This window comes from Mycobacterium sp. 852002-51152_SCH6134967 (assembly GCF_001667105.1).
Lineage (GTDB): Bacteria > Actinomycetota > Actinomycetes > Mycobacteriales > Mycobacteriaceae > Mycobacterium > Mycobacterium neumannii_A.
The window spans coordinates 1-114,418 of record NZ_LZIK01000053.1 but is presented as its reverse complement, the minus strand read 5'-3'; the positions used below and the strand labels follow the sequence as shown (position 1 = coordinate 114,418).

Here is a 114,418-nt window from a genome sequence, read left to right as displayed (position 1 = left end):
GTTCCTTGCTCGTGGCGAGGAGCAGCCCGTAGCCTCGTGAGGTGGCCGGCCTGACCGGCGTTCGCGCCGACGAACTCACTGCGCTGGAAATCTTTCGTGGCTATCGGTCCGAGGATCTCGTGCCGCTCGCGGCCCAGCTGACGCCTCTGAATGCCGCCTCCGGCCAGGTGCTCATGCACCAGGGCGAACTCGCGTTGTCCTTCTTGTTGATCGGCTCCGGCGCTGCCGAGGTCACGCACGTCGGAGACGACGGGCACGACACCGTCGCGCGGCTGACGCCGGGCATGATCGTCGGCGAGATCGCATTGCTTCGGGACACCACCCGCACCGCGACGGTGATCGCCACCGAACCTGTGCGCGGTTGGGTCGGGGCGCGCGAGGCGTTCGCGATCCTGCTCGAGATCCCGGGCATGCTCGACCGGCTGCTGAGCACCGCCCGACAGCGCCTCGCCGCATACGTCAGCCCCGTTTCGGTCCGGATGCGCGACGGAACGGAGTTGTTCTTGCGGCCCGTGCTGCCGGGCGACAACGAACGGACATCCAAGGGTCCCGTCGAATTCTCCAGCGAGACGCTGTACCGGCGTTTCCAATCGATGCTCGTGCCGAGCAGGTCGCTGATGCGCTACCTGTTCGAGGTCGACTACGAACACCACTTCGTGTGGGTGATGACCGACGGTCCCGACGGACCGGTGGTCGCAGACGCGCGGCTCGTTCGCGACGAAGCGGATCCGGCCGTCGCCGAGGTCGCGTTCCTCGTCGCCGATGCGTACCAGAACAAAGGTATCGGATCGTTTCTCATGGGGGCGCTCGCGATCGCGGCGAAAGGCCTTGGCGTACAACGTTTCACCGCGCGTGTGCTCGCCGAGAACTACCCCATGCGCACCATCCTCACCCGCCACGGCGCACACTGGCAGCGAGATGACCTCGGGGTGGTCACCACGACCATCGACGTGCCGCGCCCGGCCAATCCGCCGTTCTCGACGGAACTGACCAGGCAGATCCGCGATATGGTCACTCAGGTCGTGCGGGCGGTCGGCTGATGCGCGTTCCGCTGTCCAAGGACACCAGGCTGTGCATCTCGTTGGCGGGTCGGCCGAGCAACATCGGCACCCGGTTCCACAACTACCTCTACGACCTGCTCGGCCTGGACTTCATCTACAAGGCATTCACCACAACGGATATCGCCGCTGCGATCGGGGGAGTGCGGGCGTTGGGCATCCGCGGTTGTTCGGTGTCGATGCCGTTCAAGCAGGATGTGCTGGGGCTGGTCGACGACATCGAGCAGTCGGCTCGCTCCATTGGCGCCGTCAACACAATCGTCAACGACGACGGTCGGCTCACCGCGTCGAACACCGATTACCTTGCGGTGCAGGGGCTTATCGCCGAACACGGTTTGCAACCGTCACAGTCCGTGCTCGTGTACGGCAGCGGGGGGATGGCCAGTGCGGTCGGGACCGCGCTCCGCGACGCCGGATTCGACCACGGCATAATCGTGGCCAGGAATCCTGAGACCGGTCGTTCCTTGGCCGACCGGCTCGGCTACGACTACCTCGCCGAGGTCGGCGCGCGCACCGCGGACGTACTGGTCAACGTCACTCCGGTAGGGATGGCCGGTGGGCGTGAGGCCAACGAAACGGCGTTCGGCGAAGAGGCCATCGCCAACGCGCACACCGTCTTCGATGTGGTCGCGATGCCGTCGGAGACACCGCTCATCAAGGCCGCGCGCGCGGCGGGCATCGGCGTGATCACCGGTGCTGAGGTGATCGCGCTGCAGGCCGCCGAGCAGTTCGAACGCTATACCGGGGTTCGGCCGACCGCCGAACAGGTCATGGCCGCGTCCGCGGTCTCGCGCGCCTGAGTCACGGGGTGATCTTGGTCTGTTCGTCGATGACCCCCGTGGCGTCCATGAGGGCTGTCATCTGATCCTCGCGGCCGTCGGCGTTGAGTTGCAAAACAAACAACCCGTCTTGTCCAGGGATCACGACGGTTTTCTGCGCGATCGCCCGTAGGACACCGTCTTTGGTGTACGTTCCGCCGATCTGCACCGCTTCGAAATCAGAGAGCGTGGAGGGCGAGCCTTCCTGTGCGCCATCGTATCCGGGTAGGTTCATGATCTCGCCGGGCGCGAACTCGAGGATCTTCGCCGGGTCGACGTTGCCGCTCAGTTTCGACACCAGCGCGATGATGGTCGGGGGGTCTTGTGCCATGGCCGAGTCATCGGAAACTATTGCGGCATAAGCCCATTGGGGCTTACGTGGTCCGGCGTCGCTCCAGCCGGGCGGAATCGGCAGATCGATGGTCGGCGAACCGGGGTCGCCGCGCTGAACCGGGGTCTCCGTGATGTCGTTCTCGCGAATGTAGTCGACGATTGTGTAGTTCGCGCCCTGGGCTTGCGGCGACGTGGGGGGTGCGGGCGAGGCACTGGTTTCCGATGTGGTCGCTTCCTCTGAGGTCGTCGTATCGGATGTCGCCTCGCCCTCGGTGTCCGAGCTGCAGCCGGCGAGGCCAAGGCCGAGTGCCACGGCCGCGACCGCGATGATGCCGGCCCTCATAGACGTACCCATTTGCTCCTCCATCGGTCTGGTCTGCGCCGTAGCCTACGGCCGCCTTTCGGCGTTTGCAGTAGAAAACGCCCGTAACAGCGGTTAGGCAGGTGTTGCCGTTCGGAACAATATTTTGCTACGGGCCTCCTACGTGGTTAGCTGGGAGACGTTTCTGCGTGACAGCGGCGATAGGGTGAGAGGGAGACGCGATGCGGGGTCGGAATGCTCGACTGAAGACGACAACGCGTTCGCTGGGGGCGATGGTTCTGGCGTTGTTCGCAGCGATCGCCGTGGCGGTGGCGTGGACGACCGCGACCGCGGTTCAACTGGCGGCGAGCGCGTTGATCATGGGCGGTACCGAACATCCGTTGACCTCGCCACCCGATGACCCCGCATACATCAGCCAGTACTTGAGCAACGCTGTTCTGGGATTCATCAATCCGGCCTCGGGTACTGCAACGACGAGTCCCGGCGTCCCGCCCATCGACGACGTCGACGGCAATGTCTATGCGGTCGTCTACCCTGCGGCATTCTTCCCGGTGTTCGGGAGCAAGACCTTCGATGATTCTGTGGACGAAGGCGTGACGAGTCTCAACGGCTGCGTTCGAGGAAGCAGTTCCGCCTGCGTCTACAACCCCGACGCCAGCTACGACATCGAGGATCCGGATCAACCGGTGACAGCCCCTCCTGCAGATGAGGATTACGTCATCTTCGGCTATTCGCAGAGCGCCGTCGTGGCTTCGTTGGTGAAGCGGGACCTCATCGCGAACCCGAGGGACGCCGGCGAGACCTCGTTCTTCCTGCTGGCCAATCCGATGCGCCCCAACGGCGGCATCCTCGCCCGCGGCCCGGAAGGCCTCACGATCCCGATCATCGGCATCACCTTCTACGGCGCAACACCTACGGACAGCTGCGATCAGGGCCCCTGTATGCCGACGGTCGACGCCGCGGCCCAGTACGACCTTCTCGGAGGCGACGCACCCGCCAGCCTCACCAACGTGTTGGCTATCGCCAACTCACTGGCCAGTTATTACTACCTACACGGCGATCTGCAGAACGAGAACTTCGACGACGCCGTTTATCAAGGCTCTTACGGCGACACCGACTACTACCTGTATCCGGCTGAACGGCTGCCGATCCTGATGCCGTTCGAAGCATTTGCGCCGTCGCCGATCCTGACGGCGCTGGATGCACCGCTTCGGGTGCTGATCGAGGGCGCCTATGCCCGCGACGTGAACCCGGGTGTCGCGACGAAGGTCGGCTTGCTGCCGTTCCGGAACCCGATCGCCACGGCGATCAATCTGGTGAAATCCATCCCGACGGGCCTCGACGACGCGATCGAGGAGGTCTCCGGGGACCGCCCGCTGGGCACCGAGGAGACCACCAGCCCCTTCGGCGTCGGCGGGCCCGAATTGCCCACGCACCCAGCAGAAGACAGCACTGCGACGACGGTCGAAGACAACGCCGTGACGAGGATGTCGTGGGCGCACGCGGGAGACGCTGACCGAAGCGAGCAGACCGTCGTCACCGACGGCCTAGCGCCCGTCACCGGTGACGCCGGACCCGAGGGTGACCAACTCGGCCAGACGCCTCCGGTCGAAGACACGACCATTCAGGTCGTCGAGAACCCGACACCGTCCGGCGACGAAGGTGCGACGACGAACCTCCGCGAACAAGTGGTGGTCGAGGGAGGCGTCGACAGCACGGGCGCCGAGACGACCGGAAACGGCGCCGTCACCGGCAAGGCACCCAGGATGGGGTTCAAGCCTGCGCTTCCCAAGCTGCCCAAGTTGCCGAAGCTGCGCGGACCGATCTCGTTCGACAAACCGGTTCGGCTGGGTCCCTCGCCCGCGAGTCGACCGGATCGCAACGAGGCCAGCAGCGCTGAGACGGTTTCGGAGCCGAACAGCACGCCTGCCGGCGGTGAGACGGGCGGCGAGTCCGACGCAAAGGACGCCGCTGCCTGACGCGATCAGCGGGAGCAGTTGAGCGAGACGGTGATCGATCTGCTCACCACGACCGTGATGAACTCGCGGTCTTCACCCTTGCCGACCGCGAACGTCTGGGTGACTTCCTGTGGGTTGCGCACGCTGGTGACGATGCACTCGTTGATCGGGCCACTGCCGACCCGGTCGATGACGACGTCGTAGCCCTGGTCCTCCAACTCGGCGATCGTGCGCGGCGCGTCACCCGGTTGCACCGGTTGTGCGGCGGCAGGACCCGCGGGCACCAGAATGGCGCCCGCCGCTGCTGCTGTTGCTGCCACACTCCGAAGAGCACCCATGACAGCCTCCAATCATGAGGGTCGATGCCCCCACTTGTTGATCGCCGAAGGGCCGCCGATCGTTGCATCGTCGCGGCCGCGGTGCTGATGATCTGCGTGGGCGCGTGCGGAACCGATCCCGGCTCGTCTCCTGCCGACCAGTCGTCGTCTGAGGGGCCCGCACAAGTCAACCCGGCCAGAATCGATCGCGCGCGCACCGCGCTGCCGGCCGGATACGAGGTGACCGACCTCGTCGGCCACGTCGGCCCGATCACCGCGTGGGGATACGGTGCGCAGTGGACAACCGACCCCGAACGATGTGCCGCGCTGGCCGACCCCGCCGCGGGCGCAACCCGCACCGACGGATGGTCCGCGTCGGGGCCCGGCGGCATCGTCTACGCCGTCGTCGCCGCCGCGTCGGGAGAGCTCGACCCGGCGGTGGTCGACGAGTGCGCGCGCTGGACCATTGCCGGCGGACGCACGACGGGAACTGTCACGCTCGAACCCGCCCCGGCCATCGACGCGGCGTCGACCATCGCGATGGCGACGTCGAGCAGAACCGTCGTGGAAGGCGGCACTGAAACGCTGTCACGCGCCGAGACCGTCACGGCTTACCTGGGTGACCATGTCGCCTTCGTCGCCGTCGTCACCGACCCGGGTTCACCCAATCCTCAACTCGGTCCGGATTTCGCCGCCCACCTGTTGACCGAAACGGTGTCCGCGTTACGGGGCTGAGCCGTCGTTGCCCGGTACATTGTGCGGCGATGTCGAAGAGGGCCATGGTCGCGGTCGCGTGCGCCGCTGCGCTCACCGCGTGTGGGAACGGCCAGCCGAGCGACGATCTGTCGCACGCCGACATCGGGCGAGTCAAGGATGTACGGACCAGCTTCGGACCCGGCTTCAAGGTCACCGACGTCGGGCCGACCGGGATCGACCCGCGGTTGCTGGCACGCCAGGAACTGCCCGAGGGCGTGAAGTTCGAGCCATCCGACTGTGCATCGTTCGCCAACCAGCAGATGGTCCCGGCGGGCGCCAAGGGCAATATGGCGGCGACGACGGCCGAGGGCGATGGCAACCGGTTCATCACGATCGCGGTCGAGACGTCCGAAACCGCGTCGGTCAATGCACCGGCCGAGAATTGTCGCAAGGTCGGATTCGCGGGCGGTGCGATGCGCGGGCTGGTCGAGGTCGTCGAGGCACCCCAGATCGAGGGTGCACAGACGTTGGGAACTCACCGCGTGGTGCAGACGACGGTGGACGGTAAGCCTCGCACCGGCGAGCTCTACAACTACCTCGCGAGCTTCGGACCGTTCCTGGTGATCGTCACCGCGAACCCGTTGGTGCTGCCCGACAAACCCGTCGCGAAGGTCGACACGCAGCGCGCTCGTGACCTGTTGGTCGCGGCGGTGAACGCGGTGAGGGCCTAGCGCACGTCGTGCGGGCGGAACTGGATGCTGATCCGGACACCCACGGGGCGCGTCGTCTTGGGGATCGCGTGCTCCCACGTGCGCTGGCACGACCCGCCCATCACGAGCAGGTCGCCGTGCGCATGTTGCAGCTTCAGCGACTTGCCCCCGCCGCGTGGCCGAAGCGCGAACGTTCTGGTCGCACCCAAGCCGATGATCGCGACCATGGTGTCTTCGGTGCTGCTGCGACCGACGGTGTCACCGTGCCAAGCCACGCTGTCGTTGCCGTCGCGGTACAGGCACAGCCCCGCGGTGGTGAACGGCTCGCCGAGTTCACCCGCGTAGGCGTCGTTGAGGCGACGCCGGAGTTGTTTGAGGCGTGGATGCGGCGGCGGGTCATCGACCAGGTTGTGGAAGCTGACCAGGCGCGGGACGTCGACGACGCGGTCGTACATCGGCCGGCGCTCCGCACGCCACGGGACGACCTCGGACAGCTCGGTGAACAGCGAGTCGGCATCGTCCAACCACCCGGATCGAAAGTCGATCCAGGCCCCGTTGCCGAGATGGCGGCGTTCGGCGTGCTCGAACAGCGAGCTCTGCAGCGCCAGCTCCATGGCCGTGATTCTATCGCACAAGCGTTCGATGCATCAGAGCCGCACCGCGCCGGGTCCTTGTTCGGCGAGGACGTCTCCGGGGTTGGTCAGCGCGCAGGTCTTCAGGCTCAGGCAGCCACAGCCGATGCAGCCGGTCAGGTTGTCGCGCAGGCGTTGCAGGTGCAGGATGCGGTCGTCGAGGTCTTGGCGCCAGCCCGCCGACAGCCTGGCCCAGTCCTTACTCGTCGGCACCCTGTCGTCGGGCAGGGTGGCCAGTGCTTCTCGTATGCGGGACAAGGGGATTCCGAGCCGCTGTGACATCCGGATGAACGCGACACGGCGCAAGGTCTCTCGGGCATAGCGGCGCTGGTTGCCCGAGGTGCGTCTGCTGTGGATGAGGCCTTCGCGCTCGTAGAAGTGCAGTGCCGAAACCGCAACACCGCTGCGAGCGGACATCTCGCCGGGAGTCAGCTCGTGAATCAACTCCATAACATCAACCATAGTTGAGGTGGGGTTGCGGGTTACGGTGCTAGATGTGACGTTGGGCTGCGACTCTGAGGTGGGTCGGCTGACTGCGGCCATCCTGCACCGGCCCGGCGCCGAGTTGCAGCGGTTGACGCCGCGCAACAACGATGCGCTGTTGTTCGACGGGCTGCCCTGGGTGGCCAGGGCTCAGGCCGAACACGACGCGTTCGCCGCGTTGTTGGTCGAGCGGGGCGTCGAGGTGATGCTACTCGCCGATCTGCTGACCGAGGCGTTGTCGCACAGTGGCGCGGCACGGATGCACGGGATCGCTGCGGCAGTCGATCCACGACGGCTGGGTTTGCCGTTGGCGCAGGAACTTTCGGCGTACCTTCGCGCGCTGGAGCCCGCACCGCTGGCCCATGTGCTGATGGCGGGTATGACGTTCAACGAGTTGCCGCTCTCGGGTGCGGAGCTGTCGCTGGTTCGGCGGATGCATCACGGGGGTGACTTCGTCATCGATCCGCTGCCGAATCTATTGTTCACTCGCGACTCGTCGTTCTGGATCGGCCCGAGAGTGGCGATCACGTCGCTGGCGCTGCCGGCGCGGGTGCGCGAGACCTCGCTGACCGACGTGATTTACGCACATCACCCGCGATTCCTCGGTGTTCGGCGGGCCTACGAATCGCGGTCGGCGCCGGTCGAGGGAGGAGACGTGCTGCTGCTCGCGCCTGGTGTGGTGGCGGTCGGGGTGGGGGAGCGGACCACACCGGCCGGCGCGGAAGCATTGGCGCGCAGCCTCTTCGACGACGACCTCGCCCACACCGTGCTGGCAGTGCCGATCGCGCAGTCGCGAGCGCAGATGCATCTCGACACGGTGTGCACGATGGTCGACGTCGACGCGGTGGTGATGTACCCGCCGGTCGTGGATTCGTTGTCGGCGTTCGCGATTCATCGTGACGGGAACGGCGGAGTGCGCATCGACGACGAGGTGCCGTTCGTCGACGCCGCCGCGACGGCGATGGGTATCGACCGGTTACGCGTCATCGCCACGGGGTTGGACCCGGTGACGGCCGAGCGTGAGCAGTGGGACGACGGCAACAATACGCTCGCACTCGCGCCGGGTGTGGTGGTCGCCTACGAGCGCAACGTCGAAACCAATGCGCGGTTGGCGGATGCCGGTATCGAGGTGCTGCCGATCCAGGCGTCCGAACTTGGCACCGGCCGCGGCGGCCCGCGGTGTATGTCGTGCCCGGCCGGCCGCGACCCGCTATAGCATCTGCAGTTTCGCGAGACGTACACCAGGGCCGTCAGCTTGCCGGCTCTCACGACCCTGGTGTACACCTCGCGAGCGGAGACCATCCGCGACGCTCAGCGGCTTCCCGTAGCCGGTGCAGCGTGAAGCCGCGGCTGTGCTCCTTGACCACATGGATGTCGAGCCAACCCTGCTTCTCGACCATCGCGTTGCGTCCGATGTCATGAACGAATCGAGGTCGGTCGGTCTGATGCTGCTCACCGTCATAGTCCAACGCGATCATCGGCTCGTCCCAACCCATGTCGAGGAAAGCCTCGGCGGCACCGTCGCAAACCCGGATCTGTGTGCGAGGCCGTGGATACCCTGCGTCCAGGACGAGGAGGCGCAGCCACGTCTCCTTCGGCGACTGAGCACCGCCATCCATCAGGTCCAGTGCGATGCGAGCGCGCTTCATTCCCCGCCAACCGCGATACCGCTCTACGAGCGGCGCTACGTCGTCCACCTTCACGCCGGTCGCCGCCGCTAATGCGTCGAGGTGCCTTACGGCTAAGTCGCGGTTCAGGTGTCGAGCCAGATCCAGCGCTGTGCGAGCCGGCGTGGTGACTGCGAGTTCACCGATCGTGCAGATCTCATCCCAATCGATCCGTTCATTCCGAACGACCACACCTGATCTGAGTCGCTCGCGCGGGCCAATCAATTCGATTACCGTTCCGGGTGAGACCCATTGGGCTCCATGAAGTGAAGCCGCCGCTCGCCCGGCGACGATGCCCCGCCGATTGCTCCAGAGCCAAGCCGCGTGCGCCTCGAGCTGGAGCGATGGCAAGGCGGCCCGTGGCACGTATACGCGGGGGTGAACAGACCTGTAGCGCCAGCGTAGTTGGCTGCGAGTGAGGCCGCCCTCAAGTAGTTCGTTGCCGAGAAAAGCTCGTTCCATGCGTCGGATGCTGGGTGCGCGCACTGACAAGTCGACCCACGATTCGCGAGATCTACACCAGGGCTGTGGATAACTCGTCGACTGCGACCCTCGTGTGTGTTTCGCGAAAACAATTAGTGTCCGAGAGCCGACTAGCGTGGCTTCCGCGCCGAACTCTCAACGCCAGGACGGCAGCCAGATCTGCATGTTCCAGGTGTTCTGCGATATCGGGATGCCGGTCAGGATCGGGTACATCCACGCGAAGTTCGTCAGCACCAGTGCGACATAACAACTCACCGCGATCAGCCCGAGCGTTCGGCGTTCGGCGTTCTGGTTCGGCTTGTGCAGGATGTCGCCGAGAATCAACGCGATCATCATCACCAGGAACGGCGCCATCGTCGCCGCATAGAAGAAGTACATCTGGCGGTCGATGCCGGCGAACCACGGCAGGAAGCCCGCGCTGTAGCCCACCAGCGCGACGCCATAACGCCAGTCGCGCTTGACGAATGCCCGCCACACCGCCCAGCCCAGCACCGGCACCGCCAGGAACCACATCGCGGGCGTGCCGACCAGCATCACGGCCTTCACGCACGACTGCGCCCCGCACCCGGGCACGTCCTGGTTGTCGATCGCATAGAGCACCGGGCGCAACGACATCGGCCACGTCCACGGCTTCGATTCCCACGGGTGATGGTTTCCGTCGGCGTTGGTCAACCCGGAGTGAAACCGGTACGCGGCATGCGTGTAGTGCCACAGCGAGCGCAACGCATCGGGGATCGGCAACACGCTGTCCGGGCCGATCGACTGCCCGACTTCATGGCGGTTGGTGGCCGTCTCCGAGGCGAACCACGGCGTGTACGACGCGAGGTACACCCCGAACGGGATGAGCACCAGCGCGTACAGCGACGGCCCCAGATCGCGACGGAATGCGCCCAGCCACGGTCGCGGGACGCGGTACTGACGCCGCGCGAGGATGTCGAAGACCACCGTCATGACGCCGAAGAACGCGATGAAGTAGACGCCCGACCACTTTGTGGCGCAGGCCAATCCGAGCAGAACCCCCGCGCCGAACCGCCACCACCGGACCCCGAGCCGCGGCCCCCACACCGTCTCGCCGATGCGACCCTCCAACAGCGCGATATGCATGCGCTCGCGAACCTGGTCCCGGTCGACGATCAGGCAACCGAACGCGGCCACCACGAACGTCACCAGGAACCCGTCGAGCAGCGCGGTCCGCGAGGCGACGAAGCTGACCCCGTCGGCGATCACCAGCAGGCCAGCGATGCCACCCACCAGCGTCGAACGGCTGATGCGTCGCGTGATCCGCGCGACCAGGATCACGACGATCACGCCGCACACGGCGCCGGAGAACCTCCAGCCCAGCCCGTTGTAGCCGAACAGCGCCTCGCCGATCGCGATCAACTGCTTGCCGAGCGGCGGGTGCACCACCAGGCCGTAGCCCGGGTTGTCCTCGACGCCGTGGTTGTGCAGCATCTGCCAGGCCTGCGGCGCGTAGTGCTTCTCGTCGAAGACGGGGGTGCCGGCGTCCGTCGGCGATCCGAGATTGAGGAACCGCGTCACCGCGGCCAGCGCGCCGATTACGGCGGTCATCACCCAGCCCTGCAGCCGGTCGACCGGGCCGAAGTCCGCGGCGGGCACCTGCGGCGCGGGGCTGATGACCGGGACCGCGCGCGGCTCTTTGGTGGCGGGGGCGGTCACGAGAGCGATCGTAGGCTGTCGGCATGAGCCCCGGACGACTGCTCATCGGCGCCACGCCCCTGGGTCAGCCCTCCGACGCCTCGGCGCGGTTGGTCGGCGCGCTGGGCAGCGCCGACGTCATCGCCGCCGAGGACACCCGCCGGGTCCGCACGCTGGCCCAGTCGCTGGAGGTGAGGCTGACCGCGAAGGTGGTCAGCCTCTACGACCAGAACGAGGCGTCGCGGATCGCGGGCCTGCTCGACGGGATTCGGGCAGGCGCGTCGGTGCTGATGGTCAGCGACGCCGGGATGCCGCTGATCAGCGACCCCGGCTATCGCCTGGTGACGGCATGCATCGAGGCAGGACTCCCGGTCACCTGCCTGCCGGGCCCGTCGGCGGTGACGACGGCGCTGGCGGTCTCCGGGCTACCGGCCGAGAGGTTCTGCTTCGAGGGGTTTGCGCCCCGCAAGCAGACCGCCCGCAAGACGTGGCTGACGACGTTGGCGACCGAGCAGCGCACCTGTGTGTTCTTCGAGTCGCCCCGCCGGCTGGCCGGCACGCTCGCCGACGCTGTCGAGGTGCTCGGGCCGGACCGCCGCGCCGTAGTGTGCCGGGAGCTGACCAAGACGCACGAGGAGATCGTCCGGGGCCGGCTGGAGGAGCTCGCCGACTGGGCCGCCGACGGGGTGCTCGGCGAGATCACCGTCGTGCTGGCCGGCGCCGTCCCGAAAGTGGACCTCGAGACGCTGGTGGCCGCGGTCCACAAGCTGGTCGACGACGGCGCACGGGTCAAGGACGCCTGCGCCGACGTGGTCGCGGCGAATCCGGGCTCGCCGTCACGGCGTGAGCTCTACGACGCGGTGCTGCGGTCGCGTACGTGACGCGACGATCGGTGCCGCCTTGTGCAGGCACTCCTCCCACTCGCGGTCCGGATCCGAGTCCGCGGTGATACCGCCGCCGACACCGAGCACCGCATTTCCTGACGCGTCGAACTCCACCGTCCGGATCGCGACATTGAGTTCGCACCCCGCCACCGGAGACGCCAGCCCGACTGTGCCGCAATAGATTCCCCGCCTCACCGGTTCCCACTGCTCGAGCAGCTGGCGTGCCCGCGTCTTGGGTGTCCCGGTCACCGACGCCGGTGGGAACGTCGCGTCGAGCACTGTCGACATCGGCACGTCGACGGGCACGCGCGCGGACACCGTCGACACCAGATGCCACACCCCGGGCGCCGGCTGCACGACCAGCAGTTCGGGCACCGTGACAGTGCCGACATCGGCGACGCGGCCCAGGTCGTTGCGCACGAGGTCGACGATCATGATGTTCTCGGCCACATCCTTGACCGAGCCGCGCAGCGCGTCCGGATCGGCCGAACGCGGCAGTGTGCCCTTGATCGGGCTCGACGCGATGTGCTCACCGCGCCTGCGCAGGAAGAGCTCCGGCGACAACGACGCCACCGCCCCCCAGCTCCCCGCCAGGTACGCAGCACGCGCGGGCGACGTGCGGTGCACGGCGTCGGCGAAGAAGTCGAGTGGTGAGCCCTCGAGTCGGCCGCGGAACTGCGTGCACACGCACGCCTGGTAGACCTCCCCGGCGGCGATCGCATCGAGGCAGTCCAGCATCCCCCGGCGGTGCGCATCGCGATCGGCTTCACCCCACTCGACGTGCGTCGGCCGTGGCTCGACCGGCACCCGCAGCGCATCAGCCACCCACCCGGGAAGCGTTGCGTCGGAGAGGCTTTCGAACCACCAACGCCCGTCACCGTCCTGGCGCAGCACGCAGTCCGACCAGCCGCCCGCAGCCTCGGGAATCCGCGGACCGAGATCGTCGGCCGCCGCATCCGGATACGACAGAAAACCGAACCAGCCGCCCCCGACCGCCTCGCCATCACCCGACCCGCAGGGAACGTCGAAGGCACGTGAAGCGTCGACCGGCGCGACATCGACCGTCGGCGCGATGACCGCGCCCGAGCCGAACCACTCGCCGATCACGGCGGCAGGCGGCGCCAGCCCGCGATCGGCGGCGGCGTATCCGACGGCGCGCAGAACCGCTGGGGCGCTGCCGAGGTCGCCGAGCAGGTCGATGCGCACCGACTCAGCTTGTCAGATGCTCCGCGTGACTTCCCGCGGGATCTCCACCCCGGTCAACTTGTCCGGGTTGCGCATCACGTAGAAGTGCGAGATCCGGCCCTCGGTGATCTCGAGGTTGATGAGCCCCTCGAAGTGGTCGCCCAGGTAGAGCTTGAGCGCGGGCGCGTTGTTGTACATCGCCGGTTCCACCCGGCCGGCCTCGCCCGCCACCCGCACCAGCCCGATGAGCACCCTGGCGACCTTGTCGGCACCGACCACCGGTCGCCGCGCCGCGCTGACCTTGCCCGCCGAGTCGGCGGTCCACTGGACGTCATCGGTCAGCATCTCGAGCAGCGCATCGACGTCACCGGAGGACGCGGCCGCGAAGAACCGCTCCGTGATCTCCATCGACACCTCGGGATCGACGGGCTCGAACCGCTTCCGCCGCGACTGCACGTGTTCGCGCGCCCGGTGCGCCATCTGCCGCACGGCGGCCGCCGACTTGCCCACCGCCTCGGCGATCTCGTCGTGTCCGAAACCGAACACCTCGCGCAACACGAACACTGCGCGCTCGTCCGGGCTCAGGGTCTCCAATACGACCAGCATCGCCATCGAGACCGACTCGGCGAGAACGACATCCGATGACGGGTCGTGTGCGTCGAGCAGTAGCGGTTCGGGCAGCCACGGGCCGACGTACTCCTCGCGCCTCCGCGACTGTGCCCGCAGCGCGTTGAGTGACTGGCGGGTGACGAGCTGGGCGAGGTAGGCCTTGGTGTCGTGCACCTTGGCGAGGTCCACGTCGGCCCAGCGCAGGTAGCTCTCCTGCAGGACGTCGTCGGCTTCGGTTGCGCTGCCGGTGATCTCGTAGGCGATCGTGAACAGCAGCGGACGCAGCACCGTGAACCGCTCGGCGTGTTCGTCACCCGTGTCGCTCATCGGATCGCGGGCCTTTCACTCTGTGGCGCCACCACCACGTGCTCGCGGCGCGGGTTCGTCTTCCAGGTGTAGGAGCCCGGCTTGTCGGCCTCGCCGCGGATCCACTTCAGCGTCAAGCGGCACACCTGCTCTTTGACCAGGGCACCGGTGCGACCGCCGATGTACCAGCGACGTGGGGTGTCGTCGACGTCGGCGAACTGGAACGTACCTGCCTTGCGGCCCAGGCTGATGCACTGCCCGGCCATCGCGTGGTTCACCGAGGCGGGGTCCTGTCCGGCGAGCCGCGCCAGCACCGTGTTCGCGGCTTGCGCGCCGAGCGGAAGGGCGGCCTGGCAACTCATGCGCCACGGCACGTCCGACGGTGAGGCCGCATCTCCGGCACCCACGATGCGCACGTCGTCGACGCTGGTCAGCGTCTCGTCGGTGAGGAGCCGTCCGAGCTCGTCGGTGGCCAGGCCGCTGGCGGCGGCCAGACCCGGCACACCGAATCCGGCGGTCCATACCGTCACCGCGCTCGGCACCTCGCGGCCGTCGGCCACCACGACCCGGTCGGCCGCGACTTCCGTGACGGCGCTGCCCTCGACGATGATGACGCCCAACTTGGCCAACCGCTTGGCCACCGATCGGCGCCCGCTGGCCGCCAGCGAAGGCCCGAGGACATCGGTCACCAACGTGACGGGGCGACCCGCCTCGGCCAGCTCTGCCGCGGTCTCGATCCCGGTCAACCCGCCGCCGACCACGACGACCGGCGCCGACTGCGGAACATCGGCCATCCGCGCGGTCAGCCGCTGCGCCTGCTCCAATTCACTGAGGGGGTAGGCGAATTCGGCGGCCCCCGGCACCGCCGCCGGCATGGTGCCCGTGCTGCCGACGGCGTACACCAGATAGTCGTAGGGCAACGACGCACCGGAGCTCAGCATGACGGTGCGGGCGGCCGCGTCGATCCGGTCTGCTCCGTCGACGACGATCCGCACGGCGGGCGACAGCACGGCCGAGTAGTCGGCGACGGCGTCGTCGTTGCCTGCGACCAACTGGTGCAGGCGGATCCGTTCGACGAACTCGGCGCGCGGGTTCACCAGCGTCACGCGGGCGTGCGGGGCGAGCCGATTGGCGGCCATCACGCCGGCGTAACCGCCGCCGATCACAACGACGTGGGTGCTGGGCTCGGTCATTTCGATCTCCTCGGGTCATCCGGCCTGCCGCGCCCGCCGGGATGGCGGTTCGGCTCAGAGCCGGTCTGACCTCAAGACACCGGGCATCTCCGCAGTGTGACATCTCGAAGGCGAATGTGGCACAAGTCACTGCCGGCTGATGCTGCGAGGGGTCGTGATGCCCGCCAGCTTGTCCGGGTTGCGCATGGCGTACAGGTTCGTGATCTTGTCCTCGATCACCTCGAACACGAACAACCCCTCGAGGTGGTCGCCGGTGTAGACGACGACGGCGGGCGCACTGTTGTAGACGGCCGTCTCGAAACGGATTTCCGGTGTCTCCCTGGCTACCTCGAACAGCCGCGCCATGAGCGCGGCCACCCGGCGGGCGCCGACGACCGGCCTGCGGATCGCGGTGGCCTTGCCGCCGTGGTCCGCGGTCCAGGTGACGCCGGGCGACAACAGCGACATCAGGCCGTCGATGTCGCCGGTGGCCGCCGCGGCCAGGAACTGTTCGGTGATCTGCTCGGTTCGCTGTTCGTCCACCGGGCCGAAGCGGTTGCGGCGCGCGTGGACGTGTTCACGGGCGCGGTGCGCCATCTGGCGCACGGTCGACGCGGATCTGCCCACCGCGCCCGCGATCTCGTCGTACTCGAAGCCGAACACCTCACGCAGCACGAACACCGCGCGCTCGTCGGGGGTCAGCGTCTCGAGCAGCACCAGCATCGCCATCGACACCGATTCGGCCAGCACGACATCAGAGGACGCATCGCGTGACTCGAGTAGCAGCGGCTCCGGTAGCCACGGACCGATGTACTCCTCGCGGCGACGTGACCTGGCGCGCAGCGCGTTGAGCGCCTCGCGGGTCACCAACTGCGCCAGATACGACTTCGTATCGCGCACGGTGCTCAGATCGACGTCGGCCCAGCGCAGATAGCTGTCCTGCAGCACATCGTCGGATTCGGTTGCGCTGCCTAGGATCTCGTAGGCGATCGTGAACAGCAGCGGCCGAAGGACGGTGAACCGCTCGGCATGGTCTCCCGGTGTGGTGGTCACCTCTTCGTGACCACCTTCGCAGCGGGAACCGGCTGTTGGGGACGGGGCCCGCCCTTGAGCCAGAACGTCCAGGCCGGCTTGCGGGCCGAGCGGCGCATCGCCCACAGGGTGCCCTTGCAGACCGCCTCTTTGAACTTGGCGACGGCCCGACCCGCGAAATAGACGTCCACCGTGGTGTCGTCCTTGCGGGTGAACTGCAGCGTCGCGGTGCGGCGCCCCAGGCTAATGCAGGATCCGGCGTACGCGTACTCGAATGCGGCGGGCGTCGTGCCCGCGATGCGGCTCAGCACGGTGTTCGCCGCCTGCGGAGCGAGTTGCGTTGCCGTGGCACAGCACATCCGCAGCGGCTGATCTGACGGAGCCGCACAGTCACCGGCCGCGACGATACGCTCGTCGTCCACGCTCGTCAGTGTCTCGTCGGTGATGAGGCGACCAATTGCGTCGGTACGCAGTCCGCTCGCCGCCGCGAGTTCAGGAACACCGAACCCGGCGGTCCAGACGGTGATCGCACTCGGACGCACCGCTCCGTCGGCGAAAACCACCGCGCCGGCGCGTACCTCGGTGACCACGTCGGCCTCCATGACCGTCACGCCGAGCTTGGCAAGCGCCTTGGCGGTGGAGCGTCGGCCAGGTTCGGACAGCGACGGTCCCAGGAGCCCGCCGCAGACCAGCGTCACGTTGCGGCCCTGTTCGGCGAGTTCCGAGGCGGTCTCGATGCCCGTCAGGCCTGCGCCCACGACGGTGACGGGGGCGGCGGGATGCAACCGTTCCAGTGCGGTGCGCAGTCGCTGTGCCTGCTCGAATTCCGCTATCGGGTAGGCGAACTCGGCCGCACCGGGGATGGTTTCCGGCACCGTGCCGGTGCTGCCGACGGCGTAGATGACGTAGTCGTAGTTGAGTTCGCGCCCGGACGCCAGGCGCATGGTGCGTGCGGCGGTGTCGATGCGCGTCGCGGTGTCGACGACGAGCCGGATGCCTTCGCCGAGCAGCGTGCCGTAGTCGACTCCGGCGTCGTAACCGGCGGCTACCAGCTGGTGGAGCCGAATCCGTTCGACGAATTTCGGCCTGGGGTTGACCACCGTGACGTCGACGTCGGCGCGCGTCCGCAGGTGGTTGGCCGCCAGGATTCCGGAGTAGCCGCCGCCGAGGACGACGACGCGGGTGTGGGCGGTGGAGTCTGTGCGTGCGATGAAATCAGTCATGCCCTTTAGACACCGGCCGGGGCCGGGGCGTGACAGTTTGTGACGCGCGTCACATACGACGTCAGACCAGGCCCAGTGCCAGCATCGCGTCGGCGACCCGGATGAACCCCGCGATGTTCGCGCCTGCCACGTAGTTGCCGGGTTGGCCGTACTCCTCGGCGGTGACCAGGCAGCGGTTGTGGATCCGCCGCATGATCTGCTCCAGGCGCTGTTCGGTTTCGACGAACGTCCACGAGTCCCGCGAGGCGTTCTGCTGCATCTCCAAGGCGCTGGTGGCGACGCCGCCGGCGTTGGCCGCCTTGCCCGGTGCGAACGTCACGCCCGCGTTGGCGAAGTGCTTGAGCGCGGTTGGTGAGCACGGCATGTTCGCGCCTTCGGCGACGACGCGGCACCCGTTCTCGATCAATGCCAGCGCTTCGTCGCCGTTGATCTCGTTCTGTGTGGCGCACGGTATCGCGATCTCACACGGAACGTCCCATACGTTGCGGTCGGCGACGAACTCCGCTGTGCCACCGCGCATCTCGACGTAGTCGGCGATCCGGCCGCGGCGCACCTCCTTGATCTCCTTGAGGACGTCGAGGTCGATGCCCTTCTCGTCGACGACGTAGCCGCTCGAATCCGAACACGCGACCACGGTGCCGCCCAGTTCCTGGATCTTCTCGATCGCGTAGATCGCCACGTTGCCCGAACCGGACACCACGGCGCGCTTGCCCTCGAACGTGTCGTTGTTGGCCTTGAGGATCTCGTTGACGAAGAAGACCGTCCCGTAGCCCGTGGCCTCGGTGCGGACCTGGGAACCACCCCACGTCAGTCCCTTGCCCGTGAGGGTGCCCGACTCGTAGCGGTTGGTGATCCGCTTGTATTGGCCGAACAGGTAACCGATTTCACGCGTGCCCACGCCGGCGTCACCGGCGGGTACGTCGGTGTACTCACCGAGGTGGCGGTACAACTCGGTCATGAACGACTGGCAGAACCGCATGATCTCGCTGTCGGAGCGGCCCTTGGGGTCGAAGTCGGCGCCGCCCTTGCCGCCGCCGATCGGCATTCCGGTCAGCGAGTTCTTGAAGATTTGTTCGAAGCCCAGGAACTTGACGATTCCGAGGTACACCGACGGATGGAACCGCAGGCCGCCCTTGAACGGCCCCAGCGCGGAGTTGAACTCGACGCGGAAGCCGCGGTTGATCTGCACGGTGCCGCGGTCGTCGACCCAGGGCACCCGGAAGATGATCTGGCGTTCGGGTTCGCACAGCCGCCGGATGACCTCGGAGTCGACGTATTCGGGGTGCTTCTCCACCACCGGTCCGAGGCTGTTGAGCACCTCGTAGACGGATTGATGGAATTCGGTCTCGCCTGCGTTGCGTTTGGCGACCTCTTCGTAGAGGTCGTGCAGTTTCTCGTGTAGTCCGTTCACTTTTCGAATCACTCAGCCTGGTAGCGGGGGAACACACCGGTCGGGGCCGGTAGGGCGGTGCCTGGCTTCAGCCGGGTGCTGATAGCGGCGAAGGTTCGTTCGTCGGGGTTCTGCCCGAGCAGATCGAGCAGCTTGGCCGACGAGTCGGGCATCACGGGCTGCGTCAGCAGCGCGGCGATCCGCACGACCTCGAGCGTCGTGTATAGCACTGTGCCGAACCGACGCTGATCCTGCGCCGCCTCCGACTTGCGCAGCACCCACGGTTCCTGGGCGGAGAAGTACCTGTTCGCCGCGCCGAGGACCGACCAGATTCTTTCGAGCGCCAGGTGCATCGCCACGGCGTCGTAATGGCCACGCACCCGGTCGATCAGCGCGTCGGCCGATTCGAGCAGAGCCGCGTCGTCGGCGGTGAGGTCCCCTGGCTCAGGGACGATTCCGTCGAGGTTTTTGGCCACCATCGACAGCGAGCGCTGCGCCAGGTTTCCCAACTCGTTGGCCAGGTCGGCGTTGATGCGGCCGATGATCGCGTCCTCGCTGTAGCTGCCGTCCTGACCGAACGGCACCTCACGCAGGAAGAAATAGCGGACCTGGTCGAGCCCGAACGTGTCGACGAGGTTCACCGGGTCGATGATGTTGCCCACCGACTTGCTCATCTTCTCGCCGCGGTTGAGCACGAATCCGTGCGCGAAAACCCTGCGCGGCAACTCGATTCCCGCCGACATCAGGAATGCGGGCCAGTAGACGGTGTGGAACCGGATGATGTCCTTGCCGATCATGTGCAGATCGGCCGGCCAGTACCGCGTGAAGGCTTCCGACGAGGTGTCCGGGAAGCCGACGCCGGTCAGGTAGTTGGTCAGCGCGTCTACCCACACGTACATGACATGGTCGGGATGGTCGGGCACCGGCACGCCCCAGTCGAAGGTGGTGCGCGAGATCGACAGGTCTCTGAGCCCGCCGGAGACGAAGCTGACGACCTCGTTGCGCCGCACTTCGGGCTCGATGAACTCCGGGTGCGCCCGATAATGCTCCAGCAGGCGGTCCGTATAGGCCGACAGCCGGAAGAAGTATGTCTGCTCCTCGGTCCACGTCACGGGCGCGCCGGTCTCCACAGCGACCCGCACGCCGTCGGCGCCGACGTTCGTCTCGGCGTCGGTGAAGAACCGTTCGTCGCGTACCGAGTACCAACCGTGGTAGGAGTCCAGGTAGATGTCACCGGCGTCGTTCATCCGGCGCCAGATCTCCTTCGAGGCCTCGAAGTGGTCGGCGTCCGAGGTGCGGATGAACCGGTCGAACGAGATGTTCAGCTTCTCTTGCAGGCGCTCGAACACATCGGAGTTCTGCCGCGCCAGGTCAGCCGTGGAAATGCCCAGCGTTTTCGCCGCCTCGGCCATCTTCAGCCCGTGCACATCGGTGCCGGTCAGGTACCGCACGTCGAATCCGTCCAGCCGCTTGAACCGGGCGACGGCGTCGGTCGCGATGTACTCGTAGGCGTGGCCGACGTGCGGATCGCCGTTCGGGTAGGCGATCGCAGTGGTGATGTAGAAGGGCGCGCCTGGGCTATGCGCTTGCGCCCCGCGGACAGCGGTAGTCATTTCAACTCAGCTTATGGTGTGGCGGTGAACGTGAAGCGCTCAGGCGGAAGGGAGCGGCCCCCCGCTCCGGATCCGCTGAGCCCGCTGATCGACGCGCACACCCATCTCGACGCATGCGGTGCGTCGGACGCGGCCGACGTCACCGCGATCGTCGACCGCGCGGCAGCGGTCGGCGTCCGGGCCGTCGTCACCATCGCCGACGACCTCGACTCCGCGCGCTGGGCCACCGAGGCCGCCGACGCCGACGAGCGGGTCTACGCCGCCGTCGCCCTGCATCCAACGCGGGCCGACGCCCTGACCGACGACGCCAAGGCCGTCGTGGAGCGGCTGGCCGGGCATCCCCGCGTCGTCGCGATCGGCGAGACCGGCCTCGACCTGTACTGGCCGGGCAAGCTTGAAGGCTGTGCGGAACTGGACAGCCAGCGGGACGCTTTCGCCTGGCATATCGACCTGGCCAAGCGGACCGGTAAGCCGCTGATGATCCACAACCGTGAGGCCGACGACCAGGTGCTCGACGTGCTGGCCGCCGAAGGCGCCCCTGACATCGTGATCTTCCACTGCTTTTCCTCGGGTCCGGAGATGGCGCGTCGGTGCATCGACCAGGGCTGGCTACTGAGCCTGTCGGGCACCGTCAGCTTCAAGAACGCCAGAGCCCTGCGCGAAGCCGCACTGCTGATTCCGCCCGGGCAAATGCTCGTCGAGACCGATGCGCCGTTTCTGACGCCTCACCCGTACCGCGGCGCGCCCAACGAGCCGTACTGCCTTCCCTACACTGTGCGGGCGGTGGCGGAGATCGTCGGTAAGCCGGCGGAGGCCGTCGCACGTGAAACCACCACCACAGCCGAGCGCGCGTACGGCCTCGCGAGTTGCTGACTCGAGGCCTCTCCGTTACCGTGCTGTGACCGAAAGCGAAGCACCGCAAGGGCGCGGAGTTCCGTCCGATAGTCGGGGATATACGACGTTTTGAACACTTTCACAAAGCTCCACGAGGCGCGTTCACCGCTACTTCGTCTGCTGGTCGGTGCGACGTTGCTCGCACTCACCTTCGCCGGCGGTTACGCGATAGCTGCGCACAAGACCGTCACGCTGACCGTCGACGGGTCGTCGACGACGGTGGCGACCATGAAGTCGCGCGTGATCGACGTGGTCGAGGAGAACGGCTTCGAGGTCGGCGACCGCGACGACCTGTTCCCGGCCGCCGATCAGCCGGTGAACCAGGCCGACACCATCGTGCTGCGCCGCAGCCGTCCGCTTCAGCTTTCACTGGACGGCGAGGACAGCAAGCAGGTGTGGACGACCGCGTCGACGGTCGACGAGGCTCTCGCGCAGCTGGAGATGACCGACAAGGCGCCCGCGGCCGCCTCGCGCGCCAGCCGGGTTCCGCTGGCAGGAATGTCGCTGCCCGTGGTCAGTCCCAAGACCGTGTACATCGACGACGGCGGAGCGACGCGCAGCGTCACCCTGGCCGCCCCGAACGTCGCGGGTCTGCTCGCCGAGGCGGGCGCCCCGCTCGAGCAGCGTGACGCAGTGGTTCCTGCCGCATCGGCCCCCGTCACCGACGGTATGCACGTGCAGGTGACGCGCAATCGGATCGACAAGATCGCCGAGCGTGTGCCGCTGCCGCCCGGCCTCAAGCGCATCGAGGACCCGACGCTGAACCAGAGCCGCGAGGTCGTCGAGGACCCGGGGATGCCGGGCACCCAGGACGTGATCTTTGCCGTGGCGAAACTCAACGGTGTGGAGACCGGCAGGTTGCCAGTAGCCAATGTCGTTGTAACGCCGGCCCGTGAAGGGGTCGTGCGAGTGGGCACCAAGCCCGGAACCGAGGTGCCGCCGGTGTCCAACGCAGCGACCTGGGACGCCCTTGCCCGGTGCGAAGCCGGAGGTAATTGGGCGATCAACACCGGCAACGGATATTACGGCGGCGTTCAATTCGACCAAAACACATGGGAGCGCAACGGCGGTCTGCGCTATGCTGCGAGAGCCGACTTGGCAACAAGAGAAGAACAAATCGCGATTGCTGAAGTCACTCGGGCGCGACAAGGGTGGGGCGCGTGGCCGACTTGTAGCGGGAGGATTGGTGCGCGCTGACCATTCGACTACTCGGGCGGACCGAGATACGACAACTGGCGAAGGCGATCGACTTTCGGCCGCGCAAATCGTTCGGCCAGAACTTCGTCCATGACGCCAACACCGTACGGCGAATCGTTTCGGCGTCCGGTGTCCACAAGCACGACCACATTCTCGAGGTCGGGCCCGGACTGGGCTCGCTGACGCTGGCGTTGCTCGACCGCGGCGCGCGGGTGACCGCCGTCGAGATCGACCCCGTACTGGCTCGGCAATTGCCGACCACCATCGCCGAGCATTCGCACAGCGAGATCAACCGGCTCACCGTGCTCAACCGTGACATCCTCGGATTGCGCCGCGAAGAACTCGACGAGGAGCCCACGGCCCTGGTCGCCAACCTGCCCTACAACATCGCCGTGCCGGCCCTGCTGCATCTGATGGCCGAGTTCCCGTCGATCCGCACTGTGATGGTGATGGTGCAGGCCGAGGTGGCCGAGCGGCTCGCGGCCGAACCGGGCGGCAAGGATTACGGCGTTCCGAGTGCCAAGGTGCGCTTCTTCGGCAAGGTGCGGCGCCACGGCATGGTGTCGCCGACGGTGTTCTGGCCGATCCCCCGGGTGTACTCGGGTCTGGTCGGCATCGAGCGCTACGAGACGTCGCCGTGGCCGACCGACGCGAGCTTCCGTGAGCAGGTGTTCGAGCTGATCGACATCGGGTTCGCGCAGCGGCGCAAGACGGCGCGCAACGCGTTCGCCGAATGGGCGGGTTCGGGCAACGAGTCGGCGCGCAGGCTGCTCGCCGCCAGCATCGATCCCTCACGCCGCGGTGAGACCCTGTCCATCGCCGACTTCGTCCGGCTGCTGCAACGGTCAGAAGAGGTCGACAAGCCGGTGGTTCGGGAAACCAAGGGTTCGGTCAGCGTCCGGTGACCGCACGCACGACCAGCGCGACGAACTCCCGGCAGGACTGGTAGCGGTCCGCGGGCGCCTTCGCCAGGGCTTTGGCCACGATCGAGTCGAAGGTGCGTGGCAGCCAGTCGAATTCAGCCGAGAACCGTGGTGGCGGGCGTTGCAGGTGCGCCTCGACCAACCCGACTCGGGAGTCCTCCCGAAACGGCGGTGACCCGGTGATCAGTTCGACCGCCGTGCAGGCCAGTGCGTATTCGTCGGTGGCTTCTGTCGGTTCCCGACCCGCGATCAGCTCCGGCGCCGAGTACGGCAGCGAGGCCTCCACCTGCGACGGGCGGCGGCCGATGTCGTCGGTGATCTCGGCCGCGACCCCGAAGTCGATCAGCACGGCGTGCGAGCGGTCGGGCTCGACCAGGATGTTGGCGGGTTTGACGTCGCAGTGCACGATCGCGCGGTTGTGCATGTAGTCCAGCGCGTCGGCGATCTGGCCGAGGGCGGCGAGGCGGTCGGGGACCGTCGGCAGGTTCTGCGCTCCGCCGCCCGCGACGAACTGCATCGTCAGCCACCCCGGGCCCCGCTCGTACACGGTGACGATATGGGGGTGGTCGAGCCGGCTCGCGAACTCGAACTCACGCCGTAGCCGGGCCACGTGCGCTCGATCGCGAGCGTGTTCGGCGAGGACCTTCAACGCGACCACCCGCTGCGGGTTGTCCGCGGGGTGCGCCCGGTAGACCGTGGCCGATCCGCCCTGGCCGAGGACCTCGTCGACCACGTAGTCGTCGAACCGGTCGCCGGCGGACAGCACGAGCTCACACTAGTGCCGCCGACTGCGCCGACTCGCCGACAGGACGACTGGTCGGCGACTCCTTTCGATAGTGTCGTGCCGTGCCGGGCTGGAACGGGAACACCGCCTCCGAGTGGGTGCCGACGGGGTCGGTCACCGTGCGAGTGCCCGGCAAGGTCAACCTCTACCTGGAAGTGGGTGACCGCCGCGACGACGGCTACCACGAGCTCACCACCGTGTTCCACGCCGTCTCGCTGCTCGACGAGATCATCGTCAGCAACGCCGACATGCTGTCGCTGGAAGTGTCCGGTGAAGGGGCCGAATCGCTGCCGGCCGACGAGCGCAACCTCGCGTGGCAGGCGGCTGAATTGATGGCCGAACACGTGGGGCGGGCACCGGATGTGGCGATCTCGATCGACAAATCCATCCCGGTCGCCGGCGGGATGGCCGGCGGTAGCGCTGACGCGGCGGCGGTGCTGGTCGCAATGAACACGCTGTGGGAGTTGGGGGTGCCGCGGCGCGATCTGCATGCGCTGGCGGCCCGGCTGGGCAGCGACGTGCCGTTCGCTCTGCACGGGGGGACCGCGTTGGGCACCGGGCGCGGTGAGGAGCTGGCGACGGTGTTGGCGCGCACGACGTTTCACTGGGTGCTGGCCTTTGCCGACGGTGGGTTGTCGACCCCGGCGGTGTTCGCCGAGATCGACCGGCTGCGCGACTCTGCGGGCCCGGATCGCGAGCCGCCGCCGCGCCTCGAGGACGCCGAACCGGTGCTGGCCGCGCTGGCCTCCGGCGATCCGGCTCAACTCGCCCCGCTGCTCGGCAACGACCTGCAGCCCGCCGCGCTGAGCCTCGATCCGGGGTTGCGCCGCACGCTGCGCGCGGGCACCGAGGCCGGAGCGTTGGCGGGCATCGTGTCCGGGTCGGGGCCGACGTGCGCTTTTCTGTGCGCCTCGGCGGGCCAGGCGGTCGACGTCGGCGCGCAGTTGGCGGGCGCGGGCGTGTGTCGCACCGTGCGCGTGGCCAGCGGCCCCGTCCAGGGCGCGCGGGTGGTGCCGACGCCGTCGACGTCGGCGTGACCTCGTGTCGCCGGGGAACAGTTTGGTCACGAGAGGGTGTGACCCAGACCTCAATACTCGCGAGAGTTTGGCGGCTACTTAAGAGTTGCATAAGATGGCCGATGGTGAAGATTAGCTGTCATGCATCGGACACGACTTTCTTTCCCGCCGGAGACCTCGGTGGGCGCCTCGTCGGATATGGCGAAGGCCTCGGTGCATCACCAATTCGAGACGAAACCGCTCCCGACTCGTGTGCGCGCCTTCGCGACCACATCTCTGATCGGGCGGAGCATATGACGAGGATTTTTGCGCTGAGCCCCATGCCGCAGGCGCAGCGGCTCCAGGAACCGAGGAGGGTGTCGTGAGCCGATTCACCGAGAAGATGTACCGCAATGCCCGCACCGTGACGACGGGCATGGTCACCGGTGAACCGTACGAACCCGTCCGCCACACCTGGGGCGAGGTGCACGAGCGCGCCCGCTGCGTCGCAGGCGGCCTCGAGAAGGCCGGTATCGGACTCGGCGACGCGGTCGGCGTGCTGGCCGGCTTCCCCGTGGAGATCGCCCCGACCGCCCAGGGTCTGTGGATGCGCGGCGCCAGCCTGACCATGCTGCACCAGCCCACCCCGCGCACCGACCTCGCGGTCTGGGCCGAGGACACGATGAACGTCGTGCGGATGATCGAGGCCAAGGCCGTCATCGTCTCCGAACCGTTCATGGTCGCCATCCCGGTGCTCCAAGAGCAGGGCATCACGGTCCTCACCGTGCCGGACCTGATGGCCTCCGATCCGATCGACCCGATCGACGTCGGCGAGGACGATCTCGCGCTGATGCAGCTGACCTCCGGCTCCACGGGCTCGCCCAAGGCGGTCCAGATCACGCACCGCAACATCTACTCCAACGCCGAGGCGATGTTCATCGGCGCCGAGTACGACGTCGAGAAGGACGTCATGGTCAGCTGGCTGCCGTGCTTCCACGACATGGGCATGGTCGGCTTCTTGACCATCCCGATGTACTTCGGCGCGGAACTGGTCAAGGTCACCCCGCTGGACTTCCTGCGCGACACCCTGCTGTGGGCCAAGCTCATCGACAAGTACAAGGGCACGATGACCGCGGCGCCGAACTTCGCCTATGCGCTGTTCGCCAAGCGGTTGCGCCGCCAGGCCAAGCCGGGTGAGTTCGACCTGTCCACGCTGCGGTTCGCGCTGTCGGGCGCCGAGCCCGTCGAGCCCGCCGACGTCGAGGACCTGCTCGATGCCGGCAAGCCGTTCGGCCTGAAGCCCGACGCCATCCTGCCCGCCTACGGCATGGCCGAGACCACGCTGGCGGTGTCGTTCTCTCCGTGCGGCGCGGGACTGGTGGTCGACGAGGTCGACGCCGATCTGCTGGCCGCGCTGCGCCGCGCCGTACCCGCGACCAAGGGCAACACCCGCCGGCTGGCCTCGCTGGGACCGCTGCTGCGCGACCTCGAGGCCCGCGTCATCGACGAGCAGGGCAACGTGATGCCGCCGCGCGGCGTCGGTGTGATCGAGCTTCGCGGTGAATCACTGACCCCGGGCTACATCACTATGGGCGGATTCATCCCGGCGCAGGACGAGCACGGCTGGTACGACACCGGCGACCTCGGCTACATCACCGACGAAGGCAACATCGTCGTGTGCGGCCGGGTAAAGGACGTCATCATCATGGCCGGCCGCAACATCTACCCGACCGACATCGAGCGCGCCGCATGCCGTGTCGAGGGGGTCCGGCCGGGATGCGCCGTCGCGGTGCGCCTCGACGCGGGCCACTCGCGGGAGACGTTCGCCGTCGCCGTGGAGTCCAACGCCTGGCAGGATCCCGTCGAGGTGCGCCGGATCGAGCAGCAGGTCGCCCACGAGGTGGTCGGCGAGGTCGACGTGCGTCCGCGCAACGTCGTCGTGCTCGGACCCGGCACCATCCCGAAGACGCCGTCGGGCAAGCTGCGCCGCAGCACCTCGGTCTCGCTCGTCACCTAGTCCCCCTAGGTGCGCGAGCGACCGTGGTTGCACCCCGACACGCCGCGTAGCGCCTGCATTTTGCGGTCGCTCGCCACGTAATGAGCTGTCCGTGAATGGCGATACGTTCGGTGTCATGCCTTCCGCTCCCGCCATCGAGGCGATCGATCTTGTAAAGCGCTTCGGCGACGGCGAACCGGCCGTCGACGGCGTCAGCTTCTCCGTTCCCCCCGGTACGGTGCTCGGGCTGCTGGGCCCGAACGGCGCCGGCAAGACCACCACCGTGCGGATGATGACGACGTTGACCGCACCGACCAGCGGCACCGCCCGCGTCGCCGGCTACGACGTCGTGCGCGAACCCGATCAGGTGCGCCGCAACATGGGCCTGACCGGGCAGGTTGCCACCGTCGACGAGCTGCTCACCGGCCGCGAGAACATCCGGATGATCGGCGGACTCTACGGCATCCGCAAAAATGACCTCACCAAACTGGGTGATCAACTGCTGGAACAGTTCTCGATCGCCGACGCCGCCGATCGCGTGGTGAAGTCCTACTCGGGCGGCATGCGTCGCCGGCTCGATCTCGCGGTGAGCCTGCTCGCCTCGCCGCCGGTGTTGTTCCTCGACGAGCCGACCACCGGCCTGGACCCTCGTAGCCGCAGCGAATTATGGGACGCGCTAAGAGGTCTCGTCGAGGAGGGCACCACGCTGCTGCTGACCACGCAGTACCTCGAAGAGGCCGATCAGCTGGCCGACAACATCCTGGTGATCGACAAGGGGCGCATCATCGCCGAGGGTTCGCCACTTGCGCTCAAACAGCAGGCAGGCAACGCCAGCCTGGTCGTCACGGTGACGAACGCCGAGGACCTCTCCGCGGCCGAGGCGCTGCTCGCCGCGGACGGTAGCGAAGTGTTCGTCAACGCAGGCGCACGCGAATTGACCGCGGCCGCCGAGGGCCTCGACGACATGATCCGCGTCGCGGCAATGCTGCGCGATAACGACATCGCCGTCGACGACATCGGGTTGTCGCGACCGAGCCTCGACGACGTCTTCCTCTCGCTGACCGGTCACCGCAGCGAAGAGGAGGACGGTGCATGACCATCGAAGGCGACATGACTGCCGTCGCGCCACCGGCACACGCCCCCAGGAAACGGGTCGCGATTCGGCGAACCAACATTGCCCAGCAGTCCTGGATCATGGTCAAGCGCAACATGATCCACACCAAGCGCATGCCCGAGATGCTGAGCGACGTCACCACCCAGCCCATCATGTTCGTGTTGCTGTTCGCGTTCGTTTTCGGCGCGTCGATTCCCAACCCGGGGGGCACCAACTACCGTGAGTTCCTGCTGCCGGGCATCCAGGCGCAAACCATCGTGTTCTCGGCATTCGTCGTGGCATCCGGTATCACCGCCGACATCGAAAAGGGCATCATCGACCGGTTCCGCTCGCTGCCCATCTCGCGATCGTCGGTGCTCATCGGTCGCAGCATCGCCAGCCTGATCCACTCGTCGCTGGGCGTGGTGGTGATGGCGCTGACGGGCCTGGCGATCGGCTGGCGCATCCGCGGCAGCGTCGCCGAGGCCGTATTGGCCTTCGCTCTGGTCCTGGTCTTCGGTTTCGGAATGATCTGGTTCGGCATCCTGATCGGCTCACTGCTGCGCACCGTCGAGGCCGTCAACGGCGTGATGTTCACCGTCTTGTTCCCGATCACGTTCCTGGCCAACACATTTGTCCCGACCGAGCCGATGCCTCACTGGCTGCGGGTCATCGCCGAGTGGAACCCGGTGTCGTCGCTGGCTCAGGCGATGCGCGAACTATGGGGCAACGGCGGACCTGCGCCCGACAGTGCGCAGCTGCCGCTGCACCATCCGGTGCTGGCCACCATCCTCTGGTCCCTGCTGCTGACGGCGGTCTTCGCGCCGTTCGCCCTGCGCGCCTACGCCCGCCGCACCGGCAGCTAGGCGCGAATCGACGCCACCGTCCATGCGGGCAGGATCGGCGCCCTGGTGAGGAAGTGCTCCGACTGCCCGGTCGCCCGCAACAGGACCTGCGTCCGCAGGATGCAACACCCCATGCGGACCATCGCGAATATCTCGTACCAGTCGAGATCTTCGAGGGGCCTGCCGAGCATCTCCTCGTAGCGTCCGACAACCGAAGCGCGGCTGTCGAAGCCTTCCAGTTCGGGGTCGAGGTCCAAGCCGTTGACCTCGAGCATCTGCTTGCGGGTGGCCAGCCACCACGCGACATCGGCTTCGGCGGGGCAGACGCAGGCCTGCTCCCAGTCCAGCGCGCCGACGAGTTCGCCGGAGTCGTCGAAGATCGCGTTCGACAACCGCGCATCGCCCCAGCAGATACTCAAATCAGTTGTGGCGGAGGGTGTGCGCCGCGTCAGCCAGCCGAACGCTTCGGTGATGACATCGGGGACCTGGTCATCAGTGCCCCATCTGACGTACTCGCGCCACCACTCGAGCTCGGCACTGACACCGACTCCCTCGGGTCGGACCAGCCACGGAGCCTGTTCGGGGGGCACCCGATGCAGGCGCGCCATCGTTTCCAGGAACGAGTCGTGCACTCGGCGCTGCACGGTCATGCCGGCGTCGTGCAACCAACCGCGCGTGGCATAGCTGGTGTCCGACGGTGTGTGGCCGAGGATCCGTGGCATCACAAGGAATTTCGAGCCGATCCACGACTCGTCGGGCTCGTAGACGATCGGTGACGGCGTCGCGATACCGTGTTCGTGGAGAAGTCGCTGCGTCGCGGACTGCGCGTCGAGGTCGTATTCGGGAAAGATCCCGCCGCCCGCAGGCGGTATCCGGATGACGTGCTCGCTATTGCGTCCGCCGGTTTCGACGTTGAACACCAGTGTTTCGCTCGACCAGCCCGCGGCCCGGTTCGCCGGCCGTAGTTCGGAGAGGACGACCTCGTCGGTGTGCCGGTTGGCGAACCAGTCCCGCAGCCTGGCGCGGGTGGCCTCGAGGTCGCGTCTGACCAGAGCGATGCCCGCCATGCAGAAAGGCTTACACGCGGGCGGTGAGATGTAAAGGAGCAACCTGTTACGTCCGACATCTCGTATGTAATACGCTCGCGAAGTGACCCGACCGCAGGCTCTCACCTTCGGCGACATCGACGACCACGACCGGCCACTGGCTGTCCTGGTTCACGGCTTCCCCGACACCCCGTTCACGTGGCGCCACCTCGGACCGCATCTGGTCAACCACGGCTATCGCGTCATCGCGCCGTGGCTCCCGGGATACGACACACCGATCGGGCACCCGGTCAGCGTGGGCACGTACGTGCGCCACGTAGGCCAGGTCGCCCACGCGAGGGGAGCCGACGACCGCGCGGTGCTGATCGGTCACGACTGGGGTGCGCACGCGGGCTACGGCGTGGTCGCGGGCCCGGCCCCGGTCTTCGGGCGTTTCGTGGCGCTCGCCGTACCGCCGATCGGTGTGCTGGCGACCGGCCTGTTCACCTACCTGCAGCTCAAACGGTCGTTCTACATCTGGTTCATCCAGCAGGTCGGGTTGGCCGAGGCGGCGTTGCTCGCGCCCGGGTTCTGGGAGGCCCTGTGGGCGGACTGGTCACCGGGGTACGACTGCGCCGAAGACATCGCCGAACTGCGTAGGCACGTCACCGCCGAGAACATCGCCGACGTCGTCGGGCCGTACCGCGCGTCGTTCAATCCGGAGTTCGGCGATCCCGAAGCCGCCGACGAGACCGCGGCGACGGCCGTGCCGCCCCCGGTCCCGACGCTCTACCTACATGGCCGCGACGACGGCGCGATAGGCGCCGAGCTGCTCGCCGACCTGGACGAGTACCTGCCGACCGCCGGGTCGTCGCACGAAATCATCGACGGAGTCGGGCACTTCCTGCACCTCGAACAGCCCGAGCTGATCGCGGCCAAGATCAGCGACTGGCTGGACGCGGGCTGAGCGATGCGGAACGGCCGTTGCGCGCGGCGTCGAGGCCTGCGGCGTGGCGCAGTTCGGCGAGGAAGTTCTCGGGGCTGGCTCCTCCGAGCAGGTAGTGGCACACCGCGATGCGCACCACGGCCGCCGCGGCGACGTCCTTGTTGTCGCCGGGGATGATCCGCGCGATCCGCTCGTGCATGATCGGCAGCACACGCCTCATCTGCGCGAGCACGTGTTCGGGTTCGATATCGGCGAGCGATCCTAGGGAGTAGGTGCTCTGGAACTCGACGATGAAGCGCAACGCCGCATCGAGGCGTTCGCGGCCCACGAGGCCCGCCATCGCGCTCGCGATTCCCGCATCGAAGTTGTCCTGTTCGTAGAGGCCGAACGCCTCGAGCAACCCCTCCTTGGAACCGAAATGGCGGTACAGCGTCGGGCGGGAGACGCCTGCTTCGGCGGCGACATCGGACAGCTGTAGCTTCCGCCGACCGTCACGGGCCAGCACGACGAAAGTGGCCGCGAGGATGCGCCGCCGCGTCGACTGCTCGGCATCCTCGTTGCGGGCCACGATCAACCTTTACATCTGCAGGGCCAAATGTCACACTAACGCTACATCAAGCCCGAGCACCCATTAACGGGTGAGTTACCGGATGCGCAGTGCCACGTCCGGTGCGGAGGAGAGCAACGGTGACCGACCTCATCGTCCGCAAGATCGGATGGGAGTTCGACGCGTCAGTGCCTTTCATGTGGCAGCCGGCCAACCCGAATTTCGGACTGTTCTGCAATGCGTTCACGTTCATCGCGGTGCCCTTCGAGCGCTACATCGTCAGCGCGGTGCGGATGGCCGCTGACCAGTTGGCCGAAAGTCCCGGCGTCGCGGAGGAAGCCGAGGGGTTCCTCAAGCAGGAAGCCCAGCATGCCGCCGCGCATCGCAAGCACATGCTCGCGCTGATCGACCGCTACCCCGACCTCGAGCAGTGTTACGCCGACGCCTGCGCGGCCTACGACGAGCTGCTGAGGAACGAGCCGGTCGCCTTCCACCTCGCCTACGTCGCCAACCTCGAAGCCACGTTTACCCCGCTGTTCAAAGTGATTCTCGACCACCGTGATTCGCTGTTCGCCGGGGGCGATGTCCGGGTCGCCTCGCTGATGATGTGGCACTTCGTCGAGGAGATCGAGCACCGCAGTTCGGGGCTGATCCTGTGCAATCACGTCAACCCCCACCCGTGGTCCCGCGTCAAGCACATCAAGAGGACGTTCAGCCATGTCGCCGCCATCGCGGACGCGATCGCGACGGTGTTCGACGAGGTCGTCCCGATCGAGGATCGCGGCGTCTCCACCCGCGAGTTGTTGTCCGGCGACTTTCTGACCGGTGAACTCAAACACCGCCTGCCCATCGTGCGCCGCCGACGCGACGGCGGGGGAGCACCGACGATCTTCCAACCGGTGCCGACCGCCGACCTGGCGAAAATGGTGTGGCGGCTGGCGCTTTCGCAGACGCCGTACCACGATCCGGCCGATCAGCCGCTGCCCGCGTGGGCGCAGACCTGGATGCGCGCCTATGACAACGGCGCAGATATGACGACGTTCGCCCGGTCGTCGTCCACCACGGGAAGGTGACATCGATTGTTGACGACGAACTACGGCGGTCTGGTGCCCGAAGACGAGTCGCTCACCCACCAGATCGTCGACACGTTCGCAACGGTCAGCCAATCGGATCCGTCGTGGACGGAGAAGATCTGGACGCTCGCGCATGCACGGGACAACTCGCTGCAGGTCGTGCTCGGCGTCGGAAAGTACACCAACCGCGGCGTGTTCGACGGCGCGGCCGGGGTGTGCCGCGGCACCGAGCAGTGGACCGTGCGCGGCGGGCGCCGCCTGTCGGCCGATCCCTCCTCGACCGCCGTCGGGCCGATCCGCTATCGCGTGCTGGAGCCGCTGCGGTCGATTCAGGTGAGCCTCGAGCCGACCGAACACGCGCCGATCTCGTTCGACGTGGTCATGCAGGGCAGCTTCGATGCGGCGCTGGAGGATCCGTGGCCCGACCGCAGCCCGGACGGGTACCGCGTCTCCCATAATGTGTTGCGCTACCACCAGATCGGCGTGGCGACCGGCTGGGTCGAGGTCGAAGGCCGTCGCACCGAGATTCGCCCCGGCGAGTGGATATCGGTGCGCGACCATTCTTGGGGCCTGCGCCCCGGGGTCGGTAAACCCATCCCCGGCCTGCCTCGTGGTGGGCGCAAGATCAAGCAGATGTTCATGACCTGGCTGCCGATGACGCTGACGCGCCCCGACGGATCGGCGTACTCGCTGTTCGTGATGTATCAGGAGGAGCGTGGCGACGGTTTTCTCGAAATCCGTTGCCAGGCAGAGCAACAGAACGACGACGGCACATCGCACCGGTTTGTCTCGGTGGAACAGGATCTGCACTTCAACGACGAGAACCGGCGACTGACCCATGGCACGGTCACGTTGATCGACTCTGACGGATCGCGGCGACCGCTGACTATCACCGCGGCCGGACCGACGGGCTTTCACCTCGGCACGGCCGGCTACTACGGCTGGAACGACTGGGTCTACGGCCAGTGGGTCGGCGATCTGCGCGTGGAGGGCTACCACGTGACCGACTGCGACACCGCGGAGAACGCGCGCAAGCTGCATCAGCTGCGGGATCTGCTGGTCCGCGTGGACGATCCGGTGGGCGGCGGTTCCGGCCTCGGCAACGCCGAGACGTTCGCGCTGGGCGAGTTCCCCGAGCGAGGGCTCACCGCCCAGAACTCGTTCCTCTGAAAAGTGTGACGCGGACCGCGGACCGCGCGCGGAATACATCGTCAACGGCTGGGCGTTTGGCCATGCATGAAGACGAGACTGCCGCTGCGTCGGCTGATGATCATGGTTGCGGCAGTATTCATCTCGGGTGCGGCGCTGGGCGCACCGCTGATGACGTCGGCAGCACCGGCCGCTGCGGCGCCCACCGGGGAGTGTCCCGACGTGCAGGTGGTATTCGCTCGCGGCACCGGGGAACCGGCGGGCGTCGGCCGCGTCGGCCAGGCGTTCGTCGACACGTTGCGACCGCTCGTGGGTGACGAGTCCGTCGCCGTCTACGCGGTCAACTATCCCGCGACACGGGACTTCCTGCGCGCCGCCGAGGGCGCCAACGACGCCAGCCTGTTCGTCCAGAACATCGCCACCACCTGCCCGGACACCAGGATCGTGCTCGGTGGGTACTCTCAGGGTGCGGCCGTCATCGACGCCATCGCCCTGGCGAACACGCCCACACTCGGCTTCACCCAGCCGATGCCCGCCGCGGTCGCCGACCACGTGGCCGCCGTCGCGGTGTTCGGCAACCCCTCCATCCGCCTGCTCGGCGGTCCGCTCAGCGCGCTGAGCCCGGCCTACGGGGCCAAGACCATCGACCTGTGCAACGGCGCGGATCCGGTGTGCTCCAACGGAAATGACGTCGCGGCGCACAGCCTCTACGTCGAGTCGGGGCTCACCGCTCGGGCGGCGCAGTTCACCGCCGACCGCCTCGGGGCCGCCGCGCCGATCACCACGCTGTCCGGCCACACCGGAGGCTGACGTCAGCCCCAGGCGTGCACGATGTTCTGCGCGGGCTCCACGCCCTGTGCCACCAGAATCTCGGTGGCGTCGGCGGCCTGCTCACAGATCGTCGGCACGTCCTTCCACTCCGCGGACGTGAAGGTGCTCAACACGAACTTCGCGCCTTCGGTGCGGCCGGGCGGCTTACCGATGCCGATCCGGACGCGCTGAAAGTCGTTGCTGCCCAACGACGAAGCCACCGACCGTAGCCCGTTGTGTCCGGCCACACCGCCGCCGAACTTCAGCCGGATCCGGCCGAAGTCGATGTCGAGCTCGTCGTGGATCACCACGATGTCGGTTGGTGGCACCGAGTAGAACTTGGCCAGCGGTCCGACCTGCCGACCCGACTCGTTCATGTAGGTACGCGGTTTGGCCAGCACCACCGAGCGTCCGGCGAGGCGGCCGGTGACCACCTCGGCGCCGGACTTCTTGTGCACCTTGAATCCCGAGCCGATGCGATCGGCGAGGATGTCGGCGACGAGGAACCCGAGGTTGTGCCGCGTTGTGGCGTATTGCGGTCCCGGGTTGCCCAGGCCGACCACGAGTAGTGGTTCGGCCATGCCGGACTACTCGGTTTCTTCGGCGGGAGCCGCTTCGGCGGAGTCGCCCTCGCCCTCGTCGGCGCCCTCGGCGACCTCGGCTGCTGCCTCCTCCGGCGCCTCACCGCCGCCCTCGGCCTCGAGCTCCTCGGCCGTCGGCGCGACGACGACGTTGACCACCAGCGAATCGGGGTCGGTCACCAGCGTGACACCCGACGGCAGCTCGAGTGAGCCGGCCGTGAACTGCGTGCCGGCCTCGACACCTTCGACCGAGACGACGACGTTCTCCGGAATCGACTGCACGTCGGCTTCGACCTCGATCGTGTTGGTCTCCTGGGTGACCAGGGTCCCGGGCACCGCGTCACCCTCGACGACGACGTTGATCTCGACGACAACCTTCTCGCCACGGCGCACGACGAGCAGATCGGCGTGCGTGATGGTGCGGCGGATCGGGTGGATGTCGAGAGCCCTGGTCAGCGCGAGCTGCTCCTTGCCGTTGATATCGAGGGTGAGCACCGCGTTGGTGCCCGAGTTGCGGAGCACGGCCGCGAAGTCACGGCCGTCGAGTTCGAGGTGCTGCGGATCGGTGCCGTGACCGTAGAGGACCGCGGGCACCTTGCCGTTGCGGCGGGCGCGGCGCGATGCGCCCTTGCCGGTCTCGGTGCGGACCGCCGCGGTCAGGTTGTTGGGGGCGTTCTTCGCCATGATGTGGGTGCTCCTGTCGTGTGCTCAGCACGGCGGGGCTCAACCACAAGGTTCGCGTCGATAACGGTGGCCTCCGCTGGCGCGGCCACCCTCGCCGTGATCACCGGCCAGGGTAGCCGGAAACGGTGCTGCGCCCCAAATCAGAGCGGGAACGCGGTCTCGGTGAGCTGCTCGGAGAGCTCCCACAGTGCCGTCGCCATCCGGCCGTCGCGAGCCAGCGGGGTGCGGAAGCCCGTCGGCCCGGTGGGACCGCGGCTGGCGAAGCGCGGGCCGACGAACGTGTCGCCCGGCAGATCCTCGGCCACCGCGTACAGGGTCTGGCGGGCACCGAAGTCGGGCTCGGTGGCGAACACCCGGTTGGCGGCGAGCCAGAAGCGGGTCCCGATCGGGTTGCCGGTCTGGCCCTGCAGGTTCGTGGCGGAGTAACCCGGATGCGCGGCGATCGCCCGGATCGGCGAGCCCACCTCGTCGAGTCGACGCTGCAGGTCCTTCGTGAACAGCAGGTTCGCGAGCTTGGACTGGCCGTAAGCCGGCCACGCCAGGTACGGCCGGGCCTTCCAGTTGAGGTCCTTGAGGTTGATCCGGCCGAAGATGTGCATGACCGAGGACACCGTCACGACGCGGTCGCTGATCTTGGGGAGCAGCAGGTTGGTCAGGGCGAAGTGGCCGAGATGGTTGGTGCCGATCTGGCTCTCGAAGCCGTCGACGGTCAACGCGTACGGGACGGCCATGATGCCGGCGTTGTTGACCAGCACGTCGACGGCGTCCACACCGTCGGCGAACGCGCGCACGGACGCCAGGTCCTGCAGGTCCAGCTTGCGGACCTCGACGTCCCCGGTGATCGTCGCCGCGGCCTCGTCACCCTTGGCGGTGTTGCGCACGGCGAGAATGACCTTGGCGCCTGCTCCGGCCAGTTCGCGCGCCGTGATCAAGCCGATGCCGCTGTTGGCGCCGGTGACGATGACGGTGCGTCCGGAGAAGGAGGGCAGATCCGCGGCGGTCCAGTCGCTCATGCCGACCACCCTAGTGACGTACCGCGAAATGGCATTCCAGCAGGTCTCCACTCGCACTTTCGCTGCTGGAATGCAATTTCGCGGCAGTGTCGGGGCGGGTCAGCACAATCTGGCCATGGGGGAGATATTCATCGGGTCGGAGGCAGTCGCCAACGGCATCGTCACTCGACATGAACTGGCCCGGTGGTACCGGCCGGTGTATCCGGATGTCCATGCTCGGCGGGGGCGACAACTAAGGGTTGAAGATCGCACCTTCGCAGCATGGCTGTGGTCCAACCGCGGCGGGATTGTCACCGGCGTCGCGGCCTCAGCTCTTCACGGCGCGGAGTGGGTCGACGACACCGCGATCGAATTGGTCTACGACTGCGCCCGGCCCCCGAAAGGCATCATCACCCGCAATGAACGCATAACGGGCGACGAATTCGTCTGGCAAGACGGGGTATTCCTCGCGACTCCCGCGCGTACCGCCTTCGACCTCGGTCGGCACCTGCCTCGAGGACAGGCAATCGCTCGGCTCGACGCCCTCATGCGCGCGCAGCCATTCTCGATGGAGGACGTGTTGCTCCTGGCCAAGCGGTATCAGGGCGCCCGGGGTGTCAAACGGCTCAAGGAGTTGTTGCCGCTGGTCGACGGCGGCGCCGCCTCACCCCGCGAGACCTGGCTTCGGCTGCTGTTCATCGACGCCGGACTTCCCAGGCCGAGCACCCAGATCCCCATCGTCGACGAGTTCGGGAACCTACTTCGGACGGTCGACATGGGCTGGGAGGATTTCGAGGTGGTCGCCGAGTACGACGGCGATCAGCACCGCACCTCGCGCGCTCAGTACGTCAAGGACCTGCGAGTGATACCGCAGATTGAGCGGCTCGGCTGGATCGTGCTCAGAGCGATAAAGGAAGACCATCCGCAGTACTTGGTCAGACGGGCGTGGGACGCGCTGGTGTCGCGCGGCTGGCGACCCTGACCCCAATCCCCGAAATTGCATTCCCGCAGGCCGCTACTCGCACTTTTCCTGCTGGAATGCCATTTCGCGCAAAAACTGGGGGCTACTTCGGCGGCGGTTTCGGGACCGCGACGTTGAAGCCGCCGATGATCTTCTCGATGTCGGGGGCCTCTTCGGCGGCTTTCTGGGCGAAGCTCGTCACCGTGAACTGGACGAGATAGCGCTGCTTGGCAGGCGGTGCGCCGGTCGCGATGACGATGCGGTTGTAGCTGTGCATCCGGGTGCCGTTGAGGTCGTAGCTGCCCTCGATCATCGCCGACGGGAAACCCTTGAAGTCGTCCATGGACGCGTTGAGGCGCTTGAAGTTCTGCGACATCTCCGCGTCGACGTAGCCGTGCTTGATCGCCTCGCGCGGATCGAAGTCGCCGGTCAACTTCATCACCACCAGCATCGCGATCGGGTACGTCTCGCCCTTGGCGATCACCCTGGTTCCCGGCGCGAAGTTGGTGTTGAAGTACGGCTCCCACCCGGCCGGCGTCGGATACGAAACGGTCAGATCGGTGAGCTTCTCGGGGAATACCGGCTGACCGGTCACCCCGGCCTGTTCCAGGAACGCCGCGACGGGCACCGGCTTGTCATCGGGGTTGGCGGTGGTCGACGGCGGCGGCGACGACGTCGACCACACCGACTGATAATTGGGCGGTTCGGTGCCGCAGCCGGACACCGCGGCGATCGCACCGACGACCGTCACCGCGGCGGCGAGAACTCGAAAGCCTCGACGGCTCACAGAATCTCGCGCACCGCGTCGATCGGCCGGGCCAACCGGGTGCCCTTCGGCGTGACGACGAACGGCCGCTCGATCAAAATCGGGTTGGCGGCCATCGCGTCGAGGAGCTCGTCGTCCGAGGCGTCCGCCAAACCCAGTTCGCCGTAGAGGGATTCACGCTTACGCACGGCGGTGCGCACGTCGATACCGGCGTCGGAGATCATCTTCTCCAGCTCGGCGCGGGTCGGCGGCGTCTTCAGGTACTGCACGATCTCAGGTTCGATTCCGTTCTCGCGCAACAAGTCCAACGTCTTGCGCGAGGTCGAGCACTTGGGGTTGTGGTAGATCGTCGCGTTTGGCATTGGGGCCGACATCTATGCCGACCCGTCGAAAAGGCTTGTCACCGAGCCGTTGTCGAACACCGCGCGGATCGTGTTCGCCAGCAGCGGGGCGATCGAGAGCACGGTCAACTGCGCGAAGTGCTTGTCCTCGCCGATCGGCAGCGTGTTGGTGACGATCACCTCGCAGGCACCCGAATCGGCCAACCGCTCGCGGGCCGGATCCGAGAGCACACCGTGTGTCGCCGCGATGATCACGTCGCCGGCGCCGTCGGCCTTGAGCAGCTTGACCGCACCGGCGATGGTGCCGCCGGTGTCGATCATGTCGTCGGTCAGCACACAGGTCTTGCCCCGCACGTCGCCGACGACGCGGTTGGACACCACCTCGTTGGGTTTGAGCGGGTCGCGCGTCTTGTGAATGAACGCCAGCGGGACGCCTCCGAGGGAGTCCGCCCACTTCTCGGCGACGCGTACGCGGCCGGAGTCGGGGGAGACGACCACCATGTCGTGGTGGGAGTAATGCTCGGCGATGTAACCGGTGAGCAGCTTCTGCGCCCGCATGTGGTCGACGGGTCCGTCGAAGAAGCCCTGGATCTGGTCGGTGTGCAGGTCGACGGTGACGATCCGGTCGGCACCCGCGGTCTTGAGCAGGTCGGCGACCAACCGCGCCGAGATCGGTTCGCGCCCGCGGTGCTTCTTGTCCTGCCGTGCGTACGGATAGAACGGAAGGATCGCGGTGATCCGCTTGGCGCTGCCGCGCTTGAGCGCGTCGATCATGATCAGCTGTTCCATCAGGTGCTGATTCAGTGGCGCCGGATGGCTCTGCAGCACGAAGGCGTCGCAACCGCGAACGGATTCGTCGAACCGGACGAAGATCTCGCCGTTGGCGAAGTCCCGCGCGGTCTGCGCCGTCACGGGTACGTCGAGTTCCTTGGCGACCTGTTCAGCGAGTTCGGGGTGCGCCCGACCCGAGAACAGCATCAAATTTTTGCGATTGTCGGTCCACTCGGTGCCCACACTGCGCCCTCAAGGTCGGGGATCGATACCGGCTAATCCTACGTAGCTTGACGCGCCGGCCGTGCCCGGGTGGCCAGATCGTGAACGGTCGGGGCCGCTCACCCGGATTCGACGTCGTCCGTAGCCTGCCCGCCCTCGCCGGCCGATGCCTGCTCCGCGGCCCGTGCCGCCGCCGACCCCGGCCGCTTGCGCGTCACCCAACCCTCGATGTTGCGCTGCGGGCCGGCGGACACGGCCAACGCACCGGGCGGCACGTCGTCACGCACGACGGTGCCCGCCCCGGTGTAGGCGCCGTCGCCGACGGTGACCGGGGCGACGAACATCGTGTCCGACCCGGTGCGGACGTGCGAGCCGATCGTGGTGCGGCTCTTGGTCTCGCCGTCGTAGTTGACGAAGACGCTCGACGCGCCGATATTGCTGTGCTCGCCGATGTCGGCGTCGCCGACGTACGTCAGATGCGGCACCTTGGTGCCGGTGCCGATCGTCGAGTTCTTGGTCTCGACGAACGCGCCGAGCTTGCCGTCGGCGCCCAGCACGGTGCCCGGCCGCAGGTAGGTGAACGGCCCGACCGTCGCGCCGTCCCCGATCACCGACGAGGTGGCGTGCGTGCGGCACACGGTCGCGCCGTCACCAACCGTGACGTCGGCCAATGTGGTGTCGGGCCCGACCTCACACCGCCCGCCGATGCGGGTGTCGCCGAGCAGCTGGGTGCCCGGCTTGACCACGGTGTCGCGGCCGATGGTCACGTCGACGTCGATCCACGTCGTGGCGGGATCGACCACCGTCACCCCGGCCCGCTGGTGCGTGGCGACGATGCGCCGGTTCAGCTCCGCGCCGAGTTCGGCCAGCTGCACGCGGTCGTTGACCCCGGCAACCAGCATCGAGTCGTCGACGTGCTTGGCCCGTACGACCAGACCGTCGGAGCGCACGATCGAGACGACGTCGGTCAGGTACTGCTCCTGCTGGGCGTTGTCCGAGCTCAAGCGGCCCAGCGCCGACCGCAGCGCGGTGGCGTCAAACGCGTACACCCCGGCGTTGACCTCGGTGATGGCCCGCTGTTCGGGGGTGGCGTCGGCCTGTTCGACGATGCCCATCACCTCGCCGTCCTGGGTGCGCAGGATGCGGCCGTAACCTGTCGGGTCGGGCAGCGTGGTGGTCAACACGGTCACCGCCGTCGGCCGCCTGCTGTGCGTGCCGATCAGGTCGGCCAGCGTGTCGGCGTCGAGTAACGGCACGTCACCCGAGGTCACCACCAGCGTGCCCGCGAAGTCGGCCGCCAGTGCCGCCAAACCGCACTGCACGGCGTGTCCGGTGCCGAGCTGCTGCTCTTGGGTCGCGGTGTCGATCGGGCGGCCGAGCTCGGCGGCCAGTCGCTCGACCTCGGGCCTCACCCTTTCCCGGTCCTTGCCGACCACCACGACCAGGTGCTGCGGTGCCGCCTTGGCCACCGCGTGCAGGGCGTGGGCGAGCATGCTGCGACCCGCCAGGGTGTGCAGCACCTTCGGGGTGTCGGATCGCATCCGGGTTCCGGCGCCGGCCGCGAGCACGACCACCGCGGTTTCAGGGGCTGCCGTCATCCGGTCTCCTGCCTATCGGATGTGCGGTTTCATACGCGACACGCCGGTCACGCCGCATGTGAGCGCACAATCGCGGCCAATTGCTCCGTCGCCAGGACTCGAACCTGAACTATCTGAACCAAAATCAGAGGTGCTGCCGATTACACCACGACGGATCGGACAACTCGTGATGCTAGTCCAATCGCCGGACCCCTCTTCGTTTGTTCCCGACGGCAGGCGCCTCGCCGTCTGATCGCCGCCCGACCACTACATCTGCATCTACCCTGGTGACCGTGGCAGCACTCGACAAGGAGGTCAGGGCACCGCGGGCGCGGATGACGGGCGCCGAGCGGCGCCACCAGCTCATCGAGGTCGCGCGCAAGCTCTTCGCCGAGCGCGGCTACGAGGGCACCTCGATCGAGGAGATCGCCCAGCGCGCGAACGTCTCCAAGCCCGTCGTCTACGAGCACTTCGGCGGCAAAGAGGGCCTCTACGCGGTGGTCGTCGACCGCGAGATGTCGGCGTTGCTGGACGGGATCACCTCGTCGCTGACCCGGATGACCAACAACCGCTCGCGGCTGCGCATCGAACGCGTCGCGCTCGCCCTGCTGACCTACGTCGACGAGCGCACCGACGGCTTCCGCATCCTGATTCGCGACTCCCCGGCGTCGATCACCTCCGGCAGCACCTATTCGACGCTGCTCAACGAGGCCGTCAACCAGGTGTCCTCGATTCTGGCCGGCGACTTCTCCCGCCGCGGACTGGACCCGGAGATGGCGCCGCTATACGCCCAGGCGTTGGTCGGCTCGGTGTCGATGACCGCGCAGTGGTGGCTCGACGTGCGCGAGCCCAAGAAAGAGGTCGTCGCAGCGCATCTGGTCAACCTGTGCTGGAACGGGCTGATGCATCTGGAGAACGATCCGCCGTTGCTCGACGAGTGACGTAGATCTCGTCAGCGGATCTGCGTAAACCCTCGTCGCGGCAAGCCTTTCGACGCGTGCCTACGATGGAAGCATCATGACCGCATCGGGGACCCTGTCCGTCCCAACCCCGATCGCCGGGCTCGTCGAACTGGCCCTACGAGATCCCTCCCTCGCCGAGATCTCGCGCCGCGCCGCCGACAAGCCCGCCGATCTCGCCATCGTCGGCCCGGCCGCCGCCCGCGTGTTCGTCGCGTCCGCGATCGCGCACGCGTCTCCGCTGGTCGTCGTGACCGCCACCGGGCGCGAGGCCGACGATCTGACCGCCGAACTGCGTGGCGTGTTCGGTGAAACCGTCGCGATGTTCCCCTCGTGGGAGACGCTGCCGCACGAACGGCTGTCCCCGGGAGTCGACACCGTGGGCGCGCGGCTCATGTTGTTGCGCAGGCTGACCCATCCCGACGACGCGCGTCTCGGGCCGCCGCTGCAAGTGGTGGTCACCACCGTGCGGTCGCTGCTGCAGCCGATGGTGCCCGACGTGGCCGACGTCGAACCGGTGACCTTGAGCGTGGGCGTCGAGGCGGAGTTCGACGGTCTGATCGCCCGGCTGGTCGAACTCGCCTACACCCGCGTCGACATGGTCGGCAAACGCGGCGAGTTCGCGGTGCGCGGCGGCATTCTCGACCTGTTCCCCCCGACCTACGAGCATCCGGTTCGCATCGAGTTCTGGGGCGACGAGGTGTCCGAGATGCGGATGTTCGCGGTCGCCGACCAGCGGTCGATCCCGGAGATCGACGTCGAAACCGTCATCGCCGTTCCGTGCCGTGAGGTGCTGCTGACCGACGACGTCCGCGAGCGCGCCGTCGAACTGGCCCGCGAGCACCCCGTTCAAGAGAACACCCTGCCCGGCACCGTGCCCGACATGCTGGCCAAGCTCTCCGAGGGCATCCCGGTCGACGGGATGGAAGCCCTGCTCCCGCTGTTGCGTCCCGACGCGCTGTCGACGTTGTCGGATCTGCTGCCCGACGGCATGCCGCTGTTGATCTGCGATCCGGAGAAGGTCCGCACCCGGGCCGCCGATCTGATCAAGACGGGCCGCGAGTTCTTGGAGGCGTCCTGGTCCACGGCGGCGGTGGGCGGCGACGCACCCATCGACCTGGAGTCGCTCGGCGCGTCGGGGTTCGTCGAACTCGACGATGCGCGCGCCGCGGCCCGCGAGGGCGGACATCCGTGGTGGACGTTGAGTCAGCTGTCCGACGAAGCCGGATTCGAGGTGGACATCCGGCCCGCCCCGTCGGCGCGCGGTTCGCAAGCAAGTATCGGCGAGATCTTCGCCATGCTGCGCGCCCACGTCGCGACCGGCGGTTGCGCCGCGGTCGTCACGCCCGGCGCGGGCACCGCGCAGCGCGTCGTCGAGCAGCTCGCCGAATCCGATGTTCCGGCAGGACTTTTGGAGCCCGGTGGCTCGCTCAAGGACGGCGTCGTCGGTGTGCTCAAGGGCCCACTGCACGACGGTGTCGTGATTCCGGGCGCGAATCTGGTGATCATCACCGAGACCGACCTCACCGGCAACCGCGCGACCGCCACCGAAGGCAAGAGGCTTGCGGCCAAGCGGCGCAACGTCGTTGACCCGTTGGCGCTCACCGCAGGCGACCTGGTGGTGCACGACCAACATGGCATCGGCCGGTTCGTCGAGATGACCGAGCGCGTCGTCGGCGGCGCCCGTCGCGAGTACCTGGTGCTCGAATATGCCTCCTCGAAACGGGGTGGCGGCACCGACAAGCTCTACGTGCCGATGGACTCGCTGGACCAGCTGTCCCGCTACGTCGGCGGGGAGTCCCCGACGCTGTCGCGGCTGGGCGGCAGCGACTGGACCAACACAAAGACCAAGGCACGCCGCGCAGTTCGCGAGATCGCCGCCGAACTGGTGTCTTTGTACGCCAAGCGGCAGGCCTCGCCCGGCCACGCGTTCGCCCCCGACAGCCCGTGGCAAGCCGAGATGGAGGACGCGTTCGGCTTCACCGAGACAGTCGATCAGCTGACCGCGATCACCGAGGTCAAGGCCGACATGGAAAAGCCGATCCCGATGGACCGGGTGATCTGCGGCGACGTCGGCTACGGCAAGACCGAGATCGCGGTGCGGGCGGCGTTCAAGGCGGTGCAGGACGGTAAGCAGGTCGCGGTGCTGGTGCCGACGACGCTGCTGGCCGACCAGCACCTTCAAACCTTTTCCGAGCGGATGGCGGGGTTCCCGGTCACCGTCAAGGGCTTGTCGCGGTTCACCGACCCGGCCGAATCGCGCGCGGTGCTCGAGGGCATGAAGGACGGCAGCGTCGACATCGTGATCGGTACTCACCGCCTGCTGCAGACGGGCGTGACGTGGAAGGATCTCGGCCTGATCGTGGTCGACGAGGAACAGCGTTTCGGCGTCGAGCACAAGGAGCACATCAAGTCGTTGCGAACCCACGTCGACGTGTTGACCATGAGCGCCACCCCGATCCCGCGCACGCTGGAGATGAGCCTGGCAGGTATCCGGGAGATGTCGACGATCCTCACTCCGCCCGAGGAGCGTTATCCGGTGCTGACCTACGTCGGGCCCCACGACGACAAACAGATCGCCGCCGCGCTGCGCCGCGAACTGCTGCGCGACGGTCAGGCGTTCTACATCCACAACCGGGTCAGGACCATCGACCAAGCGGCCGCGCGGGTTTCGGCACTGGTGCCCGAGGCGCGCGTGGTCGTCGCGCACGGCCAGATGCCCGAGGAACAGCTCGAGCGCACAGTCGAGGGTTTCTGGAATCGCGAATACGACATTCTGGTCTGCACGACGATCGTCGAGACAGGCCTGGACATCTCCAACGCCAATACGTTGATCGTCGAACGCGCCGACACCTTCGGTCTGTCCCAGTTGCATCAGCTCAGGGGCCGGGTCGGTCGTAGCCGTGAACGCGGCTACGCGTATTTCCTGTATCCGCCCGAGGTTCCGCTCACCGAGACCGCTTACGACCGGCTGGCCACCATCGCGCAGAACAACGAGCTCGGCGCGGGCATGGCAGTGGCCATGAAGGACCTGGAGATTCGCGGCGCGGGCAACGTGCTCGGCGCCGAACAGTCCGGACACGTGGCCGGTGTCGGCTTCGACCTCTATGTGCGTCTGGTGGGTGAAGCTGTCGAGGCCTATCGGGCCGCCGCGGACGGCGAAACCGTTGCCGCACCGGAAGAACCGAAGGACGTACGAATCGATCTGCCCGTTGACGCGCACCTGCCACCGGATTACATCGGCAGCGACCGGCTCCGGTTGGAGGGCTATCGCAGGCTGGCGGCGGCCGCGGATCAGCAGGCGGTGGACGCCGTCATCGAAGAACTCGTCGACCGGTACGGTCCACTACCCGAACCCGCGCGGCGCCTCGTGGCCGTCGCGCGTCTGCGGTTGCTGTTGAAGGCCTACGGCGTCACCGAAGTCAGCTCGGTGTCGGAGTCGACGGTGCGACTCTCCCCGCTGCAGCTGATGGATTCGCAACAACTCCGGCTCAAGCGGATGTACCCGAGCGCCGGTTACCGGGCGACCACGTCGACGGTGCAGGTGCCGATCCCGCGTGCCGGTAACGGCATCGGCGCACCGCGGATCCGCGATCTCGAGTTGGTGCAGATGGTCGCCGACCTGATCTTGGCTTTGGACGGGAAACCACAGGGCAGCGTCGACATCATTTCAAGCCCGAATTCGGCTGACTGATCGCCTGGTCAGGCGGGTTTTCAAGGGTGCCGCGCCCGGCCCGAACCCAACAGCGCTGTTAACGCACCGTCAACCCGTTGCGACAAACACGTCGGGGGGTCAAGGTGTTGCTTGCCTTCTAGACCGAGGGAAGTCGTCCAAACCGAGGGCGTCGACCACCTACGACAGGTGGTTAAGCAATTTCCTAAACCGAACATCACACGATGCGACCGAGGAGTCGGTGCGTGTCGCGATGACGCAAGGCGAAGGAGTTTTCGATGGACTTCAAGAAACTGGCAGTGACCACCACGATGACCGGTGCACTCGGACTCGGCGCGCTTGGCCTGGGCGCAGGTCTGGCACAGGCGCAACCGCACATCAACATCCCGCAGCCGCCTCCGGTTCCTGTTCCGAGCGTGAACGTTCCCGATGTGAACATTCCGGCTGTCCACGCGCCGGATGTCGACGTGCCGGCTGTGAACGTTCCCGACGTGAATGTTCCGAGTGTGAACGTGCCCGATGTGAACGTGCCGGCTGTGAACGTTCCCGATGTGAATGTTCCGCGGGTGAACCTGCCCGATGTGGATGTTCCGAGCGTGAACGTCCCCGATGTGGACCTGCCCGACGTGCAGTTCCCTGAGGTCGACAACTACTTCAAGCTCCCGAACGGGCACATCCCGCCGGGGCAGCTGAAGAACTCGCCGTTCATCAACGGGGTTCCCAACCCGTTCTACGGAATCCCTCCCGGCCAGCTGAAGAAGCTTCCGGATGTGAACGGGATCGTCAACCCGTTCTTCGATGAGAAGCCGGGCCACTGGGTCCTCCCGGACGAGCCGTTCGAGCCGGTGTCCTGAGCAACCCGATACGGACACGATGGCCGTCCTGCCGCCAGGCAGGGCGGCCATCGCCGGTCGGGGCGCACGAAAGCGGGGGAGCCAGGTTCTGCGCGCTTCGGGGGCGGACGAGGTGTTGGTATAACCGAGGTCAGCGATTCGGACAAAACGCGTGAGGGGGTGTAGCCCGATGACCGTCGTTTTGGTCGACCCCCGGCGCCCGTCCCTGATCCCGATCGACGCGATCGACCTGCTGGCCGGCGACGTGCAGTACACCGAGGAGATGCCGATCAAGGTGCCCTGGTCGTTGCCCTCGGCGCGGCCGGCATACGACGGCGAGGACGCGCCGGTGCTGCTGTCCTCGGATCCCGAGCACCCCGCGGTCAAGGCCCGGTTGGCGGCCGGAGACAGGGTGATCTCGGCGCCCGAGGCCGCACCGGGAGAGCGGCTGGTCGACGCCGTCGCGATGATGGACAAACTGCGCACCTCCGGGCCGTGGGAGAGCGAGCAGACGCACGACTCGCTTCGCCGTTACCTGCTCGAGGAAACCTACGAGGTCTTCGACGCCGTGCACAGCGGCGACGCTCACGCGCTGCGCGACGAACTCGGAGACGTGTTGCTACAGGTCCTTTTTCACGCCCGCATCGCCGAAGACGCACCACAGAATTCGTTCGGCATCGACGACGTCGCCGACGCGCTGGTACGCAAGCTGGGCAACCGCGTACCCGCGGTGTTGGCCGGAGAGCCGATCTCGCTGGACGACCAGCTCGCCCAGTGGGAGGAGCGCAAGGCGCTGGAGAAGAAGGCGAAGCGGGCGCATTCCACGATGGACGACGTGCCGACCGCGCAACCCGCTCTGGCGTTGGCGCAGAAGGTGATCGAGCGGGTGAGTGCCGCTGGGCTGCCTGCGGACCTGATTCCCCATGCGGTCACGTCGGTGACGGTGGCGGTGGGTAGCGATGCCGAGAACGTCTTGCGTTCGGCTGTTTTGGAGTTCATGGATACGGTGCGACGCGCGGAGCGGGCGATCGCGGTCGACCGTCGAGGTGACGATGTGCCAGAGGAGCTCGACGCCAGCCCACTCGGCGCCGTGACCGAGGACGAGTGGCGCGCGCACTGGCCGTCCGATCGCGCGGACGAAACAGACGGCGAGGACGACGCGATGGAATCAGATGAGACCAATGACGACGCCGATGAGACCACAGAGGCAGAGGTGGCCGATGATGCTGCTGAGGCCGAAGTTGCCGATTCGGCGTCCTGACCCGGTGAAGAATTTGTGCACCCGAATCGCTCCCGACGCTGAGCCGCGACGTCCCGAACACGTGGGACCATGGGCAGCGACCGAAGTTGGTTGAGGGAGTTTGGTGTCGCCGGTGCGTTGGCTGCGTGCTGTCGCCGTTCTAGGAGCGACGGCGCTGCTCTTGGCTTCTAGCTGCTCGTGGCAGCTCGGGACGCCCATCCCTGAGGGCGTACCGCCGCCACCGGGCGACCCGGTGCCCCAGATCGACACCTACGCCAAGGGCCGCCCGGCCGATCAGCTGCACGAATGGGCCGCCGAGCGCGCCCCCAGGCTGGGCATACCGGTCGCCGCGCTCGAGGCGTACGCCTATGCGGCCCGGGTGGCGGAGGTGGAGAACCCGGACTGCAAGCTGGCCTGGACGACGCTGGCCGGGATCGGGCAGGTGGAAAGCCACCACGGCACGTACCGCGGCGCGGCGATCGGCGCGAACGGCGACGTCGAGCCACCTATTCGGGGGGTCTGGCTCGACGGCACCAACGGCAACCTCGAGATCTTCGACGACTCCGCGATCAGCCATGACGGCGACTCGAAGCATGCCCGCGCGATGGGCCCGATGCAGTTCATCCCCGAGACGTGGGGCCACTACGGCGTCGACGCCAACAACGACGGCCAGATCAGCGCCGACAACATGGACGACGCCGCGCTGTCGGCAGCGGGCTATCTGTGCTGGACCGGCAAGGACCTGGCCACCCCGCGCGGATGGATGAACGCGCTGCGTGCCTACAACCATTCCGACCAGTACGCGCGGACCGTGCGGGACTGGGCGACCGCTTACGCCAACGGGCACCCCCTCTAGACACGCCTGCCCAATAGGAAGGCTCTAGGCTCGTCGGTTGACGCGAAAACTTCTCGCCCCCACACCGAGGACACCAAGGAGACGCCAGTGCCCACTATCGATCAGGTCGGAGCCCGAGAAATCCTCGACTCCCGGGGAAACCCGACGGTCGAGGTTGAGGTTCTGCTGGGCGACGGGTCGTTCGCCCGCGCTGCCGTGCCGTCGGGCGCCTCGACGGGTGAGCACGAAGCCGTCGAACTCCGCGACGGCGGCTCACGGTACGGCGGGAAGGGCGTCGAGAAGGCGGTCGAGGCCGTCCTCGACGAGATCGCCCCTGCCATCATCGGGCTGCAGGCCGACGATCAGCGCCTCGTCGACCAGGCGCTGCTCGACCTCGACGGCACACCCGACAAATCACGGCTCGGCGCCAACGCGATCCTGGGTGCCTCGCTGGCGGTGGCCCGGGCGGCGGCCCATGCGGCCGATCTCGACCTGTTCCGCTACCTCGGCGGCCCGAACGCCCACATCCTTCCGGTGCCGATGATGAACATCCTCAACGGCGGCGCACACGCCGACACCGGAGTCGACGTGCAGGAGTTCATGGTCGCGCCGATCGGCGCGGCGTCGTTCAAGGAGGCGCTGCGCTGGGGTACGGAGGTCTACCACTCGCTGAAGTCGGTGCTCAAGGCCCAGGGCCTGGCGACCGGTCTCGGCGACGAAGGTGGATTCGCGCCCGACGTGGCGGGCACGACCGCCGCGCTCGACCTGATCCTGTCGGCCATCGACTCCGCCGGGTTCAAGGCGGGCTCGGAAATCGCGCTCGCCCTCGACGTGGCCGCGACCGAGTTCTACGCCGACGGTCAGGGCTACAAGTTCGAGAACGAGGTGCGCACCGCCGAGCAGATGGGCACCTTCTACGCGGGTCTGCTCGACGCCTATCCACTGGTGTCGATCGAGGACCCGCTGTCCGAAGACGACTGGGACGGCTGGGTCGCGCTGACGTCGGCCATCGGGGATCGCGTGCAACTCGTCGGCGACGACCTGTTCGTCACCAACCCGGAGCGACTCGAGGACGGTATCCAAAAGGGCGCCGCCAACGCACTTTTGGTGAAGGTGAACCAGATCGGCACGCTCACCGAGACGCTCGATGCGGTGGCGCTCGCCCACAACAGCGGCTACCGCACGATGATGAGCCACCGCAGCGGCGAGACCGAGGACACGACGATCGCGGACCTCTCGGTTGCGGTGGGCAGCGGCCAGATCAAGACCGGCGCGCCGGCCCGCAGCGAGCGCGTCGCCAAGTACAACCAGCTGCTGCGCATCGAGGAGAACCTCGGCGACGCCGCCCGCTACGCCGGCGACCTCGCCTTCCCGCGGTTCGCCATGGAAGCCAGATAGCCCGGTAACGGCCCGTGCCCGAAGCGAAACGGCCCGACCCCAAGCGCCGGTCACCGACCTCCCGACCCGGGAAGTCGGGCAAGGCAGGCGGTGCGGGGAAGGGCCGTCCGCGGGTCGCCGCACGCCGCGAGCCCCGTACCACCGACTCGCGGCCCGCGACCGAGGCAGCGGCCGAGGCCCCGACCAAATCCCAGGAAACCGGCGTCGTCATCCGGCGCGCCATCGCGGAATCGGCCGAGCAACAGTCCGAGCAACGGTTCGGGTCCGCGGCCCGGCGCGCGGCCATCCTCGCGGTGGTGGTCTGCGTGCTGACGCTGACGATCGCCGGGCCGGTCCGCACCTATTTCGCACAGCGCACGGAGATGAAGCAACTCAAAGCGACCGAACAGCAACTGCGGGCCCAGATCGCCGAGCTCGAACAGCAGAAGGTGAAGCTGGCCGACCCGGTGTTCATCGCCGCGCAGGCCCGCGAACGGCTCGGTTTCGTGATGCCCGGCGAGATTCCGTACCAGGTGCAGCTGCCTCCCGGTGCGGTGGTGCCCGGCACACCCGATCAGGAACCAGAAGCCGTCAACCGCGGTCAGCCGTGGTACACCGCGCTGTGGCACACGATCGCCGATGAGCCGCATGGGATCACACCCGGTCCACTGCCCGGAGCGCCACCGGCCACACCCGGTGCGCCCCCACCGCCGCCTCCGGCCCCGCCCGCTCCCGGTGGTTGACCCCGCAGACCTCGACGCCGTCGAGCGCCAGCTCGGACGCGCGCCGCGCGGTGTCCTCCAGATCGCCTACCGGTGTCCCAACGGTGAGCCCGGCGTCGTCAAGACCGCGCCGAAACTGCCTGACGGCACGCCGTTTCCGACGTTGTACTACCTCACCCACCCGGTGTTGACCGCCGCCGCGAGCAGGCTGGAATCGTCGGGCATGATGCGGGAGATGACCGCGCGGCTGCAGATCGACGCGGACCTGGCGCGGGCGTACCGCAAGGCGCACGAGTCCTATCTCGCCGAGCGCGACGCGATCGAACCTCTCGGGACGACGTTCTCCGGTGGCGGCATGCCGGACCGGGTCAAGTGCCTGCACGTGCTGATCGCCCACTCGCTGGCGAAGGGTCCTGGCGTCAATCCTTTCGGTGACGAAGCGCTGGCGGCGCTGGCCGACGATCCCGCGATGGAAGGCATCATCGATTCCGAAAGGTGGGCCCATGAGTAGGGTCGGCGCGATTGACTGCGGTACCAACTCGATCCGCCTGCTGATCGCCGACCAGGTCGATGGCAGGCTGGCCGACGTGCACCGCGAGATGCGCATCGTCCGATTGGGTCAAGGTGTCGACGCCACAGGACAATTCGCGCCGGAGGCACTGTCGCGCACGGAGTCGGCGTTGGCCGACTACGCCGACCTGATGCGCCACCACGGCGTCGACAACGTCCGGATGGTGGCGACCTCGGCGACCAGGGATGCCGCGAACCGCGAGGTCTTCTTCGCGATGACGGCCGAGGTGCTGGGCGCCGTTGTGTCCGGTGCGGTCGCCGAGGTGATCACCGGCGCCGAAGAGGCCGCGTTGTCGTTCAACGGTGCGGTCGGCGAACTGGACTCGGCGGCAGCGCCTTTCGTGGTCGTCGACTTGGGCGGCGGGTCTACCGAAGTGGTGCTCGGTAGCGACGAGATGACCGCAGGCTATTCGGCTGACATCGGATGCGTCCGGCTCACCGAACGCTGCCTGCACTCGGACCCGCCGACCGCAGAGGAGATCGCTGCGGCTCGTGACGTGGTGCGAGAGGGGCTGCACGAGGCTTTTCGGGCGGTGCCCGTCGACCAGGCCCGCACCTGGGTGGGAGTGGCAGGCACCATGACGACGTTGTCGGCGCTGGCGCAGAAGATGCCCGTCTACGACTCGGATGCGATTCACCTGTCCCGTGTGCGGTTCGGCGAACTGCTGAACGTGTGCGAGGGGCTGATCGCGATGCCGCGAGCCCAACGCGCGCAGCTGGGGCCGATGCATGAGGGCCGCGTCGACGTCATCGGCGGCGGGGCGATCATCGTCGAGGAGCTGGCCGCCGCACTGCAACAGCGGGCGGGTATCGAGGAGCTGACGGTCAGTGAGCACGACATCCTCGACGGCATCGCGCTGTCGATCGCCGGCTGACTGTCGACCTCGTCCCCTCGCATCGGGGACCTTCGTCACTAGCTGCAGACCCTGCGTTGCGGCCACTGTGGATACAGGAACACTGACACAGGAGAGCAGGACCGCCATGAACGCTCACTTCCCCGACCGGGACACCGTGCGGACCGCGTTGTCGCTGGCCACCAGGGCGCCCTCCATCCACAACTCGCAGCCGTGGCAGTGGCGGGTGGGCGACGAAAGCCTGCACCTGTACGCCGATCTGGACCGTCGGCTACCCAATGCCGATCCGGACAGCCGCGACCTGCACCTCAGTTGCGGGATCGCCCTGCACCACGCCGTCGTCGCGCTGGCGGCGCTCGGCTGGCACGCCCGGGTTCACCGGTTCCCCAACCCGGCAGAACCGCAGCACCTGGCCGCCATCGAGCTGAGCCCTCAGCCGGCAGGCGAACTCGACATCGTTCTGGCGGCGGCGATCCCGAGGCGCCGCACCGACCGTCGCCTCTACAACTCCTGGTCCGTCCCGGAGGCCGACATCGCCTTGATGGGTGCGAGGGCGGCGCGTTACGGCGTCATGCTCAGGGAAGTCGCACAACTGCCCAAGTTGCAACATGTTGTGGCGCAAGCGGTCCGGGAGCACGCCGCCGACGACGCGTATCTGCGCGAGTTGACCGCATGGAGCGGACGGCACGCGTCGGTGGCCGGTGTGCCCGCCAGGAACACCCCACTGTCGGATCCCCACGCAGCGATACCTGCCAGGCACTTCGCCGGCCCCGCCCTTGCCCAGCCGCCCGACGCGTCACCTGAAGACGACTCGGCGACGGTGCTGGCGCTGGGAACGAAGGACGACACGCCGTTGGCGCGGCTGCGCGCCGGTGAGGCCTGCAGCCTCGTCCTGCTCTCGGCGACCGCGCTGGGCCTGGCGAGCTGTCCGGTGACCGAACCGCTGGAGATCGTCGAGACACGGGAAGCCGTGCGGGAGGACGTTTTCGGCGATTACGGCTACCCTCAGATGCTGTTGCGCGTGGGTTGGGCGCCGGTGAACGCCGACCCGCTGCCGTCCACGCCGCGGCGCGCGCTGGCCGATATGGTCGAGTGGTTGGACTAGTCCTGCCGGCGGTCCAGCTTGGACACGAACACCGCGGCCTGCGTCCGGCGCTCCATACCGAGTTTCGCGAGCAACCGTGACACATAGTTCTTGACGGTCTTCTCCGCCAGGAACATCCGTGCGGCGATCTGCCTGTTGGTCAGGCCTTCGCCGAGCAACCCGAGCAGCGTGCGCTCCTGGTCGGTCAACCCGGAGAGCGGATCTTTGCGGTCGGCCGAGCCGCGCAACTTTGCCATCAGCGCCGCCGCAGCGCGGTTGTCGAGAAGCGATCTGCCTGCGCCGACATCCTTGATCGCCTGCGCGAGCTCCATGCCCTTGATGTCCTTGATGACGAACCCGCTGGCGCCTGCCAGGATCGCATCCAGCATGGCCTCGTCGGAGGTGTACGAGGTCAACATCAGACAGCGCAGGTCGGGCAGATCGGACAACAGATCGCGGCACAGTTCGATTCCGTTGCCGTCGGGAAGCCGGACGTCGAGGACGGCGACATCGGGCCGGACCGCGGGGATCCTGACCATCGCCTCGGCGACCGATCCGGCCTCGCCGACCACCTCGAGTTCGGGGTCCGATCCGAGCAGGTCGACCAGTCCGCGGCGGACGACTTCATGGTCGTCGACCAGGAAGACCGTGACCATGTGAGCCCTTCCGATCAGCGCCTCAGCGGCGAATCTCCATCACTTCCCGCACCGACCGTCTCGGTGTCGGTGCCGGCGTGTTTTCGATCGTCGGCGCTTTGCCCACCCGAATCAAGGCCTGGGGGACCGCGTCGCGTCCTGTCAGCCGGCGGACGGCGTCGCGTCCGGCCTCCACTTCGGTGAGATGTGTCATCGTGCAGGTCGCCAACCCGGCGGCCGTGAGGTCGAGCAATACCGTGGACAGCGCCTGACCGCTGGTGAACGCGTCCTCGCGGGTGTCCGCCGGCGTCGACAGCACGACGATGTCCGCCTCGTCGAGCGCGGTTCCGCCTCGGCGGTCGAGGTGACCGCTGGGCCGGAAGCTCCGGTTGACGCCCACGCGCCGCCGTTCGGACTCCGACACCAGTGCGCTGGGCGGAATGCCTTCCGAGAGCCTGAAAGGCGTGGTCCACCACTGCAATTCGCCGTGGTAGCGATCGTCGTGCGAACGCAGCGACTCGGTGAGCCGGGACGCCTCGGCCAGCTCGGGATGCGTTGCGGCCTGCAACGTGTCGACGAAGGTTCCCTCGGGTCGGTTCGACAGCACGACGTCGAGGGTGTCGTCGGGCGCCCGGAACGGCAGACGGTCGGTGCGGCGGGCCAGGATGGCGTCGGCGCGGTCCCGTGCGCTCGGTGTGACGGGCGTCGGGGCGCAGACGTGGACCGACGCGAGATGCTCGGGCCTGTCCGGGTCGGGGAACGTCTCGACCGAGGTGTCCCAGCCTGCGGCGGCCATCGCGACGCGAAAGTGGTCGAGCGCTGCACCGCAGGCGATCAGGGCCTCACGCCCCGAGCTGTCGGCCGAGCGGATCACCCGGGAGCGGTCGGCATGAAGCTCGATCGTGGTCTTGCCGATCACCCATCGCCACGGTTGGCTGTTGTGCAGCGACGGGGCCCGGCACGCCAATTCGACCGCGTTGACGACGACCTCGATGTCGACCGTCGTGGGCATGGCCGGCTTCTCGGTCTCAAGATGTGACGGCATCATGGTCGGTGCTCCGGTACTGCGGGAGGCCGCGCTCGCGAAACCGGCGGCCGGTCATCTTCTCGGTGCGGATCCGCACGAAGTGGTCCCGGCGACCGTCGACCCACGGCTGCAGGAATGTTCCTGACAACTCCACCAATTCGTCGACGTCGGTGATCGGTTCGGCGTGCCCGACGACGGTGACGCTCCAACCGGTCCGCAGGTCGGCGTCGAGCTCATCGGCCTGGAAGGCCACGACCTGGTTGTCGGTCGCGGCGGCCAACTTCGGTCCGCCCGCGACCCGGATCACCACGTCGTCATTCCAGAGCCGGAAGTTCACCGGCTGCACCGCGGGCAATGCGTCCTCGGTGAAAACCAGCCTGCCCACCCGTACGCCGCCAAGCAGGTCCAGACACTGCCTGCGGTTGAGGGTCTCCAGTTCCTGACCTTTGGTCATCGTCATCAGCCTCCTTGGACCAGAGCGAGGGTGCCGACCGGTGTGCAACGCCAGTGTCCGTTGCTCAGGTCGGCCAGGCGGGCAACGGCGCGCTGGATGCCGTCGGCGAGTTCGTTGACATCGGGTGCGGCGTCGTAGTCGCCGATGATGCCGAACGCGAGGTGGTCGGCGTAGCTGAGGATCGCGATGCCGGTTCGCAGTCGAAGTGCCAGTGGCGGAATCGGCAGCAGCCGAATGACTTCGCGCCCCTTGAGCCGCATCCGCTTGCGGGGGCCGGGCACATTCGTGGCCAGTGTCACGATGCCGCGCTGGGGGAGCCGGGTCAGGGCCCGAACCGCCCACGCCGTCAGCGGGAACGGAATCGCGTTGGCCGCGGTGAGGAAGAGGTTTCCCGCCTCGCGCTGTCCGCTCGCCTTGGACTTGCCCAGTCGTGCGTGCACGGTTTGCAACTGTTGGATCGGGTCGTCCTTCTCGACGGGGAGGTAGGGCAGCATCACCGATACCCGGTTGTCGGGTTCGCCCGCCGCATCGGCGGACCGCACCGACACCGGCACCAGGGTGCGCAGCGACGTGCGCCGGGGGTTCTCGCCGCGGCGCAGCAGGATGGTGCGGAAGCTGTCGGTGATCGCTGCCAGCGCTACATCGTTGACCGTGACGTCGAACCGCTCACAGATGTGCTGCACCTCCGGCAGCGAAACCTCGACGGAGGCGTAGCGCCGCATGTCGGTCACCGGACCGGTCAGCGACGACGGGGAGGCCGGCCGCAGCAGCCCGCCGGCGATCTCGACGGCCCCGTGCAGTGCCTGGGTCGCGGTGGTGGTCATGTCGCGAGATGTCCGCCACGCAGATGCCATCCAGTCGACCGGATTGAGCGAAAGAGCCGGCAGGCGCCAGGGTTTCGGCCTCGGTTGGGCGCCGCTGAGCGCCGTCGCGAACGTCTCGGTGCCCTGTCCGTCACACAGATGGGCGAGCAGATGCGTGGCCGCGACCCCGTCGGCGATGCAGTGGTGGATCTTCATCAGCATCGCCCACCGGTTGTGGGCCAGGCCGTCGACGACCCAGCACTCCCACAGAGGCCGGTCGCGGTCCAAACGCCGCTCCATCACTTCGGCGGCCCAGCGGAACAGCGCGGCATCGTCGCCGGGGCGGGGCAGCGCCGCCCGACGGATGTGATGGGAGACGTCGACCCCCGCGTCCTCCACCCACTCCGGTGCGCCGAGGTCGAGTGGATGGGTGCGCAGGATCTGCCGGAAGCGCGGGACGGCCATCACGCGTTCGGTGAGATCGGCGACCAGGGAATCGAATTCAGGCATCGGCCCGGCGAGCACGGCGATCGCCCCGATCGCAAGGCTCACGTGAGGGTCGGAGTCTTCGGCGTGTAGGAATCCCGCGTCCAGTGTGGTGAGCTGCTCCATACCCTTACTGTCGGCGACCGGCGGATGTGGCAGTAGGGCCTTAGGTCCCTACTTCGCCCGTGGTCAGCGCGGCGGCATGCCCGCCACGAGGGGTGCGTCGGCGCCGACCGGGCCGAGCTTGGCAGCGCCGCCCGGAGAACCCAGGGGCGCGTCGCGGCCCGGCAGGACCCCGTTGAAGAACGCGGCGTTGTCGGCGAGGTGGCCGTGCTCGTCGTCGGGCAGATCCGTTTCGAAGTAGATCGCACCCTCTTCGCACGCCAGCTTGCACGCGCCGCAGTCCACACACTCGTCGGGATTGATGTAGAGCGACCTTGCGCCTTCGTAGATGCAATCGACCGGGCATTCGGGGACACAGGACTTGTGCATCACGTCCACACACGCACTGCTGATCACATAGGTCATGGCCGCAGTGTAGGAACGGTCGGCCGCGCTCGTCGTGGGTCCAAGGCCTGTGGAATCGAGGACCAAAGTCCCTGCCGCCGTACACGCGGTATCGCTCCGCCGGTCCGTCGCGGGAGTGATACTGAACCATTGTGGCGGCTGAACGGGCCGAGGCTGCTCGGCCCTTTGGATACCGGACGACCCGGATGGAAGCGTTCAGCGATGGTGTGTTCGCCATCGCGATCACACTGCTGGTGCTCGAGATCGGTGTGCCCGACGACTCGGCGGCTGACCTGCTGGGCGCCGTGGTCCGCCAGTGGCCGTCGTATCTGACCTACCTGGTGAGCTTCTCGACGATCGGCGCGGTGTGGCTCGAACACACGGTGATCACCGAGTTCCTGAATCGGGCCACCGCCGCGCTCATCCGACTGAACCTGCTGCTACTGATGCTCGTTTCATTCCTTCCGTTCCCCACTCGGCTGTTGGGCGACTACATCGGCGAAAGCGATGCCGAACGGGTGGCGGTGACTGTCTACGGCATCAACTTGTTTCTGGTGTCGGCAGTGGTATCGCTGATATGGCGTTATGCGGTGTGGCAGCGCTTGATTCGGACCGAAGTGGCCGACGCGGACGTCAGGCTCATCACCAATAGGCTCACCCCGGGGCTGGCCGGATATGCCGTGTTCATCGGGGTCGGGCTGTTCTTTCCGATCGTTGCCGTATTCGGCTACCTGGTGATCGCGGTGTATTTCATCGTTCCCATCGCTGCGCTGCGGGGAGCCAGACGCGCAAGCCGATTGGAGGAGTGAAAACGACAGCGATGACGGATCCCATGACCCGTGCGCACGGCCTGTTGCGCCAGATGACGGTCGACGAGAAGGCGATGCAGCTGTCCTCGGTGTTCCCGCTGGCGCTCTTCACCCCGGAGGGAATCAACCGCAGCCGGCTCGACGCGTTGCTCGGAAACGGCATCGGGCATGTCTGTGCTCTGGGTTTGATCGGACACAAGGCACCCGAAGTTCTCGCGAAGGCGACCAACGCGATTCAGCGTTACCTGGTGACCGAGACGAGGCTGAAGATTCCCGCGATATTCCACAACGAGGCGATGACCGGTGTCGTGGCGCCCGGCTTCACCGCATTCCCAACTCCGATCGCGATGGCCGCGACGTGGGACACCGAGGCGGTGGAAAAGATGACGGGTCTCATTCGCCGCCAACTGCGGTCGGTCGGCCTGCGCCATGCGCTGGGGCCGGTGATGGACATCGCTCGCGATGCCCGTTGGGGCAGGATCAGCGAGACGTTCGGCGAGGACGCCTATCTCGTCAGTGCGATGAGTGTTGCCTACACACGAGGTCTGCAGTCGCACGACCTGGTGCGTGGCGTGGCCGCGACCGGTAAACACTTCATCGGCTATGCGGTCACCGAGGGCGGGCAGAACATGGCGGCGACCGCGATCGGGGCCCGCGAACTCTACGACGTCTACGCCCGGCCGTTCGAGGCCGCCATCCGGTTGGCGGGGCTGGCCAGCGTGATGCCCAGCTACAGCGAGTTTGACGGTGTGCCGGTCTCCGCCTCGCACGCGGTGTTGACGGCCCTGCTCCGCGACAAGCTGGGTTTCACCGGGACAACGGTTTCCGACTATGTCGCGGTCGGCTTCCTGCAGACGCGGCAACGGGTGGCCGAAACCGCCGAGGACGCCGGTGTTCTCACGCTCGTGGCGGGGATGGACGTCGAGACTCCAGAAGTCTTCGGCTACGGCGAGGTGTTGGCGAATGCCGTGCGCAACGGCAGGGTCGCTGAGTCGGTGCTCGACCGGTCCGTCCTGCGGGTGCTGCGCGACAAGTTCGCGCTCGGACTCTTCGACGATCCGTACGTCGCCGAGGACCCGATCGTCATCGACACCGTCGCGCGTGAGGGCGCCGATCTTTCGGCCCGGCTGGCCGGGCGGGCCGTGACGCTCCTCAAAAACGACGGCGACCTGCTGCCGTTGAGCCGAGACCTGGGGCGGGTCGCGGTCATCGGCCCCCACGCCGATGATGTGGCTGCGGGGTTCTCGACCTACACGTTCGCCGACGCGGTCAAGATGTTCGAGGTCCGTGCCACCGGTGGCGAGATCGCCATGGCGGGTATGGAACTCGGCGGCGAGGTTCCACATGAAGCGCTCATGGCGATCGCGAGTGAACTCGGGCCGGTGTTCGCGACCGACCGGCGCGCCTATATCGAGTCCAACTACTCGGCCGTTTCGCTCGCGGACGCCGTCCGAGAGTTGCTGCCGCATGCGGAGGTGCTCGCCGTCGCCGGCACGGGTGTGACCCCGACCGAACCGGTTGACATCGGGGCCGCCATCGCCGCGGCCGGGGATGCCGACGCCGTCATTCTGGCGGTCGGCGGACGATCGTCGTGGTCCGGTCAGCGCACCGAGGGGGAGGGGTCGGACACCGCCGACATCGCACTGCCCGCGCAGCAGGTGGCGTTGATCGAGGCGGTCAGCACGCTGGGCAAGCCGACCGTCACCGTGCTGTCGATGGGCAGGCCGTATGCACTCGACGGCCTCATCGACGAACTGCCCGCGGTGCTGACCGCGTATTACGCCGGCCCGTATCAGGCGACCGCGATCGCCGACGCGATCTTCGGAATCACGAATCCCGCTGGGAAGCTTCCGTTCACGATGCCGCGACATGTCGGCCAGGTGCCCATTCATCACGCTCAGAAGACCGGCAGCGGTTACCGACGCACCGACGCCGACCCCCACAGCGGCTATCTCGACATGGCGGCCACGCCGCTGTTCGGATTCGGTCATGGCCTGAGCTACACCACGTTCGCCTACGGTCCGCTGGAGCTCGCGAGCGACACCGTCGATGCGGGCGGCGCGGTGACCGCGGCCGTCGCCATCACCAACTCCGGGCAGCGACGCGGGTCCGATGTCGTGCAGCTGTACGCCGCCGACACCGCGACCGGTGTCACGTTGCCCGCCCAACAGCTCGTCGGTTTCACCCGTGTCGACCTCGAGCCGGGTGCGTCGAAGTCGGTAACGTTCACGCTGCCGTTGAGTGTTCTTGCCTATACCGGGGTTTCGGGCGAACTCGTCGTGGAGCCGGGTCCGGTGGAGTTGAGCGTGGGCACGAGCTCGACGGATATCCGAGCCCGTGCCACAGTCACCGTCACCGGTGGCACGCGCACCTTCCGCGGCGACGAGCGGGCGTTCTTCTCGTCCGTGGCGGTCGGCGCCTGATTCAACGGCTGGCCCGGGTGTGCAGCGGCGCGTCGTAAATCGAGGCCAGCCGGCCCAGCGTCAACGCACCCAGCAGCAGGCCGAAGTCGCGCAACGCGACGTCGTAGAACCCGGGGTAGGTGACCAGGTTGACGATGATGCCCGCGAGCCAGAGGGCGACGACGTACGCGGCGTAGCGCGGTTTGACCGCGACCGCGATGCCGGCGACGATCTCGACCACGCCGACGACCAACATCGTCTGGTGCGCGGTGAACGGGCTGATGTCGACGATCCACGGCGCGAGGTAACCCTCCCAGTCGGTCAGTACGTTGGTGAACTTGTCGAGGCCCATCACGATCGGCAGCACTGAGAACCCGATCCGCAGGATCAGGTAGGCCGCGTAGACGGGATCGGTGCGGGCGCGCAGCAGCGGGCTCGCCGAGTGGTCGGTTGATGGCGCATTCGAGGTGGTCATGGTGCCGTTCCTTTCTATAAATAAATGTTATGTCTTTTAGAGCACACCTTCGGCGGCGGTTTGTCAAGAGTTTTTGGTGATAGAATTTCGACGTGGTCTCACAGTTCGCTGACCCCGCCTCCTTGGCGGCGCTGACCAGCCTGGACGATCCGATTCGCCGTCGGCTGTACGAGTTCGTCGTTGAGCACGACGAGCCGGTCTCCAGGGAGGCGGCCGCCGCGGCGGTCGGCATCGGCCGCACCCTGGCCGCCTATCACTTGGACAAACTCGCCGACGGTGGGTTGCTGACCGTCAGCTATCAGCGCCCCGCCGGCCGTGGCGGTCCCGGCGCCGGACGGCCGGCCAAGCTCTACGCCAGGACCGCCGACGAGATCGTGGTCAGCGTTCCACCGCGCGACTATCTGCTGCTCGCTCGGCTGCTGGTCTCGTCAATCGAGCAGGACGCCGGAGGCGCGGTGCGCTCGGCCCTGGGCACGGCCGCCCGCGAAACCGGGCGCCAGGCCGCGGTCGACGCCGGCGGTGATGTGGTGGTCGCGCTGCGCGACTGCGGTTATCTTCCCCAGTCGGATGCCGACGGCTGTATCACCCTGCGCAACTGCCCGTTTCACTCGGTGGCCAAGGACCACCTGGAGGTGGTCTGCGGGCTGAACCTCCAGCTCGTCGAGGGTGTGATCGACGGCAGCTCAGCACCCGACGCGCGCGCGGAGCTCAACCCTTCAGAAGGCCGGTGCTGCGTGCTGGTTCACGGCGCAACTGGTTGACACCCTCCTGAGCGCAGATCACCAACCGCGGCGGTGCGGGCGCGAACCGACCAGCTCACCCTTGTCGACGACATCGCGGCTGCGGTAGACGATGTAGGGCCGGAACAGGTAGCCGATGGGTGCGCTGAACACATGGACCAGCCGCGTGAACGGCCACAGGCAGAACAGCACCAGCGCGATGATCACGTGGATGTGGAACCACAGCGGCGCCTGGGCCATCAGGTCGCCGCGTGGTTGCAGAATCCAGACGGACCGGAACCAGGGCGACACCGTCTGCCGGTAGTCGTGTTCGGCGCCGACGGGCGTCGCACCGATCAGGGTGCACGCGAGGCCCGCCACGATGGCCATCACCAGGACCAGGTACATCACCTTGTCGTTGGCGGTGGTGGCGAGGAAGACCGGGCCGGTGGTGCGGCGGCGGAATACCAGCAGCGCGATACCTGTCAGCGTGGTGACGCCGGCGATCGCGCCGAGCACCATCGCCTGGAGGTGATAAGCGTGATCGCTGAGTCCGATTGCGTCGGTCCATGATTCGGGAATCACCAGACCGATGATGTGTCCGACGATCACCACCAGGATGCCGAAGTGGAACATCGGGCTGCCGATGCGCAACAGCCGTGATTCGTACAGTTGCGACGAACGGGTGGTCCAGCCGAACTTGTCGTAGCGGTACCGCCACCAGATCCCGACCGCGACGATCGCCAGCGTCACGTAGGGCACCACGTCCCAGAAGATCTCCCAGCCTGACATGTCAACCTCCTTGTGCGCGTCGTGGCGGCACGGTCAACGTAAACGGTTGTAAACCAACCGATTCGGCGGGCGGTCCGGCAGCGGCGAGTCGCTGAGCCCGTTGAATGTCCTGTTCGGTACGGACCGGAAGCGTTTCGCAGACGGCCGCCACGGCGTGTGCGTACGGGGATGCGGACTGCTGCAACGCATCGCAAAGCAGGTCGATCGGGGCACGGTGCTCTATGAGCAGTCGCCGTCCCGCCTCGGGGTCGACGGTGGCGGCGAACTCGAGTACCACGGGCAGGTAGTCGGGAGCCTCGCGTTCCGGCGGGCTGACGCCCGCCTCCCGGTAGGTGCGAGCGAACGCCAGCATGTGGGTGCCGCGGTTGCGGGTGTCGCCCGCCGTCCAGTACGTCAGGTACATCGTGGTGCGGCGTCGCATGTCGAAGGTGTCCACATAGTCGACCTGGGCTTGCATCGGGTCCTTGGTGCGCAACGCCGCGATCGTGCTGGCGAGGAGGTCTGCGGTCGCGGTGGGAAGGTGCGTCAGCAGTTCCTCGACGGTGGCCAGCCGCTCGGCCTGCTGGTCGTCCGGATAGGTCAACAGCAAGGCGGCCGCCTGCCACACGAGGCGGTGCTCGAGGGTCGACTCCCGTCTGCTCCTGAGCAGTTTCATCGGTCCGCGCTCCGCTCGGGAAAGATCCCGCTGGGTTCGCCCCTGCCGTCCCAGTTGAGCAGGTTCACCCGCGACGGGCGGGACTCGGTGACCGCGATGCCCTCACTGGTCTGCCGGTGATGCAGCGCATGGAAGCTCTCCACCGCGACGGGCACCGGGCTACCGCTGGCCTCGCCGAACGGCCCCGACTCGTACATGCCGGGTCCGCCCTCGAACGACAGCGAGCAGCCCGGTTCTTCGAGCGCCTGCGCCTCGAGGGCGTGGGCATCGGCGACGTAGGCGGTCGGAATGACATAGCGCTCTTCGTATTTCGCCAGTGCCAGCAGCCGGTACATCTCGTAGATCTGCTCTTCGGTCATGCCGACGGCCTGCGGGATGTGGGGCTGGGTCTCCCGGCCCAGGTTGATGTCGCGCATGTAGGACCGCATCGCGGCAAGCCGCCGCAGCACGCCTTCGATAACCGCGGTGTCCCCGGCCGTGAACAGCCCGGCGAGGTACTCGATCGGAATGCGCAGCGCCTCCAAAGCGCCGAACAGGTTTCCGAGCGCCTCACCGTCATGGCCGTCGCGGGCGACCGCGTCGACCACGGGGGACAGCGGCGGGATGTACCAGACCATCGGCATCGTCCGGTACTCGGGATGCAGTGGCAGCGCAACCTGATAGCGGTGAATCAGTGCGTACACCGGCGAACGCTGGGCGGCCTCGATCCACTCCTCGGAAATGCCCTCCGCGTGGGCGCCGGCGATGACCTCGGGATCGTGCGGGTCCAGGATGATCGACTTCTGCGCCTCGTAGAGGTCGGTGTCGTTCTCCGTCGCCGCCGCCTCGAGCACCCGGTCGACGTCGTAGAACACCAAACCCAAATACCGCAACCGGCCGACGCAGGTCTCCGAGCACACCGTCGGCAGCCCGACCTCGATGCGCGGGTAGCAGAACGTGCACTTCTCGGCCTTGCCGGTCTTGTGGTTGAAATACACCTTCTTGTACGGACATCCGGACACACACATCCGCCAGCCGCGGCAGCGGTCCTGGTCGACGAGCACGATGCCGTCCTCGGATCGCTTGTAGAGCGCCCCGGACGGGCACGACGCGACGCACGAGGGATTCAGGCAGTGCTCGCAGATCCGCGGCAGGTAGAACATGTACGTCTGCTCGAGTTCGAGGCGGACCTGTTCGTTCACCTTCTGCAGCACCGGATCTCCGGCGACGATCTCCGGTGAGCCGCCGAGGTTGTCGTCCCAGTTCGCCGACCACTGAACCTTCATCGGTTCGCCGCTGATCAAGCTGCGGGGTGGGGCAACCGGCATGTGCTCACCCAACGGCGCGTTCGTCAGGTTCTCGTAGTCGTAGGTCCACGGCTCGTAGTAGTCGTTGATGCTGGGCATCTTCGGGTTGGCGAAGATCCGCAACAGCTTGCTCAGCCGCCCGCCGTCGCGCAGCCTCAACCGACCCCTGTGGTCGCGTATCCATCCGCCACGCCACCGCTCCTGATCCTCGTAGGTCCGCGGATAACCCTGGCCCGGACGGGTTTCGACGTTGTTGAACCAGACGTACTCGGTGCCGGGCCGGTTGGTCCATGCCTGTTTGCAGGTGACCGAGCAGGTGTGGCAGCCGATGCATTTGTCGAGGTTCATCACCATCGCCATCTGCGCCATGACTCTCATTCGTAGACCACCTCCTGGTTGCGACGCCGCACCACGGTCACCTCGTCGCGTTGGTTGCCGGTCGGACCGAGATAGTTGAACGCGAACGCCATCTGCGCGTACCCGCCTGCCAGATGGCTCGGCTTGATCAGCAGCCGGGTCAGCGAATTGTGGATACCGCCGCGCTTCCCGGTGGTCTCGCTGAGCGGCACATCGATGGTGCGCTCCTGCACGTGGTAGACGAACACCACGCCCTCGGGCATCCGATGCGACACGATCGCCCGGCACACCAGCACGCCGTTGCGGTTCACCGCCTCGACCCAGTCGTTGTCGCGCACCGATATCCTTGCCGCATCGGCCGGGCTCATCCACATCGTCGGCCCACCGCGCGACAGCGACAGCATGAACAGGTTGTCCTGATACTCCGAGTGGATCGACCACTTCGAATGCGGGGTCAGGTAGCGCACCGTCAGTCCCACACCGTCGTGGTCACCCACCGCCGACGCGCCGAACAACCGCGACATGTCCAGCGGCGGACGGTAGACCGGTAACTGCTCACCGAGTTCCTCCAGCCAGTCGTGGTCCAGATAGAAGTGCATCCGGCCGGTCAGCGTGTGGAACGGCTTGAGTTCCTCGATGTTGATGGTGAACGGCGCGTAGCGGCGCCCACCGGTCTCGCTGCCCGACCACTCCGGGCTGGTGATCACCGGAACCGGCCGCGCCTGGGTGTCGGCGAACGTGATGCGGCGCTCCTCACTGCCGCCGGCCAGATGGACCAGTCGACGGCCGGTTCGCCGCTCCAATTCGCGGAACCCCTCGACCGCCAGCCGTCCGTTGCTGGTGCCGGACAGTGCCAGGATCGCCTCGGCCATCCGTTCCGCGGTGTTGATCGCCGGACGGCCCTCTGCGCGACCGGAACTCATTACACCGAACTTGGCCGCGAGTTCGTCGACCTCCTTGTCGGGTCGGACGGTGACGCCTTTGGTGGTCAGCCCCAGTCTCTCGACCAGCGGCCCCAGCGCCGCCCACTTCTGGGCGATCGCCGGATAGTCACGCTCCACCACGGCGATCGGACCCATGGTCTTACCGGGTACCGGGATGCTCCCGTCGGTGCGCCAATCCTGCTCGACACCACCGGGATACGCCATCGCACCGGGAGTGTCGTGCTGCATCGCGCCGAGCACCACGTCGGTGCGCACCCCCAGATGCTTGGCCGCCAGCCCGCTGAACACCCGGGCGATCGCACCGAAGGCCTCGAAGTCGGAATGGGTTTCCCACGGCGGGTCGACGGCGGGGTTGAACGCGTGCACGTACGGGTGCATGTCCGTGGTGTTCAGGTCGTGTTTCTCGTACCAGGTGGCGGCGGGCAGCACCACGTCGGACAGCAACGTCGTCGACGTCATCCGAAAGTCGATCGACATCAACATGTCGAGCTTGCCCTCGGGGATGTCGTCGGTCCACGGTATGTCGTTGGGCCGCACCGCCTCCGGTGTCGGCTCGGCCTGTAGGTTCGAGTCGGTGCCGAGCAGATGACGCAGGAAGTACTCGTTGCCCTTACTCGACGACCCCAGCAGGTTGGCCCGCCAGACCGACAGCACCCGAGGCCAGTTCGACGGGTTGTCGGGGTCGGTGACGGCGAGTTTGAGCCCACCGTCGGCGAGCTTCTCGGTGACGTAGGTGGAGATGTCCTGTCCCGCGGCGCGGGCCTCGTCGGCCACGTCGAGGCTCGAGCGGTCGAACTGCGGATAGAACGGGCTCCAGCCCATCGCCGTCGATGCGGCGAGCACGTCCATGGTGTGGCGGTCCCGGAACCGGCCGCGGCCAAGAGGGCTGGACAGCGCGTCGGCCCGGTAGCCGTCGTAGCGCCACTGATCGGTGTGGACGTACCAGTACGAGGTGCCCGGCATCTGTCGCGGCGGCCGCGACCAGTCGGTGCCCATCGCCAGCGCCGACCATCCCGTCACCGGGCGGCACTTCTCCTGTCCGACATAGTGCGCCCAGCCGCCGCCGTTGCGACCCATCGCGCCGGTGAGCAACACCAGCGCCAGCACCGCCCGGTAGGTGGCATCGCCGTGGAACCATTGGCATATTCCGGCGCCCATGATGATCATCGACCGGCCGCCGGACTCCTCGGCGTTGCGGGCGAACTCGGTGGCGATCCGAATGGCTTGTGACGCAGCCACTCCGGTGATCGACTCTTGCCACGCGGGGGTGTAGGGCTTGGGATCGTCGTAGCCGGTCGGCCAATCACCGGGTAGGCCTGGTCGGGCCACGCCGTACTGGGCCAGCATGAGATCGAACACCGTGCACACCAGGTGTTCGCCGACCCGTCGCACCGGCACGCCTCGGGTCAGCGTTTCGCCGTGGCCGTCGAAGGTGTCGAATCGCGGCAACGCCACTTCGGCCGTTTCACCGCCCTCGGTGAACAGCACCGTCAACGCCGGTACGAGATCACCCAGTTCGAGGTTCCACTTGGTGACGCCGTCGTCGCCGAAGCGGAATCCCAGTGAGCCATGCGGTACGGCCACGGAGTCGGTCGCCGCGTCCAGCAGCACCGGTTTGAAGGCCGCGTTCTCCTGTGCCGCCGCTTCACCGCCGAGGTCGGCCGCGGTCAGGTTCTTACCGGGAACGAGCCTGCCGTCGCGGTCTTCGAGCTTGACCAGGAACGGCAGGTCGGTGAACTTGCGGACGTAGTCGACGAAGAACGGAACGCGCTGTTTGACAAAGAATTCCGAAAGCACGACGTGGCCCATCGCCATGGCCAACGCACCGTCGGTGCCCGCGGCGCACGGCATCCACTCGTCGGCGAACTTGGTGTTGTCGGCGTAGTCGGGGCTGACGCTGACGACCTTCGTGCCGCGGTAGCGCACCTCGGTCATCCAATGCGCGTCCGGTGTGCGGGTGACCGGCACGTTGGAACCCCACATCATCAGATACGAGGCGTCCCACCAGTCGCCGGATTCCGGTACGTCGGTCTGGTCGCCGAAGACCTGCGGGGAAGCCACGGGAAGGTCGGCATACCAGTCGTAGAAGGACGTCATCACGCCGCCGAGCAGTTCGATGAACCGCGATCCCGCGGCGAAGGAGACCATCGACATCGCGGGGATGGGGGAGAACCCCGCAATCCGGTCGGGCCCGTACCGCTTGATCGCGTGTATGTGGGCCGCGGCGATCATCTCGGTCGCCTCGGCCCAACTGACCCGCACCAGGCCGCCTTTACCCCTTGCCCGTTGGTAGCGCCTGCGGCGTTCGGGGTCGTTCTGGATGTCGGCCCATGCGAAGACCGGATCCGACAGACGCGACTTCGCTTCGCGGTACATCCGGACGAGTTCGCCACGCGCGTACGGGTAACGGACCCGCGTCGGCGAGTAGGTGTACCACGAGAACGCCGCACCGCGCGGACAGCCTCGCGGCTCGTACTCCGGCCGGTCCGGGCCCACCGACGGGTAATCGGTCTCCTGGGTTTCCCAGGTGATGATGCCGTCCTTGACATAGATCTTCCAGGAGCACGAGCCGGTGCAGTTGACGCCGTGCGTGGAGCGGACCACCTTGTCGTGGCTCCACCGGTCGCGGTAGAAGATGTCGCCTTCGCGGCCGCCGCGGCGGTGGATGGTCCGCCCGTCGTCGGAAGCCTCACCGGGAGTGAAGAATCGGCCGCTGCGTTCGAGCAGTTCTTCGATCGGGCCGCCGATGTGGGGCGGGGTGATCGTCACGGTGGGGCCTCCTTCGGTTGCGGCTCACGAGCGTGCAGCCGCAGTGCGGTGTAAGCGAACGCGATCAACGCGGTCACCACGAGCAGGATCAGGCCGACCGAGTAGTCGTTATCGACCGAGTCATAGGTCGAGCCCATAACCAGCGGCGGGAAGTAGCCGCCCAAACCACCGGCGGCCGAGACGATTCCGGTGATTGACCCGACGGACTTCGCAGGTGAGCGGCGAGCCACCCATGCGAATACGCCGCCGGTGCCGATACCGAGGAACACCGCCAGCGCGATGAAGGTGGCGGCCGACCACACATCCGGCGGCGGCTGCAGCATGGCGATCAGCGCCATCAGCGCGGTGCCGCCGAAGGAACACAGCACGACGTACTTCGGCGCGATCCGGTCGGCCAGCGCACCACCGACGGGACGCGCGAGCACGGCCGCCAGCGCGAACCCCGCCGTGCGCGCGCCGGCGTCGACGGCCGAGAAGTGGTAGATCGTCTTGATGTAGGTGGGCAGATAGTTGCTGAACGCCACGAACCCGCCGAACACGATCGCGTACAGGAACGACATCTCCCAGGTGACGCGGAGTTTGGCCGCTGCCTTCAGCTTGGGCATCACCCGATCGGTGTTGGGCGCGAAGGTCGGTGAGTCGTGCATCAACACCAGGCACAGCGCCGCGGTGATCGCCAACGCGACCGCGATGATCACGTGGGTGGAAAACAACCCAAACCAGCCGACGAACCGGGGCGTGAAGAACGCCGAGAGCGCGGTGCCCACCATCCCCATCCCGAAGACCCCAGTGGCGAACCCGCGCCGCGACGGTTCGTACCAGTTGTTGGCGAACGGGATCCCGACGGCGAAGATCGTGCCTGCGATGCCCAGGAAGAAGCCGCACACCAGCAGCATCGGATAGGAGCCTGCCGAGCCCGCGGCGCCGACCGCCAGCACCGGAACGATCGAGATCAAAGAGATCGCGATGAACAATGCGCGCCCGCCGAACCGGTCGGTCAGTGAACCCACGACTATCCGCCCGAGCGCGCCCACCAGGATCGGTGTGGCCACCAGCATCGAGGCCTCGGAGCTGCTCAGCGACAGATCGCCCGCGTACGTCGTCGAGAGCGGGCCGATCATGTTCCATGCCCAGAAGTTGATGGCCGAGACCCAGGTGGCCAGCGCTAAGTTGATGCCCCGCCGCGCGCCGGTGTGCGGCGTCGTAGTCGCCGTGCTCACTCACCCAGACAACCACGTGTCGAAGGCGTCCGCGTGGCTTTCGAGTAACGCGCTGCTACGCAATGTAGTACAGGCAGTGCAATCTTCGGCCTAGGCGCGAATTCGCCTGCGGTGCTTGGTCGGGTCGTGCTGACCGGCGAGTGTCAGCCCGAGTATCGACATGACCACACCCAGGCCGAACCACATCCAGTCAAACGCGTTGGCCACGGCGTATCCGTACGCGAACAGCGCGAAGTAAGCCAGTCCAGCGCCGAGGAAGTACGCCCGAGCGGCCGCGTACGTGCGTGCCATCAGCAGCCCTAGCGCGCCGATCACCAGGTTGGCCACGTTGCCCAGTCCGGACACCGAGATCATGCCGAGCAGGCTGGCGCCGGATCGGTGGTCGGCCCACGCCAGCCGGTCGTAGTCCTGGGTCACGCCCGGTATGAAGCCGAGGGCGCCGAGGAGGATCAGGGCGACGCCGGCGATCACCGCCGCCGCCTGCACGGCCATGTACTTCGGTGGTCTTGCCATCCCTCGCCTCCGTCCAAAGCCGTTATTGACGGACTCGCAGGTGATACCCGCCGGGGGTCGTCGCTAACCGGCGCGATGCGGCGTCGACGCCTACCGCGCGTTCCGGCCCAACGCGGTGTTGGCGTCGCGGCGGCGTGACAGCAGCACGCCCAGCGCGATCATCCCGACCCCGAGCACCACATGAAGCCAGTTGTCGGCGGTGTTCAACGGCACGAAGTTCGCCGCGCTGTCAAAGTCGATGACCACGCCGTACAGGAAGAGCAGCAGGTAGATGACGCCGCCGCCGATCAAGTAGATGCGGGCCGCATCGAACGTGCGCGCCATCAGCACGCCGGCCACGCCGAACAGCAGGTGCACGATGTTGTGCAGGATCGAGACGTTGAAGATCCCGAGCAGCATGGCTCCGGAGTGGTGCCCGGCGAACGTCATCGTGTCGTAGTTCGTCGTGATACCCGGGATGAAGCCCAAAATGCCGACCAACAGGAACACTGCGCCGACGGCAAGGGCGGCCTTCTGAACATGTGAGCCGTACCGGGAGGCGGCCGTCGGGCCCGGTGGGTGGCTGCTGACCATGATGAGTTCCTTTCCTCGAGTGAGCGCAGGGCTACCCGCGGAAAGGCGGCGCAAACGTAGACGCGCGTAACGAAATCGGCACGGTAGAGGCCGCGGCTCAGGCTCTTCTGGTCTCGCCTGGACCGATCACGTCCGGTGCCGGACTACTTCTTGATGTAGCAGTTGGGCGGGTTCCCGCAGTGATGACCTTGATCGCACTTGTGGCAGTGGCATGTACAGCCGCTCTTGGCCTTGACCGCAGATGTACGCATCGCGAATCAACTCCTTTGTTGTGAGCCGCGTGCATCGGGCAGGCACGCACTCACCAACGAATATAGGCCGATCCGAGCAGCGTCGGGGCGGCTCAGTTCTTCAGGATCGGCTTGAGCGCTTCGATCACCGCTGGGTCTTCGATCGTCGACGGCAACGGCTCCTCGCGGCCGTGGGCGATGCCCCGCATCGTCTTGCGCAGGATCTTTCCGGACCTCGTCTTGGGCAGCGCGGGAACGACGTCGACCAGTTTGAAACACGCTACGGCGCCGATGTTCTCGCGCACCGACTCGATGAGCTGCTCGGCAAGCCCGTCGGCCGAAGCCCCCTGCTGCAGGACGACGAAGCCGCGCGGCACCTGGCCCTTGATCTCGTCACGCACGCCGATGACCGCGCATTCGGCGACCGCCGGATGAGTGGCCAGCACGGCCTCGATGGATCCCGTCGACAACCGGTGTCCGGCGACGTTGATGACGTCGTCGATGCGGCCCATCACGAAGAGGTAGCCGTCCTCGTCGAGATAGCCGCCGTCGCCGGTGAGGTAGTAACCCGGATGCTCGGACAGGTAGGAGGCCTTGTACCGGTCGTCGTCGCCCCACAGGGTGGGCAGGGTGCCCGGCGGAAGCGGGAGCCGGATGCAGATGTCGCCTTCCTCGTTGGCTGCGCAGGGCGAGCCGTCGACGTGCAGAATCCTGACGTCGTAGCCGGGCATCGGAACCGTCGGGGATCCCGGTTTGATCGGCATGGGTTCCAGGCCCATCGGGTTGGCGGCGATCGCCCAGCCGGTTTCCGTCTGCCACCAGTGGTCGACGACCGGGACACCGAGTTTCTGCGCCGACCACTCGTAGGTGTCCGGGTCGAGTCGCTCACCGGCCTGGAAGAAGTACTTCATCTTCGACAGGTCGTAGCGGCCGATGTGCGTGCCGTCGGGGTCCTCCTTTCGGATCGCGCGCACGGCCGTCGGCGCGGTGAACAGTGCCTTGACCCCGTGCTCGGACGCTACCCGCCAGAACGCACCCGGATCGGGCGTGCCGATCGGCTTGCCTTCGTAGAGCACGGTCGTGGCGCCCAGCAGCAGCGGTCCGTACACGATGTAGGAGTGGCCGACCACCCAGCCGACATCGGATGCGGCCCAGAAGACTTCGCCGGGTTCGATGTCGTAGACGTTGCGCATGCTCCAGAGCAGCGCCACCGCATGCCCGCCGTTGTCGCGGACGATGCCTTTGGGCTTACCCGTGGTCCCGGAGGTGTACAGCACGTAGAGCGGATCGGTCGCGGCCACCGGCACGGGGTCGACGGCCGCCGCGGCCGCGACGTCCTCCCAGTCGAGGTCGCGGTCCGGAGCCAACTCACAGCGCTGCCGGTCGCGCTGCACGATGACGCAGTTGCGCGGCGGGTGCGCGGACATCTCGAGTGCGGCGTCCAGCATCGGCTTGTAGGCGACGATGCGGGACGGTTCGATACCGCAGGACGCGGAGACGACGACTTTCGGTTGCGCGTCGTCGATGCGCGCCGCGAGTTCGTGCGCGGCGAACCCGCCGAACACGACCGAGTGGATCGCCCCCAGGCGCGCACACGCCAGCATCGCGATCACCGCCTCGGGGATCATCGGCATGTAGATCACCACGCGGTCGCCCTTGGTGACCCCGAGAACGCGCAGCCCCCCGGCGAATTTCGCTGTCGCGTCGCGTAATTCGCGGAAGGTATAGGTGCGTTGCGTCCCGGTGACCGGTGAGTCGTAGATCAGCGCGGGCTGATCGCCCCGGCCGTCGTCGACGTGTCTGTCGAGCGCGTTGGCGCACGTGTTCAGCTCACCGTCGGCGAACCACCGGAAGAACGGCGGGTTGGAGTCGTCGAGGATCTGTTTCGGCTCGCGGGTCCACGTCACCGCGCGTGCGGCATCGGCCCAGAATCCTTCTGGATCAGCGATGCTGGCGTCGAACAGCGCTCGGTATCCGGCCATACCGGCACGGTAGCGCGACGGCAGTTCCTATAGTCGCGTTATGGCTTCTGCTCCTCCGCCGATCGAAGGAGTGCGCCGTTCCCACGTCACCACCCGCGGTGTGCGCTTCCACGTCACCGAGGCCGGCCCCGCCCACGGGCGCCCGGTCGTCGCGCTGCACGGGTGGCCGCAACACCATTGGGTGTACCGCGATCTCTTGGGTGACCCGCCCGCGGGACTGCGGATCATCGCGCCGGACCTGCCCGGCTACGGCTGGTCGGGTCCTGCTCCGCACCGGTGGGAGAAGGACGATGTCGCCGCCGACGTACTGGCGCTGCTCGACGCGCTGGGTCTGGACCGGGTGTTGCTGGTGGGCCACGACTGGGGCGCGTACGTCGGGTACCGCATGGTGTTGGCGGCGCCGGAGCGTTTCGACGGCTACCTGGCGATGAACATGGCGCACCCGTGGGTAGGCCCGCGCGTCGTGGCACCACAGCTGTGGCGGTTCTGGTACCAGGTGCCGCTTGCCACGTTCGGCGTTGCGGTGCTGCGGTACACCGGCTTTCTTGACCTGCTGTTCAAGGCCGGCTCGCAGTTGGATCCGGAGACCGCGCGGGTTTACGCCGATCGGTTCCGAGATCCGGTGGTGGCCCGTGCCGCGCGCGACACGTACCGAAGCTTCCTGCTCCGCGAGCTACCGGCCGCCGGCCGCGGGCCGAAGCCGCCGCGCGCCACCGTGCCGATCCGGTGTCTGTTCGGGCGCGATGACGCGGCTGTCCATCCGTCTCTGGCAGCGGAGGAGACCGCCGATGCCGACGACTACCGACTGGAGATGGTCGACGCCAGTCACTTCATCGTCGACGAGCGACCCGATCTGGTGCGTGAAGCGCTGATCGCCCTGGCCGAGGAAACCGCCCGGGCCTAGTTGCCATCACACCTGATCCGGCGCGGCGGGCAGGTCGATCTCGACGGTCAGGCCTCCGCCGGGGGTGTCGGAAGCCGAGATCGTTCCGCCCATCGCCTCGACGAATCCCGAAGCGACCGACAGGCCGATTCCGATGCCGATCGAATCGTCGTCGCTGAGCCGCTGGAACGGAGCGAACACCTGCTCTTCGCTGCCTCGCGGAATACCGGGACCTTCGTCGACGACGGCGATGAGCACCCGGTCGCCCACCTGGCCCGCGGTCACCCGCACCAGGCTGCCGTCGGCGTAGCGCAGCGAGTTGTCGATCAGGTTGGCCAGGACGCGCTCCAGCAGTTCGTGGTCGGCCAGGGCCGCGTCGCAGTCGATCTCCACCTTCACCCGTTCACTGCCCGGTCGGGTGATTTCGTCTGTGTCCGCGCGAATTCCGAGCAGCGCGCGTTGGACGACGTGCTCCAGTTCGACGCGCGCCATCTGCGGTCGTACCGCGCCGGCGGCCAGGCGTGCCGAGTCCAGCAGGTTGGCCACCAGTGAGGTCAGCTGATCGACCGACTCCTCCACCGTGGCCAGGAGTTCGGCGGTGTTGTCGCCGGAGAAGTCGACGTCGCTGCTGCGGATCCGGGACGTCGCCGCCCTGGCGGCCGCGAGCGGGGTGCGCAGGTCGTGGCTGACCGCTGTGAGCAGCGCGTGCTGCAGTTTGTCCGCTTGGCCGACGACTTCGGCCTTGTTCGCCTCGGCCAACTCTCGTTGCCTGACCAGGTTGACGGCCTGCTTGCCGACGCCGCTGAGAACGCGACGGTCGCGCGTCGTCAACGCCGGTCCGGACAACAGCATCCAGTACTCGTCGTCGCCGATCTCGACGGGCGTGTCGGCGTCGTCGACGTCGGTGCAGGGGTCGGTGCCGGTGTGGGCGAGCAGTTCGCCGGTCTTGCTTCTCACGATGCTCACGGCGCGCTGGGAGTACGTTTCGCGGACCCGCTCCAACAGGCTGTCGAGGTCCGCTTCGTTCAGCACGCCGTCGGCGAACAGCGCCAGCAGCGTGGCTTCCTGACTGGCTCGGCGCGCTTCTCGCGCCCGTCTCGAGGCCCGGTCGACGAGGGCGGCGACCGCGACGGACAGGAGCAGCATGATCACCGTCGCGACAAAGCCGTCGCTGTCGTGGACGGAGAACGCGTTCGCCGGAGCCACCAGGAAGTAGGCGATCAGCGCTCCGGACAGGGCGGCGGCCGTGACGGCCGGGGCGAGCCCGCCGAGCATCGCTGTGCCCAGCACCCCGATGAAGAACAGCGCGCCCGGGCCGCCGATGCGCAGGAACCCCTCCGGCAGCAGCAATGTCAGCGCGCAGACCGCGACCGGGATCGCGATAGCGGCGAGCCATGACGTGAGCCGGCGCTGTCGTGGCGAGAGCCGCGACCACGAGATGCCGGTGCTGGCCTGGTCGTGGCTGACCATGTGCACATCCAGACCGCCGGCCTGCTGGACGACGGCTTCGCTGATGCCCTCGTCGAACATGCGCGACAGCCGCGAACGTCGGGATGTTCCGACCACCAACTGTGTGGCGTTGATGTCGTGCGCATAGGCGATCAACGTCGAAGCGACGTCGTCGCCGACCACCGTGTGCATGGTCGCGCCCAAGCTGGCGGCCAGTTCACGCACCGCCTTCTTCTGCTGATCCGAGATGGCCGTGAGGCCACCGCCGTCGACGATGTGCACCACTCTGAGGTCGGCGCCCGATCGGGAGGCGATGCGGGACGCCCGTCGCACCAGGACCTCGGACTCGGGGCCGCCCGTTACCGCCACCACCACACGTTCGCGGGGTGCCCATCGATCGCTGATCTTCTTGTCGGAGCGGTACTTGGCCAGCGCCGCATCGACCTGATCGGCCAGCCACAGCAGGGTCAATTGCCGCAGCGCCGTGAGGTTTTCGGGTCGGAAGTAGTTCGACAGTGCGGCATCGATGCGCTCCGGCGGGTACACGTTGCCGTGAGCGAGCCTGCGCCGCAACGCTTCCGGCGTGATGTCGACCAACTCGATCTGATCGGCGGCGCGTACCACCTCGTCGGGTATGCGGTCGGGTTCCTCGACTCCGGTGATCTGGGCGGCAAGGTCCGAAACGCTCTCCAGGTTCTGGACGTTGACGGTGGTGATCACCGTGATGCCGGCGTTGAGCAGTTCTTCGACGTCCTGCCAACGCTTCTTGTTCTTGCTGCCCGGGGCGTTGGTGTGGGCGAAGTCGTCGACGAGGACGACCTTCGGCCGCCGCTGCATGATCGCGGTGACGTCGATCTCCTGGTGCTCGACGCCGGGGTTGCCGGGGTTCACGACCATGCGCGCAGGTATCACCTCGATACCCGCGAGCTGCTGGCCGACCTTGCGCCGGCCGTGGGTGTCGACCACGGCGGCAACCACGTCGGTTCCGCGCTCGAGACGGCGGTGCGCCTCGGCGAGCATGGAGTAGGTCTTGCCGACACCGGGCGCCGCGCCGAGGTAGACGCGCAGGTCCCCGGTCTTTCGTCCCAGTATTCCCATCGCTGACCAATTTACGTTGTGTAATGCGTGGCTCAAACCCTCCTTGTCGTCGCTGAGTGGTCGCGGCACTGTGCTCGCCGGGCCTTTGGTTCACAGTATTGTGCGAAATCACTTGTGTCTCTTTGGTTTCAGTAGTCACAAGTCGGCCTGGGTTGTCGGTGGGTGGGGTTAGCGTGACAGTGTGGGATTCGAACGTATGAGCGAAGTGATCGCGGGGATGGCCGAGCAGCTGTCCGCGTTGGTCGCCGAGTCGTTCGACGCGTTGAGCACCGCTGAACAGTTGGCACTGACAGCGCAGTGGGAGAGCTTCACCCGTGGTTCGGCGACCGTGGGCCACCACCTGGTGGCCGGGCTGGGTCGTGCGCCGATCGAGGAGTTGGGCGAGCGCAGCGTGGCCGGGGCGTTGACGGTGTTGCTGCGCATCTCCAAGGCCGAGGCGCATCGGCGGGTGGCCGAGGCAAAAGAGTTGGCGCCGCGGCGGGCGATGACCGGCGAGACACTCGAACCGGTGCTGGTTGAGACAGCGGCCGCCGTCGAGAAGGGGCTGGTGGGTGCCGAGCATGTGCGGGTGATCCGGCGGTTCTTTGACCAGCAGGTCCCGGCCTCGATGCCCTTTGACGTGCGCGAGGCCGCCGAAGCGCAGCTGGCGCAGCTGGCCACCAAGCACACGCCTGAGGAATTGCGCGCGGCCGCCCAGCGGCTGGCGGCCTATTTGAACCCCGATGGGGATTTCTCCGATGAGCTGCGCGCGGCGCAGCGCTGGTTGCGGCTGGGTCGGCAGCGCCTTGATGGGATGAGTGAGCTGCGCGGACTGCTTGATCCGGCCACGCGGGCGGCGTTGGAAGCAGTCCTGGCCACCGAAGCCGCCCCCGGCAGGAACAACCCGGCCGATGACACCGCGTGTGTGGAAGGCGAGCCGTCGCCCGAAGCGGTGTCGGCGGACACCCGCACGAGCGGCCAGCGCAACCACGATGCGCTCAATGCCATGTGCCGGAAGTTGCTCGCCTCGGGCACGTTGGGCAGCAATAACGGGTTGCCGGCGACGCTGCTGATCACCACCACGTTGCAGGAACTGGAGTCGGGCACCGGGCATGGGTTCACCGGGGGCGGGTCATTGGTGCCGATGAGCGAGGTGATCCGCCAAGCCGCTGAGGCGCATCACTATCTGGCGATCTTCGACAAGGCCACCGAAGAACCCCTCTACCTCGGGCGGGCTAACCGTTTGGCGTCCAAAGCCCAACGACTGGTGCTCTTCGCCAGGGATCGGGGCTGCACCCGGCCCGGCTGCACGGTCCCGGCTTACCACTGCCAGGTCCATCACGGGCACAAGGATTGGGCCGCTGGCGGTCAGACGGACATCGACGAGCTGACGCTGGCGTGTGGCCCCGATAATCGGCGGGTCAAACCCGGCGGCTGGCGCACCTACAAACGCAAAGACGGGCGCACCGCATGGCGTCCTCCGCCCCAGCTCGACACCGGCCAAGCCCGCGTCAACAACTACCACCACCCCAACCGCTACCTCATCCCCGACGACGGAGACGACGAGGGTGACGACGAGGGAGCCCCCGAGGACAGCGGAGAGCGTGCTGACGACGGTGATGACCACAGCGATGATCGTGACGCCGGTTGACGTCGGCGTGTGGAGCGTGCGTTTGGTGAGGGCCCCGTCGGGTAGCCCGCCACCATGGCTCAAGGACGACCACTCGCGCTTGTGACGGGCGCTTCGAGCGGTATCGGTTTCGAGTTGGCGAAGCTGTTCGCAGACGACGGCTACGACCTCATCGTGGCCGCGGACGATGACGGCATCCACGCCAGCGCCGACAAACTCGCCGCCGGCGGCACAGAGGTACGCGCGGTTCAGGTCGATCTCCGCAAAGAGGACGACGTCGATCGGCTGTACGCCAGCGCCACCGAGGGTGGCCGCCGGCTGGACGCCGCCGCCCTCAATGCCGGCACCGGCGGCGGTGGCAACCGATTCGTCGACCGTGGGCTCGAAGAGGACCTGAACATCATCGACCTCAACGTCCGGGGAACCACGCAACTGGCCAAACTGGTGCTCGCTGACATGGTCAGCGCCAACTCGGGCAAGCTGCTGTTCACGTCGTCGATCGTGGCGATGATGCCCGGCTCGTATCAGACCATCTACAACGCCTCGAAATCGTTTGTGCAGTCGTTCGCCGAAGCGCTGCAGGACGAGTTGCGCGACACCGACGTCGTCATCACCTCGCTGATGCCCGGCCCAACCGACACCAACTTCTTCCGCCGGGTCGGCATGCTCGACACCTTGGTGGGACGCATGCCAAAGGACGACGCCCACAAGGTCGCGAGACAGGGGTACGACGCGCTGATGGAGGGAAGGAAGAAAATCGTTGCCTCATCACCACTTTCGAAAGGGCTCGGCCTGATGAACCGGTTCCTGCCCGACTCGGTGAAGGCCGCCTCCAACAGGCTGATCTCGAGGTGAGCGTGTCGGGCTCCGCCGATGCTGTGGTGATCGGAGCCGGCCACAACGGTTTGGTCGCCGCAGCCATGCTGGCCGACGAGGGCTGGGACGTACTGGTTCTGGAAGCGCAGGACCAGCCCGGCGGCGCGGTCAAGAGCGCCGAACTGTTCCCCGGCTATGTCAGCGACCTGTACAGCGCGTTCTACCCGCTGTCGGTGACCTCCCCGGCTCTCCAAGCCCTGCACCTCGAGGAGCACGGCCTGCGCTGGTCGCATTCACCCGCGGTCGTCGGCCATGCGAGCTCGGCCGATGACGAAGACGCTCCGCTGATTTGGCGCGATCTCGACCGCACCGCAGAGGATCTCGACCGTCGCACACCCGGTGACGGCGAGCGTTGGCGCGACTTGTTCGCCCAGTGGCAGCGCATCAAGGAACCGCTGGTGGAGACGTTGTTCGCGCCGTTCCCGCCGGTGCGTGGAGCGGTCGGTCTACTGCGTGAGCTGGGCACCGCCGAGGCGCTTCGGTTGGCGCATCTGATGCTTCTCCCCGCAGGCGTGATGGCTGAGAATCTGTTCGAGGGCGAGGCCGCGCGACTCCTGTTGCTGGGCAACGCAATGCACGCCGATGTTCCCATCGACGCGCCGGGCAGCGGCGTCATGGGATACATGCTGATCATGATGGCTCAGGACGGCGGCTTTCCGGTTCCGGTCGGCGGCGCCGGCCAACTGACCGTAGCGCTGGTGAACCGGGCGACGTCTGCGGGTGCCCGCATCCAGTGCGGACAACAGGTCGACCGGATCGACGTCCGAGGCCGACGCGCGGTGTCCGTTCACACCTCGGGCGGCGAGACCGTGCGAGTGCGTCGGGCGGTGATCGCCGATACCTCGGCGCCGATGCTGTACCGCGACCTGCTGCCGGCCGACGCTCTCCCCGAACCCGTGCTGCAGAGCATCGACCGGTTCGTCTGGGACACACCGGTGTTGAAGATCAACTACGCCCTCGACGCGCCGATTCCGTGGCGTTCGCAGAGTCTGAACGATGCGGGCACGGTACATCTCGGCGCCGACCACGATGGCTTGATCCGGTGGATGGCCGACCTCAACACCGGCACCGTGCCGCTGCATCCGTTCCTGCTGTTCGGGCAGATGACCACCGCCGACCCGAGCCGGTCACCAGCAGGCACCGAAAGCGCCTGGGCGTACACACATCTGCCCCGGGGCGTCGCCGACGACGCCTCCGCCGATCAGTTGTCGGCGGCGGTGGACGTGGTGTTGGAGAAGCATGCGCCCGGATTCAGCGACCGCATCGTCGGCAAGACGATTCAGCGGCCGTCGGACCTGGAGGCCAGCGACGCGAATCTGCATGCCGGTGCGGTGAACGGCGGGACGTCACAACTGTTCCAGCAGTTGATCTTTCGTCCGTTCCCGGGTTTCGGCGGCGCGGAGACGCCGGTCGAGAACGTTTTCCTCGGCAGCGCGGGCGCGTCCCCGGGCGGGGGAGTGCACGGTGTGTGCGGCCGCAACGCCGCGCATGCCGCACTGGCCGTCGCCGGGCGGCTGGGTTGGCCGCGCCGACAGCTCAACCGCGCAATCCTGTCGCTGATGACGCGATGAGCCGCGCCAGGTCAGTGACGCGGACCGGTTGCGCGACGTCGCGAAGAAAGTGTTCGGATGGCAGGCGCTGCGGCCAGAACAACTCGAGGCGATGACCGCGGACCGGATCACCGTGCTGTTCGACCTCTACGGGTATCGGACGCTGGACGTCGACGCCGTGCGGGACAACGACCTACTGGACGTGCGCGCGGCTAGTAGCCCGGCGTGACGACGTCTTCCAGTTCCTGCAACTCGGGCGACGGCCCAGGCTGTGGGTGGGGTGGCACCTGATTACCGGTGGACCCGGTGCATTCGGCGCCGCTGACCCCGGGCGGGCAGGCGTTGTTGACTGCTGAGGCGGTGTTCGGAACCAGATAAGGCACGCACGTCCCGCTGTAGAGGTCGCTGTCCTCGCCGGCCGGGCAGGCCGCGAGCTGACTGGGGACGCTGGGCGAGGTAGCGATGACGGCCGCAAGCATCGGGGCCATCGTCGCGAGCGCGAATCCACCGGCGATTGTGAGCCGTCGTCCGATGCGGAATTCCGTCAGCGCTGACATCCTCGTGCCTTTCCTAGTGGAACGACCTACACGCCGACATTATCTTGATCGCGCATCACGTGTGCCAGGTCCGGCTGCACGACGATCGCGCGCGGTACCGTGCTCATCGGCGCGGCGACGGCGGCGGCCCCCATAGCCCAATTGGCAGAGGCAGCGGACTTAAAATCCGCACAGTGTCGGTTCGAGTCCGACTGGGGGCACCGAGAAGATGCTGGTAGAGGCGATTTCGGCTACCGGATCGGTCGCATTTCTCCCTCACCCGAGGCCACCCCAGGCCACCCCAGGCCGGCGGCAAGGTCGCGGCGGCGAGGTCGGCGCGGCAGCTAACTTGTGGGGCTGCCGGCGACACCGGGAAGCGCAAGAAGTAGCACGCCGTCGCGCAAACCCACAGGTATCCGCCAGACTTTCCTCATGGCCGCGATGACGATAGCTTCGAGCGCCTTTGAACGCCAGGCGTGGACCGAAGTCTACGAGTGTCTCTCCGACGCGGATGAACGACTCGATGCTGACGATCTTGAGCGCCTGGCGACTGCCACCTACTTGATCGGTAAGGACGACGAGAGCGTGCGGGCTTGGGAGAGGGCTTCCTCCGCGTGGTTGGCTGCCGGCGATCCGGGCCGAGCCGCCGAATGCGGGTTCTGGTTGGCGCTAACGCAATTGCTCCAAGGCAATACGGCGCGCGGCAGCGGTTGGCTAGCACGAGTGGGTCGGCTGGTGGAGGACCGCGAGTGCGCCGCGCGCGGGTACTTACTCACTTCCGCAGGCCTTGGGGCGTGGACGGGTGGGGATTCCGCGAGAGCGTACGAGATGTTCGTTGAGGCCGGCAGGATCGCCGCACGGTTCGGTGATCGCGACTTGGCGGCTCTCGCCTGGCTGGGTCAAGGCCAGGCATCGGTCACCCAGGGCGAAACGGCTCGCGGCGTGGCACTGCTCGATGAAGCGATGGTGAGCGTCACTGCGGGGGAGGTGTCGCCCATCCCCGCTGGCATCGTCTATTGCGGCGTCATCGAGACGTGTATGGGCGTGTTCGACCTGGGGCGCGCGACCGAGTGGACCATGGCGTTGAGCGATTGGTGTGACGCCCAGCCTGACCTCGTTCCATACCGCGGTCAATGTCTGGTGCATCGCTCGCAGATCCTGCAGATCCACGGCGAATGGCCCGAGGCGACGACGGCCGCCCGCCTCGCTTGCGAGCACTTGTCGCGACCCGCTGCGCACCCTTCCTTAGGATTGGCGGCTTACCAGCGAGCGGAGCTGCACCGGCTGCGTGGAGAGTTTGACGACGCTGAAATCGCCTACCGGCAAGCCCATCAGTTTGGTCGAGAGCCCTTGCCTGGATTGGCCCTCCTGCGACTGGCCGAAGGGCACGTCCATGCCGCGATTGCCGCGATTCGTCGCGCGGTAGACGTAAGCCCCGATCGTTTCGGCCGGCCAGCAACATTGGCTGCGCACGTCGACATCATGCTCGCGGTCGGTGACGTCCCGGCAGCGCGAGCGAGCGCCGACGAACTTGCCGAGATCGCCGAAGCCATCGACGCGCCGTTCCTGCACGCCATCGAAGCTCACGCCGACGGGTCGACGCTGCTCGCCGAGGGCGACGCCCCCGCGGCCCTTGCTGCCCTGCGCCGGGCATCTGCGGGTTGGCAGGACTTGGCAATGCCCTACGAAGCCGCTCGGACGCGGGTTCAGACCGGGCTCGCCTGCCGAGAGCTGAGCGACTTCGACGCAGCGGCACTGGAGTTCGACGCCGCGCATGATGGCTTTAGCCGGCTCGGCGCAGTGCCCGACACGGAACGTCTGGCCGAGGTCATCGGGACCCAGGGGCGGTCGGCGGGGGGCCTTACCCCGCGCGAATGCGAGGTGTTACGGCTTGTCGCCGCGGGCAAGACCAACCGAGAGATCGGCGCGAGCCTCGTACTCAGCGAGCACACGGTCGCACGTCACCTGCAGAACATCTTCGCTAAGCTCGGCTTGTCATCTCGGGCAGCCGCCACCGCCTACGCCTACGAGCAACACCTCGTCTAACGGGTGGTTAGAACTGACCACTCGCACCGCGGCGATATGGTGAATTCGGTCGATGCGCCGACGGCGGTCTGATTCATATCGTTCAACCATGTCTCAACAGGTTGATTACCGTGACCTCCGGCGGACGGAAGCCGAGAATTACGCACGCGACTTCGTCCCGCTCATTCCCGCGCCGCTCGCCGGCGATCTCATCGAGATGGCGGCACCCGAGCCGGGTGAATACGTCGTCGACATCGCATGCGGGACCGGCGTCGTCACCCGCCTGGCCGCCGAACGGGTCGGGACCACAGGGAAAGTCGTCGGAGTGGACCTCAACCCCGGAATGCTGGAGGTTGCCCGCACAACCGCCGCACCGTCCGGTGCCGTGATCGAGTGGCGGGAGGGAAGCGCTGAAGCTCTTCCGCTCGCCGATGAGTCCTACGATCTGGTGTTGTGTCAGCTCGGGCTGATGTTCTTTCCCGACCGGCCCGCAGCCGCCCGCGAGATGCGGCGCGTGCTGTCGCCGGGTGGCCGCGTCGCGATCAACGCGCCGGGAACCATGCCGCGCTTTTTCGAGATCATGGTGGACGCCCTTGGTCGTCACATCAACCCTGACCTACCCGGATTCCTACGTTCGGTCTTCTCCCTGAGCGAGACCAAACTGCGCCAGCTGCTGGAAGTCGCCCATTTCCAAGACGTGACCGTCAAAACCATGACGAAGACGTTGCGGCTACCACCGCCGGCCGAATTCCTGTGGCAGTACCTTCAAGTCACTCCTATCGCAGGGCTCGTCATGTCGGCGGGCGCCGACCGCAGACAACAACTTGAAAATGAGGTCGTTGCACGCTGGCAAGACTTCATCGATCGCGGCGGCATGGTCGTCGAGCAGCCGATCGTCGTCGCAACTGCTGAAAATTAGCACCTTCAAGAAATTTCACATGACGTCCCCTGATCGAGTAAGCCTTCATCGTCGGCCTTACCAATCGTGACTGCCATCGGTATTACATCGACGGCCGTTCGCCTACCCGTTCGACCCGTGCACGACGCTCCGAAGGCGTACTCCCTCCAGTTACCGTCGGCCGATGATGCCGAAAGGCGATCAGCGCAATGATATTCGACCCTGCGACCATCGTGAGAAAACCGATCGCCAGGACTCAATCGAGCACAGGTGGCGGCTCCACTACGCGACCGCCTTAGGCTTGCGGACGCTGCCGATAGGCCAACGATAAGCGGCTCGCGGTAGACCGCTGTTCGTCAAATCATTGCCGCCGGTAAAGGCGGCCGTGCGTGCGCAACCAGGCGACGTTTCCGTTCGGGTCCCGCACGAAATTGGAACGGGTGCCGAGGGTTTGACCGTCTGGCCCCAGGTCGAGTCCATAGTCCGGCCGGTAGAAGGCAAAGCCCAGATGTGCGCTGGTGTCGGCGTCCTCATCGGGGTGAGTGCTGGGATCGGCCAGGTCGCTCATGGTGCCGTGCAGTCGGCCATCCCTGCCCTCGAACTCGATGACAACCTTTTCGAGGCTGCCGGATTCGGTGATCTGCTCCGTCACGTACCGCCCTTCGTAGGGCGCGAGGTCCGCCGCGCTCAAAGTTTGCGGTTCCGCTGGCATATTGCTGATCCCAGCGAACCGGCGCATCGCCCAATCATCGGCGAATAGATCGGTCGTGAGCTGCGCCCCACCCTCGGAGTTGGTGAGCAAGGTCATCGCGAAGTTTCGGCTGGGCACCATGAAGAAGCCCGACCTTTGGCCTTGCCAGGTGCCGCCGTGCTGCACGATCGTCTCGTTCTCGGCCGAGGGGCGCAGCATCCATGTCACCCCCATCCCGGTGAGCTCGACCTGCAGCGTGCCGCCGGCACCGGGGTTGGAGCGCATCGCGACAAGTGCTTGTTGGCTCAGCAGCCGAGCGCCGTTGGGAGCGGCACCGTCACCAAGGTGAAACCGCGCGTAACGCAACTGATCCCGCACGCTGGATATCAATGATCCGGTCGGGTTGCAGCTGCGCGGGAACCCCCAGAAGCCGTTGTCGACAACGGGTTTACCGTCAACCACGTTGTGGGATGCCGCGATATTGAAACCGATGATCTGGTCCGAGAAGTACCGGGTATGCGTCAGCTCGAGCGGATCGAGCAGCAGACTCTGTACCGCCGCCTCGTAGGTGGACCCGGTGACGACCTCGATGATTCGCCCTGCCACGACCAGTCCTGCGTTGTTGTAGGCGAATACGGTGCCCGGCGGTGTCAGTTGCGGCAACCGGGTCATCGACGCGACATAACGCGACAACGCATCATCACCACGGCCGAAGTCCTGCAGATCGTCGCCCAACCATCCCGCTGTGTGGTTGAGAAGCTGGCGCACGGTGACGGTGACGCTGGCAGATGGGTCCGCTACCGCGAAGTCAGGAAGATAGCGGCGGACCGGAGCGTCGAGGTCCACTTTGCCCTGATCCACCAGCCGCATCAGCGTCGTACCGGTGAAAGTCTTCGTGGTGGAACCGATACGGAACACCGTATCGCCGTCGACCGGTACCGGATGGTCGACATTGGTGACACCGTAGCCCTTTATGTACTCCTGGCCGCCCGCCAGGATGCCGACTGCCACCCCCGGTATCGCATAGGCCTTCATACCCTCTTCGATCTTGGCGTCGAGTTCGTCGAATCCCGTTGCCGCGTCGGGCGCGGAGGTCGTCGTGGGTTCTGATGAAGGGCTCGAAGAACACGCGGACAGCGCCAGCGCAGCGGCCCCGGCGACGGCTCCGCCCAGCAGGCCGCGACGCGATATCCCCGCGACATCCGACGCTGTCGTCATGGTGGCGGAATGATCTCGTACGAAGGTGGTTGTGTCGCGCCGACACAACTCGTGTCCGGTCGACCCGGATCTTCGTAGAACGAGGCGATCACCTTCGCTCCGCAGTCATTCGTGTACACGCCATGGGCGACGCCGGGCACCGTCACGACGTGGGATTGCGAGAGATGTTGCGCCACATACTCACCCCACTGGGGCCCGGTCTGTCCGTCGTAACTGCCCGACAGGACGAGCGTCGGGATCGCGCTCTCGGTGACCGCCCGGATCTCATCGGGCGCCTTGGGCACATCCCAGGCGGCGCAGGCGTCGCGCAGGAACGGCAGTTGCGGCGCTTGGGCGCGAACCGACTCGGGAAACTCCGGAAAGGCCCGCTTTGCTTTCTCGAGTTGATCCTCGGCCGATTCGAACGGGACCCATTCACGGCACCACACGCTCAAGGTCAGGCCCCAGCCCATGGTCCCGACCCGCTCGGGATTGGCCCACACTTCGGCGTACAGCTCGGCGATCCGCCTGGGATTGTTTCGGGCCAGTTCGTCAATCGCGGCCGGAAACTCTTCCGGGAAGTGGGTGGCCAGCGGGACGAACCAGTTCAGCAGCGCGCCACCGTCGAGGACGACTTCGGTGTCTCCGACCGACGGGACGGCGACCGTGGTGGTGACTGGACGCTCTTCGAGCTGATTGACCAGTCTGATGAACGACTCGGCGAGGTTGGGATAGCGCGTCTGACATGCGGGCTGTGCCACGCATGCATTGGTCATGTTGTCGAACGCCTCTTTGGCGCTGCTCCAGGTCCACCCCGGGGTGGCGGCCGAGGGCGGTGCCACCCCGTCGAGGGTCACCGACCGGATCCCGTCGGCGTCGTGCCGCATGTAGATCAGCGCGAGATCGGTGCCGTACGAATGTGAAAACACGTTCCACTGGTCGATGCCCAGCGCGCTACGCAGATCAGCAAGGTCGTACGCGCTTTCGGTGGAGTTGAACGCCGCAAAGTCGGCCTCCGGGGCCAGGCGGTCGCGGCACGCCCGCACCGCCTGCACATACTGATCGCCGGTGGAGGCCGCGTCATAGACCAACCCGACCCGGCGCGCGTAGAACCGATCGATCTCCGGGCAGGTCAGCGCCGGCTGCGACGAGTGAGTTCCCCGCTGCGACAACAGGATCAGATCCCGGTTGCGGTTGATGCCCACATCGTTCGGAATCGGCGGATCCGCCACCGCGTCACCGCCGGGACCCCCAGTGAGGAACACAATCGGATCCGATGAGGGTGGCTGCGTCTCCGACGGAATGATCGCCACCGCCAAACGCAGCGTGCGCCCGCCGGCTTTGGTGCGGTCCTCGGGCACCACCAATTCCCCGCACCGGGCACCTTTCAACTCGGGCACCGGTTGCGGTGTTTCGGGGCAAGGCCCGGCCACGAATTGCGCAGGCGGATGTTCCACCATTGTCGGTGTTGTCGGCGACGGCGCGCCAGCGGGCGGTGCGCTGGAGTTGCCGCACGCGGCGCAAACCACGACCACGATGAGCGTTAGCACAAACCCCACCCGGCGCACCGGACGCGCGGTGGGCGCCCAACCGTCAACTGGTGGAAACGGTTCCGCCCACGTCACGGTAGAAATCTTGACACACGAACCGAGCGCAGGTCATAGAAATATGCCGAACTCGCCAAGGGCTCCGCTGAGACGCGGTCTACCATCGCCCGTCATTTCAGCGCGAGGTTGACGGCGACGACGAGCCAGCCCATTCCCGCATTCAGAAAGCCGATGACCACCGTCCATGCTCGGGAAAGGCTGGCCTGGCGAGCCGCTATCACGCCCCAGAAGAAGAGCAACACCACGTTGAGGTTGAGCGCGACCGTGGTGTAACCGATGGTGACTCCACCGTCGGGATGCTCCCAATCGTCGGGCCAGTCAAAGGCTGCAGCGAGCAGCAGCACGGCCAAAGTGGGCAGGGCTGCCGCGACGACGGGCCACCCACTGGCGACATTTCGCAGAAAGGCGGCAATGTACTGTGCGCCTCCGGACTCCTCGTGGCTCGAGACATGCAACCCGTACGCGCGGGTCAGCAGGCTCAACCCCACACCAAGGAGAATCCATGCGATTTCCTGCAGGGGGTTACCACCGGCTTGGGCGGCCAGCAAGAGAGTCGTCATGATGGTGCCGGTGACAAACGCGGCCAGTGTGCTGGACTCCAACCTCACAAGCTGCAAGCGTAAGCCGCAATCACGCCTCGGCGCCGGATCGACGCGGCCTATAAGGCCTATCGTTGTCAGAGTTGCTTCCCTGGCTATTGGCTCAAATGCGCTGTGATGCACGGACTTATCATCTTCAGCGGACCACGCCAGCGCGCGGGCTCAGCGGCGATTTTCAGCACGCCCGCGAACCACCCTCGCATCGTCGCACCGATGACCGACGACGGCACGGTGCGTGGCAGTGAACACGCCGCATGATCAGGGGCACGGCCTCCGCGTTGTTCTCCGCGACATCCTGGAACCTGCGGCCCGGGCCAGATGTTCGTGGACGTCGCGTTGGATGCCGACCCGCGGGGGTCGGTCGCCTTTTCAGGTGACGGACCGAAAGCCGTGTTTCGTGCGGTCGTGACGCATCAGTGGAGGCTTTGAGGATCCGTTGAGGTCGACGCCCGATTCTCTTTTCAACCACGAAGACCGTGGCTCCACGAAAGGAAAATCCGATGACCAACACCCCGTTCACCAAGCCCGCAGGGACCGCCGCGACCTTGGGCGCGGTCAAGAAGTTCGCCACCGCTGCCGCCATCGCGGGGGCCCTGGGGCTAGCTGCCCTCGGCATGGCCGGCGCCGCGTCCGCGGCGCCCGCCAACGACTCCGGGTCGGCGCACTCCACGACCTCCTCCGGGGATCATGCCGGCTCGGTCTCCGTGCCGCACGCTGAGTCGTCGGCGCCGCACGCGGAGTCGTCGGCCCCGCATGCTGAGTCGTCGGCGCCGCACGCCGAGTCGCCCGCGCCGCACGCTGAGTCGTCGGCCCCGCACGCGGAGTCGTCGGCCCCGCACGCCGATGCAGCCTCACCGGCGGGTGACGACGTCGTCCACGCCCACCTGATTCCCGGTGTCGAGCTCGTACCACCGGCCGCCGCACCGCACGCTGAGTCGTCGGCACCGCAGGCTGAGTCGTCGGCGCCGCACGCCGATGCAGCCTCGCCTGCAGGTGACGACGTAGTCCACGCCCACCTGATTCCCGGCGTCAAGCTCGTACCACCGGCCGCTGACGATCCGCAGACCGCTCACCCGACTCCGGATTCCACGTCGAATCCCAACGAAATCGGCATGGTCTACCCGTCCGGCAGCATCTACCCCAACCCTCCCGATTACGACCCCAACTGCGGACCCGCCTGCTACGAGGTGATTGACGAGTGAGGTGCACGACAAGCAAGTGAGTTGAGCGGGGCAGGTGTTTCCAGTGGAACACCTGCCCTTGCTCCGTTTATAGATCGGACCCCGCGGTGACGGCGGTCGGGTTCCAGCATCTGTTCGCGTTCTCCTCAGCACATGGGACGGAGCGACCTGCGCGACGCGCCACGGCGACTACTCCGCACGCAGCAGCGGATTCATCGGCGCCGCGAGATCACTGCGGCGACCACCGCCCGTATCGTGGCCTGGTGCGATCAGTCGGGCCGATCCGACGCAGGCTCGTCGGAAGTCTGCGACGAATCACAATCGCTTCGGCCCTGCTTCTGGCAGGTGTCCTCAGCCTTGCCATCGATATCAGCGCTTTCAGTGCACGGTCGGACGCGGCGCCGGCGGATGCGGCCATCGTCCTGGGCGCGGCCGTCGACGACGACGAGCCCTCGCCCGTGCTCGAGGAGCGGCTGCGGCACGCGGCCACGCTGTACGAATCAGGCCAGGTCGATTGGATCGTCCTGACGGGCGGTGTCGGACAACAAGACACGCTCTCCGAATCCGAGGCCGGCCGCGACTGGCTGATCAAGGCTGGGGTGCCGGCGGACCGCTTGCTCATCGAGAACAGCTCGCGCACCACCAAGCAGAATTTCGCCTACGCCCAGCCACTGCTCGCCGAACATGAAATCAACCGAGTGCTCATCGTCAGCGATCCGCTGCACATGCGCCGTGCCACGCGTATCGCCACCGACTTGGGCCTTGACGCGCACCCTTCGCCGACGACCAGTAGCCGCTACAAGACCCTCCAGACGCAGATCCCGATGTTGTTGCGCGAGGTTTACCACAGCGTGCAGTACTTCATGACGCGCCAATGACGAGCAACGCGCACGGTTTACGCCGAGGCGGCCAGCGCCTTGCTGTCCTCGTCGGCGAAGGTGTCCTCCAGCGTCAGCGGTGAGTAGTCCAGGTCGATCTCCCCGACTGGGCGGCCCCGGGCACTGCTGATGGTGCCGAATCGCCGCATTCCCTTATCGCTTGCGTACTGCTTCATCTCGCCCGCTTCCAATCCGAACGGAATCTCGTCGTAGAGGGTCGACCCGTCATCGGCGTTCTGCAGCACCAGCGGGATGAGTTCATTCATCCGCTCCTCGAACACCGTCCAGTTCGAGTCATCGGCGGCGACGTGACGCCGGCAGGTGAAGGTGCCCCACGCCATGTGGCGCCGCTCGTCGTCGCCGATGCGCCGCACCAACTCCTGCATGCCGGGCAAAATGCCGCGGTCCACGCAAATGCGGTGCCACGCATAGTATCCCGTCAACGCCATCATGCCTTCGATGACGTGGTTGTAGGTCGCTGACGCGCGAACCTGCGCGGCGGGGGACGGGTCGGCGTTCAACGCCTCCAGCGAACTCGGCAGTTCGTCATAGAAAATCTTCCGGTACGACGGGAGATCATCGAGGTGGTGGTGGAGGTCGTCGGTCAGCCCGACGGCGTCCAACCACATCCGGAACACCTGGGTGTGCTTGGCTTCCTCGAACGCGAACTGGGTCAGATACATCTCGTCGCCCAAGCGGCCTTCGGCCCGCATCGCGGCCATGAACGGCTGGATGTCCTGGGTGACGGCTTCTTCGCCGGCGATGAACTGCGCACACAGTCGTGCGGCGTAATCACGCTCGAGTTCGGTCAGGGACTCCCAGTCCTCCCGGTCGCGGGAGAAGTCGATATCGGCGGGATTCCAGAACTTCGCATTGCCCCCTGCGAAGAGCTTCAACGGGAGGCTGTCCCAGTTGAGGCCACCGGCGTCGAGTGACGCTGAGTTCTTTCGTGTCATTGTTGGACCTCCTTGGTCGTTCTTCGGGCTGGGCTGTTGCTGGAGAATGCTTGCGCCAGAACGGATACGAGCCTGCGCACTGCGAGTGCCGGCTGATCAGGCGTGGGGTCGTCGAGCCCGAGAACCGGATCCATACCGCGCACATAGGGAGCCAGCGCCATGTGGGGAAAGATCATCAGCAGCAACGACAACAGAGCGTCGGTATCGCAATCGGCGCGCAGGTCGCCGCGCGCATGTGCATCGCGTACCAGTGGCCGCAGAACCTCCAGATAGTGGCGATGGATGACGGTGTGCACGGAAACCCGTGCATCTGTGTCGATCTCGAAGTTCGATGCGGCATGCAGGGCACGGTCCTGCGGGTGCTCGGCGAAATAGGCCACCCAGGTATCGAGCAGATCGGTGAGGAACTCGAAGAAGGGCCGGCTCGGGTCCAGCTCTCGGATTCGATCTTCGATGTACGACCGCACCCGCTGGCTGCCGAGATCTGCGATGTAGGCGTACAGATCGCGCTTGTCGGCGAAGTACTGAAACAGACTGCCCTTCGCGACACCCGCGCGGCGTGCGATGACGTTCAGGCTGCCCTGCGAGTAGCCATGCGCCCCGAACTCCGCCTCCGCCGCTTCGATCACAGCCGCGCGCCGGCTCGGGTCGACCCGAGCCCATGTCACAGTCGGCATCCACACCTCCCAGCGATGACCACTGGTCATATTACTGTGAGTGGCGTCACAGTCAAGAGGGTCCGGCCGGATCGTCATTCAGTGCTGAGACGACGCGCGACCGTGCCAAATGCACTGGTGGCTAGTGGATCAGCTCGTCAGCCCGTCGCCGATACCGTCGCCGCCCTAGGATGTGGCGGTGCGCTCCGTGTTGCGGCCGTTCGACCTGTGGTGGCGCTATTTCCCTCAATTGGCGGCGCTGTACCTGCTCGGTTGGCTGGGTCGTCGCGGCGCCATCGAGCTGGCGGCCTGGGCCGGTTGGGACAACGACGTCTGGGCCGCGCTGATCATGCCGTTCGCCGGGATGGCGCGGCTCGGTTCGTACGTCGCGATGTTCTTGGTGCTGCGCTCGGCCATCCCCGCGCTGGCGGCGCTGCCGCGGCGATCTGCGCGCAGCGTCGACGTGTTCGCCAACATCATCGTGCCGTTCTTCGCGATCTATCTGGCCTGGAAGCTGTTCGCAGAGGACTGGATCGAGTTCGAGACGGTGGCCCTCGACTATCGCATCACCGACTCCGTCACCGAAGCGCTGACATCCACGGAGCCCACTGAGCTTCATCCCGATCAACTGCCCGTCGGCACCACCACGTGGGTGATCATCGTGTCGGCGCTGGTCGTGCGTTATGTGCTCAGCAAGCTCAAGGACAAGCTGCCGGGGTGGATGATCGCCGTCCGCGTCTACGTCGACGCGCTGTGGGTCTTCCTCACGCTGAGCTTCGCTGCCAGCGAGGGCGTCGGCTTCCTCATCAACCCGATGGGCTGGATCTCCGAACGGCGAATCGTGGTGTGGTTCAACGAGACGCGGGCCGCACTGTTTTCGCACTTCGCGCCGCTGGAAGCCTTGTGGGACGGCCTGATGGCGGTGCTGCGGACAGCATTCGGTGGAGCCACGATCCCGCTTCTCTGGCTCGCCGTCGCCGGGATCGTCTACGGCGTGTCCATGCCCGACTGGCGCCGCGCGGCTCGCCGCGTTGTGGGCAGTCGCGCCGACAGGGTGATCAACAGCGCGGCAGAGCGGCGCAAGATGCTCAAAGAGCGCGGTTGGGACGTGCCCGAGACGCTGGGCCAAAAGGTGCGCTCCTGGCTGCTCTCCAAGCTGGGCAATTACAGCACCATCGTTGATTCGGCACGGCTCATCCTTTACGGGGGAGTCTTCGCCCTGTCGCTGTACGTGTTGGGCTATCTCGGCTTGGCGTGGCTCGACATGTCCGGGTCTTTCTATCGGCCCGAGATGGGCAATGGCTACTTGTTCCGGTTCGTGGCATGGCTTCTCGGTCCGCATCCGCTGCCCTTCTGGTACGGCTTCGCCGAAACGATCGCGCTCGGCTCGCACCTGATCATCGAGCCCCTTCGCATCTGCCTGATCGCGTCCACGGTGGCGTACTGCCTTGAGCAACTCGAAAAGCAGGAACCTACAACATCATCCGCGCCAGAAGCCGACCGTCAGCACTCGTGACATCGAGCGCGTCGGGCACCGCATCCTGCGGCAGCACGAACGCGAACTGCACCGGACCGGGCTTCTCACACCTGATCCCCACACCATCGGGTGGAGTCGGCCCCAAACCGCCCGCCTTCTCCGATGCCCACCGGCGCTGACCGTCGGTGATGACAGCGCTGCAGGTTTCGGGGTTCTCACGCGCCGGACCTGACATGTCCACCGTCACCACCGTCAACACGGCGCCCTCGGGTAGCTGCGGCCCGAACCGGGAAGGCTTGCGGCTCAAGTGCCTCACCGAGTCGACCTCCCAGGTGTATCCGCCGGCGCCGCCGGACTCACCCTTCGCCACCACTACGTCCGGTACCACCGTGTCGCGATAAGTGGTCCACTGATCGCCCAGTGTGGTCGCGATGATGACGCCGAGTGCGGCCACCATGACGACGGCACCGATCAGGTTTCGCACCCACAGCGCCGACAGCCATCTCCTCATGACGCACGTTCCAAGGGAGCCTCAAGTCTCACGGTCTGTACTCGGCGGGCGGCTGCGAGCGGAACATCGATGACAAGACGCGAGTCCAGTTGCTCGTCATAACCCGTCCACACCCGCAGCGTGATCGGTGCGGATGAGCCGGGCTCGACCAGGGCCGGCGCGACATCGAACACCCACGACCCGCGTTGCGCGATGCCGGGCCTGACGTTCCCCCGGAGAGTTTTGAGGAAAAACCGATCGGTGGGTGTGTACGTGTTCGGCCCGACGATCAGGTCACTGCGGGGTAGTTCGGTGGTGACCGGTGCCTCCAGGGTGGCGTCGACAACCACCCAAACGCCCGCGGGTGCAACCGAATCCACTTGCGAAGAGATACGGACATCGGTGACGGTAGCCGCGACGTCGCGGCCGGCGGCACGCTGTCCCGCCTCGCCGTACACGTCGAACGGTCCGGTGATGTCCGGCGGTGTCGGCAGGTTCTGCCACACCACCGCGGCCGCCGCGATCACAACGACTGTCGTGATCACCGTCAGCGCCCGGCGCGTGCGCGGATTCACGGCAGCCCCTGGACCGGAACGACCACCCGACCGTAGTTATCCGTGTCGATCCATTCCTTGCCACCGTAGGTGACCATCAGCTGCGTGAACGTCTTCTTCCACACCCGGATGGTCACCTCCTGAGTCGACACTGCGCTGGATTCCGGGACCTGCCAAGTGAACGCCAACTGTTCGGTGAGTCCGGGTCCGAGACTCTGGATCGCAGAACCGTCGCGCAGACGGAAGGTCCCGAAGATCTCCTTGCCGGGCAGACCCTGTAGGTCGAGGAGATCGCGGAGACCTCCTGGCACGGTGCCGGTGTTGTCGACGGTTGCCACGACGCCCAGGTAGACCTTGCCGGGTTCGGCAGCGCCGATGGTGGCCAACCCACCCTTGAGTTCGCGGACGAACCTTGCCCGCTCGACCGTGATCGTGAACTGGCCGTCGCTGAACTCCTCGGCGACCTTGAACGGGGTGACTTGCTTGTCGACGGTCTCGAGGCCGCCGAACGCGGCGGTGGCCACCAGAATCAGCAGAAGCGCGGTCCGTCTGATCTGTGCGACGTTCAATCGGGACAACCTCTGCGCGACCCGATGCGTCCGCGGCACGGGGACCGGAGGTTCGCCACCCACGTTGGTGGATGCTAATCGCAACCGCGGCAGACGCGCAGTTCCTCTGCCACGCTGCCGTCACACTCCCGGAAGGACGTCGACAGATCACTCACCCGTCGTTCGGGCCGACGGTCATGAACGGTAAGCGCGATAATGCGGCGGTGCAGGTTCTGGAAGGTCCCACGTCGAGTACGTGTAGCGCTGTTCGGGACGATCCGCTGCGCCCAGCATGAAGGCCCGGTGATAGCGGCCGGCACGTGCGATCGAGGCCAACCAGGTGGCAACCGTGCTGATGCGGTTGCGCACACCGGTGAGGAACGCGATATGAATCAGGCCCCACGCCACCCAGCCGAGGTATCCCGACACCCGGATGCGCCCCACTTGAAGCAGCGCGTTGCCATGGCTGATGTAGGCCGCCGATCCCAAATCGCGGTAGCGGTACGGGCGGCGCGGTCGCCCGGCGAGATCACGGCGGATACAGGCCGCCGCGTGCAGGCCGCCCTGCATCGCGTTCTCCGCGACGCCAGGCAGCTTGTCACGCCCGGCGAGATCGCCGACCACGAAGATCTCGGGGTGTCCCGCAACGCTCAGGTCCGGCTCGACCTGTATGCGACCGGCGCGATCGGTTGGCGCTCCGAGGGTTTCGGCTACATGACGGGCGAACGGGACGGCTTCGACGCCTGCGGTCCACAGCACGGTGCGCGTCGAGAATTGCCTGTCGGGCCCGCCGTTCTTCGGGGTGACGGTGACGCCGTCGCGCCGGACATCGGTCACGTGCACACCGAAGTGCATCTCGACGCCGAGCTCCGCCAAGGTCTCGGTGGCTTTCGCCGATAGGTCGGGCGCGAACTTCTTCAGGACGCGCTGGCCGCCGTCGAACAGCAGCACCCGCGCCTCTTGCGGCTGGATGCTGTGGAATTCGTTGGCCAGGGTACGGGTGGCCATCTCCCGGATCTGACCGGCCAGTTCCACTCCGGTCGGACCGCCTCCGGCGACGGCAAAGGTGAGCCAGTCGCTACGCTCCGAACCGGGCGGCAGGGTCTCGGCAATCTCGAACGCGGTGAGGATGCGCTGTCTGATCTCCAGCGCGTCGTCGAGCGTTTTCATACCCGGCGCCCAGTGCGCGAACTCCTCATTGCCCATATACGACTGCCACATACCGGCCGCCAGGATGAGGACGTCGTACTCGACGACGAACGTCGTCTCGTCGGGCCGTAGTGCGGTGACGGTGCGCGCGGACGGGTCCAGTGCGATCGCCTCGCCCAACAGGGGCTTGATGTTGTCGTATCGGGCGAACTCCTCGCGGAGGGGACGGCTGATGTGGCCGATGCTCAGCTTGCCGGTCGCGCACTGGTAGAGCAGCGGTTGGAACAGGTGGTCGGCGGAGCGGTCGAGCAGGGTGATGTCGACATCCGCTTTGGCCAATCGACGCGCGCAGAACAAACCACCGAATCCGCCGCCGATGATCAAAGCCCTGGGTCGCTGCGAACTCATCATCGCAAGGGTGTTACCCAGCTCTGCGCCGTCCGAAGCCCGCCGGACGCCGATGAACGCGCACCGGCGGCCCCGAGGCGAATAAGGTCAGCGCATGACCCCGATCATGACCAAGTCCGACGCAGCGGCACTGGTGGTCGCCGCCAAGACCCGAAAGAACGTGAGCTGGACCGAGATCGCTGATGCTTTGGATGCGCCGCGAGTGTGGTGTGTCGCCGCGCTGCTCGGTCAACATCCGATGACGCAAGCGCAGGCCGAACGGGTTTGCGCCCTGCTCGATCTCGACACCGCGGTGGGCGAGAGCTTGCAGCTCCAACCCGCCCGCGGTATCGACCCGGCGCTACTGTCCGATCCGACCATCTATCGGTTCCAGGAGGCGCTCGCCGTCTACGGACCCGCGATCAAGGAACTCATTCACGAGGAGTTCGGTGACGGCATCATGAGCGCGATCAACTTCAAGGTCGACGTCGGGCGCCGTGAGGATCCCGACGGAGACCGCGTGGTGGTCACGTTCGACGGAAAGTTCCTCGACTATCGCTGGTAACGCGGCTACGCCACCTGTAGAAGAACGCCGGAATCGGGACTGGAAATCCGGTGGACGCCGGGATCGGTCTCTGATGTGTTCGGCTGTTTGAGCTCCGCGATGATCGTCTCGTAGTCGTCCGTCTGCCACGCCTTCATGAAGGCGTCCAGCGGGACCTTCATATTCTTCCCCTGCTCGGCGAAGCCGCTGTCGTTGAGGTAGACGACCCGCTCGTCGAAGTCGATTCCCGTGACGACCACCTGGTGATCTGCGGCGTTGGCGCCCGTAGGCATCGGCCGGTTTTCGACAGCGCTCCAGATGGTTTCCCCGTGGAGTCCGACCGACACCGCCTTCTTGTCTTCCAGCGCGAAGGCGACCGCTCTCAACGCCAGGTTGCCCTCCGTTTTGTCGTACTCGGTGACAGTGGCCGCCACTCCGTATGCATCCAGAAGTTTCACAGCATCTTTGATGTTGACGCCGTCCTGGGTGGTGTCCACGTACATCGGGTTACCCGGGTTGACAACGCTCTCGAGCTCCTGTGCCTTCAGTATGATGGCCTCTTCGTCGGGAATCTCTGGGGTGTTCTTGAGTTGATTGATGATCATCGCCGACGACATCAACACACAGTTCTGATACGACTGCGCTTGCCAGTACTGCTTGTTTGTTTCCGGGTCGCCGTACATGCCGGTGAAGACGGCTGGGGCGGTGAACCAATCCGACAGTCCGTGGATGAATTCGGTAACGGCGTAGGAGATGTAGTTGACGAACTCGGTCACGACGACCGCTGCGGTGTGGGCCAGTTCGGAGACCACGAACGCCGCGCTGCCGACGAGCGCACCGAGGGGGTTGTCCGCATATTGCGTCTCTACTTGCTCATTGAACGCGTCTGTGCGGGCAGCTTGGGCCACGATGAATGCTTCTATGCGCACGTCTCGGGCCTTGTAGAACGCTGCGGCCCGTTCGGCTGCGGTGGGTTCCACGGTCAGTTCATCGGGTACCGACCACGACGGGTGTTCGGTGTCCGAATCGGTCGTCGTCGTCGCGACGGGAACCAATTCCTCCGGGGGGACTTCGGCGGTCAGCGTGTTGGTGACGTGCTGGGTGTCGATGGCCAACTGGTCATCGTTCATCCGCTCCAGATCGCGGCGCACCAGGTCCAGCGAGCCCACCAGGATCACGCCCGGAAGTGGCTGTACCGGCCCGTCAACTGCGGACAGTGGTGAGCCGACACCGACCGCCGACAGCAGGCCCGACACGATGCCGGTCGACGCTGTCGAGGGTCCGGCGTCGGGTGCTTGGGCCACCACAGTGCGGTGGTTGTCGGCACCGGAACCATCCGAGGGCACCAGTTCGGCCTCGATCACCAGCGTGCTGGCTTCGGCGGCGGCCTCGACACCGATGGTTTCAGCCGATGCTGTGACATCGGCTGGGCCGGAATCGGTTACGTGTGCCAGGGATCGAGCGCTGATGGTGTCCTCGGGTCGGCTCGCGCTCGTCGCCCCCACAGCGGTCGCGGTGGTCCTCTGCGGGGTCACCAACGAGTCGCTGGGCACGCGGTCGGATCGATTCTTCTTCTGCTCCCGCTCGATCGGGGCCTCAGAAACGACCGGGTCGGCCGGCGGAACCGAAGTATCCACCAGCACAGGCGAACTGGTGTCGACCTCGCCGACAGTGCTCGCAGCCGGTGTCGACGCGGCCGCAGCTGCGTCCGACTCTTTGGCCGACTCTGTCGCTGACTGCTTCGCCGATGAGTCCGCGGACTGCCGCTCGGCTGTCGACTTTTTCGTGGAGCGTGTCTCGGATGCATCTGCGGTGGGCTTTGTCGTCGAGCGTCCCGCACCGACAGATGTCCTGGGCTTTGTTCCCGAGACGGTCGACGTCGAGGAACTGCCCGTCGACTCCGAAGCTCCGTCCTTAGTCGCCGACGAAGACTCCGATGTACCCGTCGACCCCGACGGCGTGCTGCCCGTCGATCCGGATGACGAGCTCGTCGACCCCGATGAACCCGAAGACCCGGATGACGAGCTCGACGATGAACTGGAGGACGACTGTCCTCCGTCGTCGGCGATCGCCGTCCCCATGCCGCAGGTGCCGACCAACCCCGCTACACCGAGCGAGAAGGCAACGGCCCCGACCCGTAACGCCACCCTTGCCGAATTCACGAGCGGTCCGCCACCTCCGTCGGACCGCTGACCTGGCGGATCATCAGCTGCTCAGCCAGACGTACCAGAGACCGTCGCCGCCCTGACGGCAATCCCAATGCCCGTAATTGGCGTCACCCTGTGCGATCTCGACATTGGGGCCGTCGACATTGCAGGCCTCGAGCGTCGAATAGCCACCCTCCACCTGAACCTCGTCAGCGTGTGCGACGCCGACACCGAGGGTGAGGAACCCACCCACTGCCAGCGCGCCCGCGGCGATCATTCTTCTCATGCTTGTGCCTTCCATAGCTGCTGCTTCGACCCCCGCGCACTATTTGCCGGCATTTCGCCGCGCGCGCGGATTGAGAATTATTAACGCAACCGTTATGGTCCCGGCGGCAAAAAGTTATTAGTTCATCTGTTCAGATGACTACCGGACGGATTCACAGATCGTCGACGCTGAGGATCTTGTCCTGGATCGCTCGAGCAACAAGAGCCGCCTTGGTCGGCGCAGGCCGGCCGACTGCCGCATACTTCGCCCTGACCCTTTGCAGGTGAGTCGCGACCGTGGAGGGCTCGATGTACAACCGCTCGGCGACCGCATTCTTGTTCTCCGTCTGAAACCAGGCGATGAGCACCTGCTGCTCTCGGTGCGTCAGCTCCGGCCGTGCCTTCTGCCGGCCGCTGTGCAAGGTCGGAGCCGTCCTCGTGACCACGTGCGGCCGATCGGTGTGGGCGGCATCGATGGCCGCTGCCAGCACGTGTTCGGGTTCATGTTTGGCGATGCAGCTGACCGCCCCCGCGTCGAGGGTGGCGGAGACGACGTCGTCGTTGAACGAACAGGTGTAGACGACGACGCGGTGGCCTGCGCCGCAGACCTGGCGTAGCGCATCGAGGTCCGGACCGCCGCCGTCGCAGGGCAGGTCGAACAACACCACCAGGCCGGGCGCGGCGGTCTGATATGCCGCCGTGAACTCGGCTGGACTGGTGAAATGGCCGATGCTCTCTGCGCGTGGGTGGCTGCGCCTCAACCACGACTCGATACCCGCGTATACGACTCGCTGATTGCCGACCACCACGACCGATATCGAACGCTCCTCGTCGTCCGGCGGTGGCATGCCGCAGACCCCCTATGTCGTACAGTCGCCGCTGCAGTTGTTTGCTTATGAAAGCATTGCTACGCCGCTCCCGAGTTCGGTTTGCGCTAAATCGAACTCATGGAACGGTGAGCGTCTGTGCGTCAGGCGGATGGCTGCCCATAACTGTACTGATTGAAACCCGAATAAACGCCAGGCCCCCCGGGCGGCAAGGCGCGGTACAGCAGGCAACGTCTGGTACGCCGAGACGTCTCAGCAGAACTGGTATTCGACGTCCCAGAAGCCGGGCGAAGGGATCCAGCGGGCCGAGAACTGTCCGCCGAGGGCGGGATTGGCGTCGTGGATCATTCCTGTCCCGCCGACGGCTTGGACGAAGCCCGGCGGATCCCAGGAGATCGAGACCGGGTCACCCGGCGTATCCGGCGTGCATCCGATCTGCTTGACGAGATAGCCGTCGGTGATCGTCCACTCGGCGCTGGCCTGATTCGGGCTCGGGGGAGGAGGGGAAGCGTGCGCGACAGTCGGGGCCCCGATGGCCGCCGCAGTCACCACGCCCGCCACCGAAATGATGAAACGCTGACCGCGCATCCGACACCTCCTTGCACCCACGATGTCTGTGACGTTAGACCGTTCGCGATCGGGTGGTTTCGTTTCGGCTGAGTCGGGATCGAACCGCCTCCGCGTCTGGACGTCAACGGTTTCGAACCTGACGGCAACATCGACGCAACACCGCGTGGATAGCTTCGGGCGACCGACAACCCGGGAGTCCGCGCAAATGAATGAGCCGTTCGCCGAAACCGAATCCGCCTGGGTGCCAATAGGACTGTCCGATCCCGACGGGGCAATCGGAGGCAGCAGCAGCGATTTGAACATCGCGATGCGCCGGGCGGTGGTCAACGCCCTGGACTTCCTGCAGAACGACCAGGGGATGGACCGCGCCACCGCCTACGCCTACCTCTCGGCCGCATCCGATTTCGTTGTCTCCCAAGTGGTCGACCGAACCGTTGGCGTGCATGGCCAGATCTACAAATCGCACTTCGCGGTGTGAGACGGACGCCGTGGCGGTGCTGTCACCCTCGTGACAGGTACTTGTCGAGCTTGTCCAGCTGAGCCTTGTAACCCCACTTCATGCCGAATGCGGCCATCTTGGCCTTCGCGCCGATGTTGGTGATAGTGACGTTCAGCGCGACGACCGTCATCCCGTCCTTCTCGCTGAGGATGACGTCGTTGACGTGCTCGATCGTTGACCCCTCTTCCTCGCCCTCGGTCCACGATCGCGCGTCATACGTCAGGCGCGCGCGTTCCTCAATACGGGTGAAGGTGCCGCTCATCGGCCAGCGTGTGCCCTGGTACTTACCCATCGCCTCGCCCGCTTCCATGACGATGTAGATCTTTCCGCCGACCACGAGGTCGATCTCACATTCCGGCACGAACGTCTTCTCCGGACCCCACCACTCCCGCACCATGTTGGGGTCCGTCCAAGCCTGCCAAACGGTTTCGATAGGAGCGCGGTACGAGCGTTCGAGGTTCAGCTTCTTGGTCTTCTTGAACATCTGCATCAGCATGGCGAATCCTCCTTGTGTCGATCGGCGGTCAAGCGGTGCAGCGGTCAGTCGTCATCGGCCCGGTCCTCAGTGCCTTCAGCGATGGACTCGAGATATCTGCCCAACGAGTCGAGGCGGGTCTCCCAGAGCTGCGCGAACAATTCGGCCCAGCGGCCGATCTCCTCGAACGGTGCGGCCTCCAGGTGGTAGATCCGCCGCCGAGCCACGGGTTGGCCGGCGACGATCCCCGAATCACCCAACACCCGAAGGTGCTTACTGACCTGCGGCTGGCGAATTTCGAGTGCCTCGGCGATCTCGCCGACCGAAAGCGGCCCAGCACGCAACAATTCGACGATTTTCAGGCGGCTTGGCTCGGCAAGAGCTCCGAAGACCGTCGACTGCACGGGTTCGACGCTAGGGCCCATGACGTATTCCTGTCAAGGAATATGTGCGAAAGGCTACCGTGGAGGTATGGCTCGCATCTTGATCTTCGGTGGCCACGGCAAGGTGGCCCTGCACCTGTCCCGGATCCTCAGTGAGCGCGGAGACGAAGTGACCTCGGTGTTTCGCAACCCGGATCATTCGGAAGAGGTGATGGTGACCGGGGCCCAGCCACTGGTGGGCGATATCGAGGCGCTGGACGTCGACGCCCTCACCGAAATCGTCGAGAAACATGACGCCGTGGTGTTTACCGCCGGCGCCGGTGGCGGCAACCCGACTCGCACCTATGCGGTGGATCGCGATGCCGCCATCCGCATCATCGATGCCGCCGAACGTGCGGGGGTGGCCAGGTTCATCATGGTGTCGTACTTTGGCGCAAGCCCCGATCACGGTGTGCCGAAAGACAATTCGTTCTTTCACTATGCCGAGGCCAAGGCCGCTGCCGATGCGCATCTTCGGTCCAGCGGTCTGCGTTGGACGATACTGGGTCCGGGCCGCCTCACCCTGGAGCCATCCACCGGCCGGATTGCCGTCGGTGCCGACGCGGTCGGCGGCGAAGTTTCCCGCGAAGACGTTGCGCTGGTCGCCGCTGCCTGCCTGGCAGATGAGGCCACCATTGGGCGCACGGTCGAGTTCAACAACGGGGACATCCCGATCGCCGAGGCACTGTCGCGCCACGCGTGAGCAACTCTTAGCCATAAGGCTGCAAATCCGGTCGCCCAGTCAACTGCGCGACGGAAAAGTCCACCGGAGCCGACACCGCTGTGGTCGTCTGGCCACCATTCCCGGCGCTGCGGTCATACGATCGGCGCAATCGTCGCACGCCGAGCGGCCCCCGGGAAGGACACCGCGCTTGACCACACACGAACCAGCACGAGAGCCTGTGCGCTGGGCGACGCCGTCACGAGTTTTGGCTCTCGTTGCCGCGGGAGTGTTGGCGGCGGGATGCGGAAGTTCGGGAGGAGAGGCGGCGGACACCCACGACGCGGCGAAATCGCCTACCTCCCAGGGGTCCCCGGCTGCGCAGAACCCAGACCCTCCACCGGACCCGAGCGCGCCCGCCGACGGCGAGATGGTCGTCTTCTATGACATGGCCACCACCCCCGAAGCGACGAATGGGCGCAACATCATGCAGGACGATCAACTGCTCGAAGCCCTCGCCAATGACATCAACGAGACGCTCAAGTTGCCCCACAACATTTCGTTGCGCGGCTCGCAGTGCGACGAGCCCAACGCCTATTGGAGCGCCGACGACAACACCATCACCCTCTGTTATGAGGATGTGGACTGGGCGCAGCGAGTCTTTACCGAAGCCGGTGACCCCGATCCGAAGGCGTCGGCGCTCAATTCCGAGTACGCGACGTTCTACCACGAGGTCGGGCACATGGCGATCAGCATCTACGACCTTCCCGTGACCGGGCGCGAGGAGGACGTGGCCGATCAGCTCGCTGCCTTCGTGCTGTTGGCGCCCGGTGAAGACGGTCATGCCGACCCCGAATCGGTACAGGCGGTCAAGGATTTCGCGCGGGCATTCGGCGCCTCCGGTGCGCAGGCCACGGAGCTGACCGCAGACGACTTCGCCGACGAGCACTCGCTGGATGAGACCCGGATGTACAACCTGGAGTGCTGGATCTACGGCTCTGATCCCAAGGCCAACGCCGACCTCGTCTCAAGCGGTCAGCTCCCCGAGGAGCGGGCGTCGGGATGCCCAGCGGAGTGGGAACAACTCGATCAAGCTTGGTCGACGTTGCTCGATCCCTACTTCAAATAGCGGTCACTCCTCGGTGGGGCACAACAGCGAGTGCACGAGACCTGTTTCCTCGTAACGGAATTCGTGCGCGGGATGTCGCACGGGCTCGACGGTGGCGTCGTGGTGCACGATGACTCCACCTCCGGCGGGGATGCCGATCCCGGTTGCGGCTCCCTGCAGCGAATGGATTGTTCCTGACAGCCGCGCCCAGCCGGAGCGCTCGTCGTGCGTATCGATGATCGCGGGAACGAACTTGAACACGTCGAGCAGTTCTGTGGCCGCCGACTCGGATGTCTCGACGATTCCGTAGCTGCCGAGCTGGATCGCACCGGCGGAGATGCCGACCAGGACAGCGCCATGCGCGTACCGAGCCCGGATCACGTCCGCCATGCCGGTGCTCTCGAAGACGTTCCAGCCGATCCGCACATCACCGCCGGCGAGGACGACCACGCTGGCCCGCTCGAGGAACGCGCGATCGTCCGCGCCGAACGACGAGTCGACCATGCGGAGGTCGGCGATTGCGACGCCGTCCATGGCCGCTTCGAAGATGTCGTAGAACTCCGGACGATCACCGTTGGACGCGCCGATGTAGGCGGCACTCAGGGGTGCGTGTCGAGCCAACTCGTCGACCGCGGGCTCGAGCAGCAGCCGCTCCTGTCGTTTCCAGAACAGCAGCTGACTGTCTGCCAGTAGGAAGAGCGGTCGCAGGTGGCCCTGGGGAGCCGACGTCAACTGGCGTCCCGGGACCGGGACCGACCCAGGCGCCACTTGTTCTTCTTGGGTGTCTGGTACGCATCGTGACTCCAGGCGTCCCACATGGCCTCGGATTCCTCCTGGACCGGACTGTTGGTGACCTGCCATCCGAGGTTATCGATTTCGGTTGTGCACCAACGGATCAGCGATCCGTCGGCGCCGATCTCCTGGGCGAGTTGGACTCGCTCGTCGGTGCTGAGCTCGTCGCTGAACGCCTGCATGGTGGTTTTCAACCGCCAGTAGGGCACGACACCGTCGCACTGGCGGCAGAGTGCCAGGAGCTCCACTCGCGCGCGGCCGAGGAGGGACGTCGGATCTTCGTCGGCCGCGGGGCTGTCAGTTGTCTGCGCGCTTTCCGCACTGGGTTCGTGCGCTTCTTCGGCCTGACCGGTCAGTTGGCGGTACTTGATGCGGAGCTCGTCGAGCTCGGCCTCGACGGCCACGGCTCGTTCGCGCCACCATGCGGCGTGGTACTGCGCCAACTTCGCCTCGCAGTCCGCGCAGACCGCCCCTTCGCCCGCGACATCGTCGAGCGTCGTGACCTTGGTGAGCACGAGACCGCAGAGCGCCTTGTGGGCATCGCGGTTGAAGTAGTCCCCGTGGTGCACCACCGACGCTGATGTGTCCCGGACGTAGCTGTGGGGTGGTTCCACATCAGCCAAAGTAATTGAGCGGGAGCGACGTTTCCGTTGGTTCAGTGAAAACGGTCGACAGCCCCGGTGCTGTTGCCCCGGGGCTGTCGAATGAGTGAAGTACTACTTGTTGTTGCCGGAGTTGTCGCCCCCACCTTCGCCGGCGTCGTTGTCACCGGGTTTGGTGGTGGTTTCGCTGCCCTGCGTGGTGCCGGTCGGCGTGCCAACCGTCGTTTCCTTCTTTTTCGGAACGTCGACGTCCCCGACCTCTTTCGCGCCTTCACCCGTCGGGGCCTGCGTTCCTGCGTTAGCGCCTGGAGAGAAGTTCGCCGACCGCCTCAGCACATCGCGGGTCAGCTTTTGCGTCTTGGGCAGCAGGTCGCTGAGACGCTTGCGCTCTTGCTTCGGGGGCTTCGGCTGTTCGGAGGGCTGTTCGGAGCCTTGTTCCGCACTGAGTTCGGTCTTCTTCTCAATCGGGCGCTCAACCTGCAGCGACACCGTCGGCGCCTCTGCCGCAACGCCGGCTACGCGCTGGTCGCCTGCCCTCAGGGGGGCCGCCTGCTCTGCCGGGGTCTCGTCGCGTACGACGATGTCGCGGATCGAGCCGTTGATCCGCTCGGTCGCGCTCCACAATCCGTTGCGGAAATTTTCGACCAGATTGCCCGGGCCGCCGATCGGGGCCGGCAGGGCATCGCGAAGTCCGTAGAGCGCCGGGTCGGCCACCCACAGCGGGCCGTCGACGATGTTCTCCACCGCGGCAAGGGCTGCTTCAGTGTCACCCTGGGCGACGGCGGCGACCGCCTGCACGATGCCCACCGGGCCGAGCACGGCTGCTGCGGCCAGCCGCAGGGTCGACGCGATCGCACCCTGGGTGACGCGAGAGAACGCATCGATCGGTCCGGCCACCTCTTCATATGCGACGGGGCCGGGCCGCTCGAACGCCTCGATGGTCCCGTCGACGAAGCGCTGCACCAGCGCGCCCGGGTCCTGCAGCCCCTCGTTGATCTCGAGGGTGAGCCTGTAGAGCTGATCGCGGATGGTCATAACGAGCCCGCCGGGTCCTCCCAGCGGCGCCGGCAACGCGTCACGCAAAGCGAACAGCGCGGGGTCGATCGTCCACAGCGGCGCGTCGACGATGTTCTTCACGAATGCTCCGAAGCTCGCGGAGCCGTTGCCGTCGCTGATGGCTTGCGCGAGCTCGATCAGGCGAAGAGGCGCGAGCGCGGTGGTCCCGAGCCGAAGTCCGGAAGCTGCGAAGCCTTGGCCGATGCGGCCCAACCCCTCGACGACGCCGGTTGTCGGGTCGGGGTTGTTGACGGCCTCCCCGCCGGGCCGGTTGAACGCCGCGAGGGTGCCCTCGATGAAGTCCTCCAGCGCGGCACCGGGTGCGAACATCTCCAGCAAAGCCTGTTGGGCTTCGAATTGACGTTGGATCTCGCTGGTGTTCGCGGCCATCAGAGCCACGTTGTGCGATCGGCTTTCTGCGACGGTGTTCGCTGGTGCCGGTGCGATCGGACCAGCGGCGATGACGCCTGCCCCCACAAGTGCCACCCCGGTCGTCACATATTTCTTGGCGCTGGCCTTCATCAAGCCCCTCCCCTTGTTTGCGCGCTTGCTACGAGTAGCAACCTACGCCTGCGTCGATACTGATGGCAAGTTGCCCTGAAATCATCGACGGGAGGAATTGCTGCGATCGATCATGCCTGATCGTCCGATAACCGAAAAGACACTTCTGAACAGCCCAAACGCGCTCGAAACATCCCGGATTGATCGTGAGCGCTGCGAAACGACTTCGCTGATGTCTCGAGCACCTGCACGTCCGCAGAGGATCGGCGAGGGCTGTGGCAAATAGATGCGGCATGCGTCGATGAGTAGCTGACACCTCTCAGAGTCCATGGCGGGCAAAGCAGGCGCCGCCTCGGTCAGGAGGCCGCTCAGGCAGCGTCGGCTCACTCTCCAGTTTGCGAAGGTCGGCAGGGCTGCAAGCGTTAAGCGCGGGTCATTACGCGACCGAATGGTAGGGGCCAAGGCGGCAAGGCGGAACGAAAGCAAACGCGATGGACGTCGAGTTCGTTGCCCGCATTCGTGGCGTGGACCGCCCCTTACAGGGCGGCCACGGCGACGTCTACTGCACCAGTGACGGGGTGCTGAAAGGTTGGCTGTCCCGGGCCGCCAGGTATTCGGGCCTCGGAGTCTCGGCTCGGTAGGGCGCCACGAGCTGGTTCTCGACGGAGTTGAAGACCAGGAAGACGTTCGAGCGCGGCAACGGCGTGATGTTCGAACCCGAACCGTGCATCACGTTCGAGTCGAACCACAGCGCGGTACCGGCAGGCCCGGTGATCTGGTCGATGCCGTAGCGGGCGGCGGCCTCGGCGAGCGTGGCCTGGCTCGGAACGCCGATCTCTTGTTTCACCAACGAGGAGGTGTGGTTGTTGCGCGGAGTGGCGCCGACGCACGGGTAGAACGTCTTGTGCGAACCCGGCATGACCATCAGCGAGCCGTTGTAGGGGTAGTTGTCGGTCAGCGAGATCGAACACGACACGGCCCGCATGGCGGGCATGCCGTCCTCGGCGTGCCATGTCTCGAAATCGGAATGCCAGTAGAACCCGGTCCCGGTGAATCCCGGCATGAGGTTGATCCGCGCCTGGTGCAGGTAGACGTCACTGCCCAGCAATTGACGGGCCACGGGCAAGACCGTGTCGAGGGTGACCACCTCGGCGATGACATCGCTGAACAGATGGGGTTGAAACACCGACCGGATGCTGCCGCCGGGCTCACGAATGATCCGCGGGTCCTCCGGGTCGGCCTTGGCGCCGATGTTGTTCAACTCGCCGCGCAGCGTCGTCAGCCAGTTGTCATCCACCGCCGACCGCTGCACCAGGTATCCGTTGGCGTCGATCGACTGCAGGTCGGTCTCGAACAGCGGACCGTCCGACTCCTGGCCCCACACCGTGGGCTCCGCGCGTGGAATCGGATCGCTCGGTTCCGACAGCCGCGTGGGATATCGGTCCCTGGTGTCGGTAAATATGTTGTCGCTCAACTCGCTTGCACCGCCGGGGGAGGGTAGGTACCAGTCTCGTCGTGAACCTCTTGTCCGGTCACGGGAGGATTGAATACACACAGCATCCGCAGCTGAGTATGGCATGTGACGCGGTGGCGTTCATGCCCGTCGAGCAGATACATCGTGCCGGGCCGGAGCGGGTGTTCCTCACCGGTCTCGTGGTTGGTCAGCGTCCCCGTGCCCTCGACCACCCAGACCGCCTCGACGTGATGGCGGTAGTGGAAATCGCTGACCGAATTCGCGTTGATAGTGGTCTCGTGGAAGGAGAATCCGACTCCGTCACCCGCCAGGATGATGCGCTTGGATCTCCAGTCCTTGGCCGACACGTCGCGTTCGGTGCCGGTGATCTCGTCAGTGGTGCGCACGATCACGTCGTGCTCCTTTCGGCGTGAGGTGGTCAGGAAAGCGTTGCGGCGACCGAGTCGGCGAGGATGTCGATGCCCGCATCCAGATCCGACTCGGAAGTGGTCAGCGGGGGAAGCAGTTTGACGACCTCGTCCGAGGGGCCGCTGGTCTCCATGAGTACCCCGCGATCGAACGCCGCGCGGCACACGGCCGACGCCATCGGCGCATCCTCGAACTTGAGCCCCTGCGCCATCCCGCGCCCGCGCGCGGAGACGCCGGGATACTTGTCGGCGATGGTTTCCAGCCGGTCTCGGACCTGCTGGCCCTTGGCGATCGTGTCGTCACTGAATGTCTCGGTCTGCCAATAGATCTCGAGTGCCTTGCTCGCGGTGACGAACGCCGGATTGTGGCCCCGGAAGGTGCCGTTGTGCTCGCCGGGGGTCCACACGTCCAGGTCCCTGCGGAACAAGGTCAGTGCCATCGGAAGGCCGTATCCACTGATCGACTTGGACAACGTGACGATGTCCGGGACGATGCCTGCCTCTTCGAAGCTGAAGAACCGGCCGGTGCGTCCGCAACCCATCTGCACGTCGTCGACGATCAACAGGATCTCGCGGCGGCTGCACAGCTCGGCGAGCGCCTGCAACCACTCCATCCGCGCGACGTTGAGACCGCCCTCGCCCTGCACGGTTTCGACGATCACCGCGGCCGGGTGGTTGAGCCCGCCGCCCGAGTCGTCGAGAACGCGCTCGAACCAGTGGAAGTCCTCGGTGGCGCCGCCGAAGTAGTTGTCATACGGCATCGGTGTGGCGTGCACCAGCGGGATACCGGCACCGGCGCGCTTCATCGAGTTGCCGGTGACCGACAGCGCGCCGAGGGTCATGCCGTGAAATGCGTTGGTGAAGTTGATGATCGATTCGCGACCGGTCACCTTGCGGGCCAGCTTGAGCGCTGACTCGACGGCGTTCGCCCCGGTCGGCCCCGGAAACTGCACCTTGTAGTCGAGGTCGCGAGGCTTGAGGATCAGCTGCTCGAAGTTCTGCAGGAACTCCGTCTTGGCCGCGGTCGCCATGTCGAGCGAGTGCACGATGTTGTCGTTGGCCAGGTATTCGATCAACGGCCGTTTCAGTTCGGGGTTGTTGTGGCCGTAGTTCAGCGCGCCGGCCCCGGCGAAGAAGTCGAGGTAGCGCCGCCCGGAGGTATCGGTCATCCACGAGCCCTGCGCTACCGCCATGGTGGTCGGCCATCCACGGCAGTAGCTGCGTACTTCCGATTCGACCGAGTTATAGACCTCGGGAAGGTCGGATTCGTCGGGACGGGGGAGTGTTGCTGGCGTAGACATGTGTCCTTTCTGAGGGTCAGTCGGCCAAAGGTGTCGTGATGGGTCCGATGCGGACAGTTGGCTCGTCTTCGTGGGACTGATCGGCCGCCAGGTGTGCGGCGGCGAAGCGAGGTTCCTCGATCAGGGGCACCCCGTGACGCCGGGCGAACGCGCCGAAGAACGCGCGCGAAGCCGAGTTGCTCGGTGCCACCGTGGCCTCCACGGTGACCGGATGGCCTCGGCGGTTGGCGCGAACGCGGTGGACGAGGCCGTCGAGCATGGCGCTGGCCAACCCGGTTCCCCGCGCAGCCGCCGCGACGGCCACCTGCCAGACGAAGAGGACTTCGGGGCGTGCCGGCGGATGGTAGCCAGTGATCAGTCCACAGATGTCGCCGTCTTTCTCCGCGACGATGGAGGTACTGGCAAAGTCCGTGGCCATCAACAGGTACGTGTAGGTGGAGTTCAGATCGAGCACTTCCGTCTCGGCCACCAGACGATGCATTGCGATGGCATCGTCTTCATTCGGCGAGCGGAGATGATTCGTCCACGAATCTGGCTGCACTGCTGGCCTTTTCAAACCAGCTGTCCGCTCCTCCGGGACTGGGTCCCGGTCGCGAATGGTCACTTGCGTTGTCACCACCGAACAAAATCATCGAATCACATCAGTTACGTCATCGGCGTTATGACGGTATGCCAGCAAAAAATGACAGGCAAGTTTCCACAGCTCACGCGCACGCGCCGGGCGGTGTGCGGGCACGGGGGTTACCTGCGCGGATGCCGAAGTGTGAGACGGCGGTCACTTGATCAAGGCGTTATCAAAACGTTATCTACCGACGTCGTCAATGATTCGGTCCCCTAACAACGGGTACGTTATGACGCGCCCGTCAGTGTGGGTGGAGTGTCGTCAGGACACGCGGGTGCCAGGGTTTCGCGCTTTGGCGCTCGGCCAGGTTCCGGGTGCGCCGCGGACATCAATGACCAACCAAGCGGAGGGGTTCTTGTGCGACGCATCTTCGGACTATTCATCAGTGCTACCGCCATAGCAGTCGCATTCGCCGCGCCGGCGGCGGCCGATCAGGCGGAGTTTGTGCGCAAGCTTCAGGAGACGTACGTCTTCCTGTCGGCGGACCAATTGATCGCCGCGGGCAATAAGGTCTGCGCCAACGCGTCGCGTGGCGTGCCTGCCGCCGAATCGATGCTGATGGTGCGCGAGGAGTTAGGCGTTTCGGTTACCGCCGCAGCTGACATTGTCAGCATCGCGGTCAACGAACTCGGTTGTTGATCCGCGGCCGCTTCAATTGCGGCTGAGGTTTGGTAACAAGCTGGTCAAGCGCTGCGTGGCACGCTGAGCATGCCGACGCCGAATTGCTAGCTTGCCCGCGTGAAATCGTCTGTGGGCCGACTCGGGGCTGCGCTGTTCGCGATGCTGCTCGTCTGCGTTGGGATCCCAACGCCTACGGCCGCTGCCTATTCACGTGACGGGTTGCCGGTGGAGACGCTCGAGGTGCCGTCCCCGTCGATGGGGCGAAACATCCGCGTGCAGTTCCAGGGCGGCGGCCCGCATTCGGTGTACCTGCTCGACGGACTGCGCGCGCAGGAGGATGCCAACGGTTGGGACATCAACACCGGCGCGTTCGAGTGGTTCTACGAGTCGGGTATCTCGGTCGTGATGCCCGTGGGCGGACAGGCCAGCTTCTACACCGACTGGTATCAGCCTGCGGTGGGAAGCGCGGGCACCGTGACCTACAAGTGGGAGACGTTCCTGACTCAGGAACTGCCCGCGTGGTTGGCAGCCAACCGGGGGCAGGCGCCGACCGGCAACGCGGTCGTGGGTCTTTCGATGTCGGGCAGCGCGGCGCTGACCCTCGCCGTATGGCATCCGCGCCAGTTCATCTTCGCCGGTTCCCTGTCGGGCTACCTCAACCCGTCGAGCGGTCTGTGGCCTACCCTGATCGGTTTCTCGATGAAAGACGCGGGCGGCTACAGCGCGACCCATATGTGGGGGCCGACGTCGGATCCGGCATGGCGGCGCAACGATCCGATGGTCAACGTCAACACGCTGGTCGCCAACAACACCGCGCTGTGGGTCTACTGCGGAAACGGCGCGACCTCCGAACTCGACGACGGCGCGAACTTCGGTGCGCAGTACAGCGCGCAGTTCCTCGAGAACATCACGCTGTCGACGAACAAGGAGTTCCAGCAGAAGTACCTCGCGGCGGGCGGACGGAACGCGGTGTTCAACTTCCCGACCGACGGAACGCACACCTGGGCGTACTGGGGTTCACAGCTGCAGGCGATGAAGCCTGACCTGGTGCGCATCCTCGGGGGAGGCCGCCCATGACAGTCCCAAGTCAGATTGCCGGCTCTCGGGCGTCTGACCGGCGCGGATGGGTCCCCGTTTAGGTATCGGTACCGTGAAGCCGCTACCCTATTGCGCGGGTTAAGACTGCAGCCTCGCGTGATCGGCCATGACCGCTACGGTGGTTGCCAAACAAGAGGTGAGGCTTGGACGGACAACTTTGTACCGAGAACTGGGTGGGACGCGTCGCTGTCGTCGCCGCCTCCGGGGACCTCGACATGCTCACGGCACCGCAGCTGCGCGACGCTGTGCAGGGGGCGTTGGGCAAGGATCCGGTGGGCTTGATCGTGGATCTGACCAGCGTTGAGTTCCTGGGGTCCGCAGGCATGCAGGTGCTGATGGAGACCCACAACCAGACCGACGGCACCGGGACCAAGTTCGCCGTCGTCGCGGAGGGATCCGCCACCAGCCGGCCGTTGAAGATCACGGGGATCGCCGATTTGATCGACCTGTTTTCCTCGCTGGACGCCGCGCTCGACAACATCACAGCGTGAGCTCGGGCCGAACGGGGTAAACAGAGAAAACCATGAACGCTCCAACGGAACTCGGCTTCTCCAGCAACGGCCCCGCAGACGCGCAGACCGTTGCCGAGTTCCGCAATGCCTTTGCGCAATGGCTCCGGACGAATTTCGCTCTCGACGCCGACCGGCTCAGCGACATATTGCTGGCGGTGAACGAAGCGCTGACCAATTCCGCTGAATTCGCCTACGTCCAGGCTGGACAGGCCGGAACCATGTCGGTGACGGCCCGGTACGACGCCGAGGATCGGTGCCTGGCCGCGACCATTTCCGACCAGGGAGCCTGGCTGGAGAAGGAGCCCGACGGCAAGCCGAACACCCGCGGTCGCGGCATCCAGCTCATGCGCGCTCTGTCCGACCGGGCCACGATCGACGCCTCGGCGTCCGGCACCCGCGTACGGCTCGAGTTCGACGATTGCCGGCTCGCCTCCGAGGAGCCTTTCGCAACTTCTGCGTGATTGTGTTTGGCCGACCGTCGGCGCGGGTAAAGGCGCATCGCTGACTTCCATCGCAGAAAGCGAGCGCAGGCATGGGCGAAAACTTCCCGGGCGTCGACAGCGCCCCACCCGATATCTGCGCCGAGCGCGGAATCAGGCAGCGGTAACCCGGACGCGGTCGGGAACCGGAAATGTCCGTCGCGGCGATCGAACGCCCGCCATCGCAGCCCAGGCACGCGCTGACCGTCGCCTCCAGCACCGGTGCAATCGGTGGGCCCGGCCATGTCGTCGTGACGGTGACCGGTGAGGTCGACGCCGCCAACGCCAAGGAGTTCGCGGCTCTGGTCGCTGACACGATCGCGGACGCCCAGCACGTCACCCTTGATCTGTCCTGTCTGGGCTTCTTTGCCTTCGACGGGGTCACCGCACTTCACGCCCTCAACGCCCGGCTCCTTCGGGCCGGTGTGCCGTGGCGCGTGCTGCCCGGTGCCGTCGTGTCCAGGGTCCTCGCACTGTGTGATCCCGAGGAGCTGATACCGGTGGTCCGCGTGAACCCGCCGACGCCGCCTCGCAGACCCCGGCTGCGGCTGGTGGGCTAGTTGTACTGCCCAGGCAGGTTGGTTGAGAAAGTGTGACGACACGCTGTAGAGGTCGTTGATGGCGAAGGCCTCCCGTCG

111 protein-coding genes, 2 tRNA genes and 2 pseudogenes are annotated in these 114,418 nt (G+C 66.4%); 53 read left to right on the top strand and 62 right to left on the bottom strand.

What is annotated here, in order from left to right; all coding sequences use genetic code 11:
* The first annotated feature begins 41 nt into the window (after window positions 1-41).
* Together A5790_RS15975 and A5790_RS15970 are read left to right on the top strand one after the other, a co-directional pair.
* Window positions 42-1,040, top strand: a complete 999-nt coding sequence (locus tag A5790_RS15975) for a GNAT family N-acetyltransferase (protein WP_066846015.1) — start codon at window positions 42-44, stop codon at window positions 1,038-1,040.
* Complete coding sequence (locus A5790_RS15970; protein ID WP_197696803.1) at window positions 1,040-1,858, top strand: shikimate 5-dehydrogenase; 819 nt, start codon at window positions 1,040-1,042, stop codon at window positions 1,856-1,858. Before A5790_RS15975 ends, A5790_RS15970 begins: the two co-directional genes overlap by 1 nt.
* A gap of 1 nt (window position 1,859) precedes the next feature.
* Here the strand turns inward: A5790_RS15970 and A5790_RS15965 are convergent, their stop codons facing one another.
* Complete coding sequence (locus A5790_RS15965; protein WP_066846009.1) at window positions 1,860-2,564, bottom strand: LpqN/LpqT family lipoprotein; 705 nt, start codon at window positions 2,562-2,564, stop codon at window positions 1,860-1,862.
* Between the two features lie 188 nt (window positions 2,565-2,752).
* Between A5790_RS15965 and A5790_RS15960 the strand changes: the two genes are divergently transcribed.
* Window positions 2,753-4,510 (top strand): PE-PPE domain-containing protein, encoded by a 1,758-nt coding sequence (locus A5790_RS15960; RefSeq protein WP_231987804.1) that lies wholly within the window; start codon window positions 2,753-2,755, stop codon window positions 4,508-4,510.
* Between the two features lie 5 nt (window positions 4,511-4,515).
* Here A5790_RS15960 and A5790_RS15955 read toward each other — a convergent pair whose 3' ends face one another.
* Window positions 4,516-4,827, bottom strand: coding sequence for a hypothetical protein (locus A5790_RS15955; RefSeq protein WP_066846004.1), 312 nt, complete (start codon window positions 4,825-4,827; stop codon window positions 4,516-4,518).
* Window positions 4,828-4,851: 24 nt separating this feature from the next.
* Here A5790_RS15955 and A5790_RS15950 point away from each other — a divergent pair, with 24 nt between their 5' ends.
* Entirely contained in the window at window positions 4,852-5,541 is a 690-nt protein-coding gene (locus A5790_RS15950; RefSeq protein WP_231987803.1) for a DUF5642 family protein, read from the top strand.
* A gap of 29 nt (window positions 5,542-5,570) precedes the next feature.
* Entirely contained in the window at window positions 5,571-6,233 is a 663-nt protein-coding gene (locus A5790_RS15945) for a DUF5642 family protein (RefSeq protein ID WP_066846001.1), read from the top strand.
* On the opposite strand, the gene A5790_RS15940 is transcribed toward A5790_RS15945, so the two are convergent.
* Both A5790_RS15940 and soxR read right to left on the bottom strand, forming a co-directional pair.
* Entirely contained in the window at window positions 6,230-6,826 is a 597-nt protein-coding gene (locus A5790_RS15940) for an alpha-ketoglutarate-dependent dioxygenase AlkB (protein WP_066845998.1), read from the bottom strand. The two genes, A5790_RS15945 and A5790_RS15940, sit on opposite strands and share 4 nt — an antisense overlap.
* 33 nt (window positions 6,827-6,859) lie before the next feature.
* Window positions 6,860-7,294, bottom strand: coding sequence for a redox-sensitive transcriptional activator SoxR (soxR, locus tag A5790_RS15935; RefSeq protein WP_064399538.1), 435 nt, complete (start codon window positions 7,292-7,294; stop codon window positions 6,860-6,862).
* 37 nt (window positions 7,295-7,331) lie between these two features.
* On the opposite strand from soxR, the gene arcA reads away from it, so the two are divergent.
* Window positions 7,332-8,543, top strand: a complete 1,212-nt coding sequence (arcA, locus tag A5790_RS15930; RefSeq protein WP_156656420.1) for an arginine deiminase — start codon at window positions 7,332-7,334, stop codon at window positions 8,541-8,543.
* Window positions 8,544-8,592: 49 nt separating this feature from the next.
* Here arcA and A5790_RS15925 read toward each other — a convergent pair whose 3' ends face one another.
* Together A5790_RS15925 and A5790_RS15920 are read right to left on the bottom strand one after the other, a co-directional pair.
* A complete protein-coding gene (locus tag A5790_RS15925; RefSeq protein WP_066845992.1) occupies window positions 8,593-9,456 on the bottom strand; it encodes a type IV toxin-antitoxin system AbiEi family antitoxin in 864 nt (287 codons plus the stop codon).
* A gap of 156 nt (window positions 9,457-9,612) precedes the next feature.
* Window positions 9,613-11,154 (bottom strand): dolichyl-phosphate-mannose--protein mannosyltransferase, encoded by a 1,542-nt coding sequence (locus A5790_RS15920; protein ID WP_066845989.1) that lies wholly within the window; start codon window positions 11,152-11,154, stop codon window positions 9,613-9,615.
* A 23-nt stretch (window positions 11,155-11,177) separates the two neighbouring features.
* Here A5790_RS15920 and rsmI point away from each other — a divergent pair, with 23 nt between their 5' ends.
* Window positions 11,178-12,014: a 16S rRNA (cytidine(1402)-2'-O)-methyltransferase gene (gene rsmI / locus A5790_RS15915; RefSeq protein ID WP_066845986.1), complete on the top strand. Its 837-nt coding sequence runs from the start codon at window positions 11,178-11,180 to the stop codon at window positions 12,012-12,014.
* Here the strand turns inward: rsmI and A5790_RS15910 are convergent.
* From A5790_RS15910 to metG, 7 genes are all read right to left on the bottom strand, one after another.
* On the bottom strand, window positions 11,970-13,223 hold the full coding sequence (locus A5790_RS15910; RefSeq protein ID WP_066845983.1) for an aminodeoxychorismate synthase component I: 1,254 nt from the start codon (window positions 13,221-13,223) through the stop codon (window positions 11,970-11,972). The genes rsmI and A5790_RS15910 overlap by 45 nt on opposite strands.
* Window positions 13,224-13,235: 12 nt before the next feature.
* Window positions 13,236-14,138 carry an RNA polymerase sigma-70 factor gene (locus A5790_RS15905; RefSeq protein ID WP_066845980.1) on the bottom strand — a complete coding sequence of 301 codons (903 nt, stop codon included), beginning with the start codon at window positions 14,136-14,138 and terminating at the stop codon, window positions 13,236-13,238.
* Window positions 14,135-15,310, bottom strand: a complete 1,176-nt coding sequence (locus A5790_RS15900; protein ID WP_066845977.1) for an NAD(P)/FAD-dependent oxidoreductase — start codon at window positions 15,308-15,310, stop codon at window positions 14,135-14,137. Before A5790_RS15900 ends, A5790_RS15905 begins: the two co-directional genes overlap by 4 nt.
* 126 nt (window positions 15,311-15,436) lie before the next feature.
* Window positions 15,437-16,342, bottom strand: a complete 906-nt coding sequence (gene sigJ, locus A5790_RS15895) for an RNA polymerase sigma factor SigJ (RefSeq protein WP_066845973.1) — start codon at window positions 16,340-16,342, stop codon at window positions 15,437-15,439.
* The gene (locus tag A5790_RS15890) at window positions 16,339-17,544 is read right to left on the bottom strand and encodes an NAD(P)/FAD-dependent oxidoreductase (RefSeq protein WP_066845971.1); all 1,206 of its coding nucleotides are present in this window, start codon (window positions 17,542-17,544) and stop codon (window positions 16,339-16,341) included. The genes sigJ and A5790_RS15890 overlap by 4 nt, the downstream gene beginning before the upstream one ends.
* Before the next feature lie 61 nt (window positions 17,545-17,605).
* A complete protein-coding gene (gene gdhA / locus A5790_RS15885) occupies window positions 17,606-18,955 on the bottom strand; it encodes an NADP-specific glutamate dehydrogenase (RefSeq protein WP_064399548.1) in 1,350 nt (449 codons plus the stop codon).
* Window positions 18,956-18,963: 8 nt separating this feature from the next.
* A complete protein-coding gene (gene metG / locus A5790_RS15880; RefSeq protein ID WP_066845963.1) occupies window positions 18,964-20,547 on the bottom strand; it encodes a methionine--tRNA ligase in 1,584 nt (527 codons plus the stop codon).
* Window positions 20,548-20,571: 24 nt separating this feature from the next.
* Here metG and A5790_RS15875 point away from each other — a divergent pair, with 24 nt between their 5' ends.
* The 3 genes from A5790_RS15875 (at window position 20,572) to rsmA (ending at window position 23,543) form a co-directional block, all read left to right on the top strand.
* On the top strand, window positions 20,572-21,420 hold the full coding sequence (locus A5790_RS15875) for a TatD family hydrolase (RefSeq protein WP_066846087.1): 849 nt from the start codon (window positions 20,572-20,574) through the stop codon (window positions 21,418-21,420).
* A gap of 90 nt (window positions 21,421-21,510) precedes the next feature.
* On the top strand, window positions 21,511-22,638 hold the full coding sequence (locus A5790_RS15870; protein ID WP_064399551.1) for a resuscitation-promoting factor: 1,128 nt from the start codon (window positions 21,511-21,513) through the stop codon (window positions 22,636-22,638).
* On the top strand, window positions 22,635-23,543 hold the full coding sequence (gene rsmA, locus A5790_RS15865) for a 16S rRNA (adenine(1518)-N(6)/adenine(1519)-N(6))-dimethyltransferase RsmA (protein WP_066845960.1): 909 nt from the start codon (window positions 22,635-22,637) through the stop codon (window positions 23,541-23,543). Before A5790_RS15870 ends, rsmA begins: the two co-directional genes overlap by 4 nt.
* Here the strand turns inward: rsmA and A5790_RS15860 are convergent.
* Window positions 23,530-24,327, bottom strand: a complete 798-nt coding sequence (locus A5790_RS15860; protein ID WP_066845958.1) for a serine/threonine-protein kinase — start codon at window positions 24,325-24,327, stop codon at window positions 23,530-23,532. The two genes, rsmA and A5790_RS15860, sit on opposite strands and share 14 nt — an antisense overlap.
* An 80-nt stretch (window positions 24,328-24,407) precedes the next feature.
* Here A5790_RS15860 and A5790_RS15855 point away from each other — a divergent pair, with 80 nt between their 5' ends.
* From A5790_RS15855 to A5790_RS15840, 4 genes are all read left to right on the top strand, one after another.
* Window positions 24,408-25,382, top strand: coding sequence for a 4-(cytidine 5'-diphospho)-2-C-methyl-D-erythritol kinase (locus A5790_RS15855; protein WP_066845957.1), 975 nt, complete (start codon window positions 24,408-24,410; stop codon window positions 25,380-25,382).
* A 340-nt stretch (window positions 25,383-25,722) separates the two neighbouring features.
* Window positions 25,723-27,357, top strand: a complete 1,635-nt coding sequence (locus tag A5790_RS15850) for a fatty acyl-AMP ligase (protein WP_066845955.1) — start codon at window positions 25,723-25,725, stop codon at window positions 27,355-27,357.
* Window positions 27,358-27,472: 115 nt separating this feature from the next.
* Complete coding sequence (locus A5790_RS15845; RefSeq protein WP_066846084.1) at window positions 27,473-28,432, top strand: ATP-binding cassette domain-containing protein; 960 nt, start codon at window positions 27,473-27,475, stop codon at window positions 28,430-28,432.
* A gap of 14 nt (window positions 28,433-28,446) precedes the next feature.
* Complete coding sequence (locus A5790_RS15840; protein WP_066846081.1) at window positions 28,447-29,295, top strand: ABC transporter permease; 849 nt, start codon at window positions 28,447-28,449, stop codon at window positions 29,293-29,295.
* Here the strand turns inward: A5790_RS15840 and A5790_RS15835 are convergent.
* Window positions 29,292-30,341, bottom strand: a complete 1,050-nt coding sequence (locus A5790_RS15835) for a phosphotransferase family protein (RefSeq protein ID WP_066845953.1) — start codon at window positions 30,339-30,341, stop codon at window positions 29,292-29,294. The genes A5790_RS15840 and A5790_RS15835 overlap by 4 nt on opposite strands.
* Before the next feature lie 82 nt (window positions 30,342-30,423).
* Between A5790_RS15835 and A5790_RS15830 the strand changes: the two genes are divergently transcribed.
* Complete coding sequence (locus A5790_RS15830; protein WP_066845950.1) at window positions 30,424-31,266, top strand: alpha/beta fold hydrolase; 843 nt, start codon at window positions 30,424-30,426, stop codon at window positions 31,264-31,266.
* Here the strand turns inward: A5790_RS15830 and A5790_RS15825 are convergent.
* Window positions 31,241-31,813, bottom strand: coding sequence for a TetR/AcrR family transcriptional regulator (locus tag A5790_RS15825; RefSeq protein ID WP_231987802.1), 573 nt, complete (start codon window positions 31,811-31,813; stop codon window positions 31,241-31,243). The genes A5790_RS15830 and A5790_RS15825 overlap by 26 nt on opposite strands.
* A gap of 119 nt (window positions 31,814-31,932) precedes the next feature.
* Here A5790_RS15825 and A5790_RS15820 point away from each other — a divergent pair, with 119 nt between their 5' ends.
* The 3 genes from A5790_RS15820 to A5790_RS15810 all read left to right on the top strand — a co-directional run bounded on the left by A5790_RS15820 (window position 31,933) and on the right by A5790_RS15810 (window position 34,824).
* Window positions 31,933-32,865, top strand: coding sequence for a metal-dependent hydrolase (locus A5790_RS15820; protein ID WP_066845946.1), 933 nt, complete (start codon window positions 31,933-31,935; stop codon window positions 32,863-32,865).
* Window positions 32,866-32,874: 9 nt separating this feature from the next.
* Entirely contained in the window at window positions 32,875-34,035 is a 1,161-nt protein-coding gene (locus A5790_RS15815) for a hypothetical protein (RefSeq protein WP_231987801.1), read from the top strand.
* Between the two features lie 66 nt (window positions 34,036-34,101).
* Entirely contained in the window at window positions 34,102-34,824 is a 723-nt protein-coding gene (locus tag A5790_RS15810) for a cutinase family protein (protein ID WP_066845942.1), read from the top strand.
* A 2-nt stretch (window positions 34,825-34,826) separates the two neighbouring features.
* Here the strand turns inward: A5790_RS15810 and pth are convergent, their stop codons facing one another.
* From pth to A5790_RS15795, 3 genes are all read right to left on the bottom strand, one after another.
* Window positions 34,827-35,405, bottom strand: coding sequence for an aminoacyl-tRNA hydrolase (gene pth / locus A5790_RS15805; protein ID WP_066845939.1), 579 nt, complete (start codon window positions 35,403-35,405; stop codon window positions 34,827-34,829).
* Between the two features lie 6 nt (window positions 35,406-35,411).
* Window positions 35,412-36,089, bottom strand: coding sequence for a 50S ribosomal protein L25/general stress protein Ctc (locus A5790_RS15800; protein ID WP_066845936.1), 678 nt, complete (start codon window positions 36,087-36,089; stop codon window positions 35,412-35,414).
* A gap of 140 nt (window positions 36,090-36,229) precedes the next feature.
* Window positions 36,230-37,102, bottom strand: a complete 873-nt coding sequence (locus A5790_RS15795; protein ID WP_066845933.1) for an oxidoreductase — start codon at window positions 37,100-37,102, stop codon at window positions 36,230-36,232.
* 115 nt (window positions 37,103-37,217) lie between these two features.
* On the opposite strand from A5790_RS15795, the gene A5790_RS15790 reads away from it, so the two are divergent.
* Complete coding sequence (locus A5790_RS15790; protein ID WP_082961751.1) at window positions 37,218-38,063, top strand: hypothetical protein; 846 nt, start codon at window positions 37,218-37,220, stop codon at window positions 38,061-38,063.
* 82 nt (window positions 38,064-38,145) lie between these two features.
* Here the strand turns inward: A5790_RS15790 and A5790_RS15785 are convergent, their stop codons facing one another.
* The 5 genes from A5790_RS15785 to A5790_RS15765 form a co-directional block, all read right to left on the bottom strand.
* Window positions 38,146-38,829 carry an LpqN/LpqT family lipoprotein gene (locus tag A5790_RS15785; protein WP_066845925.1) on the bottom strand — a complete coding sequence of 228 codons (684 nt, stop codon included), beginning with the start codon at window positions 38,827-38,829 and terminating at the stop codon, window positions 38,146-38,148.
* Window positions 38,826-39,170, bottom strand: a complete 345-nt coding sequence (gene arsC, locus A5790_RS15780; protein WP_082699063.1) for an arsenate reductase (glutaredoxin) — start codon at window positions 39,168-39,170, stop codon at window positions 38,826-38,828. Before arsC ends, A5790_RS15785 begins: the two co-directional genes overlap by 4 nt.
* Before the next feature lie 12 nt (window positions 39,171-39,182).
* Complete coding sequence (locus A5790_RS15775; protein ID WP_064399569.1) at window positions 39,183-40,163, bottom strand: ribose-phosphate diphosphokinase; 981 nt, start codon at window positions 40,161-40,163, stop codon at window positions 39,183-39,185.
* Window positions 40,164-40,261: 98 nt separating this feature from the next.
* Entirely contained in the window at window positions 40,262-41,740 is a 1,479-nt protein-coding gene (glmU, locus tag A5790_RS15770) for a bifunctional UDP-N-acetylglucosamine diphosphorylase/glucosamine-1-phosphate N-acetyltransferase GlmU (protein WP_066845922.1), read from the bottom strand.
* A gap of 83 nt (window positions 41,741-41,823) precedes the next feature.
* Window positions 41,824-41,895, bottom strand: a tRNA-Gln gene (locus A5790_RS15765).
* Window positions 41,896-42,054: 159 nt separating this feature from the next.
* Between A5790_RS15765 and A5790_RS15760 the strand changes: the two genes are divergently transcribed.
* From A5790_RS15760 to A5790_RS15715, 10 genes are all read left to right on the top strand, one after another.
* Window positions 42,055-42,660, top strand: coding sequence for a TetR/AcrR family transcriptional regulator (locus tag A5790_RS15760; protein WP_064350709.1), 606 nt, complete (start codon window positions 42,055-42,057; stop codon window positions 42,658-42,660).
* Window positions 42,661-42,736: 76 nt separating this feature from the next.
* Complete coding sequence (gene mfd / locus A5790_RS15755) at window positions 42,737-46,372, top strand: transcription-repair coupling factor (protein ID WP_066845919.1); 3,636 nt, start codon at window positions 42,737-42,739, stop codon at window positions 46,370-46,372.
* Between the two features lie 257 nt (window positions 46,373-46,629).
* A complete protein-coding gene (locus A5790_RS15750) occupies window positions 46,630-47,205 on the top strand; it encodes a hypothetical protein (RefSeq protein ID WP_066845916.1) in 576 nt (191 codons plus the stop codon).
* A 169-nt stretch (window positions 47,206-47,374) separates the two neighbouring features.
* Window positions 47,375-48,445, top strand: coding sequence for a nucleoside triphosphate pyrophosphohydrolase (locus A5790_RS15745; RefSeq protein WP_066845912.1), 1,071 nt, complete (start codon window positions 47,375-47,377; stop codon window positions 48,443-48,445).
* Between the two features lie 103 nt (window positions 48,446-48,548).
* Window positions 48,549-49,280 (top strand): lytic transglycosylase domain-containing protein, encoded by a 732-nt coding sequence (locus A5790_RS15740; protein WP_066845909.1) that lies wholly within the window; start codon window positions 48,549-48,551, stop codon window positions 49,278-49,280.
* Between the two features lie 87 nt (window positions 49,281-49,367).
* On the top strand, window positions 49,368-50,657 hold the full coding sequence (gene eno / locus A5790_RS15735) for a phosphopyruvate hydratase (RefSeq protein ID WP_066845906.1): 1,290 nt from the start codon (window positions 49,368-49,370) through the stop codon (window positions 50,655-50,657).
* Window positions 50,658-50,671: 14 nt separating this feature from the next.
* A complete protein-coding gene (locus A5790_RS15730) occupies window positions 50,672-51,379 on the top strand; it encodes a septum formation initiator family protein (protein WP_066845903.1) in 708 nt (235 codons plus the stop codon).
* A complete protein-coding gene (locus A5790_RS15725) occupies window positions 51,372-51,869 on the top strand; it encodes a DUF501 domain-containing protein (protein WP_066845900.1) in 498 nt (165 codons plus the stop codon). Before A5790_RS15730 ends, A5790_RS15725 begins: the two co-directional genes overlap by 8 nt.
* Entirely contained in the window at window positions 51,862-52,803 is a 942-nt protein-coding gene (locus A5790_RS15720) for a Ppx/GppA phosphatase family protein (protein WP_066845898.1), read from the top strand. The genes A5790_RS15725 and A5790_RS15720 overlap by 8 nt, the downstream gene beginning before the upstream one ends.
* Window positions 52,804-52,909: 106 nt before the next feature.
* Window positions 52,910-53,887, top strand: coding sequence for an NAD(P)H nitroreductase (locus A5790_RS15715; protein WP_066845895.1), 978 nt, complete (start codon window positions 52,910-52,912; stop codon window positions 53,885-53,887).
* Here the strand turns inward: A5790_RS15715 and A5790_RS15710 are convergent.
* The 5 genes from A5790_RS15710 to fdxA form a co-directional block, all read right to left on the bottom strand.
* On the bottom strand, window positions 53,884-54,522 hold the full coding sequence (locus A5790_RS15710) for a response regulator transcription factor (protein ID WP_064399579.1): 639 nt from the start codon (window positions 54,520-54,522) through the stop codon (window positions 53,884-53,886). The two genes, A5790_RS15715 and A5790_RS15710, sit on opposite strands and share 4 nt — an antisense overlap.
* 22 nt (window positions 54,523-54,544) lie before the next feature.
* Complete coding sequence (locus A5790_RS15705) at window positions 54,545-55,513, bottom strand: nitroreductase family protein (protein WP_066846079.1); 969 nt, start codon at window positions 55,511-55,513, stop codon at window positions 54,545-54,547.
* A 16-nt stretch (window positions 55,514-55,529) separates the two neighbouring features.
* Window positions 55,530-55,982, bottom strand: coding sequence for a pyridoxamine 5'-phosphate oxidase family protein (locus A5790_RS15700; RefSeq protein ID WP_066846076.1), 453 nt, complete (start codon window positions 55,980-55,982; stop codon window positions 55,530-55,532).
* 5 nt (window positions 55,983-55,987) lie between these two features.
* On the bottom strand, window positions 55,988-57,397 hold the full coding sequence (locus A5790_RS15695; protein ID WP_066845893.1) for a wax ester/triacylglycerol synthase family O-acyltransferase: 1,410 nt from the start codon (window positions 57,395-57,397) through the stop codon (window positions 55,988-55,990).
* 63 nt (window positions 57,398-57,460) lie between these two features.
* Window positions 57,461-57,799, bottom strand: a complete 339-nt coding sequence (fdxA, locus tag A5790_RS15690; RefSeq protein WP_066845891.1) for a ferredoxin — start codon at window positions 57,797-57,799, stop codon at window positions 57,461-57,463.
* Window positions 57,800-57,984: 185 nt separating this feature from the next.
* On the opposite strand from fdxA, the gene A5790_RS15685 reads away from it, so the two are divergent.
* Together A5790_RS15685 and A5790_RS15680 are read left to right on the top strand one after the other, a co-directional pair.
* Entirely contained in the window at window positions 57,985-58,587 is a 603-nt protein-coding gene (locus A5790_RS15685) for a TMEM175 family protein (protein ID WP_066845889.1), read from the top strand.
* A gap of 11 nt (window positions 58,588-58,598) precedes the next feature.
* A complete protein-coding gene (locus tag A5790_RS15680; RefSeq protein ID WP_066845886.1) occupies window positions 58,599-61,010 on the top strand; it encodes a beta-glucosidase in 2,412 nt (803 codons plus the stop codon).
* Window position 61,011: 1 nt separating this feature from the next.
* Here A5790_RS15680 and A5790_RS15675 read toward each other — a convergent pair whose 3' ends face one another.
* Entirely contained in the window at window positions 61,012-61,464 is a 453-nt protein-coding gene (locus A5790_RS15675; RefSeq protein ID WP_066845883.1) for a DoxX family protein, read from the bottom strand.
* 92 nt (window positions 61,465-61,556) lie between these two features.
* On the opposite strand from A5790_RS15675, the gene A5790_RS15670 reads away from it, so the two are divergent.
* Window positions 61,557-62,225, top strand: a complete 669-nt coding sequence (locus tag A5790_RS15670) for a metalloregulator ArsR/SmtB family transcription factor (protein WP_066845880.1) — start codon at window positions 61,557-61,559, stop codon at window positions 62,223-62,225.
* A gap of 18 nt (window positions 62,226-62,243) precedes the next feature.
* Here A5790_RS15670 and narI read toward each other — a convergent pair.
* From narI to A5790_RS15630, 8 genes and pseudogenes are all read right to left on the bottom strand, one after another.
* Window positions 62,244-62,978, bottom strand: a pseudogene (gene narI, locus A5790_RS15665) (respiratory nitrate reductase subunit gamma); the annotation flags it as partial.
* Window positions 62,977-63,630, bottom strand: coding sequence for a nitrate reductase molybdenum cofactor assembly chaperone (gene narJ, locus A5790_RS15660; RefSeq protein ID WP_066845874.1), 654 nt, complete (start codon window positions 63,628-63,630; stop codon window positions 62,977-62,979). The pseudogene narI and the gene narJ, both read right to left, overlap by 2 nt.
* Window positions 63,627-65,294 (bottom strand): nitrate reductase subunit beta, encoded by a 1,668-nt coding sequence (gene narH / locus A5790_RS15655; RefSeq protein ID WP_066845872.1) that lies wholly within the window; start codon window positions 65,292-65,294, stop codon window positions 63,627-63,629. The genes narJ and narH overlap by 4 nt, the downstream gene beginning before the upstream one ends.
* Window positions 65,291-68,986, bottom strand: a complete 3,696-nt coding sequence (locus A5790_RS15650; RefSeq protein ID WP_066845869.1) for a nitrate reductase subunit alpha — start codon at window positions 68,984-68,986, stop codon at window positions 65,291-65,293. The genes narH and A5790_RS15650 overlap by 4 nt, the downstream gene beginning before the upstream one ends.
* Complete coding sequence (locus tag A5790_RS15645; protein ID WP_066845868.1) at window positions 68,983-70,206, bottom strand: NarK/NasA family nitrate transporter; 1,224 nt, start codon at window positions 70,204-70,206, stop codon at window positions 68,983-68,985. The genes A5790_RS15650 and A5790_RS15645 overlap by 4 nt, the downstream gene beginning before the upstream one ends.
* A gap of 90 nt (window positions 70,207-70,296) precedes the next feature.
* A complete protein-coding gene (locus A5790_RS15640; RefSeq protein ID WP_066845866.1) occupies window positions 70,297-70,719 on the bottom strand; it encodes a DUF4383 domain-containing protein in 423 nt (140 codons plus the stop codon).
* A 90-nt stretch (window positions 70,720-70,809) separates the two neighbouring features.
* Entirely contained in the window at window positions 70,810-71,292 is a 483-nt protein-coding gene (locus A5790_RS15635) for a DUF4383 domain-containing protein (RefSeq protein ID WP_066845865.1), read from the bottom strand.
* Between the two features lie 343 nt (window positions 71,293-71,635).
* Window positions 71,636-73,504 (bottom strand): propionyl-CoA synthetase, encoded by a 1,869-nt coding sequence (locus A5790_RS15630; protein WP_066845861.1) that lies wholly within the window; start codon window positions 73,502-73,504, stop codon window positions 71,636-71,638.
* A 40-nt stretch (window positions 73,505-73,544) separates the two neighbouring features.
* Here A5790_RS15630 and A5790_RS15625 point away from each other — a divergent pair, with 40 nt between their 5' ends.
* Complete coding sequence (locus tag A5790_RS15625; RefSeq protein WP_066845858.1) at window positions 73,545-74,408, top strand: alpha/beta fold hydrolase; 864 nt, start codon at window positions 73,545-73,547, stop codon at window positions 74,406-74,408.
* Window positions 74,409-74,414: 6 nt separating this feature from the next.
* On the opposite strand, the gene A5790_RS15620 is transcribed toward A5790_RS15625, so the two are convergent.
* The gene (locus A5790_RS15620; protein ID WP_066845855.1) at window positions 74,415-76,934 is read right to left on the bottom strand and encodes a sensor histidine kinase KdpD; all 2,520 of its coding nucleotides are present in this window, start codon (window positions 76,932-76,934) and stop codon (window positions 74,415-74,417) included.
* A 196-nt stretch (window positions 76,935-77,130) separates the two neighbouring features.
* Here A5790_RS15620 and A5790_RS15615 point away from each other — a divergent pair, with 196 nt between their 5' ends.
* From A5790_RS15615 to A5790_RS15600, 4 genes are read left to right on the top strand one after another with little or no spacing between them, the layout of a single operon-like run.
* Window positions 77,131-78,564, top strand: coding sequence for an HNH endonuclease signature motif containing protein (locus tag A5790_RS15615; RefSeq protein ID WP_066845851.1), 1,434 nt, complete (start codon window positions 77,131-77,133; stop codon window positions 78,562-78,564).
* 54 nt (window positions 78,565-78,618) lie between these two features.
* On the top strand, window positions 78,619-79,398 hold the full coding sequence (locus A5790_RS15610; protein ID WP_066845848.1) for an SDR family oxidoreductase: 780 nt from the start codon (window positions 78,619-78,621) through the stop codon (window positions 79,396-79,398).
* Entirely contained in the window at window positions 79,395-80,990 is a 1,596-nt protein-coding gene (locus tag A5790_RS15605) for an NAD(P)/FAD-dependent oxidoreductase (protein WP_066845845.1), read from the top strand. Before A5790_RS15610 ends, A5790_RS15605 begins: the two co-directional genes overlap by 4 nt.
* A 28-nt stretch (window positions 80,991-81,018) precedes the next feature.
* On the top strand, window positions 81,019-81,198 hold the full coding sequence (locus A5790_RS15600; protein WP_066845842.1) for a hypothetical protein: 180 nt from the start codon (window positions 81,019-81,021) through the stop codon (window positions 81,196-81,198).
* On the opposite strand, the gene A5790_RS15595 is transcribed toward A5790_RS15600, so the two are convergent.
* The gene (locus A5790_RS15595; RefSeq protein ID WP_066845839.1) at window positions 81,182-81,526 is read right to left on the bottom strand and encodes a hypothetical protein; all 345 of its coding nucleotides are present in this window, start codon (window positions 81,524-81,526) and stop codon (window positions 81,182-81,184) included. The genes A5790_RS15600 and A5790_RS15595 overlap by 17 nt on opposite strands.
* 126 nt (window positions 81,527-81,652) lie before the next feature.
* Here A5790_RS15595 and A5790_RS15590 point away from each other — a divergent pair.
* The 3 genes from A5790_RS15590 (at window position 81,653) to A5790_RS15580 (ending at window position 84,449) form a co-directional block, all read left to right on the top strand.
* Window positions 81,653-81,726: transfer RNA gene (locus A5790_RS15590), tRNA-Leu, on the top strand.
* A gap of 211 nt (window positions 81,727-81,937) precedes the next feature.
* Entirely contained in the window at window positions 81,938-83,551 is a 1,614-nt protein-coding gene (locus tag A5790_RS15585) for a helix-turn-helix transcriptional regulator (protein WP_066845836.1), read from the top strand.
* A gap of 52 nt (window positions 83,552-83,603) precedes the next feature.
* Window positions 83,604-84,449: a class I SAM-dependent methyltransferase gene (locus tag A5790_RS15580; protein WP_082961742.1), complete on the top strand. Its 846-nt coding sequence runs from the start codon at window positions 83,604-83,606 to the stop codon at window positions 84,447-84,449.
* A 340-nt stretch (window positions 84,450-84,789) separates the two neighbouring features.
* Here the strand turns inward: A5790_RS15580 and A5790_RS15575 are convergent, their stop codons facing one another.
* The 3 genes from A5790_RS15575 to A5790_RS15565 form a co-directional block, all read right to left on the bottom strand.
* On the bottom strand, window positions 84,790-86,337 hold the full coding sequence (locus A5790_RS15575) for a serine hydrolase (protein ID WP_066845830.1): 1,548 nt from the start codon (window positions 86,335-86,337) through the stop codon (window positions 84,790-84,792).
* Window positions 86,334-87,716, bottom strand: coding sequence for an alpha/beta fold hydrolase (locus tag A5790_RS15570; protein ID WP_231987799.1), 1,383 nt, complete (start codon window positions 87,714-87,716; stop codon window positions 86,334-86,336). Before A5790_RS15570 ends, A5790_RS15575 begins: the two co-directional genes overlap by 4 nt.
* Before the next feature lie 317 nt (window positions 87,717-88,033).
* The gene (locus A5790_RS15565) at window positions 88,034-88,525 is read right to left on the bottom strand and encodes a hypothetical protein (RefSeq protein WP_156656415.1); all 492 of its coding nucleotides are present in this window, start codon (window positions 88,523-88,525) and stop codon (window positions 88,034-88,036) included.
* 497 nt (window positions 88,526-89,022) lie between these two features.
* Here A5790_RS15565 and A5790_RS15560 point away from each other — a divergent pair, with 497 nt between their 5' ends.
* Both A5790_RS15560 and A5790_RS15555 read left to right on the top strand, forming a co-directional pair.
* Window positions 89,023-89,724, top strand: a complete 702-nt coding sequence (locus A5790_RS15560) for a hypothetical protein (RefSeq protein ID WP_066845824.1) — start codon at window positions 89,023-89,025, stop codon at window positions 89,722-89,724.
* 242 nt (window positions 89,725-89,966) lie between these two features.
* Entirely contained in the window at window positions 89,967-90,581 is a 615-nt protein-coding gene (locus A5790_RS15555) for a YdcF family protein (protein ID WP_231987798.1), read from the top strand.
* Between the two features lie 17 nt (window positions 90,582-90,598).
* Here A5790_RS15555 and A5790_RS15550 read toward each other — a convergent pair whose 3' ends face one another.
* Both A5790_RS15550 and A5790_RS15545 read right to left on the bottom strand, forming a co-directional pair.
* Window positions 90,599-91,537 (bottom strand): R2-like ligand-binding oxidase, encoded by a 939-nt coding sequence (locus tag A5790_RS15550; protein ID WP_066845821.1) that lies wholly within the window; start codon window positions 91,535-91,537, stop codon window positions 90,599-90,601.
* Complete coding sequence (locus A5790_RS15545) at window positions 91,534-92,214, bottom strand: TetR/AcrR family transcriptional regulator (RefSeq protein WP_066846067.1); 681 nt, start codon at window positions 92,212-92,214, stop codon at window positions 91,534-91,536. The genes A5790_RS15550 and A5790_RS15545 overlap by 4 nt, the downstream gene beginning before the upstream one ends.
* A 178-nt stretch (window positions 92,215-92,392) precedes the next feature.
* Here A5790_RS15545 and A5790_RS15540 point away from each other — a divergent pair, with 178 nt between their 5' ends.
* On the top strand, window positions 92,393-93,709 hold the full coding sequence (locus A5790_RS15540; protein WP_066846064.1) for a hypothetical protein: 1,317 nt from the start codon (window positions 92,393-92,395) through the stop codon (window positions 93,707-93,709).
* On the opposite strand, the gene A5790_RS25495 is transcribed toward A5790_RS15540, so the two are convergent.
* The 4 genes from A5790_RS25495 to A5790_RS15520 all read right to left on the bottom strand — a co-directional run bounded on the left by A5790_RS25495 (window position 93,666) and on the right by A5790_RS15520 (window position 96,819).
* Complete coding sequence (locus A5790_RS25495; RefSeq protein WP_231987797.1) at window positions 93,666-94,181, bottom strand: hypothetical protein; 516 nt, start codon at window positions 94,179-94,181, stop codon at window positions 93,666-93,668. The genes A5790_RS15540 and A5790_RS25495 overlap by 44 nt on opposite strands.
* On the bottom strand, window positions 94,178-94,735 hold the full coding sequence (locus tag A5790_RS15530) for a hypothetical protein (protein WP_082961740.1): 558 nt from the start codon (window positions 94,733-94,735) through the stop codon (window positions 94,178-94,180). Before A5790_RS15530 ends, A5790_RS25495 begins: the two co-directional genes overlap by 4 nt.
* On the bottom strand, window positions 94,732-95,346 hold the full coding sequence (locus tag A5790_RS15525; protein ID WP_066845819.1) for a hypothetical protein: 615 nt from the start codon (window positions 95,344-95,346) through the stop codon (window positions 94,732-94,734). The genes A5790_RS15530 and A5790_RS15525 overlap by 4 nt, the downstream gene beginning before the upstream one ends.
* Window positions 95,347-95,457: 111 nt before the next feature.
* A complete protein-coding gene (locus A5790_RS15520) occupies window positions 95,458-96,819 on the bottom strand; it encodes an NAD(P)/FAD-dependent oxidoreductase (protein ID WP_066846061.1) in 1,362 nt (453 codons plus the stop codon).
* 94 nt (window positions 96,820-96,913) lie between these two features.
* Between A5790_RS15520 and cynS the strand changes: the two genes are divergently transcribed.
* Window positions 96,914-97,363, top strand: coding sequence for a cyanase (gene cynS, locus A5790_RS15515; protein WP_066845817.1), 450 nt, complete (start codon window positions 96,914-96,916; stop codon window positions 97,361-97,363).
* A 5-nt stretch (window positions 97,364-97,368) separates the two neighbouring features.
* On the opposite strand, the gene A5790_RS15510 is transcribed toward cynS, so the two are convergent.
* Window positions 97,369-98,979, bottom strand: coding sequence for a hypothetical protein (locus A5790_RS15510; protein WP_156656414.1), 1,611 nt, complete (start codon window positions 98,977-98,979; stop codon window positions 97,369-97,371).
* Between the two features lie 16 nt (window positions 98,980-98,995).
* Between A5790_RS15510 and A5790_RS15505 the strand changes: the two genes are divergently transcribed.
* A complete protein-coding gene (locus A5790_RS15505) occupies window positions 98,996-99,535 on the top strand; it encodes a hypothetical protein (RefSeq protein WP_156656413.1) in 540 nt (179 codons plus the stop codon).
* 12 nt (window positions 99,536-99,547) lie between these two features.
* Here the strand turns inward: A5790_RS15505 and A5790_RS15500 are convergent, their stop codons facing one another.
* From A5790_RS15500 to A5790_RS15490, 3 genes are all read right to left on the bottom strand, one after another.
* Window positions 99,548-99,775 (bottom strand): hypothetical protein, encoded by a 228-nt coding sequence (locus A5790_RS15500; RefSeq protein ID WP_066846059.1) that lies wholly within the window; start codon window positions 99,773-99,775, stop codon window positions 99,548-99,550.
* A gap of 151 nt (window positions 99,776-99,926) precedes the next feature.
* Complete coding sequence (locus tag A5790_RS15495) at window positions 99,927-100,601, bottom strand: LuxR C-terminal-related transcriptional regulator (RefSeq protein WP_066845804.1); 675 nt, start codon at window positions 100,599-100,601, stop codon at window positions 99,927-99,929.
* 231 nt (window positions 100,602-100,832) lie between these two features.
* On the bottom strand, window positions 100,833-101,168 hold the full coding sequence (locus A5790_RS15490; RefSeq protein WP_066845802.1) for a hypothetical protein: 336 nt from the start codon (window positions 101,166-101,168) through the stop codon (window positions 100,833-100,835).
* Window positions 101,169-101,364: 196 nt separating this feature from the next.
* On the opposite strand from A5790_RS15490, the pseudogene A5790_RS15485 reads away from it, so the two are divergent.
* Window positions 101,365-101,628, top strand: a pseudogene (locus tag A5790_RS15485) (acetamidase); the annotation flags it as partial.
* 22 nt (window positions 101,629-101,650) lie between these two features.
* Here the strand turns inward: A5790_RS15485 and A5790_RS15480 are convergent.
* Both A5790_RS15480 and A5790_RS15475 read right to left on the bottom strand, forming a co-directional pair.
* On the bottom strand, window positions 101,651-102,145 hold the full coding sequence (locus tag A5790_RS15480; RefSeq protein WP_066845797.1) for an SRPBCC domain-containing protein: 495 nt from the start codon (window positions 102,143-102,145) through the stop codon (window positions 101,651-101,653).
* A 44-nt stretch (window positions 102,146-102,189) separates the two neighbouring features.
* On the bottom strand, window positions 102,190-102,528 hold the full coding sequence (locus A5790_RS15475; protein ID WP_197696801.1) for a metalloregulator ArsR/SmtB family transcription factor: 339 nt from the start codon (window positions 102,526-102,528) through the stop codon (window positions 102,190-102,192).
* A 67-nt stretch (window positions 102,529-102,595) separates the two neighbouring features.
* Between A5790_RS15475 and A5790_RS15470 the strand changes: the two genes are divergently transcribed.
* Window positions 102,596-103,249: an SDR family oxidoreductase gene (locus A5790_RS15470; RefSeq protein WP_066845793.1), complete on the top strand. Its 654-nt coding sequence runs from the start codon at window positions 102,596-102,598 to the stop codon at window positions 103,247-103,249.
* A 199-nt stretch (window positions 103,250-103,448) separates the two neighbouring features.
* Window positions 103,449-104,336 carry a DUF4344 domain-containing metallopeptidase gene (locus A5790_RS15465; protein ID WP_238381995.1) on the top strand — a complete coding sequence of 296 codons (888 nt, stop codon included), beginning with the start codon at window positions 103,449-103,451 and terminating at the stop codon, window positions 104,334-104,336.
* A gap of 3 nt (window positions 104,337-104,339) precedes the next feature.
* Here A5790_RS15465 and A5790_RS15460 read toward each other — a convergent pair whose 3' ends face one another.
* The 7 genes from A5790_RS15460 to ectA form a co-directional block, all read right to left on the bottom strand.
* Window positions 104,340-105,047, bottom strand: a complete 708-nt coding sequence (locus tag A5790_RS15460) for a Type 1 glutamine amidotransferase-like domain-containing protein (protein WP_066846056.1) — start codon at window positions 105,045-105,047, stop codon at window positions 104,340-104,342.
* Window positions 105,044-105,721: a hypothetical protein gene (locus A5790_RS15455; protein ID WP_231987795.1), complete on the bottom strand. Its 678-nt coding sequence runs from the start codon at window positions 105,719-105,721 to the stop codon at window positions 105,044-105,046. Before A5790_RS15455 ends, A5790_RS15460 begins: the two co-directional genes overlap by 4 nt.
* Window positions 105,722-105,823: 102 nt before the next feature.
* The gene (locus tag A5790_RS15450; RefSeq protein WP_156656412.1) at window positions 105,824-107,155 is read right to left on the bottom strand and encodes a hypothetical protein; all 1,332 of its coding nucleotides are present in this window, start codon (window positions 107,153-107,155) and stop codon (window positions 105,824-105,826) included.
* Between the two features lie 670 nt (window positions 107,156-107,825).
* Window positions 107,826-108,740 carry an ectoine hydroxylase gene (gene thpD / locus A5790_RS15445; protein WP_066845785.1) on the bottom strand — a complete coding sequence of 305 codons (915 nt, stop codon included), beginning with the start codon at window positions 108,738-108,740 and terminating at the stop codon, window positions 107,826-107,828.
* Window positions 108,737-109,132, bottom strand: a complete 396-nt coding sequence (locus A5790_RS15440) for an ectoine synthase (protein WP_066845783.1) — start codon at window positions 109,130-109,132, stop codon at window positions 108,737-108,739. The genes thpD and A5790_RS15440 overlap by 4 nt, the downstream gene beginning before the upstream one ends.
* Before the next feature lie 26 nt (window positions 109,133-109,158).
* Window positions 109,159-110,448 carry a diaminobutyrate--2-oxoglutarate transaminase gene (ectB, locus tag A5790_RS15435; RefSeq protein ID WP_066845780.1) on the bottom strand — a complete coding sequence of 430 codons (1,290 nt, stop codon included), beginning with the start codon at window positions 110,446-110,448 and terminating at the stop codon, window positions 109,159-109,161.
* Between the two features lie 16 nt (window positions 110,449-110,464).
* Window positions 110,465-110,929, bottom strand: coding sequence for a diaminobutyrate acetyltransferase (gene ectA / locus A5790_RS15430; RefSeq protein WP_082961748.1), 465 nt, complete (start codon window positions 110,927-110,929; stop codon window positions 110,465-110,467).
* Between the two features lie 498 nt (window positions 110,930-111,427).
* On the opposite strand from ectA, the gene A5790_RS15425 reads away from it, so the two are divergent.
* The 5 genes from A5790_RS15425 (at window position 111,428) to A5790_RS15405 (ending at window position 114,340) form a co-directional block, all read left to right on the top strand.
* The gene (locus A5790_RS15425) at window positions 111,428-111,709 is read left to right on the top strand and encodes a DUF732 domain-containing protein (RefSeq protein ID WP_082961737.1); all 282 of its coding nucleotides are present in this window, start codon (window positions 111,428-111,430) and stop codon (window positions 111,707-111,709) included.
* A gap of 141 nt (window positions 111,710-111,850) precedes the next feature.
* The gene (locus A5790_RS15420) at window positions 111,851-112,768 is read left to right on the top strand and encodes an esterase family protein (protein ID WP_066846049.1); all 918 of its coding nucleotides are present in this window, start codon (window positions 111,851-111,853) and stop codon (window positions 112,766-112,768) included.
* Between the two features lie 164 nt (window positions 112,769-112,932).
* Window positions 112,933-113,280 carry an STAS domain-containing protein gene (locus tag A5790_RS15415; RefSeq protein WP_066845777.1) on the top strand — a complete coding sequence of 116 codons (348 nt, stop codon included), beginning with the start codon at window positions 112,933-112,935 and terminating at the stop codon, window positions 113,278-113,280.
* Window positions 113,281-113,312: 32 nt separating this feature from the next.
* Entirely contained in the window at window positions 113,313-113,762 is a 450-nt protein-coding gene (locus A5790_RS15410) for an ATP-binding protein (protein WP_066845774.1), read from the top strand.
* A 170-nt stretch (window positions 113,763-113,932) separates the two neighbouring features.
* On the top strand, window positions 113,933-114,340 hold the full coding sequence (locus A5790_RS15405) for an STAS domain-containing protein (RefSeq protein WP_066845771.1): 408 nt from the start codon (window positions 113,933-113,935) through the stop codon (window positions 114,338-114,340).
* The last annotated feature ends 78 nt before the right edge of the window (window positions 114,341-114,418 follow it).

What these genes read in the sequence shown, in the direction of transcription:
- A5790_RS15970 (WP_197696803.1), top strand. Translation starts at nt 1,040, where the DNA reads ATGCGCGTTCCGCTGTCCAAGGACACCAGGCTGTGCATCTCGTTGGCG.
- A5790_RS15965 (WP_066846009.1), bottom strand. Translation starts at nt 2,564, where the DNA reads ATGGGTACGTCTATGAGGGCCGGCATCATCGCGGTCGCGGCCGTGGCA.
- A5790_RS15960 (WP_231987804.1), top strand. Translation starts at nt 2,753, where the DNA reads ATGCGGGGTCGGAATGCTCGACTGAAGACGACAACGCGTTCGCTGGGG.
- A5790_RS15955 (WP_066846004.1), bottom strand. Translation starts at nt 4,827, where the DNA reads ATGGGTGCTCTTCGGAGTGTGGCAGCAACAGCAGCAGCGGCGGGCGCC.
- A5790_RS15950 (WP_231987803.1), top strand. Translation starts at nt 4,852, where the DNA reads ATGCCCCCACTTGTTGATCGCCGAAGGGCCGCCGATCGTTGCATCGTC.
- A5790_RS15945 (WP_066846001.1), top strand. Translation starts at nt 5,571, where the DNA reads ATGTCGAAGAGGGCCATGGTCGCGGTCGCGTGCGCCGCTGCGCTCACC.
- A5790_RS15940 (WP_066845998.1), bottom strand. Translation starts at nt 6,826, where the DNA reads ATGGAGCTGGCGCTGCAGAGCTCGCTGTTCGAGCACGCCGAACGCCGC.
- soxR (WP_064399538.1), bottom strand. Translation starts at nt 7,294, where the DNA reads ATGGAGTTGATTCACGAGCTGACTCCCGGCGAGATGTCCGCTCGCAGC.
- A5790_RS15925 (WP_066845992.1), bottom strand. Translation starts at nt 9,456, where the DNA reads ATGGAACGAGCTTTTCTCGGCAACGAACTACTTGAGGGCGGCCTCACT.
- rsmI (WP_066845986.1), top strand. Translation starts at nt 11,178, where the DNA reads ATGAGCCCCGGACGACTGCTCATCGGCGCCACGCCCCTGGGTCAGCCC.
- A5790_RS15905 (WP_066845980.1), bottom strand. Translation starts at nt 14,138, where the DNA reads ATGAGCGACACGGGTGACGAACACGCCGAGCGGTTCACGGTGCTGCGT.
- A5790_RS15900 (WP_066845977.1), bottom strand. Translation starts at nt 15,310, where the DNA reads ATGACCGAGCCCAGCACCCACGTCGTTGTGATCGGCGGCGGTTACGCC.
- A5790_RS15890 (WP_066845971.1), bottom strand. Translation starts at nt 17,544, where the DNA reads ATGACTGATTTCATCGCACGCACAGACTCCACCGCCCACACCCGCGTC.
- metG (WP_066845963.1), bottom strand. Translation starts at nt 20,547, where the DNA reads ATGACTACCGCTGTCCGCGGGGCGCAAGCGCATAGCCCAGGCGCGCCC.
- A5790_RS15845 (WP_066846084.1), top strand. Translation starts at nt 27,473, where the DNA reads ATGCCTTCCGCTCCCGCCATCGAGGCGATCGATCTTGTAAAGCGCTTC.
- A5790_RS15840 (WP_066846081.1), top strand. Translation starts at nt 28,447, where the DNA reads ATGACTGCCGTCGCGCCACCGGCACACGCCCCCAGGAAACGGGTCGCG.
- A5790_RS15835 (WP_066845953.1), bottom strand. Translation starts at nt 30,341, where the DNA reads ATGGCGGGCATCGCTCTGGTCAGACGCGACCTCGAGGCCACCCGCGCC.
- A5790_RS15810 (WP_066845942.1), top strand. Translation starts at nt 34,102, where the DNA reads ATGAAGACGAGACTGCCGCTGCGTCGGCTGATGATCATGGTTGCGGCA.
- pth (WP_066845939.1), bottom strand. Translation starts at nt 35,405, where the DNA reads ATGGCCGAACCACTACTCGTGGTCGGCCTGGGCAACCCGGGACCGCAA.
- A5790_RS15800 (WP_066845936.1), bottom strand. Translation starts at nt 36,089, where the DNA reads ATGGCGAAGAACGCCCCCAACAACCTGACCGCGGCGGTCCGCACCGAG.
- A5790_RS15795 (WP_066845933.1), bottom strand. Translation starts at nt 37,102, where the DNA reads ATGAGCGACTGGACCGCCGCGGATCTGCCCTCCTTCTCCGGACGCACC.
- A5790_RS15790 (WP_082961751.1), top strand. Translation starts at nt 37,218, where the DNA reads ATGGGGGAGATATTCATCGGGTCGGAGGCAGTCGCCAACGGCATCGTC.
- arsC (WP_082699063.1), bottom strand. Translation starts at nt 39,170, where the DNA reads ATGCCAAACGCGACGATCTACCACAACCCCAAGTGCTCGACCTCGCGC.
- glmU (WP_066845922.1), bottom strand. Translation starts at nt 41,740, where the DNA reads ATGACGGCAGCCCCTGAAACCGCGGTGGTCGTGCTCGCGGCCGGCGCC.
- A5790_RS15760 (WP_064350709.1), top strand. Translation starts at nt 42,055, where the DNA reads ATGACGGGCGCCGAGCGGCGCCACCAGCTCATCGAGGTCGCGCGCAAG.
- mfd (WP_066845919.1), top strand. Translation starts at nt 42,737, where the DNA reads ATGACCGCATCGGGGACCCTGTCCGTCCCAACCCCGATCGCCGGGCTC.
- A5790_RS15750 (WP_066845916.1), top strand. Translation starts at nt 46,630, where the DNA reads ATGGACTTCAAGAAACTGGCAGTGACCACCACGATGACCGGTGCACTC.
- A5790_RS15745 (WP_066845912.1), top strand. Translation starts at nt 47,375, where the DNA reads ATGACCGTCGTTTTGGTCGACCCCCGGCGCCCGTCCCTGATCCCGATC.
- A5790_RS15720 (WP_066845898.1), top strand. Translation starts at nt 51,862, where the DNA reads ATGAGTAGGGTCGGCGCGATTGACTGCGGTACCAACTCGATCCGCCTG.
- A5790_RS15715 (WP_066845895.1), top strand. Translation starts at nt 52,910, where the DNA reads ATGAACGCTCACTTCCCCGACCGGGACACCGTGCGGACCGCGTTGTCG.
- A5790_RS15710 (WP_064399579.1), bottom strand. Translation starts at nt 54,522, where the DNA reads ATGGTCACGGTCTTCCTGGTCGACGACCATGAAGTCGTCCGCCGCGGA.
- A5790_RS15705 (WP_066846079.1), bottom strand. Translation starts at nt 55,513, where the DNA reads ATGCCCACGACGGTCGACATCGAGGTCGTCGTCAACGCGGTCGAATTG.
- A5790_RS15700 (WP_066846076.1), bottom strand. Translation starts at nt 55,982, where the DNA reads ATGACCAAAGGTCAGGAACTGGAGACCCTCAACCGCAGGCAGTGTCTG.
- A5790_RS15695 (WP_066845893.1), bottom strand. Translation starts at nt 57,397, where the DNA reads ATGGAGCAGCTCACCACACTGGACGCGGGATTCCTACACGCCGAAGAC.
- fdxA (WP_066845891.1), bottom strand. Translation starts at nt 57,799, where the DNA reads ATGACCTATGTGATCAGCAGTGCGTGTGTGGACGTGATGCACAAGTCC.
- A5790_RS15685 (WP_066845889.1), top strand. Translation starts at nt 57,985, where the DNA reads ATGGAAGCGTTCAGCGATGGTGTGTTCGCCATCGCGATCACACTGCTG.
- A5790_RS15680 (WP_066845886.1), top strand. Translation starts at nt 58,599, where the DNA reads ATGACGGATCCCATGACCCGTGCGCACGGCCTGTTGCGCCAGATGACG.
- A5790_RS15675 (WP_066845883.1), bottom strand. Translation starts at nt 61,464, where the DNA reads ATGACCACCTCGAATGCGCCATCAACCGACCACTCGGCGAGCCCGCTG.
- narJ (WP_066845874.1), bottom strand. Translation starts at nt 63,630, where the DNA reads ATGAAACTGCTCAGGAGCAGACGGGAGTCGACCCTCGAGCACCGCCTC.
- narH (WP_066845872.1), bottom strand. Translation starts at nt 65,294, where the DNA reads ATGAGAGTCATGGCGCAGATGGCGATGGTGATGAACCTCGACAAATGC.
- A5790_RS15640 (WP_066845866.1), bottom strand. Translation starts at nt 70,719, where the DNA reads ATGGCAAGACCACCGAAGTACATGGCCGTGCAGGCGGCGGCGGTGATC.
- A5790_RS15635 (WP_066845865.1), bottom strand. Translation starts at nt 71,292, where the DNA reads ATGGTCAGCAGCCACCCACCGGGCCCGACGGCCGCCTCCCGGTACGGC.
- A5790_RS15630 (WP_066845861.1), bottom strand. Translation starts at nt 73,504, where the DNA reads ATGGCCGGATACCGAGCGCTGTTCGACGCCAGCATCGCTGATCCAGAA.
- A5790_RS15625 (WP_066845858.1), top strand. Translation starts at nt 73,545, where the DNA reads ATGGCTTCTGCTCCTCCGCCGATCGAAGGAGTGCGCCGTTCCCACGTC.
- A5790_RS15620 (WP_066845855.1), bottom strand. Translation starts at nt 76,934, where the DNA reads ATGGGAATACTGGGACGAAAGACCGGGGACCTGCGCGTCTACCTCGGC.
- A5790_RS15615 (WP_066845851.1), top strand. Translation starts at nt 77,131, where the DNA reads ATGAGCGAAGTGATCGCGGGGATGGCCGAGCAGCTGTCCGCGTTGGTC.
- A5790_RS15610 (WP_066845848.1), top strand. Translation starts at nt 78,619, where the DNA reads ATGGCTCAAGGACGACCACTCGCGCTTGTGACGGGCGCTTCGAGCGGT.
- A5790_RS15595 (WP_066845839.1), bottom strand. Translation starts at nt 81,526, where the DNA reads ATGTCAGCGCTGACGGAATTCCGCATCGGACGACGGCTCACAATCGCC.
- A5790_RS15585 (WP_066845836.1), top strand. Translation starts at nt 81,938, where the DNA reads ATGGCCGCGATGACGATAGCTTCGAGCGCCTTTGAACGCCAGGCGTGG.
- A5790_RS15580 (WP_082961742.1), top strand. Translation starts at nt 83,604, where the DNA reads ATGCGCCGACGGCGGTCTGATTCATATCGTTCAACCATGTCTCAACAG.
- A5790_RS15575 (WP_066845830.1), bottom strand. Translation starts at nt 86,337, where the DNA reads ATGACGACAGCGTCGGATGTCGCGGGGATATCGCGTCGCGGCCTGCTG.
- A5790_RS15560 (WP_066845824.1), top strand. Translation starts at nt 89,023, where the DNA reads ATGACCAACACCCCGTTCACCAAGCCCGCAGGGACCGCCGCGACCTTG.
- A5790_RS15550 (WP_066845821.1), bottom strand. Translation starts at nt 91,537, where the DNA reads ATGACACGAAAGAACTCAGCGTCACTCGACGCCGGTGGCCTCAACTGG.
- A5790_RS15545 (WP_066846067.1), bottom strand. Translation starts at nt 92,214, where the DNA reads ATGCCGACTGTGACATGGGCTCGGGTCGACCCGAGCCGGCGCGCGGCT.
- A5790_RS25495 (WP_231987797.1), bottom strand. Translation starts at nt 94,181, where the DNA reads ATGAGGAGATGGCTGTCGGCGCTGTGGGTGCGAAACCTGATCGGTGCC.
- A5790_RS15520 (WP_066846061.1), bottom strand. Translation starts at nt 96,819, where the DNA reads ATGAGTTCGCAGCGACCCAGGGCTTTGATCATCGGCGGCGGATTCGGT.
- cynS (WP_066845817.1), top strand. Translation starts at nt 96,914, where the DNA reads ATGACCCCGATCATGACCAAGTCCGACGCAGCGGCACTGGTGGTCGCC.
- A5790_RS15500 (WP_066846059.1), bottom strand. Translation starts at nt 99,775, where the DNA reads ATGAGAAGAATGATCGCCGCGGGCGCGCTGGCAGTGGGTGGGTTCCTC.
- A5790_RS15495 (WP_066845804.1), bottom strand. Translation starts at nt 100,601, where the DNA reads ATGCCACCGCCGGACGACGAGGAGCGTTCGATATCGGTCGTGGTGGTC.
- A5790_RS15490 (WP_066845802.1), bottom strand. Translation starts at nt 101,168, where the DNA reads ATGCGCGGTCAGCGTTTCATCATTTCGGTGGCGGGCGTGGTGACTGCG.
- A5790_RS15480 (WP_066845797.1), bottom strand. Translation starts at nt 102,145, where the DNA reads ATGCTGATGCAGATGTTCAAGAAGACCAAGAAGCTGAACCTCGAACGC.
- A5790_RS15470 (WP_066845793.1), top strand. Translation starts at nt 102,596, where the DNA reads ATGGCTCGCATCTTGATCTTCGGTGGCCACGGCAAGGTGGCCCTGCAC.
- A5790_RS15450 (WP_156656412.1), bottom strand. Translation starts at nt 107,155, where the DNA reads ATGGCCGCGAACACCAGCGAGATCCAACGTCAATTCGAAGCCCAACAG.
- ectB (WP_066845780.1), bottom strand. Translation starts at nt 110,448, where the DNA reads ATGTCTACGCCAGCAACACTCCCCCGTCCCGACGAATCCGACCTTCCC.
- ectA (WP_082961748.1), bottom strand. Translation starts at nt 110,929, where the DNA reads ATGCATCGTCTGGTGGCCGAGACGGAAGTGCTCGATCTGAACTCCACC.
- A5790_RS15420 (WP_066846049.1), top strand. Translation starts at nt 111,851, where the DNA reads ATGCTGCTCGTCTGCGTTGGGATCCCAACGCCTACGGCCGCTGCCTAT.
- A5790_RS15410 (WP_066845774.1), top strand. Translation starts at nt 113,313, where the DNA reads ATGAACGCTCCAACGGAACTCGGCTTCTCCAGCAACGGCCCCGCAGAC.
- A5790_RS15405 (WP_066845771.1), top strand. Translation starts at nt 113,933, where the DNA reads ATGTCCGTCGCGGCGATCGAACGCCCGCCATCGCAGCCCAGGCACGCG.